General features: G+C 63.3%; 106 protein-coding genes and 1 pseudogene (2 of these 107 cut by a window edge). 36 read left to right on the top strand and 71 right to left on the bottom strand.

Going from position 1 to position 115,343, the window contains the following annotated elements:
- The 4 genes and pseudogenes from trmB to RCH10_RS09510 all read left to right on the top strand — a co-directional run.
- Positions 1–585, top strand: a pseudogene (trmB, locus tag RCH10_RS09525) (tRNA (guanosine(46)-N7)-methyltransferase TrmB); its annotated part reaches 156 nt to the left of the window's first position; the annotation flags it as partial.
- 108 nt (positions 586–693) lie between these two features.
- Positions 694–1,113 (top strand): GNAT family N-acetyltransferase, encoded by a 420-nt coding sequence (locus tag RCH10_RS09520; protein WP_409052234.1) that lies wholly within the window; start codon positions 694–696, stop codon positions 1,111–1,113.
- A complete protein-coding gene (locus tag RCH10_RS09515) occupies positions 1,110–1,898 on the top strand; it encodes a GNAT family N-acetyltransferase (RefSeq protein WP_409052161.1) in 789 nt (262 codons plus the stop codon). Before RCH10_RS09520 ends, RCH10_RS09515 begins: the two co-directional genes overlap by 4 nt.
- An 81-nt stretch (positions 1,899–1,979) precedes the next feature.
- A complete protein-coding gene (locus RCH10_RS09510) occupies positions 1,980–3,089 on the top strand; it encodes a redoxin domain-containing protein (protein ID WP_409052160.1) in 1,110 nt (369 codons plus the stop codon).
- 99 nt (positions 3,090–3,188) lie between these two features.
- On the opposite strand, the gene RCH10_RS09505 is transcribed toward RCH10_RS09510, so the two are convergent.
- Positions 3,189–4,433: a D-alanyl-D-alanine carboxypeptidase family protein gene (locus tag RCH10_RS09505; protein WP_409052159.1), complete on the bottom strand. Its 1,245-nt coding sequence runs from the start codon at positions 4,431–4,433 to the stop codon at positions 3,189–3,191.
- 100 nt (positions 4,434–4,533) lie between these two features.
- Positions 4,534–5,016 (bottom strand): Lrp/AsnC family transcriptional regulator, encoded by a 483-nt coding sequence (locus RCH10_RS09500; protein WP_187052401.1) that lies wholly within the window; start codon positions 5,014–5,016, stop codon positions 4,534–4,536.
- A gap of 118 nt (positions 5,017–5,134) precedes the next feature.
- Here RCH10_RS09500 and hppD point away from each other — a divergent pair, with 118 nt between their 5' ends.
- The 3 genes from hppD to RCH10_RS09485 all read left to right on the top strand — a co-directional run bounded on the left by hppD (position 5,135) and on the right by RCH10_RS09485 (position 7,880).
- Positions 5,135–6,223, top strand: a complete 1,089-nt coding sequence (gene hppD / locus RCH10_RS09495) for a 4-hydroxyphenylpyruvate dioxygenase (RefSeq protein WP_323497982.1) — start codon at positions 5,135–5,137, stop codon at positions 6,221–6,223.
- Between the two features lie 2 nt (positions 6,224–6,225).
- Positions 6,226–7,143: a phenylalanine 4-monooxygenase gene (gene phhA / locus RCH10_RS09490; protein ID WP_409052158.1), complete on the top strand. Its 918-nt coding sequence runs from the start codon at positions 6,226–6,228 to the stop codon at positions 7,141–7,143.
- Between the two features lie 254 nt (positions 7,144–7,397).
- The gene (locus tag RCH10_RS09485) at positions 7,398–7,880 is read left to right on the top strand and encodes a GreA/GreB family elongation factor (protein ID WP_409052157.1); all 483 of its coding nucleotides are present in this window, start codon (positions 7,398–7,400) and stop codon (positions 7,878–7,880) included.
- Positions 7,881–8,198: 318 nt separating this feature from the next.
- On the opposite strand, the gene RCH10_RS09480 is transcribed toward RCH10_RS09485, so the two are convergent.
- The 9 genes from RCH10_RS09480 to RCH10_RS09440 form a co-directional block, all read right to left on the bottom strand.
- Positions 8,199–8,822 (bottom strand): FMN-binding negative transcriptional regulator, encoded by a 624-nt coding sequence (locus RCH10_RS09480; protein WP_409052156.1) that lies wholly within the window; start codon positions 8,820–8,822, stop codon positions 8,199–8,201.
- Between the two features lie 111 nt (positions 8,823–8,933).
- Complete coding sequence (locus tag RCH10_RS09475; protein WP_409052233.1) at positions 8,934–9,716, bottom strand: helix-turn-helix domain-containing protein; 783 nt, start codon at positions 9,714–9,716, stop codon at positions 8,934–8,936.
- A gap of 89 nt (positions 9,717–9,805) precedes the next feature.
- Positions 9,806–10,114 carry a hypothetical protein gene (locus RCH10_RS09470; RefSeq protein WP_409052155.1) on the bottom strand — a complete coding sequence of 103 codons (309 nt, stop codon included), beginning with the start codon at positions 10,112–10,114 and terminating at the stop codon, positions 9,806–9,808.
- Positions 10,115–10,178: 64 nt separating this feature from the next.
- Positions 10,179–10,499, bottom strand: a complete 321-nt coding sequence (locus RCH10_RS09465) for a hypothetical protein (RefSeq protein ID WP_409052154.1) — start codon at positions 10,497–10,499, stop codon at positions 10,179–10,181.
- A gap of 80 nt (positions 10,500–10,579) precedes the next feature.
- Complete coding sequence (locus RCH10_RS09460; protein ID WP_409052153.1) at positions 10,580–11,017, bottom strand: hypothetical protein; 438 nt, start codon at positions 11,015–11,017, stop codon at positions 10,580–10,582.
- A gap of 54 nt (positions 11,018–11,071) precedes the next feature.
- Positions 11,072–11,383 (bottom strand): hypothetical protein, encoded by a 312-nt coding sequence (locus RCH10_RS09455; protein WP_409052152.1) that lies wholly within the window; start codon positions 11,381–11,383, stop codon positions 11,072–11,074.
- 744 nt (positions 11,384–12,127) lie between these two features.
- Positions 12,128–13,873, bottom strand: coding sequence for a nitric oxide reductase activation protein NorD (locus RCH10_RS09450; RefSeq protein WP_409052151.1), 1,746 nt, complete (start codon positions 13,871–13,873; stop codon positions 12,128–12,130).
- A gap of 12 nt (positions 13,874–13,885) precedes the next feature.
- A complete protein-coding gene (locus RCH10_RS09445; RefSeq protein ID WP_323497972.1) occupies positions 13,886–14,701 on the bottom strand; it encodes a CbbQ/NirQ/NorQ/GpvN family protein in 816 nt (271 codons plus the stop codon).
- A complete protein-coding gene (locus tag RCH10_RS09440; RefSeq protein WP_409052150.1) occupies positions 14,701–15,744 on the bottom strand; it encodes an aliphatic amidase in 1,044 nt (347 codons plus the stop codon). Before RCH10_RS09440 ends, RCH10_RS09445 begins: the two co-directional genes overlap by 1 nt.
- A 211-nt stretch (positions 15,745–15,955) precedes the next feature.
- Between RCH10_RS09440 and RCH10_RS09435 the strand changes: the two genes are divergently transcribed.
- Positions 15,956–17,101 (top strand): acyl-CoA dehydrogenase family protein, encoded by a 1,146-nt coding sequence (locus tag RCH10_RS09435; RefSeq protein WP_409052149.1) that lies wholly within the window; start codon positions 15,956–15,958, stop codon positions 17,099–17,101.
- Positions 17,102–17,107: 6 nt separating this feature from the next.
- On the opposite strand, the gene RCH10_RS09430 is transcribed toward RCH10_RS09435, so the two are convergent.
- The 14 genes from RCH10_RS09430 to urtA form a co-directional block, all read right to left on the bottom strand.
- Positions 17,108–18,124: an alpha/beta fold hydrolase gene (locus tag RCH10_RS09430; protein ID WP_409052148.1), complete on the bottom strand. Its 1,017-nt coding sequence runs from the start codon at positions 18,122–18,124 to the stop codon at positions 17,108–17,110.
- A 42-nt stretch (positions 18,125–18,166) separates the two neighbouring features.
- Complete coding sequence (locus tag RCH10_RS09425) at positions 18,167–19,381, bottom strand: ABC transporter ATP-binding protein (RefSeq protein WP_409052147.1); 1,215 nt, start codon at positions 19,379–19,381, stop codon at positions 18,167–18,169.
- A gap of 63 nt (positions 19,382–19,444) precedes the next feature.
- Positions 19,445–20,299 (bottom strand): ABC transporter permease, encoded by an 855-nt coding sequence (locus RCH10_RS09420; protein ID WP_323496515.1) that lies wholly within the window; start codon positions 20,297–20,299, stop codon positions 19,445–19,447.
- Positions 20,300–20,333: 34 nt separating this feature from the next.
- Positions 20,334–21,194 (bottom strand): ABC transporter permease, encoded by an 861-nt coding sequence (locus tag RCH10_RS09415; RefSeq protein ID WP_323496495.1) that lies wholly within the window; start codon positions 21,192–21,194, stop codon positions 20,334–20,336.
- A gap of 26 nt (positions 21,195–21,220) precedes the next feature.
- Complete coding sequence (locus RCH10_RS09410) at positions 21,221–22,567, bottom strand: PotD/PotF family extracellular solute-binding protein (RefSeq protein WP_409052146.1); 1,347 nt, start codon at positions 22,565–22,567, stop codon at positions 21,221–21,223.
- A gap of 156 nt (positions 22,568–22,723) precedes the next feature.
- Positions 22,724–23,617, bottom strand: a complete 894-nt coding sequence (locus RCH10_RS09405) for a response regulator (protein ID WP_409052145.1) — start codon at positions 23,615–23,617, stop codon at positions 22,724–22,726.
- Positions 23,614–26,982: an ATP-binding protein gene (locus RCH10_RS09400; protein WP_409052144.1), complete on the bottom strand. Its 3,369-nt coding sequence runs from the start codon at positions 26,980–26,982 to the stop codon at positions 23,614–23,616. Before RCH10_RS09400 ends, RCH10_RS09405 begins: the two co-directional genes overlap by 4 nt.
- 10 nt (positions 26,983–26,992) lie before the next feature.
- Positions 26,993–27,337 carry an FmdB family zinc ribbon protein gene (locus RCH10_RS09395; RefSeq protein WP_409052143.1) on the bottom strand — a complete coding sequence of 115 codons (345 nt, stop codon included), beginning with the start codon at positions 27,335–27,337 and terminating at the stop codon, positions 26,993–26,995.
- A 10-nt stretch (positions 27,338–27,347) separates the two neighbouring features.
- Positions 27,348–28,574: a formamidase gene (gene fmdA / locus RCH10_RS09390; protein WP_409052142.1), complete on the bottom strand. Its 1,227-nt coding sequence runs from the start codon at positions 28,572–28,574 to the stop codon at positions 27,348–27,350.
- Between the two features lie 22 nt (positions 28,575–28,596).
- Positions 28,597–29,286 (bottom strand): urea ABC transporter ATP-binding subunit UrtE, encoded by a 690-nt coding sequence (urtE, locus tag RCH10_RS09385; protein WP_323496514.1) that lies wholly within the window; start codon positions 29,284–29,286, stop codon positions 28,597–28,599.
- A 73-nt stretch (positions 29,287–29,359) separates the two neighbouring features.
- Complete coding sequence (gene urtD / locus RCH10_RS09380; RefSeq protein ID WP_187052418.1) at positions 29,360–30,103, bottom strand: urea ABC transporter ATP-binding protein UrtD; 744 nt, start codon at positions 30,101–30,103, stop codon at positions 29,360–29,362.
- Positions 30,104–30,123: 20 nt separating this feature from the next.
- Entirely contained in the window at positions 30,124–31,323 is a 1,200-nt protein-coding gene (gene urtC, locus RCH10_RS09375; RefSeq protein ID WP_323496489.1) for an urea ABC transporter permease subunit UrtC, read from the bottom strand.
- Positions 31,324–32,238, bottom strand: coding sequence for an urea ABC transporter permease subunit UrtB (gene urtB / locus RCH10_RS09370; protein WP_409052141.1), 915 nt, complete (start codon positions 32,236–32,238; stop codon positions 31,324–31,326).
- A 98-nt stretch (positions 32,239–32,336) separates the two neighbouring features.
- Positions 32,337–33,605 (bottom strand): urea ABC transporter substrate-binding protein, encoded by a 1,269-nt coding sequence (urtA, locus tag RCH10_RS09365; RefSeq protein WP_187052421.1) that lies wholly within the window; start codon positions 33,603–33,605, stop codon positions 32,337–32,339.
- A 285-nt stretch (positions 33,606–33,890) separates the two neighbouring features.
- Here urtA and RCH10_RS09360 point away from each other — a divergent pair, with 285 nt between their 5' ends.
- Positions 33,891–37,340 (top strand): ATP-binding protein, encoded by a 3,450-nt coding sequence (locus tag RCH10_RS09360; RefSeq protein WP_323496487.1) that lies wholly within the window; start codon positions 33,891–33,893, stop codon positions 37,338–37,340.
- A complete protein-coding gene (locus RCH10_RS09355) occupies positions 37,324–38,217 on the top strand; it encodes a response regulator transcription factor (RefSeq protein WP_323502338.1) in 894 nt (297 codons plus the stop codon). The genes RCH10_RS09360 and RCH10_RS09355 overlap by 17 nt, the downstream gene beginning before the upstream one ends.
- Before the next feature lie 17 nt (positions 38,218–38,234).
- Here the strand turns inward: RCH10_RS09355 and RCH10_RS09350 are convergent, their stop codons facing one another.
- Positions 38,235–39,143 carry a LysR substrate-binding domain-containing protein gene (locus tag RCH10_RS09350; protein WP_409052140.1) on the bottom strand — a complete coding sequence of 303 codons (909 nt, stop codon included), beginning with the start codon at positions 39,141–39,143 and terminating at the stop codon, positions 38,235–38,237.
- Between the two features lie 114 nt (positions 39,144–39,257).
- On the opposite strand from RCH10_RS09350, the gene RCH10_RS09345 reads away from it, so the two are divergent.
- Entirely contained in the window at positions 39,258–39,581 is a 324-nt protein-coding gene (locus tag RCH10_RS09345; RefSeq protein ID WP_409052139.1) for an antibiotic biosynthesis monooxygenase family protein, read from the top strand.
- Positions 39,582–39,870: 289 nt separating this feature from the next.
- Here the strand turns inward: RCH10_RS09345 and RCH10_RS09340 are convergent, their stop codons facing one another.
- On the bottom strand, positions 39,871–41,124 hold the full coding sequence (locus RCH10_RS09340) for an alpha/beta hydrolase family protein (protein WP_409052138.1): 1,254 nt from the start codon (positions 41,122–41,124) through the stop codon (positions 39,871–39,873).
- 44 nt (positions 41,125–41,168) lie between these two features.
- Positions 41,169–42,377: a phosphotransferase enzyme family protein gene (locus RCH10_RS09335; RefSeq protein ID WP_409052137.1), complete on the bottom strand. Its 1,209-nt coding sequence runs from the start codon at positions 42,375–42,377 to the stop codon at positions 41,169–41,171.
- A 140-nt stretch (positions 42,378–42,517) separates the two neighbouring features.
- On the opposite strand from RCH10_RS09335, the gene RCH10_RS09330 reads away from it, so the two are divergent.
- A complete protein-coding gene (locus tag RCH10_RS09330) occupies positions 42,518–43,585 on the top strand; it encodes a catalase family peroxidase (RefSeq protein WP_409052136.1) in 1,068 nt (355 codons plus the stop codon).
- On the top strand, positions 43,582–44,154 hold the full coding sequence (locus RCH10_RS09325; RefSeq protein ID WP_409052135.1) for a cytochrome b: 573 nt from the start codon (positions 43,582–43,584) through the stop codon (positions 44,152–44,154). The genes RCH10_RS09330 and RCH10_RS09325 overlap by 4 nt, the downstream gene beginning before the upstream one ends.
- A gap of 151 nt (positions 44,155–44,305) precedes the next feature.
- Here RCH10_RS09325 and RCH10_RS09320 read toward each other — a convergent pair whose 3' ends face one another.
- A complete protein-coding gene (locus tag RCH10_RS09320; RefSeq protein ID WP_409052134.1) occupies positions 44,306–44,743 on the bottom strand; it encodes a surface-adhesin E family protein in 438 nt (145 codons plus the stop codon).
- 85 nt (positions 44,744–44,828) lie between these two features.
- Entirely contained in the window at positions 44,829–45,551 is a 723-nt protein-coding gene (locus RCH10_RS09315; protein ID WP_409052133.1) for a Crp/Fnr family transcriptional regulator, read from the bottom strand.
- A gap of 137 nt (positions 45,552–45,688) precedes the next feature.
- On the opposite strand from RCH10_RS09315, the gene RCH10_RS09310 reads away from it, so the two are divergent.
- From RCH10_RS09310 to RCH10_RS09290, 5 genes are all read left to right on the top strand, one after another.
- Positions 45,689–46,294 (top strand): HD domain-containing protein, encoded by a 606-nt coding sequence (locus tag RCH10_RS09310; protein WP_409052132.1) that lies wholly within the window; start codon positions 45,689–45,691, stop codon positions 46,292–46,294.
- An 11-nt stretch (positions 46,295–46,305) separates the two neighbouring features.
- On the top strand, positions 46,306–47,070 hold the full coding sequence (locus tag RCH10_RS09305) for a class II aldolase/adducin family protein (RefSeq protein WP_409052131.1): 765 nt from the start codon (positions 46,306–46,308) through the stop codon (positions 47,068–47,070).
- Positions 47,071–47,176: 106 nt separating this feature from the next.
- Positions 47,177–47,857, top strand: coding sequence for a class I SAM-dependent methyltransferase (locus RCH10_RS09300; RefSeq protein ID WP_409052130.1), 681 nt, complete (start codon positions 47,177–47,179; stop codon positions 47,855–47,857).
- A gap of 43 nt (positions 47,858–47,900) precedes the next feature.
- Entirely contained in the window at positions 47,901–48,659 is a 759-nt protein-coding gene (locus RCH10_RS09295) for an ABC transporter substrate-binding protein (RefSeq protein ID WP_409052129.1), read from the top strand.
- Positions 48,660–48,677: 18 nt separating this feature from the next.
- A complete protein-coding gene (locus RCH10_RS09290; RefSeq protein WP_323501752.1) occupies positions 48,678–48,977 on the top strand; it encodes a hypothetical protein in 300 nt (99 codons plus the stop codon).
- Between the two features lie 48 nt (positions 48,978–49,025).
- Here the strand turns inward: RCH10_RS09290 and RCH10_RS09285 are convergent, their stop codons facing one another.
- From RCH10_RS09285 to alaS, 3 genes are all read right to left on the bottom strand, one after another.
- Entirely contained in the window at positions 49,026–50,279 is a 1,254-nt protein-coding gene (locus tag RCH10_RS09285; RefSeq protein WP_409052128.1) for a D-amino acid dehydrogenase, read from the bottom strand.
- 19 nt (positions 50,280–50,298) lie between these two features.
- Positions 50,299–51,309 (bottom strand): 2-dehydropantoate 2-reductase, encoded by a 1,011-nt coding sequence (locus tag RCH10_RS09280; RefSeq protein WP_409052232.1) that lies wholly within the window; start codon positions 51,307–51,309, stop codon positions 50,299–50,301.
- A gap of 68 nt (positions 51,310–51,377) precedes the next feature.
- Positions 51,378–54,035 carry an alanine--tRNA ligase gene (gene alaS, locus RCH10_RS09275; protein ID WP_409052127.1) on the bottom strand — a complete coding sequence of 886 codons (2,658 nt, stop codon included), beginning with the start codon at positions 54,033–54,035 and terminating at the stop codon, positions 51,378–51,380.
- 231 nt (positions 54,036–54,266) lie between these two features.
- On the opposite strand from alaS, the gene RCH10_RS09270 reads away from it, so the two are divergent.
- The 5 genes from RCH10_RS09270 (at position 54,267) to RCH10_RS09250 (ending at position 59,040) form a co-directional block, all read left to right on the top strand.
- Positions 54,267–55,367, top strand: coding sequence for an ABC transporter ATP-binding protein (locus RCH10_RS09270; RefSeq protein ID WP_409052231.1), 1,101 nt, complete (start codon positions 54,267–54,269; stop codon positions 55,365–55,367).
- 82 nt (positions 55,368–55,449) lie between these two features.
- The gene (locus RCH10_RS09265) at positions 55,450–56,484 is read left to right on the top strand and encodes an ABC transporter substrate-binding protein (RefSeq protein WP_323496464.1); all 1,035 of its coding nucleotides are present in this window, start codon (positions 55,450–55,452) and stop codon (positions 56,482–56,484) included.
- Positions 56,485–56,512: 28 nt separating this feature from the next.
- Positions 56,513–57,775, top strand: a complete 1,263-nt coding sequence (locus RCH10_RS09260) for an ABC transporter permease (RefSeq protein ID WP_409052126.1) — start codon at positions 56,513–56,515, stop codon at positions 57,773–57,775.
- Between the two features lie 34 nt (positions 57,776–57,809).
- Complete coding sequence (locus tag RCH10_RS09255) at positions 57,810–58,646, top strand: ABC transporter permease (RefSeq protein WP_409052125.1); 837 nt, start codon at positions 57,810–57,812, stop codon at positions 58,644–58,646.
- A 16-nt stretch (positions 58,647–58,662) separates the two neighbouring features.
- The gene (locus RCH10_RS09250) at positions 58,663–59,040 is read left to right on the top strand and encodes a DUF2784 domain-containing protein (protein WP_409052124.1); all 378 of its coding nucleotides are present in this window, start codon (positions 58,663–58,665) and stop codon (positions 59,038–59,040) included.
- A 7-nt stretch (positions 59,041–59,047) separates the two neighbouring features.
- Here RCH10_RS09250 and RCH10_RS09245 read toward each other — a convergent pair whose 3' ends face one another.
- The 20 genes from RCH10_RS09245 to RCH10_RS09150 all read right to left on the bottom strand — a co-directional run bounded on the left by RCH10_RS09245 (position 59,048) and on the right by RCH10_RS09150 (position 79,478).
- Positions 59,048–59,572, bottom strand: coding sequence for a phosphoribosyltransferase family protein (locus RCH10_RS09245; RefSeq protein ID WP_323496457.1), 525 nt, complete (start codon positions 59,570–59,572; stop codon positions 59,048–59,050).
- 18 nt (positions 59,573–59,590) lie between these two features.
- Positions 59,591–60,922, bottom strand: a complete 1,332-nt coding sequence (locus RCH10_RS09240) for an adenylosuccinate synthase (RefSeq protein WP_187052442.1) — start codon at positions 60,920–60,922, stop codon at positions 59,591–59,593.
- Between the two features lie 14 nt (positions 60,923–60,936).
- Positions 60,937–62,088 (bottom strand): ATP phosphoribosyltransferase regulatory subunit, encoded by a 1,152-nt coding sequence (locus RCH10_RS09235; RefSeq protein ID WP_323496456.1) that lies wholly within the window; start codon positions 62,086–62,088, stop codon positions 60,937–60,939.
- 84 nt (positions 62,089–62,172) lie between these two features.
- Positions 62,173–62,361, bottom strand: a complete 189-nt coding sequence (locus RCH10_RS09230) for a DUF2065 domain-containing protein (protein ID WP_187052444.1) — start codon at positions 62,359–62,361, stop codon at positions 62,173–62,175.
- 53 nt (positions 62,362–62,414) lie between these two features.
- Entirely contained in the window at positions 62,415–63,323 is a 909-nt protein-coding gene (hflC, locus tag RCH10_RS09225) for a protease modulator HflC (RefSeq protein WP_323496454.1), read from the bottom strand.
- Between the two features lie 14 nt (positions 63,324–63,337).
- Entirely contained in the window at positions 63,338–64,702 is a 1,365-nt protein-coding gene (hflK, locus tag RCH10_RS09220) for an FtsH protease activity modulator HflK (RefSeq protein WP_323496512.1), read from the bottom strand.
- A 75-nt stretch (positions 64,703–64,777) separates the two neighbouring features.
- Positions 64,778–65,950: a GTPase HflX gene (gene hflX, locus RCH10_RS09215; RefSeq protein ID WP_409052123.1), complete on the bottom strand. Its 1,173-nt coding sequence runs from the start codon at positions 65,948–65,950 to the stop codon at positions 64,778–64,780.
- A gap of 49 nt (positions 65,951–65,999) precedes the next feature.
- Positions 66,000–66,245: an RNA chaperone Hfq gene (gene hfq / locus RCH10_RS09210; RefSeq protein WP_261802415.1), complete on the bottom strand. Its 246-nt coding sequence runs from the start codon at positions 66,243–66,245 to the stop codon at positions 66,000–66,002.
- A 161-nt stretch (positions 66,246–66,406) separates the two neighbouring features.
- Positions 66,407–67,753: a ribosome biogenesis GTPase Der gene (gene der / locus RCH10_RS09205; RefSeq protein WP_409052122.1), complete on the bottom strand. Its 1,347-nt coding sequence runs from the start codon at positions 67,751–67,753 to the stop codon at positions 66,407–66,409.
- A gap of 17 nt (positions 67,754–67,770) precedes the next feature.
- Positions 67,771–68,913: an outer membrane protein assembly factor BamB gene (gene bamB, locus RCH10_RS09200; RefSeq protein WP_409052121.1), complete on the bottom strand. Its 1,143-nt coding sequence runs from the start codon at positions 68,911–68,913 to the stop codon at positions 67,771–67,773.
- Positions 68,910–69,599 carry a tetratricopeptide repeat protein gene (locus tag RCH10_RS09195; protein WP_323496447.1) on the bottom strand — a complete coding sequence of 230 codons (690 nt, stop codon included), beginning with the start codon at positions 69,597–69,599 and terminating at the stop codon, positions 68,910–68,912. The genes bamB and RCH10_RS09195 overlap by 4 nt, the downstream gene beginning before the upstream one ends.
- Positions 69,600–69,605: 6 nt before the next feature.
- A complete protein-coding gene (gene hisS, locus RCH10_RS09190) occupies positions 69,606–70,904 on the bottom strand; it encodes a histidine--tRNA ligase (RefSeq protein WP_409052120.1) in 1,299 nt (432 codons plus the stop codon).
- Positions 70,905–70,917: 13 nt separating this feature from the next.
- Positions 70,918–72,189, bottom strand: a complete 1,272-nt coding sequence (ispG, locus tag RCH10_RS09185) for a flavodoxin-dependent (E)-4-hydroxy-3-methylbut-2-enyl-diphosphate synthase (protein ID WP_409052119.1) — start codon at positions 72,187–72,189, stop codon at positions 70,918–70,920.
- Positions 72,186–73,124, bottom strand: coding sequence for a helix-turn-helix domain-containing protein (locus RCH10_RS09180; protein WP_409052118.1), 939 nt, complete (start codon positions 73,122–73,124; stop codon positions 72,186–72,188). The genes ispG and RCH10_RS09180 overlap by 4 nt, the downstream gene beginning before the upstream one ends.
- Complete coding sequence (gene pilW / locus RCH10_RS09175) at positions 73,117–73,962, bottom strand: type IV pilus biogenesis/stability protein PilW (protein ID WP_323501742.1); 846 nt, start codon at positions 73,960–73,962, stop codon at positions 73,117–73,119. The genes RCH10_RS09180 and pilW overlap by 8 nt, the downstream gene beginning before the upstream one ends.
- Before the next feature lie 4 nt (positions 73,963–73,966).
- Positions 73,967–75,193, bottom strand: a complete 1,227-nt coding sequence (gene rlmN, locus RCH10_RS09170; protein WP_261802416.1) for a 23S rRNA (adenine(2503)-C(2))-methyltransferase RlmN — start codon at positions 75,191–75,193, stop codon at positions 73,967–73,969.
- A 21-nt stretch (positions 75,194–75,214) separates the two neighbouring features.
- Complete coding sequence (gene ndk, locus RCH10_RS09165; protein ID WP_187052455.1) at positions 75,215–75,640, bottom strand: nucleoside-diphosphate kinase; 426 nt, start codon at positions 75,638–75,640, stop codon at positions 75,215–75,217.
- A 144-nt stretch (positions 75,641–75,784) separates the two neighbouring features.
- Positions 75,785–77,599: a pseudouridine synthase gene (locus RCH10_RS09160; protein WP_409052117.1), complete on the bottom strand. Its 1,815-nt coding sequence runs from the start codon at positions 77,597–77,599 to the stop codon at positions 75,785–75,787.
- Positions 77,596–78,306, bottom strand: a complete 711-nt coding sequence (gene scpB / locus RCH10_RS09155) for an SMC-Scp complex subunit ScpB (RefSeq protein WP_323496438.1) — start codon at positions 78,304–78,306, stop codon at positions 77,596–77,598. The genes RCH10_RS09160 and scpB overlap by 4 nt, the downstream gene beginning before the upstream one ends.
- A 128-nt stretch (positions 78,307–78,434) precedes the next feature.
- Positions 78,435–79,478, bottom strand: coding sequence for an RluA family pseudouridine synthase (locus RCH10_RS09150; RefSeq protein ID WP_409052230.1), 1,044 nt, complete (start codon positions 79,476–79,478; stop codon positions 78,435–78,437).
- A gap of 23 nt (positions 79,479–79,501) precedes the next feature.
- Between RCH10_RS09150 and RCH10_RS09145 the strand changes: the two genes are divergently transcribed.
- Positions 79,502–80,311, top strand: coding sequence for an outer membrane protein assembly factor BamD (locus RCH10_RS09145; protein ID WP_187052458.1), 810 nt, complete (start codon positions 79,502–79,504; stop codon positions 80,309–80,311).
- A 61-nt stretch (positions 80,312–80,372) separates the two neighbouring features.
- On the opposite strand, the gene RCH10_RS09140 is transcribed toward RCH10_RS09145, so the two are convergent.
- Together RCH10_RS09140 and RCH10_RS09135 are read right to left on the bottom strand one after the other, a co-directional pair.
- Entirely contained in the window at positions 80,373–82,448 is a 2,076-nt protein-coding gene (locus tag RCH10_RS09140; RefSeq protein WP_409052116.1) for an ATP-dependent DNA helicase, read from the bottom strand.
- A complete protein-coding gene (locus tag RCH10_RS09135; protein ID WP_187052459.1) occupies positions 82,448–82,654 on the bottom strand; it encodes a DUF465 domain-containing protein in 207 nt (68 codons plus the stop codon). The genes RCH10_RS09140 and RCH10_RS09135 overlap by 1 nt, the downstream gene beginning before the upstream one ends.
- 88 nt (positions 82,655–82,742) lie before the next feature.
- Between RCH10_RS09135 and RCH10_RS09130 the strand changes: the two genes are divergently transcribed.
- Positions 82,743–83,507 carry a PP2C family protein-serine/threonine phosphatase gene (locus tag RCH10_RS09130; RefSeq protein WP_409052115.1) on the top strand — a complete coding sequence of 255 codons (765 nt, stop codon included), beginning with the start codon at positions 82,743–82,745 and terminating at the stop codon, positions 83,505–83,507.
- Positions 83,508–83,564: 57 nt separating this feature from the next.
- Here the strand turns inward: RCH10_RS09130 and RCH10_RS09125 are convergent, their stop codons facing one another.
- The 8 genes from RCH10_RS09125 to RCH10_RS09090 all read right to left on the bottom strand — a co-directional run bounded on the left by RCH10_RS09125 (position 83,565) and on the right by RCH10_RS09090 (position 94,297).
- The gene (locus RCH10_RS09125) at positions 83,565–84,218 is read right to left on the bottom strand and encodes a hypothetical protein (protein ID WP_409052114.1); all 654 of its coding nucleotides are present in this window, start codon (positions 84,216–84,218) and stop codon (positions 83,565–83,567) included.
- A complete protein-coding gene (gene zapE, locus RCH10_RS09120) occupies positions 84,215–85,312 on the bottom strand; it encodes a cell division protein ZapE (RefSeq protein ID WP_409052113.1) in 1,098 nt (365 codons plus the stop codon). Before zapE ends, RCH10_RS09125 begins: the two co-directional genes overlap by 4 nt.
- A gap of 4 nt (positions 85,313–85,316) precedes the next feature.
- Complete coding sequence (lpdA, locus tag RCH10_RS09115; protein ID WP_409052112.1) at positions 85,317–86,750, bottom strand: dihydrolipoyl dehydrogenase; 1,434 nt, start codon at positions 86,748–86,750, stop codon at positions 85,317–85,319.
- Between the two features lie 13 nt (positions 86,751–86,763).
- Entirely contained in the window at positions 86,764–88,041 is a 1,278-nt protein-coding gene (odhB, locus tag RCH10_RS09110; RefSeq protein WP_323496434.1) for a 2-oxoglutarate dehydrogenase complex dihydrolipoyllysine-residue succinyltransferase, read from the bottom strand.
- A 19-nt stretch (positions 88,042–88,060) separates the two neighbouring features.
- The gene (locus tag RCH10_RS09105; protein ID WP_323502144.1) at positions 88,061–90,937 is read right to left on the bottom strand and encodes a 2-oxoglutarate dehydrogenase E1 component; all 2,877 of its coding nucleotides are present in this window, start codon (positions 90,935–90,937) and stop codon (positions 88,061–88,063) included.
- 166 nt (positions 90,938–91,103) lie between these two features.
- A complete protein-coding gene (locus RCH10_RS09100) occupies positions 91,104–93,044 on the bottom strand; it encodes a propionate--CoA ligase (RefSeq protein ID WP_409052111.1) in 1,941 nt (646 codons plus the stop codon).
- 23 nt (positions 93,045–93,067) lie between these two features.
- Positions 93,068–93,679, bottom strand: coding sequence for an isochorismatase family protein (locus RCH10_RS09095; RefSeq protein ID WP_409052110.1), 612 nt, complete (start codon positions 93,677–93,679; stop codon positions 93,068–93,070).
- A 24-nt stretch (positions 93,680–93,703) separates the two neighbouring features.
- Complete coding sequence (locus RCH10_RS09090; RefSeq protein WP_409052109.1) at positions 93,704–94,297, bottom strand: TetR/AcrR family transcriptional regulator; 594 nt, start codon at positions 94,295–94,297, stop codon at positions 93,704–93,706.
- Positions 94,298–94,482: 185 nt separating this feature from the next.
- On the opposite strand from RCH10_RS09090, the gene RCH10_RS09085 reads away from it, so the two are divergent.
- Complete coding sequence (locus RCH10_RS09085) at positions 94,483–96,123, top strand: 4-hydroxyphenylacetate 3-hydroxylase family protein (RefSeq protein ID WP_409052108.1); 1,641 nt, start codon at positions 94,483–94,485, stop codon at positions 96,121–96,123.
- Between the two features lie 10 nt (positions 96,124–96,133).
- Positions 96,134–96,955 (top strand): alpha/beta hydrolase, encoded by an 822-nt coding sequence (locus RCH10_RS09080; RefSeq protein ID WP_409052107.1) that lies wholly within the window; start codon positions 96,134–96,136, stop codon positions 96,953–96,955.
- Positions 96,956–96,961: 6 nt separating this feature from the next.
- Here the strand turns inward: RCH10_RS09080 and RCH10_RS09075 are convergent, their stop codons facing one another.
- Positions 96,962–97,408, bottom strand: a complete 447-nt coding sequence (locus RCH10_RS09075; protein WP_409052106.1) for an SDR family oxidoreductase — start codon at positions 97,406–97,408, stop codon at positions 96,962–96,964.
- Between RCH10_RS09075 and RCH10_RS09070 the strand changes: the two genes are divergently transcribed.
- Positions 97,292–98,044: a cupin domain-containing protein gene (locus RCH10_RS09070; protein WP_409052105.1), complete on the top strand. Its 753-nt coding sequence runs from the start codon at positions 97,292–97,294 to the stop codon at positions 98,042–98,044. The two genes, RCH10_RS09075 and RCH10_RS09070, sit on opposite strands and share 117 nt — an antisense overlap.
- Positions 97,945–98,226, top strand: coding sequence for a helix-turn-helix transcriptional regulator (locus RCH10_RS09065; protein WP_409052229.1), 282 nt, complete (start codon positions 97,945–97,947; stop codon positions 98,224–98,226). Before RCH10_RS09070 ends, RCH10_RS09065 begins: the two co-directional genes overlap by 100 nt.
- Here RCH10_RS09065 and RCH10_RS09060 read toward each other — a convergent pair.
- Complete coding sequence (locus RCH10_RS09060) at positions 98,159–98,338, bottom strand: PQQ-dependent sugar dehydrogenase (protein ID WP_409052104.1); 180 nt, start codon at positions 98,336–98,338, stop codon at positions 98,159–98,161. The two genes, RCH10_RS09065 and RCH10_RS09060, sit on opposite strands and share 68 nt — an antisense overlap.
- 274 nt (positions 98,339–98,612) lie before the next feature.
- Here RCH10_RS09060 and RCH10_RS09055 point away from each other — a divergent pair, with 274 nt between their 5' ends.
- Complete coding sequence (locus tag RCH10_RS09055) at positions 98,613–99,167, top strand: C40 family peptidase (protein ID WP_187055121.1); 555 nt, start codon at positions 98,613–98,615, stop codon at positions 99,165–99,167.
- Between the two features lie 103 nt (positions 99,168–99,270).
- On the opposite strand, the gene lpdA (RCH10_RS09050) is transcribed toward RCH10_RS09055, so the two are convergent.
- The 4 genes from lpdA (RCH10_RS09050) to aceE all read right to left on the bottom strand — a co-directional run bounded on the left by lpdA (RCH10_RS09050) (position 99,271) and on the right by aceE (position 106,233).
- Positions 99,271–101,130 carry a dihydrolipoyl dehydrogenase gene (gene lpdA / locus RCH10_RS09050; RefSeq protein ID WP_409052103.1) on the bottom strand — a complete coding sequence of 620 codons (1,860 nt, stop codon included), beginning with the start codon at positions 101,128–101,130 and terminating at the stop codon, positions 99,271–99,273.
- Entirely contained in the window at positions 101,127–101,717 is a 591-nt protein-coding gene (locus RCH10_RS09045; RefSeq protein ID WP_323501022.1) for an MFS transporter, read from the bottom strand. Before RCH10_RS09045 ends, lpdA (RCH10_RS09050) begins: the two co-directional genes overlap by 4 nt.
- The gene (aceF, locus tag RCH10_RS09040; RefSeq protein WP_409052102.1) at positions 101,714–103,429 is read right to left on the bottom strand and encodes a dihydrolipoyllysine-residue acetyltransferase; all 1,716 of its coding nucleotides are present in this window, start codon (positions 103,427–103,429) and stop codon (positions 101,714–101,716) included. Before aceF ends, RCH10_RS09045 begins: the two co-directional genes overlap by 4 nt.
- Positions 103,430–103,494: 65 nt before the next feature.
- Positions 103,495–106,233 (bottom strand): pyruvate dehydrogenase (acetyl-transferring), homodimeric type, encoded by a 2,739-nt coding sequence (aceE, locus tag RCH10_RS09035; RefSeq protein WP_323496422.1) that lies wholly within the window; start codon positions 106,231–106,233, stop codon positions 103,495–103,497.
- 168 nt (positions 106,234–106,401) lie between these two features.
- On the opposite strand from aceE, the gene RCH10_RS09030 reads away from it, so the two are divergent.
- From RCH10_RS09030 to RCH10_RS09010, 5 genes are all read left to right on the top strand, one after another.
- A complete protein-coding gene (locus RCH10_RS09030; protein WP_409052101.1) occupies positions 106,402–108,942 on the top strand; it encodes a PAS domain S-box protein in 2,541 nt (846 codons plus the stop codon).
- Complete coding sequence (locus RCH10_RS09025; protein ID WP_187052477.1) at positions 108,939–109,568, top strand: response regulator transcription factor; 630 nt, start codon at positions 108,939–108,941, stop codon at positions 109,566–109,568. Before RCH10_RS09030 ends, RCH10_RS09025 begins: the two co-directional genes overlap by 4 nt.
- A gap of 102 nt (positions 109,569–109,670) precedes the next feature.
- Positions 109,671–110,540 (top strand): bifunctional methylenetetrahydrofolate dehydrogenase/methenyltetrahydrofolate cyclohydrolase FolD, encoded by an 870-nt coding sequence (gene folD / locus RCH10_RS09020; RefSeq protein ID WP_409052100.1) that lies wholly within the window; start codon positions 109,671–109,673, stop codon positions 110,538–110,540.
- 77 nt (positions 110,541–110,617) lie between these two features.
- Entirely contained in the window at positions 110,618–112,699 is a 2,082-nt protein-coding gene (locus tag RCH10_RS09015; protein WP_323496419.1) for a M3 family metallopeptidase, read from the top strand.
- 67 nt (positions 112,700–112,766) lie between these two features.
- Positions 112,767–113,423, top strand: a complete 657-nt coding sequence (locus RCH10_RS09010; RefSeq protein ID WP_409052099.1) for a glutaredoxin domain-containing protein — start codon at positions 112,767–112,769, stop codon at positions 113,421–113,423.
- Between the two features lie 42 nt (positions 113,424–113,465).
- On the opposite strand, the gene rpiA is transcribed toward RCH10_RS09010, so the two are convergent.
- The gene (gene rpiA / locus RCH10_RS09005; RefSeq protein ID WP_409052098.1) at positions 113,466–114,161 is read right to left on the bottom strand and encodes a ribose-5-phosphate isomerase RpiA; all 696 of its coding nucleotides are present in this window, start codon (positions 114,159–114,161) and stop codon (positions 113,466–113,468) included.
- Positions 114,162–114,251: 90 nt separating this feature from the next.
- Here rpiA and RCH10_RS09000 point away from each other — a divergent pair, with 90 nt between their 5' ends.
- Positions 114,252–115,310, top strand: coding sequence for a quinone-dependent dihydroorotate dehydrogenase (locus tag RCH10_RS09000; protein ID WP_409052228.1), 1,059 nt, complete (start codon positions 114,252–114,254; stop codon positions 115,308–115,310).
- A gap of 30 nt (positions 115,311–115,340) precedes the next feature.
- Here the strand turns inward: RCH10_RS09000 and RCH10_RS08995 are convergent, their stop codons facing one another.
- Positions 115,341–115,343, bottom strand: partial view of a glycine zipper domain-containing protein gene (locus tag RCH10_RS08995; protein ID WP_187052482.1) — the 3' end only. It continues 294 nt past the right edge of the window; the window shows 3 of its 297 coding nt (coding positions 295–297); its start codon lies beyond the right edge, outside the window; the stop codon is at positions 115,341–115,343.

The raw sequence follows: 115,343 nt of genomic DNA, 5'->3' as shown, positions 1-115,343 counted from the left end.
TACCTGCTGCCGTACAGCGAAGAGTCGATCGACCTCGCCACCGTGTTCGGCCGCGTGGCGCCGACCGTGCTCGAGATCGGCTTCGGCATGGGTGAAGCCACTGCATCCATCGCCGCGACCATGCCCGACACCAACTTCCTGTGCTGCGAAGTGCACGAGCCCGGCGTGGGCGCCCTGCTCAAGCGCATCGGCGAACAGCAGTTGACCAACATCCGCATCTGCGCCCACGACGCGGTCGAGGTGCTCGACCACATGCTGCAGCCCGACACGCTCGACGGCGTGCATGTGTTCTTCCCCGACCCGTGGCACAAGAAGCGCCACAACAAGCGGCGCCTGCTGCAGTCGCCCTTCGTCGCCAAGCTGGCCGCGCACCTGAAGCCCGGCGGCTATCTGCATTGCGCGACCGACTGGCAGCCGTACGCCGAGCAGATCCTCGAAGTGCTCGCGCACGAACCGCTGCTGCGCAATACGGCGGTCGATGCCAGTGGCTATGCCCCCAAGCCCGCTTACCGCCCGCTCACCAAGTTCGAGAACCGCGGCATCAAGCTGGGGCATGGCGTGTGGGACGTGGTGTTCGAACGTAGGGCGGAAACGCAGCAGCAGCCACCCATCGTGCTGCGCAAGGCGACCGCTCCTGACGCCGCACTCATCGCCGACATCCACACCCGCAGCCGGGCGACCACCTACCGCGGCATGCTTTCCGATACCTATCTCGACAACGACATGGCAGCCGAAAGCCTCGCGCTTTGGCAGTCGCGCGCAGACGAACTCAGGGCCAACACCGGCAACGTGCTGATCGCCGAACGCAACGGTCAGCCGATGGCTTTCGTCCGCGTGCTGGCGCCTGACGACACCGGCGGCGCCTACCTCGACAACCTGCACGCGATGCCCGACCAAAAGGGCTCCGGCGCCGGCACTGCCCTGCTCGCGGCCGCGGCAGAGTGGGCCAAAGCTCGCGGCGCCACGCACATGCACCTGCGCGTGCTGGACGACAACGCGGCCTCCATCGGTTTCTACGAATCACGCGGCTGGCAACTCACCGATCGCATCAAGGACATCATGGGCGGCCAGGAAGTGACGGCGCGGATCTATGCGTTGAGGCTGGACGCGTGACCTTGCTCGACCTCGCAACGGTCCGCGCGTTCGAACAGCGCAGCTTCAACGCGTGGCCTGCGCGCGAGACGGTGTTCTTCAACGGCTGGCTGTTTCGCATGAGCGGCGGCTATACAAAGCGTGCCAACTCGGTCAACGCTGCCGATGCGGGCGCATCTTTCGAGGGCGTGCGGGGCGCGGCGGAAACCTTCTATGCGCAGCATGGACTTCCGACTGTTTTCCGTTTGTCACCGTTGGCGACGCCAGAGGCCGACCGCGAACTGGCCGATGCCGGATACGGGTTCTTCGACCCGACGCAGGTGGCACGTGCGACGCTGAGTGCTGCGGCGCCGCACGCATCAGTGAACATCTCAGCCGCACCATCAGCTGACTGGCTCGATGGCATCGCCGCGGCCAATGGCATCGCGTCGACGAACCACGAACTGCACCACGCTATGGTGCGCTCCATCGCGCTGCCGAGCGCCTTCGCCACCTTGCAGGACCACGGCGAGGCCATCGGCTTTGGGCTGGCGGTGCTGGAACGTGGCGCAGTGGGCCTCTACGACATCGTCGTGGCGCCGCACCGACGCGGGCAAGGTCGTGGTCGTGTGCTCACCTGCGCACTGATGCAATGGGGCCGCACGAAGGGCGCGGAGTCTGCTTACCTCCAGGTGCGTGAGCAAAACGAAATCGCGCGGCGCCTGTATGCCCAGCTGGGGTTCGAAGACTTCTATGGCTACCACTATCGGGTGCCGGACAAACTGTTCGCGCGGCTGGGTTCGGCCCCACTGGCCAAAAAGGATTGACCCTCGACCCGACCTGCGCCAGTTGCCGTGGCAGGATGTCCCGTCCCCCCCCATCCACCTCTTGAGCCCGGAGTACTGCAGATGATCCGCATCTTTCACGACACGCGCGAGATTGTGATCTCGGACGCACCACTCACCGATGCGCCAGCCACCGACGCTCTGTGGCTCGACGCAACCCAGATCCACGAGGCCACCGGCTGGGAATGGAAGCCGCAAGGCCTGTGCCGCGACGACACCTGCATGCCCGTGCCGCGCAACGCCGACGCTCCGATCGTCGATGGCGACCGGCTCGATCTTGCCGCCTTCTGGCGCTACGCCGGCTGGCCGGTCGTGCATGACGAGAGCGGCCGCGTGTGGGTGCTCGGCGAAGGCGCCGCCAATCGCGCCGATGCCCTGAACAGCCTGCAGGCCCCGGACTTCGAGCTACCCGACCTGGAAGGCCGCATGCATCGCCTGTCGGACTTGCGCGGGCAGCGAGTATTTCTAAGCACGTGGGCCTCTTGGTGAGGCTGCAGGTTCGACTTGCCCGTGTGGCAGTCCCTGCATGAAGCGGCCAAAGACCATGGCTTTACCGTACTGGCGATCGCGCTCGACGAGCCCGAGCCCGCACGGCCCTGGATCGAAGCAGCCGCTCTCACCTTCCCATCTCTGATCGATCGAGAGCACCGCGTCGCCGAGCTCTACAACCTGGTCAACGTGCCGCAGGCGGTGTGGATCGACGAGACCGGCCGCATGGTGCGTCCGCCCGAGAGCGCCGGCTCGACCGACGGCTTCAACGAACGCGATCGAACCACGAATGCATTGCCGGCCGAGGTGCTGGCCCGACGCGCCCGCGCCAAAGCGGCGTACTTCGACGCGGCGCGCGACTGGGCACTGAACGGCTCGGCCAGCCGCCATGTCATGAGCCCCGACGAAGTGTTGAAGCGCCTGCAAGTTCCCGATGCCGGCATCGCCGAAGCGCACGCGCGCTTCAGGTTAGGACAGGTGCTGCTGCGCGATGGCCGCGAGGCAGAAGCCAGGGCGCAGTTCGACGCCGCGTCGCAACTGCATCCCGACTCGTGGGCGATCTGGCGGCAGCACGCGGAGCGCGACGCGCGAGGCCTGGCGGCTGGTGCGGACTTCTGGGCACGCCTCGATGCAAGGGCCGACAAGCCGTACTACCCGCCGGCCGATATCCGCGACGGACCATGACACCTCACGGTAACTAGAACTTACCGTGGGTGGAGGATGCGGTTGCAGGGCGAGCAGTGCACGCGCAACGGCTATGCCGCCGTTGGCGTACCCGCAAATTTACTTGCCAAACAATCCGGTCACGCGCTGCCATGAGCGCAGCATCAGGCCCGCGCGTTCCACATCGGCCTGCGCGACCAGCGGTGTTTCTCCGACCTGTTTGCCGTTCGAGCTAGCAACCACCTTGCCGATCACCGCGCCCTTGGTCACTGGCGCCTCCAGCCCAGGCTTGATCTGCACTGCGGTCTGCACCTTTTGACCGCGCGGCACGGTCACTGTCCATGGTGACCCCAGAACCGCGGGGACCGTGTCGGCCTTGCCGAAGTTGACTTTGGCAGCTGTCACCGCCGTGTTGGGCTGGATGGGCGTGGCCTGCTCGAAGTTGGCGAAGCCCCATCCGAGCAGCGAGCGCGTCTCGTCTGCACGTGCCTTTGCGCTGCTGGTGTTGAGGATCACCGTGATCAGACGCATCCCGTTGCGCTTGGACGACGTGACAAGACAGTAGCCCGCTTCCTCGGTGTGGCCGGTCTTCAGTCCGTCGACCGTGGGATCGGTGTAGAGCAGCGCGTTGCGGTTCCCCTGCTTGATGTTGTTGTACTTGAACTCACGCTCCGCATAGATCGGATAGAAGTCGGCACTGTCGCGGATGATGGCGCGCGCCAGGATAGCGAGGTCGCGCGCAGACGACTTGTGCTCCGGAGCGGGCAGGCCCGTCGCGTTCACGAAATGCGTGTGCGTCATACCGAGGCGCTGGGCTTCGGCGTTCATGAGCTTGGCGAAGTTCTCCTCGGAGCCGGCCATGTGTTCGGCGATCGCCTTGGACGCGTCGTTGCCCGACTGGACGATGATGCCGCGCAGGATGTCGATCACCGTGGCCTGGCTGTTGAGCGGCAGGTACATGCACGACTCGGTGCTCGATCCGCGGCACCAGGCGTACTCACTGACCGAAACAAGGTCTTCCTTCTTGAGCTTGCCCGATCGAAGCGCCTGCTCGACCAGGAAGCTGGTCATCATCTTGGTCAGTGACGCCGGCGGCAGCGCTTCATCGGGGTTGTCAGAAGCAAGCACCTCGCCGGAGTCGAAGTCCATCAGCAGCCACGCCTTGGCGGGCAGCGCCGGTGGGCCGCCGGCCGTACTGGCCTGCGCGGCGACTGGCGCCGCCGCAGGTTTGGTGGTCGCCTGCTTCTTGGCAGCTGCCGGCTTGGCGGCGTGATCCGAGGCCGCGAAGGACGCCGAGTACGGTAAGACGACGCCTGAGGCGATCGCGACAACGATGGAAAGAGCGGAAAGGCGCATTGTTTGCATGAGTCAGGGGCTTAACGAAATTTGTGGTGAATCGGAGCGGTGGTTTCGATCAGCCTGCATTTTCAGGCCTTGGAATCCACGACAGCGGCATTGCCGCTGCTTAAAAAGGTAACGCCGTGGTTCGTTTGACCGTGTCGAGCACGAAGCTCGTCTTGCAGTCCTGAACACTCGGATGCTTGAGCAATGTCTCCATCACGAAGCGCGAGTAGTGCGCCATGTCGCTCACCATAACGCGAAGCAGGTAGTCCATGTCACCCGTCAGCGAACTGCATTCGACCACTTCGGGCCAGGCTTGCACGGACGCGCGAAATGCATCCATCGGGCTGCGCTTGTGCACGGCGGAGTGCTTTTCCAGTCGGACGTTGATGTAGGCCGTGAGTGCAAGCCCCACGCCCTCAGGATCGAGCAGGGCGACATAGCCCGAGATGACCTTCGATTCCTCGAGGCGCTTCACCCGCCGAAGCGTGGCGGAAGGCGACAGGTTGACGACCTGTGCGATCTCGTCGTAGGTGGCTCGGCCGCTGGCCTGGAGCACGCGAAGGACGCGCAGGTCGATTTGATCGAGTTCGATTGGTGCAGACATCAGCGGTATGTTGCAGGATTCCTGCGTCAATGCGCAAGCGCAGCGTGAACTTGCAGGAAAACTGCTTGCCTCATCCTTAGGATCGAATCATCACAAACCACCCACTGATGGAGACGGCATGAGCACCGACCTTTTCGACAACCCCATGGGACTGCAAGGCTTCGAGTTCGTCGAGTTCGCCGCGCCCGAGGCCAACACGCTCGAACCGTTCTTCGAAAAGCTCGGCTTCTCGCTGGTAGCAAAGCACCGCTCGAAGGACGTGGTGCTCTACCGGCAGGGCGATATCAACTTCATCGTGAACCGCGAGCCGAACAGCCCGGCTGCGTACTTCGCCGCCGAGCACGGCCCGTCTGCCTGCGGCCTGGCATTTCGCGTCAAGGACTCGCACAAGGCTTATGCCCGTGCGCTCGAACTCGGCGCTCAGCCCATCGAGATTGCCACGGGTCCGATGGAGCTGCGCTTGCCTGCGATCAAAGGTATTGGTGGCGCACCGCTGTACTTGATCGACCGCTTCGAAGATGGCAAGTCGATCTACGACATCGACTTTGAATTCATCGAAGGCGTCGAACGCCATCCCGTCGGGCACGGGCTCAAGGTGATCGATCACCTGACGCACAACGTGTACCGCGGCCGCATGACCTTCTGGGCCAACTTCTACGAAAAGATTTTCAACTTCCGCGAGATCCGCTACTTCGACATCCAGGGTGAGTACACAGGCCTCACCTCGAAGGCGCTGACGGCGCCCGACGGCAAGATCCGCATCCCGCTGAATGAGGAATCGTCCAAAGGCTCGGGCCAGATCGAAGAGTATTTGATGAAGTTCAACGGCGAAGGCATCCAGCACATCGCGCTGCTGAGCGACAACCTCGTCGACACGATCGACCAGCTCGGCCTTGCCGGCGTGCCGCTGATGACCGCGCCGAACGACGTCTACTACGAGATGCTGGAGACGCGCTTGCCCGGCCACGGTGAGCCGATCTCGGAGCTGCAGGCGCGCGGCATCCTGCTGGACGGCACGACCGAGGGCGGGACCCCGCGCCTGCTGTTGCAGATCTTCTCGCAGACGGCCTTCGGTGGCCCGGTGTTCTTCGAGTTCATCCAGCGCAAGGGTGACTACAGCGACGGTTTCGGTGAAGGCAATTTCAAGGCGCTGTTCCAGTCGATCGAGCGGGATCAGGTTCGACGCGGCGTGCTGCAAACGGCCTGAAGGTGGCGTCCGTGCTTTGCCTCGATACCGCCGCAGTCCAGAGTGCCAAACACGGTCTGGCGGCCGGCGATGCGGGCCAGCCCCGGCGCGCCGATTGGACCATCGACCAGGGCTGGGAAGCCTATACCGCTGCCGAGCATGGCGTCTGGAAGACCCTGTTCGAACGCCAGTCGAAACTGCTGCCGGGCCGTGCGTGCGACGAGTTCGTCGAAGGCATGCGCAATCTGCCCATTGGGGCGGATGAGATTCCGGATTTCCGGCGCCTCAGCGACGTGCTGATGAAGAAGACAGGCTGGCAGGTGGTCGCGGTGCCGGGCCTGGTGCCTGACGAGGTGTTCTTCGAACATCTGGCGCATCGACGATTTCCGGCGGGTCATTTCATCCGAAAGCCGCACGAACTGGATTACCTGGAAGAGCCCGACGTGTTCCACGACGTGTTCGGCCACGTGCCCATGCTGATGAACCCGGCCATAGCGGACTACATCCAGGCGTATGGCGAAGGCGGATTGCGCGCGCAAAAGCTCGGCGTGCTCGACAAGCTCGCGCGCGTCTACTGGTACACGGTGGAGTTCGGTCTGCTGAAGCAACCGGACGGGCTGCGCATCTATGGCGCCGGCATCGCGTCGTCATTCACGGAGACGGCTTTTTCGCTCGACGACGCATCGCCCAATCGCATTGGCTTCAATCTGGAAAGGGTGATGCGAACCAACTACCGTATCGACGATTTCCAGGAAAGTTACTTCGTCATCGACAACCTGGAGCAGTTGCTAAAGCTCGCGAAGATCGACTTCGCGCCGCTGTATCAACGCATCGCAGGCCAGCCCGACTTTGATCCGGGCACAGTGCTGGCGAGCGACACCGTGCTCGCACGCGGAACGGGTCGCTACCACTACGACAAGCGTAAAAAGGCCGCTGGCTGAGTCGGGGCGACACGGGCCTTTTGTCTGTTTGAAACCCGCACCACGACATCGCGTTCAGGCTGATTTCTCCAAAGCGCAGTCGCCATCACTGGATGACCACCGGTCGTGACGCCCGGCCCGCCAGATAAGTGCGATGGTCGGCAGAGGGTCCATAGCTGAAGTTAACCTGCAGCCAACGGAAGCGTCGAAGGCTGGTGGAGCCCTTCATAATCAAGACCTGCCCCCCCGCTTGTTCCAGACGCCTACCTTTCATCATGGATAAATTCTTGCTGCAACAGCAGGTGCTGGAACGGCTCGCCGAAGACCTGCTGCAAGCCGAACAGGCCGTGCGAGCGGCCCATGAAACGGCGACCCACGAAGAAAACATCGCCGAAAACAAATACGACACATTGGGACTCGAAGCCGCCTACCTGGCCACCGGCCTAGCTCGGCGCGCCGAAGCCATCCGCCAGGCGATGGCCAATTGGCGCCAATTCCGCCCGCGTCCCTACGACGCCAGCAAAGGCATACAGCTCGGCGCGCTGGTCTGCCTGGTCGATTCCGAGGACAAGCAGCAACAGCTCTTTCTCGGCCCGGATGGGGGCAGCATGAAGTTGGTCAGCGGCGCTCAACGCGTTCAGGTCATCAGCAGCGAAGCCCCTTTGGGCAGGGCCATGCTGGGCAAATGCGAGGGTGATGAGGTGTCGATACAGGTCGCCCCAATCCGACAGCAGTTTGAGGTGCTGCGAGTTCATTAGGCCGCAAGAGCCGCAAGTAAGTTCACGCCGAATTGGCCGAGGTCAGCAGACGTGCAGGCGTCGTGAACATACCGGCTGGCTGGCAAGGTCAGCAGTACTTTGAAACCGGCCACGGGGTCCGACATGACACTGGCGCATGAATGACCGCTGCGTGGCCAAAGACCGTGAACTCAGGGGGGCCGACATCACCGGTAGCAACCGCTGCAAATCCGTCTGCAGACCTGTCGCATTTAAGGACTGCTTCGGGCCCATAGCTGCCGGTCAGCGTTGTTCACAACGGCGCTACCAATTGAGGCGAATACGTTCGCGGCCGGCCACTCAAGGACGTATAAGCGCCGCAAGGTCCCGCGCCGCGCCGGACGGCTCCCGGGCCAAATGCGCCACGAGGCTGTGCCGGTCAGCCTCGGTGCGCTGCTGCGAGAGAAAGCGCTTGCCCACGAGATCGGTCAGCTCAATCTCGAAGCCGATCAGGTGCGCCGCGGCTTCGTCGATGTACGCGGCCGGCGCCTCGGCGGGCGACCACGGCGAATCGCGGCCCGCCTCCTGTTGCGCGGTGAGCGCGGTCAGGTGGGTCGCGACCCAATCGGCGGCATCGACAAAACGGATGCGGCCGCGCGCCTGCACCACCACGTAATTCCAGCTCGGTGCCACGCGCCCGCTGCGCTGGCCGCTGACATACCAGCGCGGGGAAATGTAGGCGTCCGGGCCGCGAAAGATCGCGGTCGATTCGGTGTCGGGCGCCGTGCCGGTGGCAAGCGGATGGTTGCGACTCACATGGCCGCGCAGCCGGCCGTGCGACCCGCCGGGCGTGAATTCGAGCGGCAGAAGGTTGACCTCCGGACCTGCCCCGCCGGCACTGATCAGCGTCGCAAGCGGATAGGCCTGGATCAAGGCGTGCAGCTCAGGGTGTGCCGTGACAGCAAAAAGAGGTTGGATGTGCATGGGTGGAGGCGTGAGGCCAGGAGATTCGGTTTGATGAGTCTGCTGCGGTCGTAGCTCGGCGTCTTGAAGGTTGCGGCCACGCGATGCCGACATGTCGTCCTCGTGACTCGCCTATCCGACGATGGGCGCGGCCTGCGGAAGCGACGGCGTGAAGCCACCGAAGCGGCGGAACTCGCGCGTCATGTGGGCCTGGTCCGAAAAGCCGGCCTCCAGCGCGAGTTCCCCCAAGGAGCGCATCTCACCCGCTTTCAACAAGCGCATGGCACGCTGGAAACGCAGGATGCCGGCCAGACTACGCAACGGCAGGCCGGCGGCAACCAGCACGTCGCGACGTAAGGTGCGCGGCGCTGCATCGTGCCTAACCCAGCCCCGACGCTCTCCAGGCGGGGCCGCCTGCATTTCGGCGATCGCCGCCAGTGCGCGCTCATGCGTTGGACCCGGTCGCGCACGGTTGGTAATCACATGAACAGCGTTCACCAAAGCATCGCGCAATGCAGGCACGGTAGTTGCCTCGAGGATCGGCTCGGCGCGTACACCAGTTTGACGCACAACATCGCGACCAACCATAACCCGGTTGCGAAGCATGGCGGGTTGCACGCCGAGGCAAAGACCGCCCCACCCGATGCGAAAGCGTACCCCTACGCTGACTTGGCCAACAATCGCGTTTAAGGTTCCAGGTTGATCGGCTGGCCCTGCCAGCGCGAGCCAAACCCGAGTCAGCACGCCGTCTTCGGCGGGTAGGCAGTGCGCAACGAGATCCATGCGCCCATCAGGCAAGATAAGTTGCGGAAGTGAGGAACTGGCCCGGTAACACCACAACGCTTCAATGCTTTTGACATCAAGCAAAGTATTTTGAAGTTCTATGTATGGAACTGGCTCAGTTGCCGCGTGCATGGTCGTCAAGGATTCCGATCGGATTTAGTACGGATACACCTAAAAAGCTGCCGTTCGGGAACGACTGCTAATGGCCCGGAAGCAGTTCTTCACGCCTTGCCGAAAACATGCTCATTCGGACCTGTCCAGGTCACAGTTTGTACTGACCCGCTCACGAATGCCTCGTCACGGAGTTGCTGGAAAACGGCGGCAGGGGGCCAACCTGCCGGCTCGTCAGCGAACAGAAAACCGAGACGCTGCAAAGCAGTGAGCACGACGCTGAGTTCTGCCCTTGATGCGTATGGCACAGACGCGCCCCGCTCGTGCACGTGTGCACCCATCACTGAAAGCTCAAGCGGCAAGCTGTCTGCAATACTGATCTCGATTGTCTTAGCTAGCACTGCAGACACGTAGTTCATGTTCAGTCTTGCTCGATGTGGTTGGCTGACCTGTGGTCCGGTCTTGGCCGCAAGCGGCTGCGGTTCAAATTATGAAGCGACCGTCCTCGCTGTCGTAAAACCGTGCTGAAAGGCCCGCGCAAAGCTTCTTCAGGATGGCGACAGCCGCCTCGTCAAACACTCCTGATGCAGTGATGGACAGCGGTGGCTCGTCGTCGCCAACTTCAAGCTCCAAGGCGATCCCTTGTGCACGCAGGTCGAACCGCTGCGTCCTTGTCGTGACGCCGGTCAGTTCGTAGATGACAGAGTGGACATGAGGGCGGCTGCCCAGCGGTTGCGGCTGCCAGTCGGCGTCAAGCTCTTCAATTTCCTGCGATGCGCGAACGATGACACCGATGCTGCTCATACTTGTATTTGGTTATTTACTGGACGTGTTCGCCGAAGGTCTGCTTCTGGCCGCATTGTGCCCTTGGACCAGCGGCATCGTCAGTCGAAGTCAATGGACTTGACGATTAAGGCAGCGTCGGCCAACTCGGCAATACAGGCAGGGTTGCCAGCTTCAGCCACGTAGGTCACAAGGGCCAAGTCCGAGCCGTTGCTTGCATACCAAACGCGGGTCAGGTCGTCGTTTCGCATGAACGTTCCACCGATGTAGCGGCTGATAGATTCGCCTTGCTCAACGTCCGAAGGCACACCCAGTGAGCGCGTGCTCGCGAACTCTTTGAGAAGAACGCCAAGTGCGTCTGCATCGACGTTCGGGTTAGCGCCGGATTTAAACCTAGCCACGGAAAACTGCAGCGCTCCAACTCCATCCGTTCTTACGAGTGTGGGAGGAGCACCTTCCGGCATGTCGTGACTCACATCGACCCAGCCTGCGGGAAGCTCAATAACGACATCAGCAAAGGCGCAACGGTGGCTCATCATCGACGTTTGGGAAGGTGCGTTGAAAGTCCGGTATTGGCGGCGGATTGTTGTCCATCAATCGCCCAGGAACTTTATGTATGTGTGGCCGCTGTCGACGGCTTGTTGAGCAAGCCGTATCACCTTTTTAAGGTGTTCAGACAGTTCCGCATTCGTGGAAGAGCTCCCGACCTCCTTCAATTCGATGAGCAAGACAGGGATCTGTCTCTGATTGAAAACGGTGACACCCCACGGGTCGATGAAGCGCATACAGATCGGTGGAAGAGCGACCCACTGGTCAATGACGAGCGATGTAAGACAACCCGAAGGATCAAAAATCGCCTGGATCTTCTCGTGCTTTTCGTTCACCCATACCGTATCGATTCCCAAGTTGGCCCCCTCGTGGCTGATGTCTGCTTTTTGGCCGAATGCTGCGACGGTGGCACAGGCTAGGCTGTATCTGGAGTCCGGCTCCGAGCGCCTAGATCCACGCCCAAGGTCATCGGGGGATACTGATGCCTTACGGTTAGCGTCAAGCCAGTTGCCAAGACAAGTTGAACAGCGGAATCAGGCCCTTCGCCCAAGGCGTCCCAAACGCGAACTTCTGAGATCGTCGCCGGCAAGTACTTCTGAATTTCATCAATTTGGGTCGACGCCTTCCAATCCTCTGGCCAGCCTGCCGGCATCTCTGTCGCCTCGGACACTTCCTGCAGTTTGATGCCTAGGGCCGGGTAGGCACCTGGTATTTCGACCTCGCAAGGTGCAACCTGGACCATCGGGGATTGAGCGAAAGTCAATCTGACAAGATCAGTGGCAATAGCGGCTGTGGTTTGGTCCACCCAAGCGGGGTGGGTCCCTCTTGGCGGGCACATCCAGACCGCTTCGAGCAGTTGATTGATCATTGACAACGGACTCATTTTTCGTACTTCTTAACCGGACCTCCAACGTCCGGTTCTGGCCCGATTGCGGACACACGCCGAGCAACAGTGTAGGTCCGCTTCGCGCCGCAAAGCGGACATCGAAGGCAGCGTCGTACGGAACCACGGCGACGAGCAGTCGGCAACGCGGCCGACGAGTTGATGGCACCGATCGACAGAACCGAACGTGAGCGGCCATCGGAGCCGCCTCATCGACTCAACCCAACAACCGCCCCAGCACCGAAGGCAACGACGCGGCGTCACCCAACAGCGCGCTCTGCCCTGCCCCGAAGATCCGCCGGCTCGCCGCCGCCCCTTCCGCATCGAGCAACAAACCGAGCGTGCCAATACCCACCAGCCGCGCCGATTGCACCGCATGTCGCGCGTCTTCGATCAGGTAATGCGGATCGTGGATGTCGACATCGTGCGGCTCGCCATCGCTCATCACGACCACCAGTCGACGGGAGGCGGGTTGTGCTGTCAGTGCACGCGTCGCGTGGCGCAACGCGGCGCCGAGCCGTGTCGACAGGCCGCTTTGCAAGCTGGCCAGTCGCGCGGCAGTGCCGTCGCTCCACGCCTCATCGAAGTCTTTCACGCGCCAATGGTTGACGCCCTCTCGGCCATCGGAATCGAAGCCCTGAATCGCGAGTGAGCCACCGGTTGTGGCCAACGCGCCGGCGAGCAGTCGGGCCACACGCTGCTGCGTCGTCAACTGAGTGCCGCCCGCCGCATCGCTGCCGTGCGGCCGCGCGCTGGAGGCCGAACTGTCGATCAACAACAGCACGGCGACGCTCTCCGCCGCCTGCGTCGATCGGGTGTGCACCCGAAGCTCATCCGCACTGCCGCTGCGCTGTGCCAGCACCGCACTGACGGCTTCGTCGAGTTCGATGTCGTCGCCGTCGCGCTCACGCCGTCGCAGCACGCGGGAGCGCATCGCAGACTTCTGCAGCAACAGGGTCAATGCGCGCTGCACCGGTGCGTCGTCCTCAAGCGTCGCCACCGCAGATGCATGCGCGCCGACAGACTCCCCAACCTGCGGATGCCGCTCGTGCACCACGCACCAGTCCGTCCGCAACTTGCCGATCCGACGATCCCATTCCGGATATCGCCACTGCACGGGCGCAGGAGGCGTTGCATCGGCAGGTCCCTCTTGCAGCCGTGCTGCGGCAGACACCGGTCGCGACTGCTCGGGCTGTTCGCCGGCATGGCCTTGCCAGAGCCATCGGTTGTCGTCGCGGTAGCTCGGCCCCGGCCGGTACATGCGCGCGTTGAAGCCCATTCGCATCTGGCCGATGTCGTTGCCAAGGGCCGATGCCATCGCACGCAGCGCATCGGGTTGCGACTGCGCCAACACCTCGCCACCATCGTCGAGATAGAAGCGCGCCCTGCCCTTGCGCACCCACGGATGCGGATCGTCGTAGCCGGGATCGACGAGGCCGCGTGCGAGCCGAAGCATCAGCGTTTCGAAGTCGTCGCCGTCTTTCGGCGTTGCGGTGTGCAGCGGCGCCCAGAGTCTCCGCAAGCCGGGTAACTCACGGCATGCCAGCGCTTCGGCCCGCGCGTCTTCGAGCAGGCCGAGCAAGGCCTGCGTGATGGGCGCCGTGCCTTCGCGCACGAACACGCGGCGAGAAAAAACGATGTGTGCTGCAGCGTGCGCGGCGGCTGCGCTGTACCAGCGACGGGCATCGGCCTTGCTCGCGCCGGCGGGTGGCGATGGCAGGTGCAATCCACTCTCTGCAAGAAACGGCGTCTGCCCGCCTTCGATTCCTGCGGGAAGATGCAGCAACGGTGGCGTCACGTTCCAGAGCAGCCGCAGCCAAGCGCCGATGGGAAGCCGCAGCGCATCGAGCTGACCGCTTTGCTCGGTGCTGTCGCTACCCGTGATCGCGCGAGCCGTCGCTACAGACGGGTTCGTGCCCGCTTGAAGGTCCACTCGCAAGTCCAGGTCAACCACCGCGCTCATCGCAGCAGGCGTTCAGAACGAAGCGTCGACCGCCGCCACCAGCGCATCGCGCAACGCGACGTCGTCGGTGAGCGGCGCCACCAGCGCCATACGACAGGCCGCAGCCGGACTCGCACCCGCGCGCACGAGCGCAGCGGCGCGCACCAGCATGCGCGTGGATGCGCCCTCGTCGAGACCATGCCCGGCCAACCTGCGCGAGCGACGTCCGAGTGCGACCAGTGCAGACGCCAGTTCGATCTCGACGCCGCTCTCGCGCATCACGATTTCAGCTTCGTTCTCTGCATCGGGATAGTCGAACTCCAACCCGCAGAAACGTTGCCGCGTCGACGCTTTCATCAAGCCGCTGCCGCCACCCGGGTTGTATGAAACCACTAGCGCGAAGTCGGGATGCGCATGCACGAGTTCGTTGCGCCGTTCCAGCGGGAGCATGCGGCGCGTGTCGGTGAGCGGGTGGATGACCACGGCCGTGTCGGCACGCGCTTCGACGATCTCGTCGAGGTAGCACAGCGCGCCGTGACGCGCCGCCAAAGTGAGCGGACCGTCTTGCCAGCGCGTCTCGCCACCATCGAGCAGCCAGCGGCCGACGAGGTCGCCCGCACTGGTGTCGGCATTGCACGCCACAGTGACCAGCGGCCGGCCGAGCCGCCACGCCATGTACTCGATGAAGCGTGTCTTGCCGCAGCCGGTCGGCCCCTTGATCAGCACCGGCAGCCGGCCCGCGTAGGCCGCCTCGAACATCTCGCACTCGTCGCCGATGGCGCGGTAGTAAGGCTCGGTATCGATGCGCCAGGGCTCGAGCACATCTGAACCCGACGGCACCATCGACATCACCGGTGCACGCTGACCGTGTCTTCGTTGGGGATGCCCTCGATCGGCGCTTCCGATGTGCCGACGGTGGTCCGCGTGAACGACTCGACCATCTCGCGCGTGCCCTGCGGATCGGCGATCCATTTGCCGTAGAACTCGAACGGGCAGTCGGCCACGCCCTTGTCGCCTTCGCGCGAGTTGATCAGGCCGGTGTAGCCGCGGTGCACCAGCTTGAAGAGATGGTTCTCCGACTGGCCGTGCTTGCGGAAGTCGCGAATCAGGCTCTTGCTGAGCGCGGCGTACTGAATGCCCATTTCTTCGGTGCCGCATTCGCCGAGGGTGCGGCCGTCGAAGCCGATGAGCGCCGAATGGCCGAAGTACGAGTACACGCCGTCGAAGCCGGCCGCATTGGCGACCGCAACGTAGGTGTTGTTGGCAAAGGCCATTGCCTTGGACATCAGGATCTGCTGCTCCTTGGCCGGGTACATGTAGCCCTGGCAACGGATGATGAGTTCGGCGCCCTTCATCGCGCAGTCGCGCCAGATCTCCGGGTAGTTGCCGTCGTCGCAAATGATGAGGCTCATCTTCATGCCCTTGGGCCCGTCGCTCACGTAGGTGCAGTTGCCGGGGTACCAGCCTTCGATGGGCACCCACGGCATGATCTTGCGGTACTTCTGGACGATCTCGCCCTGGTCGTTCATCAAAATGAGCGTGTTGTAGGGCGCCTTGTTGGGGTGCTCTTCATGGCGCTCGCCGGTGAGCGAGAACACGCCCCATACCTTGGCCTTGCGGCAGGCTTCGGCAAAGATTTCTGTCTCGACGCCAGGAATGCTGGCGGCGTTCTCGTACATCTCGCCGGCGTCGTACATGATGCCGTGGGTGCTGTACTCGGGGAAGATGACCAGATCCATGCCGGGCAGGCCGGACTTCATGCCGATGACCATCTTGGCGATGGCCTTGCAGTTGTCGAGCACTTCGGCCTTGGTGTGCAGCCGCGGCATCTTGTAGTTGACGACCGCCACGCCGACGGTGTCTTTGCTGCTCGATATGTCTCCGTGAATCATGATTCAACCTTGTCTGGGGCTTGTTAGACGAAAGTCATTCTGCAAAGCGGTCGCGTGGCGGCGAATACGTTGATTGACGTAGCCCCTTACGGCTCGACGTGAAAGCGCCGGTACGACCCCGACGCGGTGTACCGTCTGTGTATTCCGGAATCGGACTACGTCAGCGGACAAACTCTGATGTGCACCGGCGGACTCACAGGAATCTAAGAACATGCTGCCTCAATTGCACCGCCACGAATGGATGAGTGAAGAGATCGACGCGTTCCGCGAACAGGCGCGACGCTATATCGCCGGTGAGATGACGCCACAGCTCGACGGCTGGCGCCGTCAGGGCTTTATCCCGCGCGAGGTGTGGAAGCCGTTCGGTGCCATGGGCCTGTTGCTGCCCGAAATCGACGAATGCTGGGGTGGCGCCGGTGCCAATCTCGCCTATCAGCTGGTGGTGCAAGACGAGCTCGCCAAGGCCGAGATCCCCGGCAACACAGCGGTTCACTCCATCGCCTCGCACTACATCCTGGCCTACGGCACCGAAGAACAAAAGCAGCGCTGGCTGCCCAAGCTCGCGAGCGGAGACATGCTGGCCGCCATCGCCATGACCGAGCCGGGTTGCGGCTCCGATCTGAAGGCACTGCGCACCAAGGCCCGGCGCGACGGCGACCACTACGTCATCGACGGCGCCAAGACCTTCATCACCAATGGCTTCACCTGCAACCTGCTGGTGCTGGCCGTGCGCACCGGTGAAGCGGGGAGCCGTGGCGTGTCGCTGGTCGTGCTCGAAACCGAAGACCTGCCGGGCTTTCGCGTGGGGCGCCGGCTGGAAAAAATCGGCCAGCATGCCTCCGACACCGCCGAGCTGTTTTTCGACGGCGTACGCGTGCCAACCGACAACTTGGTGGGCGGCAAGGAGGGCGACGGCTTCATCCAGCTGATGAGCCAGTTGCCCTACGAGCGCATGTTGCTCGCCGTCTCCGCCGCTGCGGTGATCGAGCGCGCGCTCGAAGTGACGGTCGACTACACCAAGGAGCGCAAGGCCTTCGGCCAGAGCGTCTTCGACTTTCAGAACACCCGCTTCAAGCTGGCCGAAGTCGCGACGATGGCACACGTGGTGCGCACCTTCGTCAACGACTGCACCCAGCGCCTGCTCGATGGCACGCTCGACAACGAGGCCGCCTACATGGCCAAGTGGTGGTGCTCCGAGCAGCAGTGCAAGGCGACGGACGAGTGCCTGCAGCTGTTCGGCGGCTACGGCTACATGGCAGAGTACCCGATCGCGCGGATGTACGCGGATGCGCGGGTGCAGCGCATCTACGGCGGCACGACCGAGGTGATGAAGGACCTGATTGCGCGCAAGCTTTAGCCGAACTCAGCTGGCGAGCAAGCCTTTCAACGCATCGTCCAGCACCTTGATGTCCGCCGGGCTGGTGCCCGGACCGCCGGCGAAGTGGCCCCAATGCGTCTCGACCACTTGCAGCGTCGCGTTGGGCATGTGCGCGACTTCGAACTCGTTGTCCGCGGGCGGAAAGTACAGGTCGGTCGACGCCGGCATGACGATCGCCTTGGCCTTGATCGCGCCGAGTGCCTTGACGAAGTCGCCGTTGAACAGCTCGTTGTTGCTGATGTCGCCGTTCTGCCAGGTCGACAGCATCGTGAGCAGGTTGTTCGCGTCTCGATTCAGGAAGAGTCCTTCCCAGAACCCGACCATGAAGTCTTCGAGCGAGGCGTAGCCCATCACCTCCATGTCGAGCTTGTGGCGATAGAACGCCTGCGAGAAGCCCCAGCCTGCATAGACGCGGCCAAAGGCGCGCAGGCCCTTGGTCGGTGGCGAGGTGTACCAGCCGTCTTCGAAGGCGACATCGGCCAGCAGCGCGGCCTTGGCACCCTCGAGAAACACGTGGTTGTGGCGCAAACACTTGGCCGAGCCCATGAACGGCAGGATGCGTTCGACCATGTCCGGGTACATCGCTCCCCAGTGGTACGTTTGCAGCGCGCCCATCGACCAGCCCGTGACCAGCGCCACCTTTTCGATGCCAAAGAGTTCGGTCACCAGCTTGTGCTGGCACTTGACGTTGTCGTAGGCGGTAATGTCCGGAAAGCGCGATGCGTTGTACGGTGCCGGATAGTTGCTGGCCGAGGTCGAGAGGCCATTGCCCAGCATGTTGGGAATGATGATGAAGTACTTGGCCGGGTCGAGTGCCATGCCTGCACCGATGAGCCATTCGTTCTCGTAATGCTGGCCTGAATACCAGGTAGGGTAGACGATGACATTGTCCTTGGCCGCGTTGAGCGTGCCAAAGGTCTTGTACGCCAGCTTGACGCCGCGCAGCGTCTTCTTGCACTGCAGAACGACATCGCCGAGGTCGAACATCTTGTAGTCGGTCATGGTGGTTCCTTGGTCGGGGGTGAAAATTAGGGAGAGTTCGGTTCAGGCCATCGCGGCCAGGCCGTGCGCCTCGGTCGCAGCCCAGCTGCAGCACACGCGCTGGCCCACCGACACGGGGTCGCCGAAGAAGGTGTTCTCTTCGACGTAGACCACGCAGCCGGGCGCGGTCGGGTCGTCGGTGACCAGGCTCACCTTCATGTAGATACCCTGGTATTCCAGCTCACGGACGCGGCCGCGCAAGGTGTTGACGGCCAGCACCATCGCATCGTCTTCGCCGGTGACGCGCATGCGGTCGCGGCGCACCGCAAAGGAGACGCCGGTGCCGATCGCGACCGAGGTCGAACCCAAGGCCGAGCCGGCAAAATCCTCGCGCGGCAGCCGGTAGCAAGCGCCCTGCGCACCGCGCAAGGTGAGGAGGCCGGCATCGAGCTCGACCACCTCGCCGTGCATCACGTTCTGGCCGCCGATGAAGGCCGCGACGTACTCGGTGCGCGGCTGCGCATAGATCTCACGCGGCGGCGCCGACTGCGCGATGCGGCCCTTGTCCATCACGACCACCTGGTCGGCCACCGCGATGGCTTCGAGCTGTGTGTGCGTCACATGCACGAAGGTAATGCCCAGCTCGCGCTGCATGCCGCGCAGCTCGCCCCGCATCTGCAGGCGCAGGAATTCGTCGAGGGCCGACAACGGCTCATCCAGCAGCAGCACGGTCGGCCGCATGATGATGGCGCGGGCCAATGCCACCCGCTGTTGCTGGCCGCCGGACAGCTGGCCCGGCAAGCGGTCGGCCAATGCGGTCAGTTGCACTTGCTCGATGACGCGATCGGCCTCGTACATCCGCTCCTTCTTTGCTACGCCACGCACGCGCATCGCGAAGGCCACGTTGTCGCGCACAGAGAGATGCGGGAACAGCGCGTAGTTCTGGAACATCATCGCCGTGCCCCGCTCGCGCGGCGACTTGTCGATGACGTTCTTGCCGTCGATCAATATGGCGCCTTCGCTCGGCGTCTCGTGACCAGCGATCATCCGCAGCATCGTCGTCTTGCCACAACCGCTCGGACCCAGCAGACAGCAGTAGGTGCCAGCCTCTATGCGCAGGTCGATGTTGTCGACGGCGGTGGTGCCGTCGGCGTAGCGCTTGGTCAGTGCGGCCAGAACGACGCCGCCGTGTGCTGAATCAAGGGCTCCGGTCGGCACCACTGCGCCGACGGAAATCGGTGGTGAGGTGACGGCGGAAATTGAGGTTGCGTTGTCCATGTACATGGTGCCGTGCAGTCGATAGAAGATGGATGCGAAGTCGGTGTGTGCGATCTCGGCGCCTCAGTGCGCCGAAGGTGCCAGCCGCCGCCGCTGAATCACCACCACGGCAAGGATTGCCAGGCCGATGAAGAGAAACGAGATCGCCGTCGTCACCGTGCCCAGCGCATAGATCGTCGGCGACGTCACGTTCTGCGTCATGCTCCAGATCTCGATCGGCATGGTGTTGCGCGAGCCAGTGGTCTGCAGCGTGCGGGCGAATTCGTCGTAAGACAGCGTGAAGCCGAACAGCGCGATCGCGATGATCCCGGGCGCCAATATGGGCAGCACGATGAGGCGCAGCGTCTGTGCCGGTGTCGCGCCCATGTCGCGCGCCGCTTCCTCATACGCCGGGTTGAAGCGGCCGAACACCGCGAAGGTGATGAGCACACCGAACGGCAAGGTCCACGACAGCTGAGCGCCGAGTGCCGACGTCGTCCAGTCGGTCTGCCAGCCGAAGATGCTGAACATCAATCCGATGCCGATGCCAAGGATGTAGCCCGGCGCCGTCAGCGCGATGATCACGCCATAGAAAATGGCGGTGCTGCCGCGCACGTTGCGGCGGAAGCCGAGACCGGCCGCGACAGAGAAGACCACCGTGACGACCATCACCACCAGCGCTAGCGGAATCGAGCGCTGCACCGCGCCGGCGATGTCGCCGCTGCGGCCTTCCCACAGTTGACGGAACCAGTGCACCGAGAGGCCGCGCATCGGGAAAGATAAGGCACCCTGCTCGCCCTGGAACGACAGCAGGTACATGCACAGCATCGGGCCGTAAAGGAACAGCACGTAGGCCGCGAAGAACAGCGCAAGTGCGTAGAAGGTCCACGGGCGCACAGGTGCATCACCCACCGAACGCTTGATCGCAGGGGCCGACATCGTCATGGTCATTGCTGCAGGTGTCGCCATGCCCTTACCGCTTCTGCACGAGTTCTTGCCGCACGTCGACGAAACGCGTGAGCACTGCGATCAACGCCGTCAGGATCAGCAGGAGGATGACGGCCGAGGCCGCAGCCGGCGGGAACAGCAAGGTCGACACGTTGTCGTACATGGCCGACACCACCGACGCCGAGCCACCGCCGCTCATCACCTTGACCACATAGAAGTCGCCCATCACCAGCGTGATGACGAAGATCGAGCCCATCACGATGCCGGACTTGGTGAGCGGCATCACCACCAGCAGCATCGTCTTCAGGCGGCTCGCGCCAGCGTCCCGCGCCGCCTCGAAAAGGTTGCGGTCAATGCGACTCATCGAGTTGAAAATCGGCACGATCATGAAGATGGTGAACAGGTGTACATACGCCACCACCACCGAGAAATCGGAGAACAGCAGGATGCGCAACGGCACCCGGATGAGGCCGAGTTTCATCAGCACGGTGTTGATGGCGCCCTGCTCCGCCAGCACCGGCATCCACGAGATCATGCGGATCACGTTCGATGTCCAGAAGGGCACCGTGCACAGCAAGAAGAGGCCGATGGCGACGGTGCGATTACGCACGTGGAACACCAGGAAGTACGCGACGAAGAAACCGATGACCGCCGACGCCGCCCAGGTCATGAGCGCGTACTTGATCATCTTCAGGTAGAGCGACACCGTCAGGCCGGAGGTCAGGATTGCCTGATAGTTCTCGAAGGTAAAGGCCGGAATGGTGTCGAAGCCGTCGGTCTTGAAGAAGCTGACGATCACCACGAACACCAGCGGCGCCGCCACGAAGAGCAGCAGCACCAACACCAGCGGCGTCAGTTGAAGATAGGACTTGGTTCGTTCGCGCATGCGTCGCTTCCGCTCCCGTCAAACGATCAAGCAGCCTTGAACTCGTTCCACCTTTGCACCATGTACTGGTTCTCGTCCATCACTGTGTTCCAGCAAGCGATGTTCGATAAGCGCTGTGCCAGCGAGCCGCCGTCGCGCACCGTGTTGACCGCGCCGATCGGCTGGCCGTGGTCGCTCTTGATGACTTCGGCCGCGGGCTTGCCCATGTACCAGTAATCGAACTCGGCCGGCGTCATCTGCGACTTGGCGGTGCGTGGCACCGGGCTGTAGTAACCGTGACGTGCGACGTACGCACCTTGCCATCCCGAGTAGTACCAGTTCAGGTACTCATAGGCAGCTTCGAGCTTCTTGCCGCTCAGGTGCTTCATCAGACTCATGCCGTTGCACCAGCCGCGATACCCTTCCTTGCCGTTCGGCTTGATCGCCATTGGCGCGTAGACGCAGGGGATGCCCTTCTCCAGCACGGCGGTGACGGCCGGCGACCACATCGACTGAATGAACACCTCGCCGCTGGCCATCAGTTCGACCGACTGCTCGAAGGTGCTCCACGAAGCGCGGAAGTGACCCTTCTTCTTCAGGTCGATCAGCGCATTGATCGTGATGTCGATTTCCTTCTTGGTCATGTTCCCCTTGTTGCCATAGACCAGGTCACCGCGCGACTCCAATGCTTGCGCAGCGTCCATGATCCCGATGTTGGGAATGTCCAGAATGGCGGCGCGGCCGGCGAACTTGGGGTCGATCAGGTCTTTCCATTCGGTGACTTCGCGGCCGACCTTGTCGGGGCGATAACCAAGCGAATCTGCGTTGAACACCTGCGGCAGGAAGGTCAGATATTGCTGCTGGCCTTCAACGATTTTCTTTGCCGCGGCGCTTTCGGTGTACATCACCTCGTAGGGCGAAATACCCTGGCGCGAGATCTTGCGACCTTCATACACGCCGGTCGTGAAGATCGGCAAGATCCCGTCGAACTCCTTGATTTTCTTGGAGTCGATGCCCTGCAGCAGTTGCCGCTGCATCGCGACCTTGACCTGCCAGCCTTCCATGTCGGCGATGTCGACGCTGTTGGGCTGCGTGACAAAGCGGGTGATGGAAGCCGACGTATCGAGATTTTGCATCTCGATCTTGAAACCGAGGTCCTTCGAAGCCTGTTCGCCGATCTCGCGCTGCACCGCGTACGACACGCCGATGTGGCGAAGCGTGATGCCCTGGAAGTCGCGCTTCATGATCTGCGGAAATCCGGCGATCGGCATGCCTGCCAACGTGGTACCGACAGCGGCGCCGGCTGCCGCTTTCAACATGCTGCGGCGGCTGGTGCCAGGCGCGATTGCAGTGGCAGTGACCGCAGTGGCGGGCTTGTTGATCTCGTCGGTCATGGTGTCACTCCAAAGGGGTTTGCGATGAAGACGAGTGTCGGGACTCGACTGAGTTACTCAAATACGTGGGATCGCGCATAAGTGCGTTTTGTGTTGATGACGGAGACGATCGCCAGACACGCCCGCGCAAACAGCTATTTGCACATACCGAACAACTCAAACAAAAGCGCGACTAAATAACGTCCCGTCCATCACCAGAGAAGCCGCAGCAGTCCGAGTCTCGACATTGAGCTTTTCGAACACGTGCTGCAGATGCTTGTCCACCGTGCGCGGACTCATGCCAAGGATCTCGCCGACATCGCGATTGATCTTTCCGCACGCTACCCAGTAGAGAACTTCTGCTTCGCGACTGGTGAGTCCGCAAACACCGGTCAATGCTTCCGGCTCGGGCACGCTGGCGCGCTTACGGACCAGCAACGTGATGCCGCTGCCGTCACTGGCCAGGCGCGACAGGCTCAGGCGACGGCCATCGACCACGACCGACAGCGGATCCGGCCCGCGCGCGTCGAGCCACGCCATTGCCACGGGAGGCAAACGGCCATCGGTAGACAGATAACCGCGCAACCACTCGCGTGAGGCGGGTGATTGCCAGCGCACGCACCCGGCTGAATCGACCGACAACATCGCATGGCCCGCGGCATCGACAGCGTCGCGTGCGCTGGCCATCTGCCGCGCATTGCGCACGTGCGCGACGATGCGCACCAGCACCTCGGGCGGGTTGAGCGGCTTGGTGAGGTAGTCGACGCCGCCGGCCTGGAAGCCTGCGAGGATGTGGCCGGTTTCGGTCAGGCCGGTCATGAAGACGACGGGGATGTGGGCAGTCAGCGGATCGGTCTTCAGGCGCCGGCAGGTCTCGAAACCGTCGATGCCCGGCATCATCGCGTCGAGCAGTATCAGGTCTGGCATCAGCAACGCCACCCGGTCGAGGGCGCTCTGGCCGTCGGTGGCAACGAGCACTCGGTAGCCGGCGGCGTCGAGTGCCTCGTGCAGCATCGCCAGGTTTTCGGGGGCGTCGTCGACGATCAGCACCACGCCGGGATCGCTCGTCATACGCTGCCCTCTTCCAGCACGCGTGCGAAGCCTTGCAGGTCGAAGCGCTGCACGCAACCGCGCAGCACCTTGGTGACCGGCGCATAACGCGTGTCGAGCAGGTCAAGCTCTTCCAGCTTCTCGAGGATGCCGCGCACGTAGCCCATGTCGCCGAGCTGGCGCAGAACCAGCAGGCTGGCTTCGGGCAACATCGTTCGACTACTGCCGGTCTCGACGTAGTCGACACCATCGTCCGGCGTCGCCCATACCAGGTCGAGCTTGGTGCGCACCCGCTCCAGCAAGTCGTCGATGCGAAAGGGCTTGATCAGGAAATCTTCGCGAGCCACGCCCACGTCGTTGCGCAAGTCGCTGTCGAAGGCGTTGGCCGACACGATGAGCACGGGCGCCATCGAGATGCGATTGGCGCGCAGCAGCCGCGCCGTCTCCCAGCCGTCGATCTCGGGCATGTCGATGTCGAGCAGGATCAGGTCGGGCGCGAACTGGCTTGCGACTCGCAGTGCCTCGACACCCGATGCGGCCTGCATCACGGTGAAGCCCAGCGGCTCTAGCACATCGCTCAGCAGCTGCCGGTCGGCCGGCGCATCGTCGACCACCAGCACGCGCTTCGGCTCGCCTGCATAGCCGGTGATATGGCGCGGTGCCGGGGCATCGACTGGCATCTTCGGATGTGCGACCGAAGGCAGAAAGAGGCGCACCGAGAAGCACGAGCCAGTCCCGACGCGGCTGCTTGCTGTCAGCTCGCCCCCCATCAGGCTGGTCAGCAAACTGGAGATCGTCAATCCCAGACCGACGCCACCGGCCGCCGGACTCGCGCTGTTGTCGGCGCGCTCGAAAGGCAGAAAGATACGCTCCATGTCGTCGTCGGCGATGCCGGGACCGGAGTCTTCGACCTCGAAGGTCGCGATCTCCGTCGCATAGCGCACGCGGAAGATCACCTGCCCGCGCCCGGTGTACTTGACCGCGTTGGCGAGCAGGTTGATGAGCAGCTGCGCGAGTCGCTTGCGGTCGCCGCGCACCGCTGGTGGCAACGGATAGGTCGGCTGGTACGAAAACGCAATGCCCTTGTTGCGCGCCTCGAGCTGAAAGATGTCCGCGAGCTGCGTCAGGAAGTCGGCGAAATGGATCTCTTGCCGCACCAGCGTGAGCCGGCCGGTCTCGATGCGCGCGATGTCGAGCAAGCCATCGATGAGCGACACCACGTGGTCGCCGCTTTTGCGGATTACCTCCAGCGCGGCGCGGCGGTTGGGCGGCAGGCTCAGGTCGCGCTCCAGGATTTGCGCGTAGCCCAGGATGCTGTTGAGCGGCGTGCGCAGCTCGTGGCTGATCGTGGTGATGAAACGGCTCTTGGCCTGGTTGGCCCGTTCGGCGACCTGGCGCGCGGCCTGCAGCGCCGCGTCGGTCACTTCATGCGCGCTGATTTCTTCGCGCAACAGCAGCGCCTGCCGGTTCGACTCGTCCTGCGCGACGCGCCGGCTGTCGGACGTCAGCAGCAACCAGCACGAGCCGATGGCCACCACCAGCAAGACCAGCGCGCAGGCGATCTTGATGCGCATCAGGTGCCACAGTGCGGGCGAGCCCGGTGCCAGCTCGCGCAACACCTGCCCCTCCTGCGCCACGATAAAAGACAGAATGGCGCCGAGCACCAACGCGAGGCCGAGCAGGCATGCCAGGTAGTGCATGCGACGGCTGAGTGCGACCTTCAGCACCTTCGGCGCCCAGCATGTGAAGGCTTCGACGAACTGATGCCCCAGGCCAGTGCGCGGCTTGCACACATCCTTGCAGCGCGCATCGAGCGAGCAGCACAGCGAGCAGATGTTGCAGCCGTAGGCAGGGCAACTTGCCATGTCCTCGACCTCGTACGACTTCTGGCACACCCCGCAAGCCACCGAAGTGCCTTCAGCAAACGGCGCCGGTTGCCGCGCGATGTAGTACTTGCCGCCAGTCATCCACGCGACCAGCGGCGCGCAGCAAAAGGCCACGCAAAAGCCGATGGCCGTGCTGAAGGCCTGCGCCGCCGGCCCGAAAACGCCGACGAAGGCACTGAGCGCCAGCACTGTGCCGAGACCCATCGAGACGAAGCCGACCGGGTTGATGTCGTAGAGATAAGCGCGGCGGAATTCGATGCCGGGCGGGCTCAGCCCCAACGGCTTGTTGATGACCAAATCTGCCACCAGCGCGCCGATCCACGCCACCGCGAAGTTCGCATAGAAGCCGAGCATGCCTTCCAGCACGTCGAAGATGCCGACCTTGATCAACGCCACGCCGATCAGCACGTTGAACACCAGCCACACCAGCCGTCCTGGATGCGCATGCGTCAGCCGTGCAAAGAAGTTCGACCACGCAAGAGACCCGGCGTAGGCGTTGTTGACGTTGATCTTGATCTGCGAGACCGTGACGAACAGGCAGGTCAACGCCAGGATCCATGCCGGGTCTCGAAGCACCTGCGCGAAGCCGACGAGGTACATCTGCGTCGGCTTGACCGCCTCGGATGGCGCCATGCCCTGGCGGATGGCGAGGTAGGCCAGCACTGCACCGCCGAGCATCTTGGCGCCGCCGATCAGGATCCATCCCGGGCCGGCCGCCAGCACCGCAGTCCACCAGCGCCACGCCTGCCCGGCACGTGGCTTGGGCATGAAGCGCAGCGAGTCGACCTGCTGTCCGATCTGCGCGACCATCGACGCGACCACCGTACCCGCCGCGCCCAACAGCAGCCAGTCGAAGTGGCCGTCGTTGATGCCGTACGACGCATGCATCAGCCCCGTCAGATGGTCGGGCCAGCGAATGATCAAAAAGGCGTAGGGCAGCACCAGCAACACCAGCCACAGCGGCTGCGTCCAGGCCTGCAGCCTGCTGATCATGGTGATGCCGTACATCACCAGCGGTATCACCACCACCGAACAGATCAGATAGCCCAGCCACAACGGAATGCCCAGCCCCAGCTCCAGCGCCGACGCCATGATCGACGCTTCCAGCGAGAAGAAAATGAAGGTGAACGATGCGTACACCAGCGAGCTGAAGGTCGAGCCGAGGTAGCCGAAACCCGAGCCGCGCGTCAGCAGGTCGATGTCGACCGAGTATCGCGCCGCGTAGATGCTGATCGGGATGCCCGTCAGAAAAATGAAGATGCCGACGAGCGCGATGGCCCAGAAGGCATTGAAGAAGCCATAGTCCAGCGCGATGGAGGCGCCGATGGCTTCGAGCGCCAAAAAAGAAGTGGCGCCCAGCGCGGTGTTCGCGACCCGGAATTCGCTCCACTTCCTGAAGCTTCGCGGCGTGTAGCGCAGCGCGTAGTCCTCGATGGTTTCGTCGGCGACCCAAGCGTTGTATTCGCGCCGGATCGGCACGATGCGCTGGGTCGGTTCCATCGGGACGACGTCAGTGGCTGATCATCCACGGCCGCCGCCCCGGCGCACTTTTGGCTCCGTTGGGTGCCGTCACCGTCGCACCACGCTTGCCGGCCGTACTGCAGCAGCCGCAACCCGACGGGTGCTTGAGCCGAGCATAGTCACCAGAGCGCTTGGGCTCGTGCGAAGCGCGTTCGTTGACGGCAATGGCACGGCGCGTGCCATCAGACATCAATGAAAGTCGTGGCGCGCCGGACAGCACCCGCGGCGATGCGCCGCCGCAGTCCGGACACGCGGCCGGCAGGTCTCGCTGGCTCACGCTGCGGAGGGCGTCGAACCCCCCGCAACCGCCGCATTCGTAGTCGTAAGTGGGCATGCGCGATCACTCAAGTGATGTCGTGCGACAACGGCATGTTGATGCTGCCGTCGATGAACTTCGTCGGCCCGTTGGCGTTAGGGTTGATGTCGAAGTCGAAGATCTCGGTCGGCAGCCAGAGCGTCGCGCAGGCGTTGGGCACGTCGACCACACCGCTGATGTGGCCCTGCACCGGAGCAGTCCCCAGGATCGAATAAGCCTGTGCGCCGGAGTAGCCGAACTTCTTCAGGTACTCGATCGCGTTCAGACAAGCCTGGCGGTACGCGACGTTGACGTCGAGGTAGTACTGCTTGCCGGACTCGTCGACCGAGATGCCCTCGAAGATGAGGTAGTCCTTGTAGTTGGGCGTCATCACGCTCGGCTTGAAGATCGGGTTCTTGATGCCGTACTTGGCCATGCCGCCCTTGATGAGCGTGACCTTCATGTGCACCCAGCCGGCCATTTCGATGGCACCGCAGAAGGTGATTTCGCCGTCGCCCTGGCTGAAGTGGAGGTCGCCGACCGACAGGCCTGCGCCGTCGACATACACCGGAAAGAACACCTTGGAGCCGCGCGACAGATCCTTGATGTCGCAGTTGCCGCCGTGCTCGCGTGGCGGCACGGTGCGTGCGCCTTCTGCCGCCGCCTTGGCCTTGGCTTCACCCGTCAGGCGGCCCATGTGTGCGGTACCGGCCGAAGGCGGGTTGGCCAGGCCACCGGTCGGATTGGTGTCGATCAGTTGCTGCTCGCGTGTGTTCCACATGTCGAGCATCGACTTGTCCGGCAGACAACCGATCAGGCCGGGGTGGATCAGGCCCGCAAAGTTGACGCCCGGGATGTGGCGCGAGCTGGTAAACATGCCCTTGAAGTCCCAGATCGATTTCTGCGCCTCAGGGAAATGTTCGGTCAGAAAGCCGCCGCCGTTCTTCTTCGAGAAGAAACCGTTGAAGCCCCACAGCGAATCTTGCTTGGCGCCGATGTCGAGCAGGTCGACCACCAGCAGGTCGCCGGGCTCGGCACCCTTCACTCCCACCGGACCCGACAGGTAATGCACCGTCGTCAGGTCGATGTCGCGCACGTCGTCGGCGCTGTCGTTGTTCTTGATGAAGCCGCCGGTCCAATCGAAGGTCTCGAGGATGAAGTCGTCGCCCGGATTGACCCAGCAGGCCATCGGAATGTCCGGGTGCCAGCGGTTATGGATGTTCTCGTTTTCGGTGGGCGACTTCGTCAGGTCGACCTTGATCAGCGTGTCTGTCATCTCTATGGCTCCAGGGTTGTGGTCAAACGGAAAGGTATGCCTTGATGTGGTTCACATCGGTCTTGTCGCGCGCGGTCTCGTGTACGAAGATGCCGCCCTCGATCACGAAGAGCCGGTCGGCCACATCCATCGCAAAGCTGAGCACCTGCTCCGACACGATGATGGTGATGCCGCGCATCTTTCGGATCTCGTTGAGCGCCTTGGCGATGTCCTTGATGATCGATGGCTGGATGCCTTCGGTCGGCTCGTCGAGCAGCAGCACCTTGGGGTCTGTCACCAGTGCGCGCGCGATGGCGAGCTGTTGCTGTTGACCGCCGGAGAGGTTGCCGCCCTTGCGCTTTTTCATGTCCCACAGCACTGGAAACAGCGCGTAGATTTCTTCGGGGATGCGGCGCGTCTTCGAGTTCTCGAGGCCGGTCTGAATGTTCTCTTCGACGGTCAGCGTCGGAAAGATCATGCGGCCCTGCGGTACGTAGGCAATGCCCTTGGCGACGCGCACATAACTCTCGTCGCGCGACACTTCCTGGTCAGCCACCTTGATGCTGCCGCTCTTGATCGGCAGTACGCCCATCAAGCTCTTGAAGAGCGTCGTCTTGCCCATGCCGTTGCGGCCCATGATGGCGACCGTTTCGTTGGCGTAACCCTCGAAGCTGATGCCGTGAAGCGCTTCGCTCTGGCCGTACGCGACGTGCAGGTCTTCTACCTTCAGCATGACGTTGCTCATCTTTGCTTCTCCGATGCTGCGGTGAGTTGGGGGGAACGTTGCGGGATGCTGGCAAACCTCATCAATGCCCCAGGTACACGTCGATGACCTTCGGATCCGCCTGCACCTGCTCCATCGGCCCCTCGGCCAGAATCTTGCCCTGGTGCATGACGGTGACCTTGTGCGCGATGCGCTTGACGAAGTCCATGTCGTGCTCGATGACGATGACCGAGCGGCCTTTACAAATGCGTTGCAGCAAGTCGGCGGTGAGCTCTCGTTCGCGTGCGCTCATGCCGGCGATGGGCTCGTCGAGCATCAGCAACTCCGGCTCCTGCATCAGCAGCATGCCGATCTCTAGCCACTGTTTCTGTCCGTGGCTCAGCAGGCCTGCTTCGGTGTCGAGCTTGTCGTGCAGATGGATGTCTTCGGCGATGGTCTTGACGCGGCTCTTGACCTCGTCGGTGCACTTGAAGGCGAGCGCGCCCATGACGGAGCGGCCGGCCGGGAACGACACTTCGAGGTTCTGGAAAACGCTCAGGTTCTCGTAGATCGACGGTGTCTGGAACTTGCGGCCGATGCCCAGGCGCACGCGCTTGTGCTCGGCCATCTTGGTGAGCTCGGTGTTCTTGAACTTGATGCTGCCGGCACTCGCCTTGGTCTTGCCGCAGATGAGGTCGAGCAGCGTGGTCTTGCCGGCGCCGTTGGGGCCGATGATCACGCGCAGCTCGTTCTTGTCGATGTAGAGCGTCAGCGCGTCGATGGCTTTGAAGCCGTCGAACGAGACGGTCAGGTCTTCCACTGCGAGGGCGAAGTCGGTGTTGCTCATGGGGTGCTCCTGGAACGGGTTCAGGCGCGCTGGGTGCTGACGCCGTCGGGCAGCGTCGGCTCGGCGGCGCTGTCGACCGTGGCGGCCACGGCGGCCGCATGCAATGCCGGCGACTGCGGTGCGTCGTCGCCGAGCGGCAGCAACTTGCGGCGCTGCAGGCGCGGCCGGATGTGCTCTTCCCACACGCCGGCCAAGCCCATCGGGAACGCCATCGTCACGCCGATGAAAAGACCAGCCATCAGGAACAGCCACATGTCCGGAAAGCTCTCGGAGAAGTACGTCTTGCCGAAGTTCACCAGCAACGTGCCGTACACCGCACCGACCAGGCTCATGCGTCCGCCGACCGCCGCGAAGATCACCATCTCGACCGAAGGCACGATGCCCACGAAGCTCGGCGACATGAAGCCGACCTGCAACGAGAACAGCGCGCCGCCAATGCCCGACAGCGCGGCCGCCAGGCAGAAGGTGAAGACCTTGAAGTTGGCCACGTCGTAGCCGGAGAAGCGCACCCGGTCTTCCTTGTCGCGCATGGCCAGCAGCAGCGTGCCGGCCTTGCCGGTCTGGATCCAGCGGCAAAGAATGATGCTGGCGAGCAGCAGCCCGACGCACAGGAAATACAACACGTACTTGGCGTGGTCGGTGCGCGTGTCCCAGCCGAGCACCGTCTTCAGGTCGGTCATGCCATTGACACCGCCGGTGTAGCCCTGCTGGCCGATGATGAGCACCGTCAAGATGAGCGCGACCGCCTGCGTGATGATCGCGAAGTACACGCCACCGACGCGCCGCTTGAACATCGCGAAGCTGATGATCCAGGCCAGCAGCGTCGGTGCCGCGATCACCAAAATGAGCGTGAGCGTCAGGCTCTTGAAGGGCAGCCACATCAACGGCAGTTCGGTGATCTGGTTCCAGTCCATGAAGTCGGGGATGCCCGGCGTCGTCTGGATCTTGGTGGTGATCGGGTCCGAGGCTTCGAGCTTCAAGAACATCGCCATCGCATAGCCGCCGATGCCGAAGAAGATGCCCTGCCCCAGGCTCAGCACACCGCCGTAGCCCCACACCATCACCAGCCCGACGGCGACGAAGGCATAGGTAAGGTACTTGCCGATCAGGTTGAGCCGGAAGATGTCCAGGCTCAACGGCAGGATGACTACCAGCAGGATGGCCAGCAGCAACAGGCTGCCGAGCTGGTAGCGCTTGATGAAGGTCTTGAGGGCGATCATTTAGCGGCGCACCTTGGAAGCGAAGAGGCCCTGGGGCCGGATCATGAGAATCAGCACGATGAGCGTGAGCGTCAGCACCTTGGCCATCGAGCCGGCCATGAAGAACTCGGTGATCGATTGCGTCTGCGCGATACCGAAAGCCGACACCACGGTGCCGAACAAGCTGGCCGCGCCGCCGAAGGTGACGACCAGGAACGAGTCGACGATGTAGAGCTGGCCCGAGGTCGGCCCGGTCGAGCCGATGGTTGTGAAGGCGGCGCCGGCGACACCGGCGATGCCGCAGCCGATCGCGAAGGTCAGGCGGTCGGTCTTCTTGGTGTTGATGCCGATGGCGTTGGCCATCACCCGATTGGCGACCGTAGCGCGCACGCGCAGGCCCCAGCGGCTCTTGCTGAGCGCCAGCAACATGCCGCAAGTGACAACCGTGGTCAGCACCAGCACGAACATCCCGTTGATCGGAATGTCGAGTCCGGGAATCGGCGCCCAGGAACCGAGCAGCCACTCAGGCAGCACCGGACTCACTTCCTTGGGGCCGATGAAGGTACGAAAGCACTGCTGCATCGCGAGGCTGATGCCCCAGGTGGCGAGCAACGTGTCGAGCGGGCGCTTGTACAAGTGGCGGATGAGTGCCCACTCGACCAGCCAGCCGGCGACAAACGCAAATAAGAACGCCAACAGCACGGCGAACGGAAAGTAGTACGGCAGCAGCGTCGGTGCATGCTTTTCGACGAGCGTCGAGCCGAGATAGATGGTGTAGGCGCCGATGGTCATGAACTCGCCATGCGCCATGTTGATGACGCCCATCTGGCCGAAGATGACCGCGAGACCGAGACCCATCAGCAGCAGCACCGCGAACAGGCTTAGCCCCGCGAAGCCCTGCATCAGGCCAATGTTCAGCAACTCTGAAAAACTCATATCGCGCAGTCCTCGTGTGTTCTCCTTCCCCCATTGGGGGAAGGTTGGGATGGGGCCACCCCCACCCCTGCCCTCCCCCAAAAGGGGAGGGAGTCAGATCACTGATAACCCTTAGGAAATGGATCCGGCTTGATGAGTTCCGGCGATTCCGACACCACCTTGAAGCTGCCGTCCGGCAAGCCCATCGCAATGCGCGACTTGCTCCACAGGTGATGGTTGGCGTCGAGCTTCACGTAGCCTTCTGGCGCCTGCTTGAGTTCGATGCCTGGCGATGCGGCGACGACCTTGTCGACGTCGAAGCTCTTGGCGCGCTCGACAGCGGCCTTCCACAACCAGGGGCCGAGGTAGCCGGCCTGGGTCACGTCGCCGATCACCGAGTCCTTGCCGTACTTGGCCTTGAAGGCGGCAACGAACTTCTTGTTGTTCTCGTTGTCCAGCGACTGGAAGTACTTCATCGACGAGTAGAAGCCAGCGAAATTCTCGCCGCCGACACCGGTCATTTCGTCTTCCGTCACTGCCAGCGTCACGAGCAGTTGCTTGTCACCGGTGATGCCGGCCGCCTTGAGTGCTTTGTAGAAGGCGACGTTGGAGCCACCGACCACGGCTGCATAGATGCAGTCGGGCTTTTGCAGCTTGATCTTGTTCATCAGCGAGCCGAAGTTGGTGCTGCCCAGTGGGTAGTACTCCTCGCCGACGACCTTGCCCTTTTGAAAATTCTCGATGTGCTTGCGCGCGATCTTCATCGAGGTGCGTGGCCAGATGTAGTCGGAGCCGATCAGGAAGAAGGTCTTGGCCTTCTTCTCGGTCTTGGCCCATTCCAGGCTGTACAGAATCTGCTGCGTGGCTTCCTGGCCGGTGTAGAAAACGTTCTTCGACTGCTCCAGGCCTTCGTAGAAGGTCGGGTAGTACAGCAAGCCGTTCTCTTTTTCGAACACCGGCAGCACGGCCTTGCGCGAAGCCGAGGTCCAGCAGCCGAACACCGCAGCGCAGTGGTCGTTGATGAGCAGCTTCTTGGCCTTCTCGGCAAAGGTCGGCCAGTCGGATGCGCCGTCTTCCTTGATGACTTTGATCTTGCGACCGAGGATGCCGCCCATGGCGTTGATTTCATCTATGGCGAGTTGCTCGGCCTGGATCGAGCCGGTTTCGCTGATGGCCATGGTGCCGGTCGACGAATGCAGCTGGCCGACGATGACTTCGGTGTCGGTCACTGCCAGCTTGGTCGTGTTGACCGAAGCGGTTGGCTGCGCAAAGGCAAGGCCACCCAGGCCCATCATGGGCAAGGCAGCGGCGCCCTGAAGCAAGCGGCGGCGGCGCATCGCAATGCGCTCGGGCGATTCATCGATGGACGGGTCTTGATCGCGGGACATGGCGGTATCTCCAGGCAGGTTGAAGTTCAAAAACGAACACGGGCGCCGGGTATGCACCACAGCTGTGCGCTTTGAGTGATCGCACTGAGTGCGGCACACCGAGCGCCATGGCCTGCACTCTAGAAACGGAATGCGTACTTCCGAATACGTCAATCAACGTAGCCTTGCCGACCAGCCGTGCGGCGAGACTGGCGATCCGTCGTCGAGTTCGCTTGCTCCGGCGGAACGGACAAGGAGCGCTTCTTGCAGAGTCTTCGGCAAACACCATTCCTGATAGAACGGAACATGCCGCCCGCGAACTCGTCTGCCACCTCTTCCGCCCCATCCTCCACACCGTCTTCCACGACGTCGCCCGTCACCGGTCAGAAGATCTTTCGCATTCGTCGCGACTACAACACCTGGGTCGCCAACGAGACGCTGGAGGACTACGCGCTGCGCTACACGCCTCGCAGTTTTCGCAAGTGGTCGGAGTTCGGCGTGGCCAACACCGCGTTCGGCGCCACCTCTTTCCTGGCGCTGGAGGCCATCGGCGGCGCCATCGCCCTGAGCTACGGTTTCTCGAACGCGCTGTGGGCCATCCTGGTGGTCGGCATCATCACGTTCCTGACCGGCCTGCCCATCTGCTACTACGCCGCCAAGTACGGCGTCGACATGGACCTGCTCACACGCGGCGCCGGCTTCGGTTACCTCGGCTCGACGCTGACTTCGCTCATCTACGCGAGCTTCACCTTCATCTTTTTCGCGCTGGAGGCGGCCATCCTGGCGCTCGCGCTGCAGATGTATTTCGACTGGCCGCTGGCAGCCTGTTACCTCGTCTCGTCGATCGTCATCATCCCGCTGGTGATGCGCGGCATCACGATGATCTCCAAGCTGCAGCTATGGACGCAGCCGATCTGGCTCGTCTTGTTCTTCTGCCCGTTCATTGCGGTGGCGATCAAGAACCCACAGGCCTTTGCCGACTTCACCGGGCTGGTCGGGCGCATCTCGGGCAACAACGACTTCGATCCGCTGATGTTCGGTGCCGGCGCCACGGTTGCGTTCTCGCTGGTGGTGCAGATCGGCGAGCAGGTCGACTACCTGCGCTTCCTGCCGGAGAAGACCGCCGCCAACCGGCGCCGCTGGTGGGCTGCCGTATTGGTCGCCGGGCCGGGCTGGATCGTGCCCGGCATGCTGAAGATGATGGGCGGCGCCTTCCTTGCGTTCCTGGCGCTACAGCACGAGATCAAGCCCGACCACGCGGTCGAGCCGACGCACATGTACCTGGCCGGCTTCGCCTACGTCTTCAAGGACCCGGCATGGGTGCTGGGCATCACGACGCTGTTCGTCGTGGTGTCGCAGATGAAGATCAACATCACCAACGCCTATGCCGGCTCGCTGGCGTGGTCGAACTTCTTCGCGCGGCTCACGCACAGCCATCCGGGCCGCGTGGTGTGGCTGGTGTTCAACGTGCTCATCGCGCTCCTGCTGATGACGCTCGGCGTGTTCGCAGCGCTGGAGAAAGTGCTCGGCCTCTACAGCAACATCGCCATCGCATGGGTCGGCGCGCTGGTGGCCGACCTGGTCATCAACAAGCCACTGGGCTGGAGCCCTAAATCGATCGAGTTCAAGCGCGCCCATCTGTACGACATCAACCCTGTCGGGCTCGTGTCGATGCTGGTAGCGGCGACGATTGCGATGGTGGCCTATGCCGGGCTGCTCGGGCGCTGGGCCGAGTCGTTCTCGCCCTTCATCGCGCTGTTGACAGCGCTGTTGGTATCGCCTCTCCTGGCCTGGAAAACCAAAGGCCGCTACTACCTGGCGCGCACCGACCTGCAGCACTGGACGCCGGGGCAGATCGTGCGCTGCTCGGTTTGCGACAACAGCTTCGAGTCGGAGGACATGGCGCACTGCCCGGCCTACAGCGCACCGATCTGCTCGCTGTGCTGCACCCTCGAATCGCGCTGCCACGACGCGTGCAAGAAAGACTCCCGCGCGTCGGAGCAGATCAGCGTCTGGCTCAAGGCACTGCTGCCACCGGCGGTTGCGCTGCGGCTCAACTTCCGGGTCGTCCACTACATCCTCGTCACGACATCGCTGATCGCCTTGCTCGCCACGGTCATGGGCATCGTCTATGCGCAGGAAGGCTTGCTCAACGCCGATGCCGCCGGCGTGTTTTTGCAAACGCCCTTTCTCAAGGTCTTCGCGATGCTGTCGATGGTGGTGGCCGTCGCCGCCTGGTGGATCGTGCTGGGCAGCGAGAGCCGCAAGATGGCGCAGGAAGAATCGAACCGCCATAACCACCTGCTCACGCTGGAGATCGAGGCGCACGGCCGCACCGGCGCCGCGCTCCAGGCCGCCAAGGAAGCCGCCGAAGCCGCGAACCAGGCCAAGACACGCTACGTGGCCGGCATGACGCACGAGCTGCGCACGCCGCTCAACAGCATCCTCGGTTACTCGCAGATCCTGCTGAAGAACGACGACACCGCGCGCCCGCCGCGGGAAGCGGTGCAGACCATCCACCGCAGCGGCGAACACATGCTGAGCCTGATCGACGGGCTGCTCGACCTGGCGCGCATCGAGGCCGGGCGCCTGCAGCTGGAGTCGATGCCGCTCGCGCTGCCGGACTTTCTGGAAGAAGTCGTCCGCATGGTGCGACCGCAGGCTGAGAGCAAGGGCCTGGCCTTCGTCTACACGCAGAGCGGCAGGGTGCCACCCTGGGTGCAGGCCGATGCGAAGCGGCTGCGCCAGATCCTCATCAACCTGTTGAGCAACGCGGTGCGCTTTACCGATGCCGGCAGCGTGACGCTGCATGTCGATGCACGCAGACAGGTGTTGCGCTTCGATGTGGTCGACACCGGCATCGGCGTCGCACCGCAAGACCATCAGCGCATCTTCTTGCCGTTCGAACGCGGTGCCGCCGGCCGGCGCCATGGCGGCGAGCCGGGCACCGGCCTCGGACTCACCATCACCGGCCTGTTGACTTCGCTGATGGGCGGCGATCTGCAACTCGCGGACACCTCGTCGAAAGGCAGCGTCTTCAGCGTGCGTGTGTACCTGCGCGGGGTGGCCGACCCCGGTCCGCAGGTCGTCCCGCAGCGCGTGATTTCCGGCTACTTCGGCCCGCGCCGCACGCTGCTGGTGGTCGACGACCAACCGGTGCAACGGCAGATGCTGGCCGGCATGCTGGCGCCGCTGGGCTTCGATGTGCGCGAGGCCGCCAGCGGCACCGAGTGCCTCGACAGCCTGCGCCAGCACGTGCCCTCCGCCATCCTGCTCGACCTCAGCATGGACGATATGGACGGCTGGGAAACGGCAGGCCGCGTGCGCGCCGCCGGCTTTGCCGTGCCGATCATCATCGTGTCGGCCAACGTGTTCGAGAACCAGGCCGACAGGCTGCGACTGCACGATTGCCAGGCCTTTGTCGGCAAGCCGGTGATCGAGTCGGAACTCACCACCACGCTGGAGCGACACCTCGGTCTGCAGTGGCTGCAGCCAGGGCTGGTGCCGGCTGGCGGGCAGACATCGGCAGAAGCCGCGCCCGAGTTGCTGACCTTGCCCGAAGAAGCGCGGCACGAACTCATGCGGCTGGTTCAGGTCGGCCATGTGCGCGGCCTGCAGCAGGCGCTAGACCGGCTCGCAGCGGCGCACCCCGACCTGGCCGCCACCTGCACGCACTTGCGCGGCATGGTGGCTCGCTTCGATCTCGACAGTTTCAAGAACGCACTCGCCGAGGAGGTCCATGCCCCCAATTCCTGAAGCCGACCGCCCCGTGGTGCTGGTGGTCGACGATGCACCGAGCAGCCTGGGCATGTTGTGCGACACGCTGGAGGCCAGCGGCTACACCGTGCTGGTAGCGGCGGACGGCGAATCGGCCCTGCAACGACTCGAGCTCGTGGTGCCCGATGCCATCCTGCTCGACGGCATGATGCCGGGCCTCTCGGGCTTCGAGACCTGCCGCCGCATCAAGGCCAACCCGGCGCTGGCGCACATCCCGGTCTTGTTCATGACCGGCATGTCGGAGACGCACGACGTGGTCGAAGGCTTTGCCAGCGGCGGTGTCGACTATGTGGTGAAACCGATTCGTGCGCAGGAGGTGCTGGCGCGACTGCACACGCATGCCCGCAACGCGCGCATCACCCGGATGGCGCGCGACGCCGTCGATGTGGCGGGCATGGGCGTGGTGTTCGTCGACACGCGCGGCCGGCTGGCTTGGCGCTCACCGCAAGCCGCGCTGTGGCTGCACGCGCTCGGCGAACCCGCCGAGCCCGGTCATTTGCCGGCGGCGCTCGAAGACTCATTGGTCCACGGCAGCACGCGCGTCGTCACCACCGCAGGCGGCACGCGGCTGTCGGTGCGCAACCTCGGCGCGGCCACGCTGGGCGAGACGATGCTGCTGCTGGCCTTGCACAAAGAAGGCCCCGCCGCATTGGCGCGCCTCACCGAAGCCGCGCTCACACCGCGCGAGACCGAGGTGCTGTCATGGCTCGCCAAGGGCAAGACCAACCGCGATATCGGAGACATCCTGGGCATGAGCCCGCGCACGGTGAACAAGCACCTGGAACACATCTTCGAGAAGCTGGGGGTGGAGACGCGTTCTGCTGCGGCGGCGTTGGCGAGTGGGCATCTGGTGTGACGCGAAATGAGGCGCTCTCAAGCAGTCTTGCGTTTGACGATCTGCGCCGATGATTTTGGCCGGCCGCGCTGCTTCTCCCGGATCAGGTCTGCCAATAGCTTTACTTTGGGCTGCGGCGAGTCCTTGCGCCAAATGAGCATGGTCCTCACCGTCCGGAAATCACCCTTGAGTTTGTGCTCCGAAAGCCTCGCGCGCTCGGTGTAGGTGTCCAATACGGCGGCCGGAATGAGCGCGACGCCCATGCCCGCTACGCAACACCCAAGGATGGCGTGGTAGGAGCCGACCTCGATGATCCGACGCGGCGCCATGTTGTCTCGAGCGCACCATGCTTCCAGTCGTTGACGATGTGGACAGTCGGGCTCGAAAACCAACAGCGTGCCGTTTCGTATGTCGTGGGCAGAGCGAATCGGCGGGTGACCGGCAGGACCAATGATGACCAGTTGCTCCGTCCACACAGCAAGGCTGTCCAACCGCGGATCGGAGACTGGTTCAGCGACCAGTGCTGCGTCGAGTTCCCCCGACAACACGCGGATCGTCAGCGGACGCGGCGCGCCCGTCCGAAGTTCTATCGACAGCTCCGGGTAGCGCTCGTGGATTTGCCCGAGAAGCGCCGGTAGACGGATGGCCGCTGTGCTTTCCATGGAGCCCAGATGAAGTACACCGCGTGGCATTTGTTCGTGCATGGCACCACGCGCTTCCTCGGCTAGCGAAAGCAGGCGGTTAGCAAATTCAAGAAGCACCTTGCCCTGCGGCGACAACTGGAGACGCCGGCCCTCCCGGCCGAAGAGTGCGACACCGAGGTCGTCTTCAAGATTCTTGATGCGCGTCGTGACATTCGACGGAACACGGTGCAGGAGCGCGGCCGCCCGCGTGATACCGCCGGCTGTGGCGACGGCTTGGAAAACGCGCAAATCGGACAAGTCCATGTTCTAAATTCGAGAATGAAATAGTTTTAATTATTCACTTTATAAGACAGCATCAGATTCCTAAACTGCGTTCACTTCATTGCCGAAGTCTCAACGCTCCTTGAAAGACGCCCCATGATCGTGACCGTTTTCAGATCCAGACTGAACGCCGAATCCCAGAACGAATACCAACAATCCGCCGCACGGATGAGTGAACTTGCCAAGGGCATTACCGGCTACATCTCGCACAAGGGATTCACCGCCGCAGATGGCGAACGTGTGACGATCGTTGAGTTTGAATCTGAGGAAGGCCTGCGGGATTGGGCGACCCATCCCGAGCACGTGGAGGCCAAGAAGATGGGGCGACAGGTGTTCTTCTCGGAGTACCGCGTGCAGGTTTGCAACGTCGTTCGGGACACCGCCAACAGAAAGCCCGCCACGCATCGCGTCGATGCTTGAATGCGAAAAGGATGTCGATGCGGATGTGATCGTTCGCAACGCGGAGCGATCCAGCGACAGGCCACGTCAACTTCCTCGGCTCAGCGCAGTCGTGCGGTTGCTCCAGCTTTTTTGGAGGACCAAATGCACCCGGACTGAGCGCAGTGACAGGGTCGTTCCGCGGTACTGAATTCCTCCGGCGTGGCAGCACATCTCCGCCGTCACGAAATCTGGTCAACCCGTTCCAGGCCTGCGCTAACCGACTGCTTCTGGGCCGATAGCGGCCATTCAATGTGATTGCCCTTATCGGTCAGTTCGACGTGGGAGCATTGCTACTCCGCTTGCTCACGCGTTCTAGGAAGCCATCTACGACCGGTCCCCACAGCCCGGTCAAGGAAAGGATGTGATGGCCGTCTTGCCCCGAACGTGTTTCGAGCACATGAAACTGCCCCTGACCCCCGTCAATTACAAATGCGTCGAAGCTCTTGCGACTGTGAGTAACGCTATAGAAAGGATCGTTTTCCGCATACAGCCATAGGCTAGCCCGGGGGAACTTTGCTCCTCTCTTGGCGATGACGGGATTGATCATCTCGGATGCGAATCCGTGTTCATTAACCCAGCCGCCTACAAAATTCAGAACGCCGCCGAAGAGATCGGGGCGCGATGCAGCGAATGCCAACGCAAGGAAGCCCCCGCGAGAATGGCCGCCGATCAGAAGGTGGTCGCGGCTCACGTCAGCTCTCGCGAGCAGATGCTCTACAACGCACGCCACGTCTCGCAGTGCGCGCTCGAATCCTGGAAGAGCGTATTGGGGATCGTCAGAGTACTGCGACCGATCTGGTTTGAAGCCTTCGTCGTAAAGTCCTCCCGACTTTCCGCGCCCGCGTCGCTGGGGGAAGACGACCATCCAACCGCGATCATTGAAGTGCTTCGCCAACGTTGGACTGGTCACCGTGCTGGTAAACAGCGACGGATCGTTTCCAACACCCGTCGAACCATGATTGAAGACAAGCGTTGGGAAGGGACCCGGCCCATTCGGCTTGAACGTCACCATCTCGAGCGTGATCTCTTCGCCATGCTCGAACTCGCCGGTAGGCACGCGTTCGATGACGCGCCTTACTCCTGCACTCCCGTGTGATAGGACACCAGCTATCCATCTGCCGTCGACCTCGCGCCACAAAAGTTCAACGACATCCGGATTTCTCATTCGAAACCAGAGGCTTGCGCCGTTTGTCAATCGACCTCGAAGTTCATTTCCATGAATCTGAGCGAGTACACGTTCGCTATAGACACCCTGACCATCGGATGCGCGCGCACAAACGATGGTGGCGGCGTGGAGAGAAAGATTTTCAACTACCAGCTTGACGTCGAAGCTCCGGCCCTGGCCGGCCCATCCGGACCACTGCCCGGACCAGGCTGAGATCAATGCCGGCAGATCGCTGGGCGGCTGTATTACCGCGACGTCGGCTGGCGCGGCAGCTTCAACTGTGCTCTCAGAAGCTTCCGGCTCCAGAGCACTCATGAACTCGGGCCAAATTGCGGTGGTATTTTGTTCGGCGGACATAGTCTGTCGAGTGTTACCTTCAAACGTCGGGTTGTACCTGTACCTTAAGCCGGCAATTCCAACGTCTCCCACTGGCGCAGCAATGCGACCTGTCGGCGGAGCTGGTCAGAGGGCATCGTTTGCGAACCCCATACGGGGACTCGTCCTGCGTACTCTCCGAGCAACCAAAATTGCCGCACCGCCATGAAACGTGCGATGGCGGCAAAGTCCGCGTCTGCAACCGGTCTTTTAGCTCGGTAGGCGGAGATGTAATGTCGCCACTGCATCTCCGCCTTGTCGGTCACCTTGGCGTCCGGTACGCGCGGGTACAGGTTCCATGGGTAGACCGCGAGCTCATATGCCAGGTAGCCCGGTCCCGCCTCGTCGAAATCAAAAAAAACGGCTCGACGTTGCCCTTGAGCGTCGGTAACAACGAAGTTGTTTTGGCCATGTGCGTCGCCGTGGCACAGCACGCGACTCAATTCACCCAGGCCCAGGATTGCATCGTGTAGTCGCAAGCCCAGCTTCTCGAATTGGGGACGTAATTCGTCAGTCATGGACGGCGCGCGAAGCAGGCCCTCCAGCGGCTTCAGCAGAAGGTAATCCAGGTCAAGCACGTAGTCGCTTGCCGGGCCTTGGTAGCTTTCGCCACCTCTGTGCAAGTCGACCATTCCATGCGCAAAGGCTTGGATGTCAGCAGCTGCCTCTCCGGTGAACTCCCCATCCAGATAGTCGAAGAGCATCAGCACCCGGGGGCCTTCCGGCAGCAGCACCTTTATGGCAACTGCGCCGGTCGCCGTAGTCACGCACCGAGAGACTTGGCAGCCGACATGGGCCCAATGCTCGAGCGCCGCAGCCTCGAACAAGACGTTAGGACCACCCCGCGGGCGCTCGGCACAAAGCCTCGCCACAACGCGCCGCCCGCTGGCAAAGCTCAGGCGATAAACCTGATTAAAACTTCTGCGCAGGAACTCACTCTCGACTACGTCGCCGAGGCCGTAGCGGTCCTGGACCAAGGCGGCGATGCTGGCAGCCGTTGGCGTCGATTGCGCGATTTCCAATGGCATGTCGCCCCTCAAGAAAAGGGCGCGATTATGGCGCAACGATCGGTCGGGCTGGAACGACGGCTTCTGGCCGCTCTGCGCTTCTACATCGCACGAGCCAAGAGCGCTTGCGCGAGCAGCGTTTCTGCGAACGCTACTGCCGATCAGCCACACGATGGAACGTCGATCGTCTGATTCAGAGGTCTTGCCCTCGACCACATCGTCCGTCATGACCGTCCGATGACCCGATGACCCGATGACCCGGCGGCACAAGGCGTCAGCCGACTCGGCTTGCCAGTAACCACCGACACGAACTATCGCGCTAACCGTTAGAGTTTTTAGCGAGGTTCACCTCGCACAACAAAGACTCGATGAACAACCAACAGCTCCCACCTGACCGATCCACCGGCTCGACCCCGCTTCGACTGGCGCTGATCGCGGCCGTCGTCGCAGTGATCGCAGCCGCCTTCGCTTACACCGCGGGCTGGCTTTCGCCCGACCGCGTCACGCAGACCAAAATCGTCGACAACCTCGCGCCACCCGGCGGTGCAGCATTGGGTTTCCGTCGCAATCATTCGAAAGGCATCTGCTTCACCGGCACCTTCGACTCCAATGGCGCAGGCGCTGCGTTGTCCAAGGCGCAGGTCCTTTCGCCCGGCAGCTTTCCGGTCACTGGCCGCTTCAATCTTGCAGTCGCCGACCCGAATACCGATGACGCGACCTCGCGCGTGCGAGGGTTGAGTCTGCGCATTCAATCGCCTGACGGGCAGGAGTGGCGCTCCGCCATGATCGATGCGCCGTTTTTTCCAGTCGCGAGTCCGCAAGCTTTCTACGACCTGCAATTGGCACAGCAGTCGAAGGCTCCGGACGCGATGAAGAACTTCGTCGGCACCCATCCGGAGCTGGCAGTGTTCGGCAAGTGGGCGGGCAGCGCACCCTTTACCGGCTCCTATGCGGAGGAGGCCTACAACAGCCTGAACAGCTTCATTTTTACCAACGCGCAGGGCCAGGATCAGGCAATACGCTGGTCGTTCATTCCGGCCGCGTCGCCGGTCGCGGTGCCGGTAGACGAGCTCAAGAAACGCGGCCCCGATTTCCTGGGCAAGGACATCACAGACCGTGTCGCGCAGTCGCCTCAACGCTGGAGCTTGATGGTCACCGCGGCCAATCCGGGCGACCCCACCGCAGACCCGAGCAAGGCCTGGCCTGAAGACCGCCGCAAGATCGATGTGGGCGCACTCGTCGTGCGCAAGATCGAGCCCGAAGCCGACGGCCCCTGCCGCGACATCAACTTCGATCCGGTCGTGCTGCCCGCGGGCATGCGCACTTCAGATGACCCGTTCCCGGCCGCGCGATCGGCTGCCTACTCGGTGTCTTACAACCGCCGGACCGCCGAAGAAAGCAGCTATCCGCGTACCGCTTCGGGAGCCAAGCAATGATTGCCAACACGAGCCCGATCAAGCATCGATTCACGCCACTTCAGCGTGCACTCCACTGGCTGATGGCGATCTGCATCATCGCGATGCTCTTCATCGGTGTCGGCATGGTCTCGACGATTAAGCCGCAGTACCTCACGCTGGTGTCGATCCACAAGCCACTGGGCATCACCATCCTCGTGCTCGCACTCATTAGGCTGATCGTTCGATGGCGTGATGGTGCACCGCCGCTGCCGATCGGCATGCCCGAGCCGATGAAGCTGGCGGCGCGCCTGTCGCATGTCGTTTTCTACCTGCTAATGATCGCGATGCCTCTGATCGGCTGGGCGATGTTGTCGGCAGCCGACTATCCGGTGATCGTTGCCGGCCTGCATCTGCCGGCCATCGTGCCGCCGAACCCAGGCTTGCACAGCGTGTTGTGGAAGACGCACCAGTTCCTGGCATTCACCTTCTTCGCGTTGATCCTCATTCATCTGGCGGCGGCACTGTTTCACAAGCTCGTGCGACGCGATGGCGTGTACGAGGCGATGGGGCCGTCCGGTGGATCAGTTGCTGCAAGTCGCGCTGATTGAGCGGTCGTAGCTCGAGCCTGTTGAACCAGATGAGAATCGTCTTCCTCGTGCGTCACGCCACATTGCTGGCCGGCGCCTTTTTGCTGGCCGAGTGGTCAAGTTTCGTCGTGAAGGCTGCCACCGAAGTCATGTAGCACCGCATCGCATCGCATCATCCAGCCTTCAACCGGCACGCCGCCCGAACAATCCTGTTCACCGGATTCGGCTCCATGTCCCGAAACAACATCGGCCGCGGGTTGCCGCCGTAGTCGGCCACAGTGTGCGGCTCGCCTTGCCACAGCGGCTGCGCGTAGTACCTTGCCTGCACATAGGCTGCACGCCGCGCCTGGCAGTCGAAAACCACCTGCGACTCGTAAGACCGGTAAGGGATGTTGTCCCAGTTGACGCGTTCCGCCGATCGATTGACTCGGACGTTCATGCGCTTGGACGCCGGCCTGCTGTCGCCTTCGACGCCGATAGCCACCGGGTCGACCTGCACCGTGTTGGAGGCCGGATCACCCGGATTGCCCGCCACGGTGAACCACTCAATTTGCAAGGGTGTTTGCGCATGCGCCGCCGAGGCCGCCGCCGCCGCCATCACCACCACCACCGCCGCTCCTGCCAGCCGCACCCTCATTTCGTCATCTCCGCTCTTTGTCGATGTAAACGTTTTCGAACATCGCGCGTCAAGCCGCTCAAGACGCACTCCCAAGCCGCTGCAACGCCTCCAACGACCGCAGCTCGATGCGGCCGTAGCCTAACCCGATCACTCGATCCTTTGCTAGCGCATTCAGTTCCTTGGACAGGGTCTGCCGCGTGACGCCGAGCATCATTGCCAGCGCCTCTTGCGGCAACCTGACACTGCGCCGAGGCTCGGCAGCTTGCGTTGCGTCACCCCGCGCCAGCGTGAGCAGACGCCGCGCAACACGAGCCCGCAGGCCGCGCAGCGTGGCGTCTTCCATCATCGCGTAGAGGCCGCGCACGCGCGCCGCCAGCAGGGCCGCGATGGCGTTGGCAAAGGCGACGTCGCGCATCTGCTGCGCGAAGGTTTCAGGGGGCACCACCAGCAGATCGAGGGCGGTGAGCGCGGTGGCGTCGTGCGTGCGTGGCGAGCCGTCGATAAGCGTGATTTCGCCGAACCAGTTGCCGGGCTCCAGCACAGCGAGGATCGCTTCGCGGCCGTCTTGCCGCAACGTCGAGATCTTGATGCGGCCAGCGGCCAGGCCATGAAAGCCGCCACCGGTCGACGGCAACGCATCGCCCTGCCGGAAGACCATCGTGCCCTTCGACACATGCACCACCTCGGCCGCGGCGAGCAATGCGTCGCGTTGCGCGCGGGGGATGCCGGCAAACCACGGGTTCGACTCCATCGCGGCGCGATGCGGCGCTGAAAGACGAGGTTTGACAGGCGACGGCATGGGCGAGAACTGGAGATGTACCGGAGGCAGAGCGGGGGTTTACCAGAGGTGATTATTGTCAAATTTTTGACAGTTGCACAGCGGGTGCAGGACTACAGTGGTCGCACGCCCTCAAACAACAACGGAAGACAGACACGATGAATGCAAGAGCGAACTTCGTCCGCATGCAGGACAGCACACGCGAAGACTGGCAAACGATCGGCGGTGAATTCATGCAGTTCGCAGGCGGCCTGCAGCAGCGCGTGGTCAAGCATCTGCAGATCCTGGAAGGCGACTACGGCGGCTTTCCGATCGACCGCTACACGCACTCGCTGCAGACCGCGACGCGCGCGCTGCGTGATGGCCGCGACGACGAGTACGTGGTGTGCGCACTGCTGCACGACATCGGCGACACGCTTGGCGCCTTCAACCACCCAGACATCGCTGCCGCCATCCTCAAGCCCTTCGTGACCGAAGACAACCTCTGGATGGTGCAGCACCACGGCATCTTTCAGGGCCACTACTTCTTTCACCATATCGGGCTCGATCGCAACATGCGCGACAACTTCCGCGAGAGCCCGCACTACGACCGTACGGCTGAATTTTGCGAGCTCTACGACAACCCGGCCTTCGACGCCACCGCCGAGACGCTGCCGATTGCCGAGTTCATGCCGATGCTGCAGCGCGTGATGGCGCAGCCACGGCAAAGCATCTACAAAGCGGCCGCAGTCAAGACCGCACCCGCGACCCCCGAAACCGTCTGAAGGAACACCCCATGAACGCCAGCACCCAAAACGTCAAGCAACTCGTCTCCGCCGAAGAATGGCAACTGCGTGTCGATCTCGCCGCCTGCTATCGCCTGGTCGCGCACTACGGCTGGAGCGACCTCGTGTTCACGCACATCACCGCGCGCATTCCCGGCCCGGAGCACCACTTCCTCATCAACCCGTATGGCCTGATGTTCGACGAGATCACCGCGTCGAGCCTGGTGAAGATCGACATGCAGTGCAACAAGGTGATCGACTCGCCCTACCCGGTGAACCCGGCCGGCTTCGTCATCCACAGCGCCGTGCACGAAGCGCGCGAAGACATCGTCTGCGTCATGCACACGCACACGCGTGCGGGCGTCGGCGTCAGCGCGCAAAAGAACGGCATCCTGCCGATCAGCCAGCAATCGACCTTCGTCCTGGGCTCGCTGGCATATCACAACTACGAAGGCGTGGCCTTCCGTGAAGAGGAAAAACCGCGCCTGCAGGCCGCCCTGGGCACCGCCAATTTCCTGATGCTGCGCAACCATGGGCTGCTGGTCTGCGGCAAGACAATCGCAGATGCGTTCTTGTCGATGTACACCTTCGAAAGCACCTGCCAGATCCAGATCGCGGCGCAGGCCGGCGGTGGCGAACTGACGCAAGTGAATCCCAAGATCGTCGAAGGCGTGGGCCTGGCAATGAAGGTGCAGACCGGCGGCCTGGGCGGCACGTTCGTCTGGCCGTCGCTGATCCGCAAGCTCGACAAGCTGGACCCGACCTACAAGGACTAGCCCGGGAAGATCGATAGCGGCGTGCCCGAGCTGACCCGGGCACGCGCCAGCGCCCCGGCGCGCATACTCCGCACTTTGCGGGCCACCGCTGTGCGGCCCGGCTCACATGCCCGGTTATCAAGTCAAGCTGGAGCACATCGCCATCGAGGGCGTCCACGACCTCGTCATTCGCTCGCTGCTCGACCGCCAGCAATTCTCCGATCCGCAAGGCGAAGCGCACGACCTCGGGATCTCTTCGGCGACCTGGCCGCTCTTCGGGCTGCTCTGGCCTTCGGGCGCAGAGCTCGCGGCACGCATGGCACTTCGACCGGTGATAGCAGGCAGCCGCATTCTTGAAATCGGCTGCGGACTGGCACTGGCGAGCTTGGTCGGCCATCGACTCGGCAACGATATGACGGCCAGCGATTGCCATCCACTGGCCGCAGCGTTCTTGCTCGAAAACTTGCGGCTCAACAACCTGCCGCCGATGAAGTACCGGCACGGCGACTGGCGACTGGCGCCGCCGCATTCGACGCGCGCCCTGGTGCACGGCTTCTTCGATCTGATCATCGGCAGCGATCTGCTTTACGAACGGGACGACGATGCGCACTTGGCGGGCTTTATCGGCCGCCACGCCGCTGTCGGCGCCGAGGTGTGGATCGTCGACCCGAACCGCAGCAACCGCCCGGCCTTCAATCGTCAAATGGCGAACGAGGGGTTCTCGATGCAGGAAGAAAAGCTGGACCGGCTGGCGACGGCGCAAAGCGCTGCGTACAAGGGGCGCATGCTGACCTATCGGCGGGATTGAACGCTACGTCGTTGCGTGGCGGGCGACCGTAGACTTGTCTGCAATGACCCATACGATCTCTCCTGCGGTCGTCGCCGCCTTCGCACCGACCGGCACGCTGCGCGCGTCGATCAACCTCGGCAACCCGATTCTTGCCAACAAGGACGCGACCGGTGCACCGGTCGGCGTGTCGATCGACCTGGCCCACGAGCTTGCGCGTCGGCTCGGTGTCGGCATCGAACTGGTGCTGTTCGATAAGGCTGCAGCCTCGGTCGAGGCCGTCAAGAACGAGAAGGCCGACATCGGCTTCTTCGCCATCGATCCGGCACGCAGCGAAGGCTTGCGATTCACCGCGCCCTATGTACTCATCGAAGGCAGCTACCTGGTGCCGGACTTGTCTTCGCTCACCGACAACGCCGAGGTCGATCGTACCGGGCAGCGCATCGCCGTCGGCTCAGGCAGCGCCTACGACCTCTTCCTCACGCGCGAAATCAAGCAGGCCGAAATCGTTCGCATGGCGGGGGCTCCGGCGGTGCTTGCCGCACTGCGTGACGGCCAAGTCGAGGTCGCGGCCGGCATTCGGCAACTGCTTGAAGGCGAGGCGCAACGTGCGGCCGGAGTGCGGATGCTGCCCGGCCGCTTCATGGTGATTCAGCAGGCGATGGGACTGCCGGCCGGTCGCGGCGCAGAAGCGCAAAGCGTGCTCGCCGCCTTCGTCGAAGAAATGAAAAGCACAGGCTTCGTTGCCGATGCGCTGAAGCGTCATCGCATTGAAGGGGCTGCTGTGGCGCCATCGCAGCCGGCGCCCGCCAAATCAATCTGAACTCGCAAGAAAGAACATATGACCACTCTCATCCAAACGAAGAGTCTGGGCGGCGCATTGCTCATCGCAGCACTGCTCGGCGCCTGCACCTCCACAGCCGTGAAAGTCGGCGGCGCCCCGGACAAGGCGCGCACCGATTGCATCGCCGCCGCCGCGCGTCAATACAGCGTGCCGCGGGAGAGCCTGGCGATCACCAGCGCATCGTCACCACGCGATGGGCTCTATGAAATTCGTATTGCCAGTGCCGATGGTCGTCGCCAGGTGGTTTGCAATGCGGACGACAACGGAGCTGTATTGGGGATCGTCAACGCGCGTTAGGTAGCACCAGCCCAACATCGGGGGGAAGCCGCACCCGCTCCGACGCGATCAGCGATAACGCGCGACCGTCAGGCCTTCCATATCGATCTCCGGCTTGCGCCCATCGATCAGATCCGCCATCACGCGGCCTGTACCCGCCGCCATGGTCCAGCCCAATGTGCCGTGGCCGGTCGCCAACATCAGGTTGTCGATGGACGTGGCACCGATGACGGGCGTGCCGTCCGGCGTCATGGGGCGCAGGCCCGTCCAGAAGGTCGCATCTTTGACAGGACCGCCGCGCGGGAACAGGTCGGTGACGACGTGTTCGAGCGTGTCACGCCGACCCTGATCGAGCGCGAGGTCGAAGCCCGACAACTGTGCCGTGCCACCGACGCGGATGCGATCGCCCAGGCGCGTCACCGCGACCTTGAAGGTCTCGTCCATCACCGTCGATTCGGGTGCGCCACTGACGTCGGTGATCGGCACGGTGATCGAGAAGCCCTTGACCGGGTACACCGGCAAGCCGATGCCGAGCGGCTTGAGTACGGCCGGCGAATAGCTGCCGAGCGCGACCACATAGCGATCGGCTTCGAAGGTGCCGGCATCGGTACGCACGCCCGTGATACCGACGCCGTGACGTTCGATCGCCTGGATCGAAACGCCAAAGCGGAAGGTCGCGCCTGCGGCTTCGGCCAGCTTGGCCAGCGCCTGGGTGAACTTGAAGCAGTCGCCCGTCTCATCGCCCGGCAACCGCAAGCCGCCGACGAACTTTTCCTTGACGCCGGCGAGTGCCGGTTCGTACTGCACGCAACCTTCGCGGTCGAGCACTTGGTACGGCACGCCGGATTTCTTCAGCACTTCGACGTCTTGCGCGGTGCCGTCGAGCTGGTGTTGCGTGCGGAACAGTTGCAGCGTGCCCTGTGCACGATCGTCGTACTGGATGCCGGTGTCGGCGCGCAAGGCTTTGAGGCAATCGCGGCTGTATTCGGCCAGGCGCACCATGCGGCCCTTGTTGATCTCGTAGCGCGCCTCGGTGCAGTTGCGCAGCATCGACAAGCCCCAGCGCCACATGGCGGGGTCGAGCATCGGCTTGATGACCAGCGGGCTGTGCTGCATCAACATCCACTTGATGGCCTTGAGCGGCACGCCGGGACCAGCCCAAGGTGCCGAATAACCAGGAGAGACTTCGCCGGCATTGCCGAAGCTGGTCTCCATGGCCGGTGCGGGCTGGCGGTCGAGCACCGTGACTTCATGGCCGGCGCGGGCCAGGTAATAAGCGGTCGAGGTGCCGATCACACCGCTGCCCAGGATCAAGACTCGCATTCCAACCTTTGTTCGTTTCTTACAGATCCAGCGCGTCGTGCAATTGCTGTGCCGACCAGCGCTGCCGCATCGGCGACGCACCGGAAGACTGGCCCGCCTGCGCCGCCGCTTCCAGCAATGCGACCATCTTCGCATTGCGTGGCGCGGTGGCGTTCAGCGATTGGGCGAGCCGCACGACCTCGCCGCTCAGCGCATCGATCTCGGTGCGGCGGCCCAGCGCGAGGTCGTCGGCCATGCTGGAACGCGCCTTGGCATCGATCTTCAGCATGCGCGCGGCGACGATGCGAAAGAGCCAGTCGGGCAGCCTGAGCAAGCCCGGCAAGCGATGGGCCGGCACGGCAGCCACTTGCGCTGGCGCGATGCCCGCGCGCTGCAGCACCGACAGTGCCTCGTCGATCAACGCCGCGAAGCAGCGGCGATAACCGCGCTGCAGGAGTTGATCGCGCAGCGGCAAACCCGACAGCGCATTGACCGGGTTGTTGAGGTTGAGCAGCAGCTTGCCCCATTGCACGGGCAACAGGTTGGCATGCAGGTCGAGCGGAACACCCGCGCGCTCGAAGACTGCGGTCCATTCACGAAGCGATGCGTCGTCCTGCGCCGCGAGCCGGCCCGGCGTGCCGCGATGGAATGCACCGGGACCGATCTCCGCCACGTTGTACGGCACCATGCCGGGCAACACGTTCAGATGCGGCGCAGCACGCGAGGCCACGGCCGCGTTGGAGATGCCGTTCTGCAACGAGAGAACCGGCGTGCCGGGCGGCAAGACGGCGCCGAATTGTGCGGCCGCCTCGGCGGTCGCGCCGCTCTTGACCGCAAGCAGCACAAGTGCGGGCCGGGCATTCGCCGGCACCTCGGCGAGCAATTGCAGATCGGCGGCGGCAACGTGATGCTTCGCGCCATCGAGGTCGGTCAATGACAGGCCATGCTGCGCGAGCGACTGCAGCACGCGTGGCCGGCCGACGAAGGTCACGCGCACGCCCGCCGCCGCGAGACTGCCGCCGATGAAGCAGCCGATGGTTCCCGCGCCCATCACCAGTACCTCTGGCACTTCGCCGGGCACACCGTTGGCAAAGGCACCGGTGATGGCTTGCACCGTGTTCAGGCGCGTTCCGCCACCCAGGCGTGCACGGACTTCAAAGCCGCCGGCAATGCGGCTGCATCGGTGCCGCCCGCCATCGCCATGTCGGCCTTGCCGCCGCCCTTGCCGCCCACTTGCTGAGCGACGAAATTGACCAACTCTCCAGCCTTGATCTTGGTCACGCTGTCGGACGTGACGCCGGCCGCGATCTGCACCTTGCTGCCATCGACGGCAGCAAGCACGATCACCGCGCTCTTCAGCTTGTCCTTGAGCTTGTCCATGGTGTCGCGCAAAGTTTTTGCATCGCCACCGTCGAGCTTGGCCACCAACAGCTTGATGCCGTTGACGTCGATCGCCTGCGCGATCAGCTCGTCGCCCTTCGACGAGGCGAGCTTGCCCTTGAGGGCTGTGACTTCCCGCTCCAGCGCCCGGGTCTGATCCAGCATTTGAGTGAGCCGGCTTTGCAGCTCGGCGGTCGGCGTCTTGAGCGTGGCGGCCACGCTGTGCACGGTCGATTCGAGGTCTTGCAGATAGTGCAGCACGTTAGCGCCGGTCACGGCTTCGATACGTCGCACGCCCGCGGCCACGCCGCCTTCGCTGACGATCTTGAACATGCCGATGTCGCCGGTTCGGCTCACGTGCGTGCCCCCGCACAGCTCGCGACTGGAGCCGATGTCGAGCACGCGAACCGACTCGCCGTACTTCTCGCCGAACAGCATCATGGCGCCGGTCTTCTGGGCCGATTCCATGTCCATCACGCGCGACTGCGTCGCAACGTTGGCAAGAATCTCAGCGTTGACGCGCTTCTCGATTTCGAGCGTCTGCTCGTGCGTGACCGCGCCGTTGTGCGCAAAGTCGAAGCGCGTCTTGTCGGCATCGACCAGCGAGCCCTTTTGCTGCACGTGCTCGCCGAGCACTTCGCGCAAGGCCTTGTGCATCAGGTGCGTCACGCTGTGATTGCGCATCGTTGCGGCACGGCGCACGCCATCGACCGCCGCCTTGACCGCATCGCCGACCTTCAGCGTGCCCTGCGTTTGCGTGCCGTGATGACCGAACACGTCGGCCTTGATCTTCTGCGTATCTTCGACGCCGAACTGCACGCCTTCGGCCGTGATGAAACCCTGGTCGCCGACCTGGCCGCCGCTCTCGGAATAGAAGGGCGTGGTGTCGAGCACGACGATGCCGGGCTGGCCTTCCTTGAGCTCGGACACCGGCACGCCTTCGAAGTAGAGCGCCTGCACGATGGCCCGCTCTTCGAGGTGCTCGTAGCCGGTGAAGGTGTTGCCGGTGCCGCCGTACTCGACGTTGCGGTCCATCTTGAACTTGCCGGCCGCGCGGCCCTTGGCTTTCTGCTGTTCCATGGCGGCGTTGAAGCCGGCCTCGTCGACAGTGACGCCGCGCTCGCGGCAGACGTCGGCCGACAGGTCGAGCGGAAACCCGAAGGTATCGTGCAGCTTGAAAGCGACGTCGCCGGGCAACGTCTTGGTATCGCCGCCGAGTGCCGCGTCCAGGATTTCCATGCCGTTGGCCAGCGTCTCGAAGAAGCGCTCTTCCTCCTGCTTCAGCACGGCAGTGATGCGCTTCTCATCCGCCACCAGCTTCGGATAAGCCTCGCCCATCAACGCCACCAGATCGGGCACCAGCTTGTGGAAGAACGGTTTCTTCTGCCCGAGCTTGTAGCCATGCCGAATGGCGCGGCGAATGATGCGGCGCTGCACGTAGCCGCGGCCTTCGTTCGAAGGGATCACGCCGTCAGCCACCAGGAACGCCGTTGCGCGGATGTGGTCGGCGATGACCCGCAGGCTCTTGTTGCTCTCGTCGGTTTCGCCGGTCTCCCGTGCCGCGGCCTTGACGAGCCTGTCGAAAAGGTCGATCTCGTAGTTGTTGTGCACGTGCTGCAGGATGGCGGCCAGCCGCTCCAGGCCCATGCCGGTATCGACGCACGGCGCGGGCAGCTTCTTGACCGATCCGTCGGGCTGCATGTCGAACTGCATGAACACGTTGTTCCAGATCTCGATGTAGCGGTCGCCGTCTTCGTCCGGGCTGCCGGGCGGGCCGCCAGCGATCTCGGGGCCGTGGTCGTAGAAGATTTCCGAGCACGGGCCGCAAGGACCAGTGTCGGCCATCATCCAGAAGTTGTCGGACATGTAGCGTCCGCCCTTGTTGTCGCCGATGCGCACCACGCGTTCTGGCGGCAGGCCGATCTCCTTGGTCCAGATGTCGTAGGCCTCGTCGTCCTCGATGTAGACGGTGGCCCAGAGCTTTTCGGCCGGCAGCTTGTAGACCTTGGTGAGCAGCTCGAAGGCCCATGTGAGCGACTCGCGCTTGAAGTAGTCGCCGAAGCTCCAGTTGCCCAGCATCTCGAAGAAGGTGTGGTGCCGTGCCGTGTAGCCGACGTTCTCCAGGTCGTTGTGCTTGCCGCCGGCCCGCAGGCAGGCCTGTACCGACGCTGCGCGGACATACGAGCGCTTGTCTTCCCCGAGGAACACGTCCTTGAACTGGACCATGCCCGAGTTGGTGAACATGAGCGTCGGGTCGTTGCCAGGCACCAGCGAGCTCGACGGCACGACCGTGTGCCCCTTGGAGGCGAAGAAGTCGAGGAAGGTCTTGCGGATGTCGGCGACGGTGGCGTTGGCGTTGGCGGTGACGTTCGCCGCGCTGGAAGGAGATTGGGACATGGTGGTGGCTTTTCGCCGGCTTCGCGCAGGCGACTTGTTTCTTCGCAGTTTGGGGGCGTCCGTGAATCGTCGATGGGGGTCGTCGACCGGCCCGGAGGCTTCAATTTTAACGGTTCGGCAAGGCCCGGCACACCCGCGGGGACAGATGCAGGCATCCGACTTGCTAGTCTGCTTGCCAGTGAGGCAAGGTCTGTTCATCATGGCGGGCAACTTCGCGACACCCCATTGAATATTCCAACGACCGCCGAACCCCTAGTGCGCTTCCAGCGCGTCCAGAAGACCTACGACGGCGAGCATCTCGTGGTGCGCCAGCTCGACCTGGACATCCATCGCGGCGAGTTTCTGAGCCTGCTCGGCCCGTCGGGCTCTGGCAAGACGACCACGCTGATGATGCTGGCGGGCTTCGAGTCGCCGACCTCGGGCGACATCCTGCTCGATGGCCGGCAGATCACCGGCACGCCGCCGCACAAGCGGCACTTCGGCATGGTGTTCCAGAACTACGCGCTGTTCCCGCACCTGACGGTCGGGCAGAACGTGGCCTACCCGCTCACGGTGCGCAAGGTGTCGAAGGACGATCAGACGACTCGGGTGAAGCGCGCGCTCGACATGGTGCAGCTCAAGGGGATGACCGATCGGCTGCCGGGCCAGCTCTCCGGCGGCCAGCAGCAACGTGTGGCGCTCGCGCGCGCGCTGGTCTTCGAGCCACAGCTTGTGCTGATGGACGAGCCGCTGGGCGCGCTCGACAAGCAGTTGCGCGAGCACATGCAACTCGAGCTGAAAGAAATCCATCGCCAGCTCGGCGTGACCTTCGTCTACGTGACGCACGACCAAGGCGAAGCGCTGACCATGAGCGACCGCGTGGCGGTGTTCAACGAGGGCGTGATCCAGCAGCTCGACACGGTCGACCGGCTGTACGAGATGCCGGCCAACCGCTTCGTGGCGGGGTTCGTCGGTGACAACACTGTGCTCAAGGGAACGCTCCAGACCGCGGGAGAGCATGCCGTCATGGCGCTGCCGAATGGCGGCCTGCTCGGTGGGTTGAACGTCGGCGGCTCGGCTACCGGCGCCGCGGTCGAGATGTGCATTCGGCCCGAGCGCGTGGTACTGCACCCCGCCGACGCAGCACCCGGTACAAACACGCTGGCGGCCGAGGTGGCGCGTGTCATCTACTACGGCGACCACCTGCGGCTGCTCTGCAACGTCGGCGCCGGGCAGACCGAAGCCACCGTCAAGCTGCCGATGTCAGGGCTCATCGGCCTGGCGCCGCCGCGGGCTGGCGACAGCGTTTCGCTCGGGTTCCCGGTCGCTCATGCGCGTATCTACGCGGTGTAGCCCTGCTGTTCTGTTCTTATTCTTATTCTTGTTCTTATTCTTATTCTTGTTTTTGCCCCGTCAACATAAAGGAAGACTCACCATGAAAAAGACTTTTCTCGCTTGTACCGTTGCCTTGGTGGCCGGCCTCGCCGCGCCGGCCTTCGCGCAGACGCAGATCACCGTCGTGAACTTCGGCGGTGCCAACGCCAACGCGCAGAAGAAGGCCTATTACGAGCCGATCGAAAAAGCGGGCATCAAGGTGGTGCCGGTCGAATACAACGGCGAGCAGGCCAAGATCAAGGCCATGGTCGAGACCAAGAAGGTTACCTGGGACGTGGTCGAGGTCGAGTCCCCCGACGTGGCGCGCGGCTGCGACGAGGGCCTGTTCGAAAAGCTCGACTATTCGAAAATCGGCAGTAAGGCCGACTTCCTGCCCTCGGCCGTCACCGACTGCGGCGTCGGCGTTTTCGTGTGGTCGACCGTGATGGCCTACAACGGCGAAAAGCTCAAGACCGCACCCACCAGCTGGGCCGATTTCTGGGACGTGAAGAAGATCCCCGGCAAGCGCGGCATGCGCAAGGGCGCACGCTACAACCTCGAGTTCGCGCTGATGGCCGATGGCGTGAAGCCGGCCGACGTCTACAAGGTGCTGGCCACCAAGGACGGCGCGGAGCGCGCCTTCAAGAAGCTGACCGAGCTCAAGCCCAACATCCAGTGGTGGGAAGCCGGTGCGCAGCCACCCCAGTTCCTGGTGGCCGGCGACGTGGTGCTGACCACTGTGTACAACGGCCGCATCGACGCGGCCAACCGCGAAGGCCGCGACCTCAAGATCTACTGGCCGGGCGGCATCTACGACCTGGACTACTGGGTCATCCCCAAGGGCGCACCCAATAAGGAAGCCTCGCTCAAGTTCATCCAGTTCGCGATGAAGCCGGAGAACCAGGCCGTCTATTCGCAGGCTATTCCGTATGGCCCGACCAACACAAAGACGCTGGCTTCGCTGGACAAGAAGGTGCTCGCAGACCTGCCGACCTCGGCGTCCAACGCCAAGGAGGCGCTGCAGTTCAACGTGTCGTTCTGGGCCGACCAGGGCGAGGCGCTGGAGAAGCGCTTCGCTTCGTGGGCGACACAGTAATCGCGCAAGCGACGCTGCCGTTTTTTAGATGACGATGAGCACGGCGGCGCTGGGCGCTGGCGTCTCCGCGGAAGCGCCACCAGGCGACCTGCGGCATGCCCTGGCGCGCGCCGAGTCACGCCGAAAATGGCGCGCCTTTGCGCTCACGCTGCCGCTGCTGATCTTCCTGCTGCTGACGCTGCTGGTGCCGATCGTGGCGCTGCTGCAGCGCGCCATCCAAAACCCTGAAGTCGCGAACGCACTGCCCCGCACGGTGCGCGCGCTCGACGGATGGGACCGCAAGGATGCGCCGACTGCCGCGGCCTATGCGGCTGTCGCAGCCGATCTGGCCCAGCTGCCCGACAGCTCCGACGCGGGCGCCCTGGCGCGCCGCCTGAATACCGAAATCGCCGGCGCCCGTTCGCTGGTGATGGGCACCTTTCGCGCACTGCCGATCGCCGGTACCCCGGACGAAGTCAAAGCTCGCCTGATCGAACTCGACCCGCGCTGGGGCGAGGCGCCGTACTGGCAGGCGATCGCCAAGAACGGCTCGCGCTGGACGGCCGACTATCTGCTCGCGTCGGTCGACCTGCGTCGCGACGCTGACGGCAGCATCGAACGCATGCCGCCCGACCAGCGCGCCTTCACCGGCATCCTTCTGCGCACTTTCAACATCAGCGCGGTGGTGACTTTCTTCTGCCTGCTGCTGGCCTACCCGCTCGCCTGGTGGCTGGCGTCGCTGCCGGCTCGCAAGGCCAACGTTCTGATGATCCTGGTGCTGGTGCCGTTCTGGACATCCATCCTGGTGCGCGTAGCGGCGTGGATCGTGCTGCTGCAGTCCGAAGGGCTGGTCAACCGCGGGCTGATCGGCATCGGCCTCATCGACAACCCGCTGCCGCTGCTCTTCAACCGCACCGGCGTGATCATTTCGATGGTGCATATCCTGTTGCCCTTCATGATCCTGCCGCTCTACAGCGTGATGAAGAGCGTGCCGCCGACCTACGTGCGCGCGGCCATCTCGCTCGGCAGTCCGCCGCTGGCCGCGTTCTTCCGGGTGTACGTGCCGCAGACCTATCCGGGCATCGGTGCCGGTGCGCTGCTGGTCTTTATCCTGGCCATCGGCTACTACGTGACGCCGGCTTTGCTGGGTGGCGCAAGCGACCAGATGCTGAGCTACTACGTCGCGCGCTATACGAACGTCGAGGTCAACTGGGGCATGGCATGCGCGCTGGGCTCGCTGTTGCTGGTCGCCACGCTGGTGCTTTATGCGGTGTATCGGCGCATCGGCAAGGCCGATCTGAGCTTGGGCTGAAACAGCCAATCCACCCGATACGCAAACGACGGCCATGTCCAAGTTCCTCGTCCTCCCGGTGTTTCCGGTGTTCCCGGCTTACGCCACCTTCGCCGACAAGCTCGGCTGGTGGGCGGTGCGCTGCTTCTGCGTGCTGGTGCTGGGCTTCCTGCTGGCGCCGATCCTGGTAGTGATCCCGCTGTCGTTCTCCGACAGTTCCTTTCTTGCGTACCCGATCCCGGCATGGTCGCTCAAGTGGTATCGCAACCTGTTCGAGTCGTCCGAATGGGGACGCGCAGCGCGCAACAGCTTTATCGTCGCACCCGCGGCAACGGTGGTCGCAACCGCACTGGGCACCCTGGCAGCAGTCGGCTTGTCGCGCACCGACTTCCGCTTCAAGGGCCTGCTGATGGCCGTGCTGATCTCGCCGATGGTGGTGCCCATCGTGGTGGTCGGCGTCGCAACGTACCTCTACTTCGCGCCGATCGGGCTGGCCGACACTTACTTCGGGCTGATCGTGGTGCATGCAGCGCTCGGTGCACCCTTCGTGCTGACGACGGTGCTGGCCACGCTGGCGAGCTTCGATCACAACCTGGTGCGAGCCTCGCTCAGCCTGGGCGAGACGCCGTTCAATACGTTCTGGCGGATCACGCTGCCGTTCATCGCGCCGGGCGTGATCTCCGGTGCGCTGTTCGCTTTCGCAACCTCGTTCGATGAAGTGGTGGTGACGCTGTTTCTTGCCGGACCCGATCAGGTCACGTTGCCGCGCCAGATGTTCACCGGTATCCGCGAGAACATCTCGCCGACCATCGCTGCAGTGGCGACGTTGCTGATCGTGTTCACAACCATTTTGCTGCTGGTGCTCGAGTGGTTGCGCGGGCGGCGCCGCTGAGAACGATGCGGGTGCCATGACCGCGCGCTGGCTGGCCGATGCCGTGTTGGTACTGCACGGCCTTTTTATCGTCTTCGTGCTGATCGGCGCGGTCGGCGTTGCGCGCTGGCCGCGGCTGGCCTGGGCGCACCTCGCGGCCGTTGCGTGGGCCGTGTACGTGGCGGCAGCAGGCCGCATCTGCCCGCTCACACCCATCGAAAACACCCTGCGCCGGGCGGCAGGAGAAGCCGGCTACGACGGCGGCTTCATCGAGCACTACCTGCTCGCCGCAATCTACCCGGATGGGCTGACGCGCGGCGTGCAGATCGGGCTCGGCATCTTCGTGCTGGCGCTCAATTTCGCACTGTATGCGCGATGGCTTGCAAGGCGCCGACGCGCTTCAGACCGGCCCTAGACTGGCCTTAGACCGACCACTTGGCCATCAGCTTTTCAGCACCCATCGAGTCGTAGTTCTCGAAGGGCTGATGGATCCACGGATTGGTCGGCAAGAACTCGACCGAATAGTCCGGTGTAAACGTCGACAACGCCTTGGTCCAGATCACTGCGCTGCGCAGCTCGGAGATCGGCGCGTAGTTGGTGCGCAGCATCTCCATGACGGCGTGCAGCGTGTGGCCCGAGTCGGCCAGGTCGTCGACCAGCAGCACGCGTCCCGCGATCTCGCCCTTCGGCGTGGTGATGAAGCGCGCAATATCGAGATGGCCTTGCACCGTGCCGGCGTCGGCGCGATACGAGCTGGTCGACATGATGGCCAGTGGCTTGTCGAAGATGCGCGACAGCACATCGCCGGGCCGCATGCCGCCGCGAGCGAGGCAAAGGATGGTGTCGAACTCCCACTCCGACTGGAAGATCTTGATCGCGAGTTTCTCGACCAGATTGTTGTACTCGTCGTAACTTACGTAGAGGTGCTTGCCGTCTTCGGTCAACATGGGAACGGTCTCCTGGGATCAGTCTGCGAGAAAAGGGTGCCGCATCATGATCGTGTGATCGCGATCCGGGCTGGTCGACACCATGTGAATCGGCACGCCGGTGACGTGTTCGATGCGCTGCAAATACAGACGCGCCGCGATTGGCAACTTGTCGTACTGCGTGACGCCGACCGTGCTTTCGCTCCAGCCTTCGAGCTTTTCGTAGATGGGCGTGCACTGTTCGATTTCGTCAGCGCCCATCGGCAGGATGTCGGTGTATTCGCCATCGAGCATGTAGCCGGTGCAAAGCAACAACTCGTCGATCCCATCGAGCACGTCGAGCTTGGTGATGCAAAGGCCTGAAAGTCCGTTGACCTGCGCCGATCGCTTGAGCAGCGCCGCGTCGAACCAGCCGCAACGACGGCTGCGGCCGGTCGTCACGCCTTTTTCTGCACCGACGGTGCTCAGGTGATAGCCCACGGTGCCGGGCGTTTCCCAGTCGAGCTCGGTCGGGAACGGGCCGCCGCCGACGCGCGTGCAATAAGCCTTCGTGATGCCGAGCACATAGTGCAGCATGCCGGGGCCAACACCCGAACCCGCCGCCGCATTGCCGGCCACGCAATTGCTCGACGTCACGTAGGGATAGGTGCCGTGGTCGACATCGAGCAGCGTGCCCTGCGCGCCTTCGAACAACAGGTTGGCGCCCGCCTTGTGTGCATCGTTGAGCTCACGCGACACGTCGGCCATCATCGGCTTCAGCAGCACGGCGTGACGCATGGCTTCTTCGAACACCATGTCGTAGTCGATGGCCGGCGCGCTGAGCACCTGGGTCAGCACATGGTTGTGCAGGTCGAGCAACACGCGCAGCTTTTGCGCGAAGCGCTCCGGATGCTTCAGGTCTTGCACGCGCAGTGCGCGGCGTGCGATCTTGTCTTCATACGCTGGGCCGATGCCGCGCCCGGTGGTGCCGATCTTCTCGCTGCCGCCCTTCTCGCGATAGGTCTCGCGAGCGATATCTAGCGCGGCATGGAACGGAAGAATCAGCGGGCAAGCCTCGCTGATGCGAAGCCGCGAACGCACCTCGACGCCGGCCTTCTCCAGCCCTTCGATTTCCTCGAAGAGCTTGGCAGCCGACAGGACGACGCCGTTGCCGATGTAGCACTTGACGCCCGGCCGCATGATGCCGCTCGGGATCAGGTGCAGGGCGGTTTTCACGCCGTTGATGACGAGCGTGTGGCCCGCGTTGTGGCCGCCCTGGAAGCGGACCACGCCCTGGGCGCTCTCGGTCAGCCAGTCGACCAGCTTGCCCTTGCCCTCATCGCCCCATTGGGTGCCGACGACGACCACATTTCTTCCGGTGGTAACGCTCATTTGAATTTCCTGAATCAGATCACTTGCACACTCCATTGGCCGGCGCGCTCGACGAGCTCGCGGTCGCAATGGAATTCTTCGATTTCGCTGCCGTGTCCTGGTAGCACGCACACCACGGTTTCCCCGGTTTGGCGCAGATCGGCGATCGCCTTGCGAAGCCCCGATGCATCGCTCCATGGCGCACGGATGGCGGCGCGCAACGGACGCGTCGGCACCACGCCGACGAGCTCACGCAGGTCGAGGCTGAAACCGACCGCCGGCCGGTTGCGCCCGAACACCGCGCCGACTTCGTCGTAGCGGCCGCCACGCACCAGGGCATCTGCTGCGCCCGGCACGTAGATGCCAAAGCGCATGCCGCTGTAATACGCATAGCCTCGCAGATCGGCCAGGTCGAAGCTCACCTCGGCGCCATCGAGCCGCGCGGCGAGTTGCCTCAGATTGGCCAGCGCCGGCAGCACGCCGGGGATGGCCCTCAATGCCTTCTCGGCTTCGTCGAGCACGCTGACATCGCCATAGAGCTGCACCAGTGCCGCAAGCCCTTCACGCGATGTCGTCGGAAATTTCTGCGTAAGCGAATTAAGCTCGCTCGCATCCTTGGCGGCCAGGGCCGCATGCACGCGACCGATGGTCGCCGCATCGACCAGCACGCCTGCCAACAGTGCACGCACGATGCGCGCGTCAGCCATGTCGACGATGGCACCTTGCGGCACGTCAGCGGCATGAAGACAGTCGAGCGCCAGCAGCAAGGTTTCGGTGTCGGCTTCGAGACCGGCATGGCCATAGATCTCGGCGCCGAACTGCAGCGGCTCGCGCGTGGCGTGCGGCCTGTCCGGCTTGGTGTGCAGCACCGGGCCGCAGTAGCACAGCCGTGCGACGCCTTCCCGGTTCAGCAGGTGGGCGTCGATGCGCGCGACTTGTGGCGTGGTGTCTGCGCGCAGCCCCATGCTTCGGCCGGAAAGCTGGTCGACGAGTTTGAAAGTCTGAAGATCGAGTGCCTCGCCGGTGCCGGACAGCAACGATTCGAGGTGCTCGAGCAACGGCGGCATTACCAACTCATAGCCGTAGCCGCGGGCGGTATCGAGCAGTTGGCGTCGAAGTTCTTCGATGTGGCGTGCCTCGGAAGGCAGTACATCGGCAATGTGATCCGGGAGGACCCAAGCGGACATGAGAAATGACGGGTGGGTTAAACCGGAATTCTAATTGCTGGGGCCGACGGCCCCGCGCTCAGATTGGCTGGGTCGAACGTTGGGCTAGCTCACCAGCCAAAGCAACACGAGCCCAAGGACGATGCTGCAAAGGCCGAAGAAGCGCAGCTGGCCATCGCGCAACTGAAGCAGTTGACTGAAGGCGCGTCGCCAGCCGCCCGGCGAGACCAGAGGCAGGATGCCTTCGATCACCAGCACCAGAGCCAGCGCGCTCCAGAATGTTTCAGCAGTCACACGGGCCCGGCATCAAGGCGGCACGTCAGCCAGCAACGCACATCAGCCGGCCATCAACGGCGCGGTGCCGCTGCAGGCGTCGTAGTCGAGCCCGAACTCTGCATCGCCCTGAAGAAGTCGGACGAAGGATCGAGCACCAGAACGTCGCTCTTCTTGTTAAAGCTCTGCTTGTACGCGTCAAGGCTGCGATAGAACTGCGCAAACTGCGGATCTTTGCCGAACGACTCGCTATAGGCCGCGGCAGCTTGTGCATCGCCCTCGCCCTTGATTTTCTGTGCATCGCGGTAAGCGTTGGCGACCGTGACCTCACGCTGGCGATCCGCATCGGCACGGATCTTTTCGCCTTCGGCAAAACCGGTCGAGCGCAATTCGTTGGCGACCCGCTTGCGCTCGGCCTCCATGCGTCGATAGACCGACTCGGTAATGGCTTCGACATAGTCGACACGTGTAATGCGCACATCGACGATGTCAACGCCCCACGGCTTCGCGCCCTTGACCACGGCGAGCACTTCGCGCTGAACGTCCGCCATCAGCGCTTCACGTCGTACCGAAATCAGGTCGCGCACAGTGCGCTTGTTGATGTTCTCTTGGAACGCGTTGCGCACCACGCGGTTGAGTTGCACTGCACCTGCGTTCTCATCGATTCCGACGTTTCGAATGTATTCCGACGCATCGCTGATGCGCCAGCGCACATACCAGTCGATAACGACGCGCTGCTTTTCAGCTGTCAGCATCGGTTCGGTTTCGAGGCTGGAGAGCATCAACAAACGCTTGTCAAGATACGAGACATTCTGGAACGGTGGCGGCAGCTTGAAGTTCAAGCCTGGCTCTTTGATGACCTGCTTGATCTGGCCGAGCGCATACACGACCCCGAACTGGCGCTGATCGACAACGAATAGCGTGGAGCTGAGCAACACGAGAACCACCAGGATGGTGGAAGCGATGAAACCGATTCTGTTCATGTTCATGCTCCGGCTCAACGCGCGTCACGGTCGCGGGAACGACCATCGCGCGCTCGAGCTTCGCCACCATTGGGAATGACCGGAATCACCGATGACTGCGGGGTAGCGGTGCCCGCCACATTTGGCGAGGCACCATCGGCGGGCGCAGGCACCGGGCTGACGCCGCTCGATGCCATGAGTTTGTCGAGAGGCAAGTAGAGCAAGTTGGAGCCCGATTTGGAGTCGACCAGAACCTTGGTCGTATTGCTGTAGATCTGCTGCATCGCGTCGGTGTACATGCGGTCACGGGTGACCTGCGGAGCCTTCTGGTATTCGGTGAGCACGGCGCCGAAGCGTCCGGCATCGCCCTGAGCCTGGGCGACGATTCGCGCCTTGTAGGCATCGGATTCTTCTTTCAGGCGCGACGCGGTACCGGTCGCACGGGGAATGACGTCGTTGGCATACGCCTGGGCCTCGTTCTTGGCACGCTCCCTCTCCTGACCAGCCTTCAGCACATCATCGAACGCCGCCTGCACTTGCTCGGGAGGACGCACGCCGCCTTGCTGCAAATTGATCGCCACCACGTCGACGCCGACCTTGTAACGGTCGAGGATGGTCTGCATCAGTATGCGCACGCGCGGCGAGATCTGGTCGCGCTCTTCGGCGAGCGCCGCGTCCATCTTCATCTTGCCGACGACTTCGCGAACGGCTGTTTCAGCAACCTGGACAACCGTGTCTGCCGGTGCCTTGCTCTCGAAAAGATATGCCTGCGCGTTGCTCAAACGGTACTGCACCGCGAACTTGATTTCGACGATGTTCTCGTCTTCGGTCAACATGGCCGACTCACGCAGCCCGGTTGAACGCACGATGCTGTCGCGCCCGACGTCGACCGAACGGATCTGCGAGGTAACGACAAGCTCGTGACGCTGGATCGGGTACGGCAACCGCCAGTTGAAGCCTGCGCCCACCGTCTCTTTGAAGCGACCGAACTGGGTAATGACGGCCTGCTGGCCTTCGTTCACGATGAAGAAGCCGGTGCCGAGCCAGATGAGCACGGCAACCGCCGCCACCAGGCCGAGGCCGACGCCCGCGTTCTTCATGTCGGGGCGGAAGCCGCCGGGGCCACCGCCACCGTTGCCGCTAGGCCGGTTCTTGTCGCCACCGCCACCACGACCGCCGCCGAAGAGACCGCCGAGCTTGCGATTGAAGTCACGCCACAACTCATCGAGGTCAGGGGGGCCCTGGTTCGGGCCCTGGCCGCGCGGCCGATTGTTGTTGCCCGAAGGCGGTGGTGGCGGTGTACTTGGCGGATCGGCATCGGGCCGATTGGCGCCCGCGCGCTCGCCATTAGACGAGGGCTCGTCACCTCGCCCCCATTTTCCGTCGTTCAGGTTAAACATTCCCTGAAACCGGCTCCACACTGGCTTTGCATTCATTCGCTTCTGTTCTCTCGTCAGTGACGGGATTGTGCCCAATCAGTTTGCAGCATCGTGCAATTCAGCGTCGGACGCTAAGGTCATGGCCGCATCGGAAACCGAACCGGAGCGCAGTGCCAACTCGGCTCGCAATGCCGGCAGACCTTCACCCGTATGCGCGCTCAGGAAAATCCTGGGAATCCGTACTCCCTCTATTTCCATCTCGTCAACCAGATGCAGCGGTTGTCGTCCAGTTTCAAGGGCGTCGATCTTGTTGAACACCACCAATTGCGGAACGCTGTCGGCACCGATCTCTTTCAGCACCGTTTGGACCTCGGCCATTTGCTCGGGGTAATGGGGATTCGACGCGTCGACGACATGCAAAAGCAGATCGGCATCGATGGCCTCCTGCAGCGTCGCCTTGAAGGCATCGACCAGCCCGTGCGGCAGATCGCGGATGAAGCCGACGGTGTCGGAGATGGAAACCTGGCGACGCGCGTCGCCCAAGTAGAGTGACCGAGTTGTCGTGTCGAGCGTGGCGAAGAGCTGGTCTGCCGCATAGGCACGCGCCTTGACCAGCGCGTTGAACAGCGACGACTTGCCAGCATTTGTATAGCCGACCAGCGAGATATTGAAAATCTCGCGGCGCTCGCGCTGACGGCGCTGGGTTCCGCGTTGCTTTTGCACCTTGGCCAGGCGTTCGCGCGTGCGCTTGATCGACTCGCTGATCATGCGACGGTCGAGCTCGATCTGCTTTTCACCGGGGCCACCACGGACACCGGCACCGCCGGTCTGGCGCTCCAGGTGAGACCAGCGACGAACCAGTCGCGTGCTCAGATATTGGAGGCGCGCAAGCTCGACCTGCAGCTTGCCTTCATGCGAGCGGGCGCGTTGAGCGAAGATTTCAAGGATGAGAAAAGTGCGGTCATACACCGCCATGTCGAGCGTTCGCTCCAGATTGCGCTGCTGCGCCGGACTCAGACTCTGGTCGAAGATGACTTCACTGGCGCGATGGATTTCGGCCAGTTCTTTGATCTCTTCGGCTTTGCCGCTGCCGATGAACAATGCGGCGTCGGGGGCTTTGCGCTTGCACACCACACGTGCAATCGGGGTCAATCCGGCTGTTTGCGCGAGAAGGCCAAGTTCTTCGAGCTCTGCGTCGAAATGCGGCAACCCGAAGTCCACGCCGACGAGAACGGCGGCGCCTTCCTGGCGGGGAATCAGATCAGACAAGCGGAGTCAAATATGGAGAAAGGCGCGGCAGGCGAACCCGCCGCGCCGTTCAAGCGGCAACGTCGTCGTTCTCGGCAGCCGAGAAATTGACGGCGCGACCCGGCACGATGGTGGAAATAGCGTGCTTATAGACCATCTGTGTCACCGTATTGCGAAGCAAAACGACGTACTGGTCGAACGACTCGATCTGGCCCTGCAGCTTGATGCCGTTGACCAGATAGATCGAAACCGGCACGTGCTCGCGACGCAGGGTGTTCAGAAAGGGGTCTTGAAGAAGCTGCCCTTTATTGCTCACGATATTCTCCGTGTTCAAGAGTTGTTGTTGGAAATGTAACCTTAACACAGGGTTTCTGCGCTGCAGCATTGGCATCCAAAACCCTCTGAAAATAACGGCACTCAACATCCGGAACTTGAGGCGCTGTAGCGAGTCATCCGCGCTCTTTGGCATGCAATCCGTTACTTGCGATCTTTGTCGGCAAATGGGTTTGTCGACGTTTTGAACTCGATGCGCATCGGTGTGCCGACCAAATCGAATTCTTTTCGAATGCGTCCTTCGAGAAAGCGCTTATACGCTTCGGTCACGTGTTCGAGCGAATTCCCGTGAATCACGATCACCGGTGGATTCATTCCGCCCTGGTGCGCGTAACGCATCTTCGGGCGGAACATTCCGGCACGTTGAGGCGACTGGAACTGCACCGCTTCGAGCAGCAAGCGTGTCAGCACGGGTGTCGACATCTTTCGGGTTGCCGATTTATGCGCCTGCGCAATCGACTGCCAGACCGGGCCCAGGCCTTGACGCTTGATCGCTGAGATGAAGTGCAGCGCCGCGAACTTCAAAAACGGCAACCGCGTTTCGATCTGCCGCTGAATCTGTTCTCGCTGGTAGCTGTCGATCGATTCCCATTTGTTGATGGCGATGACCACCGCACGACCGCTCTCCAGAATGTAGCCGGCAATATGCGCGTCCTGGTCGGTCACGCCCTGTGATGCGTCGAGCAGCAGCAGCACGACGTTGGCCGATTCGATAGCCTGCAAGGTCTTCACGACCGAGAACTTCTCTATGACCTCGAAGACTTTGCCCTTGCGGCGCAAGCCGGCCGTATCGATCAGCTCGAACTTCTGGCCGTTGCGCTCGAAGGGCACGGTGATCGCGTCGCGCGTGGTGCCCGGCAAGTCGAAAGCGACCAAGCGCTCTTCGCCCAGCCATGTGTTGATAAGCGTCGATTTGCCGACATTGGGACGCCCCGCCACGGCCAGCTTGATGGGCTTGTTCGGGTCGTCTTCGTCAGCGTCTTCTTCAGGGTCGACCAGATTCAGCGGCTCGAGTGCCAGCTCGACCAGATCGCGAATGCCCTGACCGTGCGCGGCCGAAATACCATGCACATCGCCCAGGCCCAGCTCGTAAAAGTCGACCAGCTTGGTGCCGTCCTGCATGCCTTCGGCCTTGTTGGCCACCAGCACCGTCGGCTTGCCCAGGCGCCGCAGTTCGTTCGCGATGTCATGGTCCTGCGCCGAGATGCCTTCGCGCGCGTCGACCACGAACACGACGACATCGGCCTCGGCGACGGCCTGCCGCGTCTGCTTGGCCATCTCCTTGAAGATGCCGCTGCCCGCGTCGGGTTCGAAGCCGCCGGTATCGATCACGATGAACTCGTGCTTGCCCTGGCGACCATTTCCGTAGTGGCGGTCGCGGGTCAGCCCGGCATAGTCCGCGACGATCGCGTCGCGCGTTTGCGTCAGTCGGTTGAAAAGGGTCGATTTTCCGACGTTGGGACGCCCGACCAGAGCAATGACGGGTTTCACAGTCGGGCTTTCAAAACTTATTCAGGCCGGTAGCCGTACACGCCGCCATTGCGGGTGACGACGACGACCGTGTTGCCGGCAAGGACCGGCGTGGCAGCGATGGCCGAACCATCGGTGGTCACGCGGTTGAGCGGCGAACCGTCTTCGCGCGACAAAAAGTGGACCAGGCCCGTGCTGTCGCCGACTACGACCGAGCGGCCGACCGAGAGGGGTGCTGTCAGATCGCGGTACTTCAGACGCTCGCTGACCCATCCGCGTTCGCCATCGGCACGACGCCAGGCCATCACGTTACCGTTCGATTCGGTGCCGTAGACGAAGCGATCGTCACCGCTGAGGCCTTCGGCGCCGGACGCTGGCTTGCTCCAGATGAGCGTGCCGCGCTGCGAATCGACGCAGCCCACGCTGGCGTAGTACGCACGCGCGCAGACGGTATCGCCAACCCGGCTCACGGTGCCGGTCAGGTCGACCAGGCGCTCCACGTCGTTGGTGCCGCGCGGCGCCGCGATCGGCGATTCCCAGCGCGACGAACCGTTGTTCGGATTGAGGCCGACGAGTCGCCCACCCACGCCGGTCACCAGGGTGTCGCCGACAGCGACCAGCACGCCGGGCTTCTTCAGCACGAGGTTTTCTGCGGTGCGCTGTTGCGACCAGAGACGGCGACCGGTTTGCCCATCCCACGCGCTGGTGGTGCGATCAGCGGCTTGCACGAACACCCTACGTCCCGCGACCAGCGGTGCTGTGTATGACTCGGCACTGAGGCGCTGCTTCCAGAGCACCTTGCCGTTTTCGAGCGCAACGAGTTCGTTGTTCCGAGTGACGACCGCGACGATAGTGCCGTCGCTGCCGACACCGGCCGTAAGAGGTGCACCGGCATTGCCACGCCAGGCTTCCTTGCCGGAACGCGAGTCGAGCATGACGACGGTGCCATCGGCACTGGCCACGACCAGCATGTCGCCGCTGACATCGGTCTGCAGCGGGAAGGTCACTGCCGGCAGTTTGGCGGTCCAGGCCTGGCGCACGCCGAGCACGGCGACGTTGGCCGGGAGTTCGGCCGGCTTCGGCTTGTCAGTGCTGGAGCAGGCAGCGAGCACGGCGATCGAGACGATCGCCGCACCTGCTCGCAGAGCGTGCTTCAGGGGCACGAGGCGCTTCAAATTCATGATGTGGTTTTGGCTGGGGTAACAGTGATGGTCGGCGCCAGGGTCTTCGGATCAACGCCGACGGCATTCAGCTTGATTTCGATCAGGCGGCGATAGTCACCACGACCTTCGAAGCCGGTCCAGGCTTTGCGGTATTCGGTCTTCGCTTCTTCACGCTTGCCCTGGGCCAGATAGATGTCGCCTTTGCGATCCGCCACCAGGGGCTCGAATTCTTTGGGCATGCCGCCGGAGAGCTGCTTCAACGCGTCGTCGTAGGCCTTGCTGTCGAGCAACTCGGCCGACAGGCGCAGCTTGGCGATGGCTTGGTAGCCGGGGTCTACCGCTTTGTCAGCGACCCATGCGAGGGCGGCGCGCGAAGCTTCATCGTTACCCTTTTCATGCAGCGTCTTGGCCGCGAGCAGCCCCGCTTGCTGGGCATAGGCGGTGCCTGCGAATTTCTCTTTCATGTCCGCCAGCGCGCGCTCGATGCGCGCCGTGTCGCCGGCCTGTGCGCCACGTTCCAGCTCGTCATAGAGAGCAGCGGCCTGAGCAGCTTTGGTGCGCTGCAAGTACTGCCAGCCGTTCCACGCCATGAATGCGCCAGCCGCAATCAGCACGACCCAGGTGATGAGGCTGCCGTAGGTGGTCCAGAAATGCTTGAGCTGGTCGAGCTGTTCCTGTTCTTCGAGATCGAGTGGAGTTGCCATGCGCTGTCAGATGTAGAGAGCCCGAGATTGTAGGGTGGCGGCCCAGGTGGCCACCTCGGCGAGCGGTCGTGCGGTCTGGGCACCGCTGCCATCTCGTAGCGCTTTGACCATGACTTCGCCGCGGGTCAGCTCGTCGGCACCGAAGATCAGCGCGTACAAAGCGCCGCTGGCATCGGCCTTCTTGAACTGCGACTTGAAGCTGCCGAAGCCATCGGCCGTGCCGGCATGCATCTGCACGGCAACGCCGGCCGCGCGCAGTTGCTGCAGCACCGGCATGGCTTGCGCGAGCGCTGCCGCATCCGGGATCACCGCATAAGCGTCTGGCACTGGCAAAGTGGTCGCACTGGCCTGCTCCTTCAGCAGTTCTAGCACGCGTTCAAGCCCCATGCCCCATCCCACGGCGGGCGTCGGCTTGCCACCGAGCACTTCGAACAGGCCATCGTAGCGACCGCCGCCGCACAGGGTTCCCTGCGCGCCGAGTTCAGAGGTGATGAACTCGAACACCGTGTGACTGTAGTAATCCAGACCGCGCACCAGGCGGGGGTTAATCGTCCATTCGACGCCGCAAGCGGTCAACAGGGACTGCACGGTTTCGAGATGGCGGCGCGACGCGTCGCCCAGATAGTCCAGCAGGCGCGGCGCTGCCTCGACCAGCGGCTGCATCGCCGCGTTCTTGGTGTCCAGGATGCGCAGCGGATTGGTCTCGAGGCGACGCTGCGCGTCGGCGTCGAGCATGTCGGCGTTCTGCCGAAAGTGGGTGATGAGCGCCGCGCGATGCGCCTGACGTTCCACCGGCACACCAAGGCTATTGAGTTCGACACGGATGTTGCACAGCCCGATCGTCTGGAACAGCTGGTGCGCCAGCAGCATCAGCTCGGCATCGACCTCCGGGCCCGAGAAGCCCAGTGCCTCCGCGCCGAGTTGGTAGAACTGGCGGTAGCGCCCGCGCTGCGGTCGCTCGTGCCGGAACATCGGGCCGGTGTACCAGAGCCGCTTGCCGCCGTCGTAGGTCAGGTTGTGCTCGATGGCCGCACGCGCGACACCGGGCGTGTTCTCGGGCCGCAGCGTGAGCTGCTCGCCGTTGAGCCGGTCTTCGAAGGAATACATTTCCTTCTCGACGATGTCGGTGGTTTGCCCAGTGCCGCGCACGAAGAGCGCCGTGGGCTCGACGATCGGCGTGCGGATATTGCGATAGGCATAGCGCCCCATAAGTTCGCGCACCGTCTGCTCGAGCGCCTCCCAGCGCGCCGATTCGGGCGGCAATATGTCGTTCATGCCTTTGACGGCATTCAATTTGTCGGCCATGGATTCCGGAAGGTCAGGCGACGACGGCGTGCTCGCCGCCAAAGCGCTTTTCAATGTAGTTTTCGACGAGCTGATGAAACTCGTTGGCGATGTTGTCGCCGCGCAGTGTGAGTGCCTTTTCGCCGTCGATAAAAACGGGTGCGGCAGGTGCCTCGCCGTTGCCCGGCAAGCTGATGCCGATGTCCGCGTGCTTGCTTTCGCCGGGCCCATTGACGATGCAGCCCATCACCGCCACCTTCATGGTTTCGACGCCCGGGTACTTGGTGCGCCACACCGGCATCTGCGCGCGAAGGTAGTCGTCGATTTGCTTGGCGAGTTCCTGGAACGTGGTGCTGGTGGTGCGACCGCAACCGGGACACGCGGTCACGCTCGGCACGAACATGCGCAGGCCCAGTGCCTGCAGGATCTCGTTGGCGATCACGACCTCTTGGGTGCGTGCTTCGCCGGGTTGCGGCGTGAGCGACACGCGGATGGTGTCGCCGATGCCCTCTTGCAGCAGGATCGACAAGGCCGTAGCAGAAGCCACGGTGCCCTTGGTACCCATGCCTGCTTCGGTCAGGCCCAAATGCAGCGGATAGTCGCAACGCTTTGCCAGTTCGCGGTAGACCGATATCAGGTCTTGCACACCGCTGACCTTGCAACTCAGGATGACCTGATTGCCGTCCATGCCCATCGATTCAGCGAGCTTGGCCGAATCGATGGCCGAAGTGATGAGTGCTTCGTACATGACCTGCTTCGCGTCCCAGGGCGCAGCACGCTGGCTGTTGATGTCCATCAAGCCCGACAGCAGCTCCTGGTCGAGGCTGCCCCAGTTCACGCCGATGCGCACTGGCTTGTTCCAGCGCATCGCGGCATCGATCATCTGACCGAACTGGCGATCATGCTTGTCGCCCTTGCCAACGTTGCCGGGGTTGATGCGGTACTTGCTGAGCGCTTCGGCGCAGGCCGGATAGTCGGTGAGCAGACGGTGCCCGTTGTAGTGGAAGTCTCCGATCAACGGCACGTCGATGCCCATGCGGTCGAGCTGCTCGCGGATGTACGGAACCTGGGCCGCCGCCTCGGGCGTGTTGACCGTGATGCGGACCATCTCGGAGCCCGCGATCGCGAGTTCCTTGACTTGGATCGCGGTACCGATGGCATCGACCGTGTCGGTGTTGGTCATTGACTGCACGCGCACCGGTGCGTCGCCGCCAACCGTGACCGTGCGCGCGCCCCACGTCACCGTCGCCTGACGCGAACGCCGCGCCTTGGGCGCCGCTGACTCGATCGGAAAGCAATCGTTCATGATTTCACCTCGAAGCGTGCAACGCCGCCGCCCTTGGTCACAGGGCCCAAATCGAAAGCCTTGCCACGCACTTTCACATCGATGCCGGACGCGCGGCCGACGACGACGGTCAGCGGCAGACTGCCGGTGACCGAAACAGTCTCTCCGGTCTGGACGGTGCGGCGCAGCACCTGCTTGCCGTCGCCTTCAGTCACGGTCACCCAGGAGTCCGCGCGGGCGACGAAAACCAGGATGTCGCTGCCTGCAGCGACGGCTGCAGTCGTCGCGGTAGTACTGCCGACAGCACCGACTTGCGCTCCCGGGGACCCGACAGGGGCGGTGGTCGCAGGCGTCGCGGGCTGCACCGTCGCCGGCATGGCGGGCTCGACCACGGTGCCGGGTGCGCTTGCGGAGACGGGAGCCGATTCGGTCTCGGCGGGAGTTTCGGCCGCACTGCGCGACGTGATGCGCGCGAAGGCCGAGCTCACCTGGTCGAATGCGGACTGGGGAAGCCAGAACAACGCAGCGGCACCGATGAGCAAGAGCGCGACGACCGCAAGCAACGCGCCAGAAGGCAACAAATTCGAGCCTCGTCCCGATCGCGGCGCACCGGATCGGAAGCTACTGCTGATGGTGCGGTCGGCGTCGGCGAGCGCGGCGCGAGGCGAGCCGGGCATCTTCGCCAGTACCTTGACCGGATCGATCTTGAGCGCTCGCGCGACGCTGGCGGCAAGTGCGCGAGCGAAAGCCGGATCGGGCAAGGAGTCGATGTCATCGTCTTCGAGGGCCTGCAGCTTTTGCGCTGGCACCTTCAGCGCCGCAGCCACGACTTCGATGTGCAGGCCATGGGCTTCGCGCGCCTCGCGCAGCATGTCGCCAGCGCTCATGTTCGTGCTGTCGCCGACCACCAGCGGCGCCCCTTGCGAAGCGCCGAACTCACTGGCGCGTTCAATCATTGAAATTTCCGCGTTCGTACGCAATGGCCTCCCGCGACTGAGAGAAGCGGCGCTGCAACTGGCTGGCGAGTTGGGCCAGTGCTTCGCGATTATTCAGGCGGCGTTCGATCTTGATGCCGAGCCAGAGTGATTCGGCATTGGCGGACGGGCTGTTGTTGACGCGCCGGATGTAGAACTGGGCGCGTGTCATGTCGTCGCGCTGGAACAGCAAGGTGGCCAGATTGAAGCCGATCACCGGGTTGCCGGGATCGATTTCATAAGCCTGCGTGAGGCTGCGCTCGGCATCGGCACGGTCGCCTGCCTTGATCTGGCACACGCCCTGCGTCATGAGCGTCTTGGCACGATCGGGGTAGCCCGGAATTGCCAGAGCCTGCCCAAACTGCTGCATGGCATCGCCGTTGCGGCCTTGCTGACACAGCAGCCAGCCGTAGTTGTGCAGCGTGTTTGGTTCGCGCGGATTGAGCGCGATGGCGCGGCGGAAGCTGTCTTCGGCCAGGCCGGCGTCGTCGAGCCGCATGTAGACGAGGCCGCGCAAGTTGTAGGCCTCCGAGTAGGTCGGGTCGGCCGTCAGGGATTGCTTGATTTCGTCGAGCGCCACCGTGGTCTGCCCGGCTTCGAAGTAGCCGATGGCGAGTTCAAGCCGCAGGCGGGCTCGCTTGCGGCCATTGCCTTCGTCGGAGTCGGTCAGCAACTGCGCGCCATTGCCGGCCGTGCTCGCCACCGCGCCGGTGCCCTTGTTGGCGCATCCGGCCAGCGCGATGCCGGTGACCAGGCAAAGAAGGAGGCGCGCCAACAGCGGTTGCGCGAACGAACGCGTCATCGAAAAAGCCATGCTCATCGCTTCAGTGCTCCTGAATGTTCGGTGTGTTCGAAGTCGTCGACATCTTCGCGGTGTTCGAACTGGGCCGCGCCTCGCGGACCGGGTGCAAAACGATGGTTCGGCCCGAGGTGGAGGCGGCACCACTCGCACGCCGTTCGGCCATGCGCTCGACAGCCCGCGTGCGGTCTTTGACATCGCCAGCCAGCTGTCCGCATGCCGCGTCGATGTCGTCACCGCGCGTCTTGCGGATGGTCGTCACCAGCCCGGCTGCACTAAGCGTCTTCGCAAAAGCCAGCACTCGGGCCTGCGGCGACCGCAGCAAACCAGACGCGGGAAACGGGTTGAAAGGAATCAAATTGAACTTGCACGAAATGCCGTGCTGGCGAACCAGCGCGACCAGTTGCTCGGCATGCTCGGGTTGATCGTTGACGCCGTCGAGCATGCAGTACTCGAAGGTGATGAAGTCGCGCGGCGCGTGCGCCAGATAGCGCTTGCATGCTTCGAGCAATTCGACGATCGGGTACTTGCGGTTCAGCGGCACCAGGTCGTCGCGCAGTGCGTCGGTCGGCGCATGAAGCGACACCGCAAGCGCGACCGGACAGTCGGTACCGAGCCGGTCGATCATCGGCACCACGCCAGAGGTTGAGACGGTGACACGGCGACGAGACAAGCCGTAGGCGTTGTCGTCAAGCATCGTGCGAAGGGCCGGAACCAGCGCGGTGTAGTTCTGCAGCGGCTCGCCCATGCCCATCATCACGACGTTCGAGATGACACGGCCTTCCTGGCCCGGATCGCGCTTCAAATGTTTGCGCAAAAAATGCTCGGCAAACCAAAGCTGCGCAACGATTTCGCCGGTCGTCAGATTGCGGCTGAAGCCTTGGTGGCCGGTCGAACAAAAGCGGCAGCCGACGGCGCACCCCGCCTGGGAAGACACGCACAAAGTGCCGCGATCGTCTTCGGGAATGAACACCGCCTCGACCGCATTGCCGTCGCCCACGTCGAACAGCCACTTGATGGTGCCGTCGGCGGACTCGTGCTGCGTGGTGACCGGGAGCGCTTCGATGCGCGCGGTGGTCGCCAGCTTTTCGCGCAGCGACTTCGCGAGATCGGTCATCTGCGAAAAGTCGCTGGCGCCGCGCTGATGGATCCAGCGGAAAAGCTGGGTCGCGCGGAAACGTTTTTCACCCAGCCGCTCGCAGAACGCGGCCAACCCCTCCAGATCGAACTCGAGAAGGTTGGCGGTCGTCATTGCGTCAGTCGGGCAGGCACCTCAACGTGCGTAGACGTTGAGGCCGGCGAAGAAGAAAGCGATTTCGTTCTTAGCGGTTTCAGGTGCGTCGGAGCCGTGCACTGCATTGGCATCGATGCTGTCGGCGAAGTCGGCGCGGATGGTGCCGGCAGCTGCCTTCTTGGGATCGGTCGCGCCCATCAGGTCGCGGTTCTTGGCAATGGCGTCTTCGCCTTCGAGCGCTTGCACGAACACCGGGCCGGAAATCATGAATTCGACCAAGTCCTTGAAGAACGGGCGTGCGCTGTGCACGGCATAGAACTGCTCGGCTTCATTGCGCGACAGATGCACGAGCTTCGCAGCGACGACCTTGAGGCCGGCGGCTTCGAAGCGAGAAACGATCTTGCCGATGACGTTCTTGGCGACGGCGTCAGGCTTGATGATGGAGAGAGTGCGTTCGATGGCCATTTTGAGATGCTTCCTGCTTGATTTTGAGACGATTCGTCAGCGCCGCACCCAATCGGTTGCCGCCTTGACAAAGCCTCTGATTTTAACCGGCCGGGCCGAACGACCCATGACCGATCCATGAAAAACCGCGGGGCGGCGGTGCTTTCAGCGACCGCGACGGCGACCCCCGCCTGCATTGCCGCCACCACCGCCACCGCCATAGCCGCCACCCGATCCACCGCCGCGCCGCGGCGCCTGGCGTTGCTCCTTGCGCTGCCTTGAAAAGCTGTCGGCGCCGATGTAGCCGACCGACGTCTTCATCGGATCGGGCTGATTGGCACCGCTCGGCGGACGGTCTTCGCCCTTGAAGCCGGGCTGACTGTCGCCGCGGTTGTTTCCACCGCCGCCGCCCTGGCCACCACGGCGAGGACCGCCGGGCGGCCCGCCATTTCCGCCACCACCGCCTCCGCCACCACCGCCTCGATTGGCGCCGCGTCCGCGGTCGCCACGCGGCGCTTGCCCGTCGCCGAGCGGACTAGGGATCGGGGCTTCACGCGAGTCGTCGCGCGGACCGCCGGCGTTGCGATCATTTCGGTTGCCGCGACGGTTCTTGTTCCGGTTGTTGCGACCGCCACCTTCAGGGCCCGGACCACGCGGACCTTGACCCTGTCCTTGCCCGAAGCCGGGCCGTGGCGCGCGCTCGGCACCGCCGGCACCGCCGCCTGCGGCGTCGAACAGCGAGCGAATATCTTTCTCGTCGAGCTCCATCCACGCGCCCCGCTTCAGGCCGCGCGGCAGCAGCATGGCGCCGTAACGAATGCGGATCAATCGGCTGACCGCGTGGCCGACAGATTCGAACAGCCGACGCACTTCCCGGTTGCGGCCTTCTGAAATCGTAACGCGGTACCAAAGGTTGGAGCCTTCGCCGCCGCCGTCTTCGATGCTGCCGAACTGCGCCATGCCGTCGTCCAAGCGCACGCCTTCGAGCAGCTTCTGGCGCTCTTCCTTGTTGATCGCACCGAGCACGCGCACCGCGTACTCGCGCTCCAGGCCGAAGCGCGGATGCATCAGCTGATTCGCCAGCTCGCCAGAACTCGTGAAAAGCAACAGACCTTCGGTATTCAGATCGAGCCGCCCGACCGACTGCCACTTGCCTTGTTGCAGACGCGGCAGCTTGCGGAACACCGTCGGACGGTTTTGTGGATCGTCGTGCGTCACCACTTCACCGATCGGCTTGTGGTAAGCGATGACGCGCGCCGGCGGTGGCGCGATGCGATAGCGGATCGGCTTGCCGTTGATCTTGACCTGATCGCCGTGCTGAATACGCTGGCCGATATGCGCGGGCTCGGCGTTGACAGAGATCCGACCTTGCAGGATCAGCGCTTCCATCTCAAGACGCGAACCAAGGCCAGCCTGGGCCAACACCTTGTGCAGCTTGGGCGAATCCGCTTCAGGTAGCAGCACGCGCTTGAGCGCCGGCACCTCGGGGCTGTCTTCGTCGGCGTCGAACTGGCCTGAGACGACGTCGGCAAAGCGGATCGGCTGCGGCGGCGGTGCATTGCGCTGCTCCCGGTCAGCAGCCTTGCGGGCGCGATCGAGGTCGTCGTCTTCATCGTCGTCCTCGTCTTCTTCTTCGTCGTCGTCCTGATCGAAGTCCTCGTTGCGCGCGGGGGGCTCGGGCTGGCCGACGGCTGGCCCGGCGGTTACAGCGGCCACGATTGCGGGCGGCGCTGCGGCGTCCGAGGCCATGTCCGCAACAGACGGCAAGGCGTCCGACTGTGACGGCCCGATTTTCGCCGGGGTCTCGTCTGCGATCGGCTCCGCCGACTCCACGGCCTTCGGCCGACGCGGACGGCGTTTCTTCGGCGGTGGATCGGCCTGATCAATGTCAGCAAGCACAGCGGGCTTCGCGCCCACTTCGTCTTCAGCGGCAGGACCGGCCGGCAGCATCGCCGCGTCGTCGGAGTCGGAGGGGCTCATGGTGCAGTTCCGGAAGGGGCAGCGGTGGTGTCGACAGGCTCGGCTGCGGCATCGACGGGGGGGATGGTTGAGACGTGTGCTTCGGCTTCGACGGCAACTTCAACTGCGACTTCTGCAGCCGGCTCGTCCATCGGCAACGAGGCCTGGTCGGACTCGCCGAGTTGCTCCAGCGCATCGACCAAAGAGCCTTGCTGCATCGGCGAGCCGATCACCGGCAACTGATCGAGCGACTCGAGCCCGAGGTCGTCGAGAAACTGGCGCGTGGTGGCAAAGAGCGCCGGGCGCCCGACTGTTTCGCGATGCCCGATCACCTCGACCCAGTTGCGGTCTTCGAGCTGCTTCAGGATCAGCGAGTTGATGGTGACGCCGCGGATGTCTTCCATGTCGCCGCGCGTGACAGGCTGGCGGTAGGCAATGATGGCCAGGGTTTCGAGCACGGCACGCGTGTAGCGTGGCGGCTTCTCGGGATGCAACCGGTCGAGGTGGTCGCGCATCTCCGGCCGGCTCTGAAAGCGCCAGCCGGAGCCGACGCTCACGAGCTCCAGGCCGCGTTGCGCCCAGTCTTCCTGCAATTCGACGAGCAGCGTCTTGATGGTGTCGGCACCGAGTTCGTCGCCGAACAGCACGCGAAGGTCGCGAACCGGCAGCGGCTGGGCCGAACAGATCAATGCGGTTTCGAGAATGCGCTTGGCATCCGCCGTATTCATGGTTCGCGTTATCCGGGAAAAGGCGCTTTGGGGGCGCTTCGTTTCATTGGGATGGAAAGTGGCGCTGCCGGCACGCGGGCGTTGGCAGCGCAGGGCCGGATCATTGCCCGGCGAGACCCTGAGGGCCGTCACGCTCGATTGTAGTCCAGCCCCCAGGCTAGCAAGCCTGCGGCCAGATCGGCAGGCACCGGCGCATTGAACGACATCGGCTCCTGTGTCATCGGGTGCACGAAAGCCAGCCGGAACGCATGCAATGCCTGCCGCGAAAGCCCCGCTGCTGCCGCGCCGCCATACAGCGTGTCGCCCACCAGCGGATGCCCAAGAGACGCCATATGCACGCGGATCTGATGTGTGCGGCCGGTTTCCAGCGTGCAACGCACGCTGCAGCCATGCGCATTGCTGTCGAGCCGCTCGACCAGCGTGCGCGCCGCCTTGCCTGGATGCCGTTCCAGATCGACGATGGCCATCCGGAGACGGTTGCGCGGGTCGCGGCCGATCGGCGCATCGACCTGCCGCGCCGCACCGCCTTCCCACGGCTTGTGCCCCATCGCGAGGTACTGGCGCTTGACCTCGCGCGCGGCGATCAGCTCGACCAGCGCATCCATCGTGGCGCGCGTACGAGCGACCATCATCAGGCCGCTCGTGTCCTTGTCGAGCCGGTGCACGATGCCGGCTCGCGGCAGCAGAACCGCTTTGGGATCGAGCGCCAGCAAGCCGTTCAAGAGGGTGCCGCTCCAGTTGCCTGGCGCCGGATGCACCACCAAACCAGCGGGCTTGTTGATGACGCGCAGATGCTCGTCTTCGAACACGACGTCGATCGTCATCGCCTCGGGTCGAAAGGCCTGGCTCTGCGGTGTCGGCCGCAACTCGATCTGGCCGGCCTGGCCCGCGCGGACCGTCGTCGACGTCTTGGTCACCGTCCGATTTTGCAGGGTCACCAGTCCGCCGTCGATCATTTGCTGTAAATAGCTGCGCGAGAACTCGGGCACCAGCGTTGCCAAAGCTCGATCGAGCCGCTGCCCGTGCTCGTCTACGCCGATCGTGAAGGCACGCAATTCGCTCGCTTCGGCGATGTCAGCCAGGTCGCCTGGCTCGCTCGGGTCGCCGCCCTCCTCTGACGCCGATGCGCTAGGGAGATTGACGAAGGGGTCGGTCGATATAATTGAAGGCAACTGTTTCACGAAAGCCGTATGTGATGTTTCGCGCCAAATTATCGATGGTCCCCGCGTGGCTCGCGCTTTGCGCCGCAGCGTGGCTTGTCGCCGGCTGCTCGTCCACCAAAGAAGACAAGACCGCCAACTGGAGCCCGAACAAGATTTACTCAGAAGCCAAGGACGAGGCCGATGGCGGCTCGTACGACAAGGCCATCCCGTTGTACGAAAAGCTCGAGGGCCGCGCCGCGGGCACCCCGCTAGCGCAGCAAGCAGAACTGGACAAGGCCTACGCGCAATACAAGTCCGGCGAAAGGCCGGCAGCCATCGCCACCGTCGATCGCTTTATCAAGCTCCATCCGGCAAGCCCCGCACTCGACTACGCGTTCTACCTCAAAGGCGTGATCAACTTCAACGACGACCTCGGCCTGTTCTCTTTTGCAACCCGTCAAGACTTGTCCGAGCGCGACCAGAAGGCCGCCAAGGAATCGTTCCAGGCCTTCAAGGAACTGGTAACGCGCTTCCCGGCATCGCGCTACACGCCCGACGCCCGCCAGCGCATGAATTACATCGTGAATTCGCTCGCGCAATACGAAGTTCACGTAGCCCGCTACTACTACCAGCGCGGTGCCTACCTGGCCGCCATCAACCGTGCACAGCTGGCACTGGCTGACTACCGCGAGGTGCCGGCGCTTGAAGAGGCGCTCTACATCATGGTGAAGTCGTACGAGGCCCTCGGTATGAAGGAGCTGCGCGACGACGCGCAGCGCGTGCTGGCCACCAATTATCCGAAGAGCGAGTTCATGGCGACGGGGTTCCGGAAGAACGACGACCCGTGGTGGAAGGTCTGGTAACCCGGATCGACTGGATCGAGACCAACTGCCGCCGGCCTGTCGGTACCGATACGCTGAATCCCTAGGCTCGGAGTTCGGATAACGCCGCATCGAACTCTTCAGCGCTTTCGAGACGCCGCATCGGCGGCAGCGCGGCAACAAGGCGGCGACCGTAGCCCATGGTGGCGAGACGGGCATCGCAGATCACAAGCACGCCGCGATCGGATTCGCGCCGGATCAACCGACCGGCACCCTGTTTGAGCGCCACGGCCGCCTCGGGCAATGAATAGTCGCCGAATGCGTTGCGACCCTGGGCCTCGAGCCGTTGCGAGCGGGCTTCGACCAGTGGATCGTTCGGCGGCGGAAACGGCAGCTTGTCGATCACGACCAGCTGCAGTACATCACCCGGTGCATCGAAACCCTCCCAGAATGACGCCGACGCGACCAGCACGCAGCCTGCGCGACCGGCACCGGCGCCTTCCCTGAAGCGCTCCATCAGCACGCGCTTAGGCAACTCGCCTTGCGCCAACACTTCGGGACGGGTCGACGGATCGATTGGCTCAAGTTCGAGCCGCAGCGTGTCTGCGATGGTTCGCAGTGCGCGCAAGGTCGTCGTCAGTACCAACGTTCTTCCGCCCAGCGCCGCCGCACCGCGGGCTGCGAGGCGGGCCACTTCGGCACCGTGCGCCGGATCGGCCGGCTTCGGAAAAGTGCGCGGCACGTAGAGAGCTGCCTGACGCGCGTAGTCGAACGGACTTTGAACGCGCAACACTTCGGCAGACTCCAGACCGCACGGCTCGGTGAACCAGCGCAGCTTGGGGTCGTCGCCCAGAGTGGCCGAAGTGAAGACCCATGCACGGCCTCGTTCGCCGCCCTCCTTAGGCTTGGCGGCGCCAGCCCTATCCACAGCACAGGAGCCATCCATTGCTTCGTCGGCTTCTCGGGCGCTAACCTGCTCGATCTTCAGAACCCGTCCACGCATGGCCTCGGCGATATCGAGTGGCGACTCGACCAGTCGCAGCTGTGTGCCGACATCCAGCCAGCGCACGGAGTCGGTCGGACAGGGCGTCGCGAAGCGTGCAGCGCGCTCGGCAAGCTGCCCGGCGCGGTCATACAAGCGGACGAAGTCGGGGGCGATTTCGCTGACCGTGGCCAGATTCTCGGCAGCATCTTCGAATGCGTGCTGCAGCATGTCAAGCGCGGCCTGCCACCCTTCGGCTGGCACGGTGTCTGGCGACGGACCCGCCCAGCGCAATTTGGTCCCTGGCCATTGCTTTCCGACCACCAGCCTAAGCTCGCGCGCTGCGCGCTCCAGTGCTGCGGCGAGTTGCTGCCAGTCGACCAAACCGCGTGCATGTTGCAGCCCGGCAGCCAGCAGGTCACGCGAGAAGTCGAGTGCCTGCCCGCTGCCAAGCTGCGCGCCCAGGAACTGGACGCCGATTTCGTTGAGTTGATGCGCCTCGTCGAACACCACCACCCGCACGCTCGGCAGTAGCTCGGCCATGCCGGATTCGCGCACCGCGAGATCGGCAAAAAAGAGATGGTGGTTGATGACGACCACGTCGGCTGCAAGCGCCTCGCGCCTCGCCAGGTTCACATGGCACGGTTTGAATTGCGGGCACTGCGCGCCGAGGCAGTTCTCGCGCGTCGACGTCACCAATGGAATAAGCGGCGAACGTTCGTCGAGACCCGGTAGCTCGGCAAGATCACCGGTGCGCGTCGACTTGGACCACTGCTCGATCTTTGCCAGCGTGCGCACGGTGCCGCGCTCGGGCAGCGATGCGTCATGCCGCGCCAGATCGAGCCGGTGCAGGCACACGTAGCTGCCGCGCCCTTTAAGAAGAGCCGTGCGAACGGGCAGGCCGAGCGCTTCAACCAGGCGCGGCAGATCGCGGCCGAACAACTGGTCTTGCAACGTCTTGGTGGCGGTCGACAGCAGCACACGCTCACCGCTCAGCAGTGCCGGTACGAGGTAGGAAAAGGTCTTGCCGACACCGGTGCCCGCCTCGACGACCAGCACGCCGCCACGCTCGATAGTGCGGGCAACGGCGAGCGCCATCTGCGTTTGTCCGTCGCGTTCGCGAAACTGTTCGGCGGCACGCGACAACACACCGTCATGCGCGAACGCGTCGCGCACCTCCGACTCGAGTGCGCCCATCAGGCAGGCTCTTGTGGCGCGATGTCCCGAGCGACGCGGTCGATCCTGTCGCGCAATGCAAGCCGACGCTTCTTCAGTCGACGCAGCAACAGGTCGTCCTGCGGCGGCGCCACCTCGACGAGGCGATCGATGGTGGCGTCAAGATCGGCGTGCTCGATGCGCAGGTCGATCAGCTGGCGAGAAAGGGAGTGAAGATTGGTGTCCAACGGAGTAAATGCGGACCGGGTCAGGCGGGCTCCAGCGGCCGCGGTGCATGATCGCCCGATAATACGTCCACACATCTCCTCTGCACCCATGATTCGAGGTTTCCGACTCGCTGCCGCCACTGGTCTCCACAAGGGAGACCGGCCGTATCAACAAGACCAGGTTTTGATGCTGTCGCACGCCCGTACGCCGGGTTGCGTGCTGGGAGTCATCGCCGATGGCATGGGCGGTCGCAGCGGCGGCCGCAAGGCATCCGACCAGGTGATGATGACGGCGCGCCAGCTCTTTGCGCGCTACCGTCCGGAGCACGACGAACCCGGCAGCATCCTGCGACGCCTGCTCGACGACGCGCACACGGTCATCAAGCTGACAGCGCTGTCAAGTGAGCAGGAACCTCACAGCACAGTGGCCGCGTTCTTGATGAACCCGCACGGCGACTGTGCCTGGATTCATGCGGGCGATTCGCGCATCTATCATTTCCAGCGCGGCCGGCTTATCAAGCGCACGCGGGATCACTCGTATGTTCAGGTGCTGATCGACCGTGGCGAGATCACCGAGCAAGAAGCCAACATTCACCCTCAGGGCAACATCCTGCTCGGCTGCCTCGGCATGACGGCCACGCCGCCGCCGATCGAAACCCATTTCATTCCGCAACTGCAACCCGGCGACGTGCTGATGGCCTGCAGCGACGGCTTGTGGCACTACTTCACCCCGGAAGAAATGGGTGCGGTGCTGTCGGAGCAGTCGCCGCGCGAAGCGGTCGAACTGCTGGTAGACGAAGCCCGCAAGCGGGCGCGTGGCACGGGCGACAACCTGTCGCTGGCGGTACTCAAGCTCGAGCCTCTGCCAAAGTAATCACCGGGCCGGCTGCGGTCCGGCCAAGGTGGCGCGCCCGCCTCGGGCTTGTGACGATCAGGGCGGCGGCGGCAGCGATGCCGAGCGCGGCTTGGTGCGGTCGGCATTGCGCTTCTCGACCTCGGCACGGTGTGCCTCGGCCTTCCTTGCCTTGTCGTCGAACTGCTGCTGTTCGACCGGCGCCTGCGCACGCGACTTGGCAGTCTTCGCCAGATGCTCGGCGTTCGCTTTTTGCCTGTTCTCGAATTGCCCGCGCTTGGCGGCTTCGCCCGCAACGGCAGCCTCGCGACCGGTTGTGTGATCGGCCGCCCGTTGCTCGCGGTCAGCCTGTGACTTGAGTGCTTTGTCGCGTTGCTCACCGGCCTCTTGCGCGCGCTGCGGTGCAGACTTGTCGTCGAGCCGGTCAAGGGCGGCAGCACCGCGACGCTTGCGCTCGGCATCGTTGATGATCGCTTCTTGCCGCTTGATGTTGTCCAGAGCATCGCGCTTGCCCCTGCGACTGTCTTCGAGACAACTCTCGACCGCGAACTTCTTGAAGCAGGCAAACCGCTCCTCCTCGAACTTCTTGTCGACAGCGGCGCGCTCGGCAGTGAGTCGTGAGCGCTCTGCCGCCATGTCGGTGTTGCCGGCCGTCGCGACCGACTGCGCCCAAAGCGGCGAAGACGCAACCGCGGCAGCCGCCATCAAAAGCGAGGTGAACATCTTCTTCATGTGAGTCCGGTATCGACATTGCGCCGCTCGAGCGCTAAAAATTCGGCCGACTGCATCTCGTTGAGCCGCGAGACCGTGCGTGGAAACTCGTGCGCCAGCGGGCCTTCGCTGTACAACGCCTCGGGCGCGACCTGTGCCGACATGATGAGCTTGACCCGTCGATCGTAGAACACGTCGACCAGCCAGGTGAAACGACGTGCTTCAGAGGCCCGGCTCACCGACATCTGCGGCACGTCCGACAACAGCACCGTATGGAACTGCGCTGCGATCTCAAGGTAGTCGTTTTGCGAGCGCGGTCCGCCGCACAACGTCTTGAAGTCGAACCACACCACGCCGCCGGCGCGCCGCCTCGCATGGATTTCGCGCGACTCGATGTGGAGCACCGGGTTGTCGTCGGGCGTTTCCGCCAACCGATTGAAAGCGTCCCGCATTTCCTGATCGGCGGCAGCCCCGTTGGGCGTGAGGTACATGCGCAGCTGGTGCAGGGTGCGGGTCCGGTAGTCGGTGCCGTTGTCGACACCGATGACTTCCAGCTGCTCCTTCAACAATTCGATGGCCGGAAGAATTCGATCGCGGTGCAAGCCGTTCGGGTACAGGTCGTCCGGCTTGAAATTGGAAGTCGTGACAAAACCGACGCCGTTGTTGAACAGCGCGGCGAGCAGCCGATGCAGGATCATGGCGTCGGTGATGTCCGCCACATGGAACTCGTCGAAACAAATCAGCTTGTAGCGCTTGGACATGCGCAGGCCGAGCTCGTCCAGCGGATTGACCGTGCCCTGCAGGTCGGCCAGCTCGCGGTGCACTTCGCGCATGAACTCGTGAAAGTGCAGGCGCGTCTTGCGCCGCAGCGGCACGGCGTTGAAGAACAGGTCCATCAAGAACGACTTGCCGCGACCGACGCCGCCGTACATGTAGACGCCGCGCGGAATCTCCGGCCGGTTGATGAACTTCTTGAGCGCGTTCGAGCGTTGCGCCTTGTAATCGGCCCACTCGTTGACGCAGCGATCCAGAGCCTCCACGGCACGCAGTTGCGCCGGGTCGCTATGGAAGCCCCGCTTTGCGAGCTCCGCCTCGTAAGCCTGCTTGACGCTCAAGAGATCAGAAGTTGAGCGTGCGTTTTTCGACCGCCAGCGCCGCTTCCTTCGTGGCTTCCGACAGCGACGGATGCGCGTGGCAGATGCGCGCGATGTCTTCGCTGCTCGCCTTGAACTCCATCGCGACAACAGCTTCGGAGATCAGCTCGCTCACTTGCGGCCCGACCATGTGCACGCCGAGGATCTCGTCGGTGGTCGCATCCGCAAGGAACTTGACCATGCCGGTGGTGTCGCCCAGCGCACGTGCGCGGCCGTTCGCCAGGAACGGGAAGGTGCCGGCTTTGTAAGCCCGGCCCTCTGCCTTGAGCTGTTGCTCGGTTTGCCCGACCCACGCAATTTCCGGATGCGTGTAGATAACCCACGGGACGGTGTTGAAGTTGACGTGCCCATGCTGGCCGGCAATGCGCTCGGCCACGGCCACGCCCTCTTCTTCGGCCTTGTGCGCCAGCATCGGGCCGCGCACGACGTCGCCGATCGCCCAGACGTTCGGCAGGTTGGTCTTGCACTCGCCGTCGACCACCACCGCACCGCGCTCGTCGAGCTTGAGGCCGACTGCTTCAGGGTTGAGGCCGATGGTGTTGGCGACGCGGCCGATCGAGATGATCAGCTTGTCGACGTCGAGCGTCTGCGCTTCGCCCTTGGCGTTGGTCCAGGCGATGGAAACGCCTTTCTTGCCAGTCTTGATCTCACCGACCTTGACGCCGAGTTCGATTTTCAAGCCCTGCTTGTCGAACGCCTTCTTCGCTTCCTTGGCAATCTGTTCGTCGACCGCGCCGAGGAACGTCGGCAGGCCTTCCAGCACCGTGACTTCTGCGCCCAGGCGGCGCCATACGGAACCCATCTCCAGACCGATCACGCCGGCACCGATCAGCGCCAACTTCTTCGGCACCGCGCCGACACGCAAGGCGCCGTCGTTCGACAAGATATTCTCTTCATCGAACGGCGCACCCGGCAGAGCGCGGGCGTTGGAGCCTGTCGCCACGACGATGTGCTTGCCGCTGATGGCTTCTTCGCCTGCTGCGCCGACGACCTTGAGCTCGTATCCGGTTTCATCGGTCTTGACGAACGACGCGCGACCATGGAACGAGGTGATCTTGTTCTTCTTGAACAGGTATGTGATGCCGTCGTTGTTCTGCTTCACGACGTGGTCCTTGCGGGCCATCATCTTGCCGATATCGAGTGAGAGGCCCGACACGTTGATGCCATGGTCGGCAAAGGTATGGCCGGCCTGCTCGTAGTGCTCCGACGACTGCAGCAGCGCCTTGGAAGGAATGCAGCCCATGTTGGTACAGGTGCCACCCAGCGCCGGGCCACCCTGTGCGTTTTTCCACTCGTCGACGCAGGCGACGTTGAATCCGAGTTGCGCCGCACGAATCGCGGCGATGTAGCCGCCGGGGCCGCCACCGACCACGATCACGTCGAACTGTTTGTTTGCCATCTGTGTCTTCGCCTCAGATGTCGAACAAGAGGCGCGACGGATCTTCCAGCGCTTCCTTCATCGCGACCAGGCCCAGCACGGCCTCACGGCCGTCGATGATGCGGTGGTCGTAGCTCATGGCGAGGTAGTTCATTGGGCGGATGACGATCTGCCCGTTCTCGACCACCGCGCGGTCCTTGGTGGCGTGTACGCCCAGGATGGCCGACTGCGGCGGGTTGATGATCGGCGTCGACAGCATGGAACCGAAGGTGCCGCCGTTGCTGATCGAGAAGGTGCCACCGGTCATTTCTTCGATGCCCAGCTTGCCGTCCTTGGCCTTCTGACCGTACTCGGCGATCTTCTTCTCGATGTCCGCAAAGCTCATCTGGTCGGCGTTGCGCAAGATCGGCACCACCAGACCGCGCGGTGAACCGACGGCGATGCCGATGTCGAAGTAGCCGTGGTAGAGGATGTCGTTGCCGTCGACCGACGCGTTGATGACCGGGTACTTCTTGAGCGCGTGCACTGCCGCCTTCACGAAGAAGCTCATGAAGCCGATCTTGACGCCGTGCTCCTTGCTGAATGCATCCTGGAACTTCTTGCGCATCTCCATGACCGGGGCCATGTTGACTTCGTTGAAGGTCGTGAGGATGGCGTTGGTCGATTGCGATTGCAGCAAGCGCTCGGCGATGCGGGCGCGCAGGCGGCTCATCGGCACGCGCTGCTCCGGGCGGTCGCCCAGGTCAGGAGCGGCGGTCGGCGATGCGACCTGCGTCAGCAACGGCTTGGCGGCGGGGGCCGGAGCGGCGGCGGGTGCCGGCGCCTTGGCTGCAGTGGTGCCCGAGGCGACGGCGCCGAGCACGTCGCCCTTGGTCACGCGGCCGTCCTTGCCGGAGCCGGCCACGTCGCTGGTCTTCAGGTTGTTGTCGGCCAGCAACTTTGCTGCGGCTGGCATGGCGACATCGGACTTCGAGCCGCCCATCACGGCGGCTGCAGCAGCGGCAGGCGCGGGTGCAGCAACCGCCGGAGCGGGCGCGGCCTCAGGCGCAGCGGCCGCGGCGCCTGCCTTGCCTTCTGTGTCGATCCGCGCGATCAATTGCTCTGCGAGGACGGTGGCGCCATCGGGTTGCAAGATTTCCACCAGCACGCCCGCCGACGGCGCGGGCACTTCGAGCACGACCTTGTCGGTCTCGATCTCGATCAGGATTTCATCGACGGCAACGGCATCACCGGCTTTTTTCTTCCAGGTGAGCATGGTGGCTTCAGACACCGATTCGGACAGCTGGGGGACTTTGACTTCTACGATGGACATTTTGAATTTTCGGTTCTAGTTATTTGGTCAGCACGAAGCCCTTGAGCTTGCCGAACGCGCCGTCGACCAGCGCTTTTTGTTGTTCCTGATGGAGGTGCGAATAGCCGACCGCCGGCGATGCCGAAGCGGCACGACCGGAGTAGCCCAGCTTTTGCCCGTCGTGCATGTTCTCGTGGATGTAGTGCTGCACGAAGAACCATGCGCCCTGGTTTTGCGGCTCGTCCTGCGCCCACACCACGTCGACCAGGTTGGGATACTTCTTCAGCTCGGTGCCGAAAGCCTTGTGCGGGAACGGATACAGCTGTTCGACGCGGATGATCGCGACGTCGTCAGCACCCCGCTCTTCGCGCTTCTTGGCCAAGTCGTAGTACACCTTGCCAGAACATGCGATCACGCGCTTGACCTTGTCGGCCTTGAGGTCGCGACTGTCGGGGATGACGGTCTGGAAAGCGCCCTTGGTGAACTCGGACAACGGCGAGGTCGCATCCTTGTTACGCAGCAGCGACTTGGGCGTCATGATGATCAGCGGCTTGCGCAGGTTGCGCACCATCTGACGACGCAGGATGTGGAAGATCTGGCTGGCGGTGGTGGGCTGCACCACCTGCATGTTGGTGTCGGCCGACAGCTGCATGAAGCGTTCGAGGCGCGCCGAGCTGTGCTCCGGACCCTGGCCTTCATAGCCGTGCGGCAGCATCAGCGTGATGCCGTTGACGCGGCCCCACTTCACTTCGCCCGAAGCGATGAATTGGTCGATCACCACCTGGGCGCCATTGGCGAAGTCGCCGAACTGCGCTTCCCAGATCACGAAGGTGTTGGGGTCGTTCGACGCATAGCCGTACTCGAAAGCCAGCACGGCTTCTTCGGACAGGATCGAGTCGATCACGAGGAACGGGGCCTGGTTCTCGGCCACGTTCTGCAACGGCGTGTAGGTGCCGACGTCGAACTTTTCGCGGTTCTGGTCGTGCAGCACGGCATGACGGTGCGTGAAGGTGCCGCGGCCCGAGTCTTCGCCCGAAAGCCGAATCGGATAGCCGCTCGCCACCAGCGAAGCGAAAGCCATGTGCTCGCCCATGCCCCAATCGACGTTCATGTCGCCGCGGCCCATGGCGGCACGGTCGTCCAGCACCTTCTTCACCAGCGGGTGCACGGTGAAGCCAGCCGGCACGGTCGTGATCTTCTCCGCAAGGCGCTTCCATTCCGAACTCGGAATGGCGGTGTCGCCGGCGTCGGTCCACTTCTTGTTGAGGTAAGGGCTCCAGTCGACGGCGTATTTGCTCTTGAAGTTGGTCAACACCGGGTCGACCGTGTTCTTGCCTTCGTCGAAAGCGGCGCGCTGCGCCTTCACCATGTCGTCGCCGAGGGTGGCGCCGAGCCCTTGCGCGGCGAGGCGGTCGGCGTACAGCTTCCGCGTTCCGGGATGCTGGGCGATCTTCTTGTACATCAGCGGCTGGGTGAGCGACGGCGTGTCCTGCTCGTTGTGGCCCAACTTGCGGAAGCAGATGATGTCGACCACGACGTCCTTCTGGAACTCCATGCGGAAGTCCAGCGCGAACTGGGTTGCCAGCACCACGGCTTCAGGGTCGTCGCCGTTCACGTGGAGCACGGGCGCTTCGATCATCTTGACGATGTCCGAGCAATACAGCGTCGAACGGCTGTCGCGCGGATCGCTGGTGGTGAAACCGATCTGGTTGTTGATGACGATGTGCACCGTACCGCCGGTGTGATAGCCGCGCGTTTCGGCCAGCGCCAGCGTTTCCATCACGACACCCTGGCCGGCAAAGGCCGCGTCGCCGTGAACGATGATCGGCAGTACCTGCTTGCCGAGCGGATCGCCGCGACGGTCCATGCGGGCGCGCACCGAGCCTTCGACCACCGGGTTCACGATCTCGAGGTGCGACGGATTGAAGGCCAGGCTCAAATGGACCGGGCCGCCAGGCGTGGTCACGTCCGAGCTGAAGCCCTGGTGGTATTTGACGTCGCCGCTGGTCAGTTCTTCAGGGGCGGTGTGGTCGAACTCCGCAAACAGGTCGGCCGGCATCTTGCCAAGCGAATTGACCAGCACGTTGAGGCGGCCACGGTGGGCCATGCCGATCACGATTTCCTGCACGCCCTGCACGCCGGCCTGGTTGATGAGTTCGTCCATCGACACGATGAAGCTTTCGCCGCCTTCCAGCGAAAAACGCTTTTGACCGACGTACTTGGTGTGCAAGAAACGTTCGAGGCCTTCGGCCGCTGTGAGGCGGTTCAACACATGCTTCTTTTGCTCGACCGTCAGCTGCGGGTTGGTGCGCGCGCTCTCGAGCTTTTGCTGCCACCAGCGCTTGTGGTTCTGGTCGGTCGTGTACATGTACTCGGCGCCGATGGTGCCGCAGTACGTTTCACGCAAGGCGTTGAGCAGGTCGCGCAAAGACATGGTGTCTTTGCCGAAAAATGTGTTGCTGGTGTTGAAAACCGTTTCGAGGTCGGCGTCGGCAAAGCCGTAGAACGACGGTTCGAGTTCTGGAATGGCCGGGCGCTCCGTGCGCTTGAGCGGATCGAGGTCGGCCCAGCGTGCGCCGACGTTGCGGTACGCCGCGATGAGCTGCTGCACCGCTGTGCGCTTGCGACCGAGTTCGGAGTCGGCACCGCTGGCCTGCACCACGCGGGTCGTGCCCTGCTTGGCGCGTTCGGCAAAAGCGTTGACGACCGGGAGGTGCGCCACGTCTTTGGCGTTGCTGCCATCGGCTGCTGGCACGTGCTGCAAGGCGTCGAAATACGAACGCCAGTTGTCGGGCACGCTGCCTGGATTAGAGAGGTAGTTTTCGTACATCTCTTCGACATAGGGCGCATTGCCGCCGAAAAGATAGGTGTTGCCTTGATAGGCTTGGTATGCCGAGGGCGTCGAAGAATCGCTCATGATCCGCTGACCTTCGCTTCCCTGAAGGAAGCACTAGCTGGTTAAGAAACCTTCCGCGACACGGCTTGACCGATTGGCGGATGCGACTGTGGCTGGGGAAGGGCCTGAGTACCTTCTCATTGTGCCACTTCAACAATATGACACCCGTTGCGGACAACACAACCCTTCAGGGGCCGACAAGTTGCCCGATCTTCTGCAGAGTGACCGGATCGTCGATGGTGGTCAGGTCGCCCGGGTCGCGCCCTTCGCACACCGCCTGTATTGCGCGCCGCAGTAGCTTGCCGCTGCGCGTCTTGGGCAGGCCCGTCACGAAGCGGACGCGTGCCGGTCGCGCCAGCGCACCAAGCTGGTCGGCCACGCGCTTCATGATCTCGCCTTCAAGCTTCAGCGCGACGTCGGCATCGGTCACCGCGTCCCCTGCTTTCGGCACGACGAAAGCCATGGCGACCTGGCCCTTGAGTGCATCGGCGACGCCCACCACGGCCACCTCGGCCACGTTGGCGTGCCCCGAAATGCTTTCTTCGATCTCGCGTGTACCGAGCCGATGCCCGGCCACGTTGATCACGTCGTCGGTGCGACCGAGGATAAAGAAGTAGCCGTCGGCATCCCGAATGCCCCAGTCGAAGGTCGAATAAACCAGCTTGCCCGGCACGCTCTTCCAGTAGGTCTGCACGAAGCGCGCGTCGTCTTTCCAGATGGTCTGCATGAAGCCGGGCGGCGTCGGGCCTTCGATGACGACCACGCCCTTCTCGTTGGGCGCGGTAAGCTCTTCGCCGGTCGACTCGTGCAGGATCTTGATTTTGTAGCCATACATCGGCACGCCGGGGCTGCCGAACTTGCTCGGCTTGGCCTCGACGCCATTGGCGATGGTGATGATCGGCCAGCCCGATTCGGTCTGCCAGTAGTTGTCGATCACCGGTACGCCAAGGCCGTCGTTGATCCAGCGCGCGGTGGGCTCGTCGAGCGGTTCGCCAGCCAGGAACAACGCGCGCAGGCTCGACAGGTCGTACTTCTTCAGCAGCGCAGGGTCTTGCTTTTTGAGCACGCGCACTGCAGTGGGAGCGCTGAACATGACCGTCACTTTGTACTTCTCGACGAGCCGCCACCAGATGCCGCCGTCGGGCTGCTGGTCGATGCCCTGCGTGGGCAGGCCTTCGTACAGGATCGTCGCCATGCCGGCGATCAGCGGGCCGTAGACGATGTAGCTATGGCCGACGACCCAGCCGATGTCGCTGGTCGAGAAATACGTTTCGCCGGCATGGCCGTCGAAGATGTGCTTCATGCTGGCGGCCAGCGCCACGGCATAGCCGCCGGTGTCGCGCTGCACGCCTTTGGGTTTGCCGGTGGTGCCGCTGGTGTAGATGGTGTAGCTGATGTCGGTCGACGCCAGCCAGACGCACGGCACCACCGCATCTCGGCGCGAGGCCGCCATGTCGCTGTCCAGATGATCGCGCCCCGCGACAAGCTCCATCGGCGCCAAACCGCGGTCGCTCAGCAGCACGGCGGCCGGCTTGTACTTCGACAGGCGAATCGCTTCGTCGAGCAGCGGCTTGTACGGCACCACCTTGCCGCCGCGCGAACCCGCGTCGGCGCTTATCACGACCTTCGGCTCGGCATCTTCGATCCGCGTGGCCAGGGAACCGCTGGCAAAGCCACCGAACACCACGCAATGGACGGCGCCGATGCGGGCGCAGGCCAACATCGCGAATGCCGCTTCCGGAATCATCGGCATGTAGATCAGGACGCGGTCGCCCTTGCCGACGCCCAGCGCCATCAGGCTGGCGGCGGTGCGCTGCACTTCAGCGTGCAGCTGGTTGAAGCTGAAAGTCTTTTCGACGCCGGTTTCGGTAGAGACGAAGATCAATGCAGCCTGATCGCCACGCGTCGCCAGATGCCGATCGACCGCGTTGTGGCACAGGTTGGTCGTACCGCCAACGAACCAGTTGGCGAACGGCGGATTGCTCGCATCGAGGATCTGCTTAGGCGGCGTATGCCAGTCGATCAACTGGGCTTGCTCGGCCCAGAAACCGTCAGGATCTTCGATGGAACGGGCGTGGAAATCCTCGTAGCGGCTCATCTGGTTTTGTCTCCTTCGATCCCATCGCAATCTGTTCTCGCAATTTGCCGGAACTATCTGATCAGCGCCTGCAAGTCGCGGAACGCAGGGTGCTCAGCCGTACGCAACCATTCGAAGCCGACCATCTCCGTGGTGACGAGTTCTGCACCGGCACCGGCAAGGCGGTCGAACGCGGCATCGCGGTTGCGCTCGGTGCGCGAGCTGCAGGCATCGGTGACGACCCACACTTCGAACTCGTCTTCGAGCAAGTCGAGCGCTGTTTGCAGCAAGCAAACGTGCGCCTCACAACCGGCGATAACGATGGTGCCGCGCTCGTCGACCGGCGGTGCCGGTTTCTGCAGGTGTTTGGGCAGGCTGCGTGCGTTGCCGCGTTGCGCCTGAGGTTGCGGTTCGGTCGGCCGCAACCAGTCGCCCAGCCCTTCTTCGACACCGCTGAAATGCATCTTGGCCAGTGTGCGCTGACACAACGCGCGGATGTCGGGCAGGTTCTCGCCGAGCTTCGACGGGTTCTGCTCGGTGCCCCAAACGGGGACCTCGACCAGTTGCGCCATCTTGCCCAGTCGAACGGCGTTCTTGGCGGCCGCTTCCGACTCGAATATCGCCGGCATGAGTCGCGCCTGGTAATCGACCAGCACGAGTTGGGAAAGCGAGGCATCAAGCAGCATGGTCGGGTCTTGTTGAAAGTGAAGCTAAACCGTACCACCGATCTGATCGCGGCGGTCCACCGTCTCGCACCGGGCAACCAGTTGCGCCACATAGGTTCTGAACAGCAGTTCCGCCGACTGGCGAAACATCCGGATCCGCCCGGTGTGCTGCATCAGCAGCAGGCCAACGCCTTGCGCAAAAAGAGCGGTGTTCTCCCGCAGTGCGCGCTTTGCATCGAGCCCCATTGCCAGCAACGCGTCTTCACAGGGGCGAAGGGCGTCGTAGAGGCGGTCGTTTAACTCGTGATCGAGCTCGCTGGTGAGGCCGCGCGGGCGCATGCCGTGCACCAGGTAGAAGCCCAGGTCCAGATCACGCGGGTTTGCGGCATAGAAATCGAACCAGGCCAGCGCCTTGGACAACAGCGTCTTCTCGGGTTTCGCTTTGAACACGCGCGCATCGGCGACAGCCGCTTGCAGCCGCATCAACGACTCGTCGAGCAATGCGGCATACACCGCCTCCTTGCTCTCGAAGTACGAGTAGATAGCCCCGGGGGTGTAGCCGGCGCGCTTGGCGATCTCGCGAATGGTGGCGCCTTCAATTCCCGCTTCGGAGAACACCGAACGCGCAGCATCGAGCACCAGTGCCCGGCGTGCATCGGTGAGTGTTTGCTGACGTTGGAGCTTGGCATGCTTAGTTCAAATATAGCGCCACCCTGCACACACCTCCATTTATTCGAGCAGTTGAACAAAAAATTGAACAATGTTCAAATTCACGATCGAGAAAGTCTTTGAGCTTTCACAACCTTCAAGCAACTGGAGAGACCATGAATGCTGCCCTTCCCGTCGCCAACCTGATGTCCGGCGACGAATATCGCGACTCGTTGCGGCGCTACAAGCCCACCGTATTCGTCGACGGACGCCGCGTCGAGAGCGTGGCCGACGAAGCCGCATTCCAGCCCGGCATCAATGCCATCGCGCTCACTTACGACTACGCGTTGAAGCCGCAGTACGAGTCGCTGATGACGGCCATTCAGCACTCCAGCGGCAAGCGAGTAAATCGCCTGTCGCACATCAACACCGGCTCGGGTGACCTGCTCAACAAGCTCGAAGCCGTGCGGCTCGTCTGCCAGGAAACCGGCTGCGCGCAGCGCTACCTCACGCACGATGCGCTGAACGCGATTGGCCAAGTGTCGGCCCGCATCGACGACGCGCGCGGCACGACCGAGAACACCGCCCGATTTACCGAGTATCTGCACCGCATCCAGGACCAGGATTTGACGCTTGGCGTGGCGATGACCGACGCCAAGGGCGACCGCAGCAAGCGGCCGCACGAACAGTCGAACATCGACAGTTACCTGCACATCGTCGAGCGCAATGCGCTGCGCAACGGCGTGCGCGGCATCGTGATCTCGGGCACCAAGGCCATCGTGACCGGCGCGCCCTACGTGCACGAACTGCTGGTCATGCCATGCCGCAACATGAGCCGCGAAGACGCGGATTTTGCGGTGTGCTGCGCCGTGCCGCTCGACGCACCGGGCTTGACCATCGTGGCACGCCCGGCCGGTCGGCCAGGCGAAAAGCTCGAGCATGGCGATGCGCTGTTCAGCCGCAAATTCGGCCAGAGCACCGGCGTGTGTATGTTCGACCGCGTCTTCGTGCCATGGGACAACGTGTTCTATGCCGGCGAGTGGGAGCACACCGGCCACCTGACCTACAGCTACGCCACCCACCACCGTCACAGCTGCATCGGCGCGCGCGCTGGCTTCGGCGATTTGTTGATCGGCGCCGGCGCGCTGATGTGCGAGGCCAATGGCTTCGACCCCGGCAAGGAGACGCACCTGCGCGAGCAGATGGTCGAACTCATCACCATCACCGAAAGCTTTTTTGCCTGCGGCGTTGCGGCCAGCGTCTACGGCAAGGCCGACGAACACTGCGACATCTTCATGCCCGACCCGGTGTTCAGCAACATCGGCAAGCTGCTGCTGGCCACCAAGATCTACGACATGCACCGCATCGCGCACTACGTGAGCGGTGGACTGATCGTCACGCTGCCCGGACCTGACGAAGACCACAACCCGGAGACTGCGGCACGCCTGTCGGAGGTGCTGCGCGCCAGTCCCGACGTGCCATACGAACAGCGCATCGAAACCGCACGCTTTATCGAAGACCTGACTGCCGGCTATCAAGGTGGTTGGTACAGCGTGATCAGCCTGCACGGCGGCGGCTCACCGGCCGCGATGAAGCAGGAGATCTATCGCAACTACCCCATCGGCTCCAAGGTCGAGCTGGTCGAGAGGTTGCTCGATCGCGGCGTGGCGCACGACCCGGACCGCGCCATCACGAAGAACCGGCAACCCGGCAAATGCTGCGACACCGGCTGCACGACGCCGGGACAAGCCGTCATGGTCGATCTGCCGGCACCGCGGTCAGTGCAACTGCCGCCGACGACGCCGTCCCCGGTCTAGGCGGCAACGGATGCCATCTTTCGTCCATGGGCGCGGCCGTTCGAGGCTCGCGGCGTTGGCGGCGGCGGCAGCGCTGGCTTCCTTGCTGGCGTCAGGCTGCACCGGCCTGCGCCCGGCCAAGGCGCCGATCGACACCTTCGTCGACAAGAGCACCTGCACGGCACGCGCCGACACCTTGCTGATCATGTTGCCCGGCGCCTATTCGCATCCCGACGAGTTCGTGCGTGAGAATTTCGTGAGCGCGGTGCGGGAGCGGCAGCTCGCTGTCGACATCGTGCGCGTCGATGCGCACCTGGGTTACTACAGCAAGGGCGCCGTCATCGAGCGCCTGCAGCAAGACGTGATCGCACCTGCGCGGGCGCGGGGCTACAAGGCGATATGGATCGTCGGCATTTCCATCGGAGGGCTGGGTGGGCTGATCTATGCCAACGCACATCCGGCCGACGTGACGGGGCTGGTCGTGTTGGCGCCCTACCTCGGCGATCGCGTGCAGAGCATGGATGTCGCCAACGCCGGCGGACTCGAGCGATGGCAAGGGCCGCTCACCGACCCCGTCGGCGACGACCGAGCCGGCGGCGAAAGAGCGCAGCGCGAGACGGCCCTGTGGCAATGGCTGAAGGCTTACGCGCGCCGGCCGCTACCGGTCGATCACCCGCCGCTCTACCTGGGCTATGGCCTCGACGATCGGTTCGCCTTCAGCCATCGACTGCTCGCGGCCGCATTGCCGCCGGAGCGCGTGTTCACCACTGCAGGCGGGCACGACTGGCCCGAATGGACGCGGCTCTGGCGCGCGGTGCTGCCGACGCTGCCGCTGCCGGGTTGCAATGGCTGAGGCCAACTAACTTTGCGCCGTCGGCCGGACAATGATCTCGCCGACATCGACATCGGAAGGCTGCTCTATCGCGAATGCGATGGCACGGGCAATTGCATCCGGCGGTATCCCCATCTTTTCCATCGTGGACTGCGTCTGGGCTTTCAGCTCCGGGCTCGTCATGGAATCCGCGAAGCCGGTGCGGGTCATGCCCGGCGAGATCACCGTTACCCGCAACGCAGTGCCCGCTTCTTGTCGCAAACCTTCCGAGATCGCTCGCACCGCGAACTTGGTGCCCGCATAGACCGCCATGCCTGGGACGATGCGGTGCGCCGCCGTGGACGCGACGTTGACGAAGTGACCTGCCCCCTGCTTGCGAAAGATGGGCAAGGCGGCCGCGATGCCATAGAGCACGCCCTTGATGTTGATGTCGATCATCGCGTCCCAGTCGTCGACGCGCGCCGTCACATCCATTTCGCCGGCATTTTGGAAGGCTCGTTCTGGCTTTGGACCGAGGACGGCGAGCCGCCGTTGTATCTGAACACCGGCGATTTCTACCTCCTGACGCACGGCCAGCCCTACTGCACCGGCAGCGATCCGACACTCGTGCCCATCGATGGGCGCGAAGTGCTTGCCAATTGCATGGATGCGGATGGCATCGTTCGCTACGGCCAGCACGGCGACAAGGTGAGTGCCGCCGGTGGTCGCTTCGTCTTCGACGCCGATGCGGAGGACCTCTTGCTGAAGTTGCTGCCGCCACTCGTCCATGTGCCGGCCGGATCGGAAGGCGCTCCGTCGCTTCGGGCGCTGCTCGAACTCCTTCGCCTAGAAACCGAGGCCGTGCGACCCGGCGGCGCGGTCGTCGCGACCAACCTTGCGAACATGGTGCTCATGCAGAGCCTGCGTTTGCGCATGGCTTGCGGGGCTCATCTGCCGGGCTGGCTGGGTGCGCTTGCGGATCCAAAGATCGGAGCAGCCCTGCACCTGCTGCATGCCGACATCGCGCACCGCTGGACCGTCGACGAGCTTGCATCCAGCGTCGCCATGTCTCGCACGACCTTCGCCGAGCGGTTCAAGGCGATGACGGGTGTTCACCGCTTCGCTACCTGATCGAATGGCGAGTGGCCGTGGCCAGCGCGGCGCTGAAGTCGAGCCACCGAAGCATTTCAGAGGTCGCGGAGATCGTCGGCTACGGCTCGGCGGCGGCTTTCAGCTCCGTATTCTTTAAAGTGACCGGACGGCGGCCTGGACAGTACCGGGTTGAGAGCGCAGTGGTTGAACGGGACCCGTGACAGGGCCAGGCCCGCCGCCAGGTAGGCATTGCCGTCCGCCGTAGTTGCGGCCGGCGAGCGGGATGTTGATCTCGTCGCCGCCTTGCGGACCGTGCCCGGTTTCCCACAACACCGACCGTTCGACTTATGCCAAAAAGTGGCAACGAGAGCATCCGCCATCCGTTGCAAATTGGTACGGCCGCAGCATGACCCGATCACCCACCGACACAAGCAATTCACATTCCTTTGACTTACATCACGCGAAGCGCTTATGCCGGATAACTGATGAACTTTACAATTTCATATCACCAAATTCGTAAATATCTAATTAAAACAACAAGTTAGAATAGAAATCCAGAAAATGGATGAAATTGACATCAATGAGTGTCGTCAATATCCTACGTACCATGCGTTTATTTGTCTTACCTGCCATCCTCCTCATTGCTTTTGCGGCGCATGCCGCCCCACAACAGGAGCGCAGCGACGACATAGAACGAATGCTTTCGGATAAAGGCTTGATCAGCAAGCTCGATCATGTTCGCCAGACCGTCAGCGATCGCACCTCCGAACTGGTGGTCACCGCCGTCGGTTTCCTGGGCGTACCTTACCGCCGTGGCGGCAACACCGCCGAAACCGGCTTCGATTGCAGTGGCTTTGTCCGCGCCATGTACAACCAGACCATCGGCCTCGTGCTGCCGCGTCGCGCTGTCGAACAGGCTGCAGCCACCGAGCCCATCGCACGCACCGATCTCAAGCCCGGAGACCTCGTGTTTTTCAACACCATGCGCAGGGCGTTCAGCCATGTCGGCATCTACGTCGGAGAAGGCAAGTTCATTCACTCGCCCAAGCCAGGCGCCCAGGTCCGTGTGGAAGACATGAGTGGCAGCTACTGGCAGAGCCGCTTCAATGGCGGACGCCGCGTGCAAGCAGTCCAGGGCGAAGAAGCCAAGGTCGGCGATTGAGCGCTGCCTGAGCGACCAGAGACCGAGGCCCTCCTCTGCAGGGCACGCATGAAAAAACCCGCCGTCGGCGGGTTTTTTGTTGGGCGCAACCTGCTCGACGAGTTCAGCGCTTGACCGGCGGCAAGTCGGTGCAGTGACCGTGGAGCGCCTCGGCGGCCAGGCCGATGCTTTCACCCAGCGTCGGATGCGGGTGGATGGTCTTGCCGATATCGATCGCATCGGCACCCATCTCGATCGCCAGCGCAATCTCGCCGATCATGTCGCCTGCGTGTGTGCCGACGATGCCGCCGCCCAGGATCTGCTCAGTTTCTGCATCGAACAGCAACTTGGTAAAGCCTTCGTCGCGGCCGTTGGCAATAGCGCGGCCTGAAGCGCTCCACGGGAACAGCCCCTTCTTGATGTTGATGCCTTCTGCCTTGGCCTGGTCTTCGGTGAGGCCGACCCAAGCCACCTCGGGGTCGGTGTACGCCACGCTCGGGATCACGCGGGCATTGAAGGCCGCCGCGGCAAGTTGCTTGTCGCCCTTCTGCTCGCCCGCGATAACTTCTGCGGCCACGTGCGCCTCATGTACCGCTTTGTGCTCGAGCATCGGCTGGCCGACGATGTCGCCGACCGCGAAGATGTGCGAGATGTTGGTCCGCATCTGGATGTCGACAGGAATGAAGCCGCGTTCGGTCACGGTGACGCCGGCCTTCTCGGCACCGATCTTCTTGCCGTTGGGCGTGCGACCGACGGCCTGCAACACCAGGTCGTACAACTGCGGCTCTTTGGGTGCGGCCTCACCTTCGAAGGTGACCTTGATGCCGTCCTTGGTCGCTTCAGCGCCGACGGTCTTGGTCTTCAGCATGATGTTGTCGAAGCGTGGCGCGTTCATCTTTTGCCAGACCTTGACCAGGTCGCGGTCAGCGCCTTGCATCAGGCCGTCGAGCATTTCGACCACGTCGAGTCGGGCGCCGAGCGACGAATACACCGATCCCATTTCGAGCCCGATGATTCCGCCGCCCAGGATCAGCATGCGCTTGGGATCGATGCCCAACTCCAGCGCGCCGGTCGAGTCGACCACGCGTGGGTCTTTGGGCATGAACGGCAGGTGCACGGCCTGCGAGCCAGCCGCAATCACGCAGTTGCGGAACTTGACGATCTGCGCCTTGCCGGTCGTGGCCTGGCCATCACCGCTGGTCTCTTGCACCTTCACGTGGAACGCGTCGATGAACTCGCCGACACCGCGCACGGTGGTGACCTTGCGCATCTTCGCCATCGCGGTAAGCCCACCGGTGAGCTTGCTCACCACCTTGTTCTTGCGTGCGAGCAGCTTGGTACGGTCGATAACGGGTTCGCTGAAGGTCACGCCCATGTCGGCGAAGTGCTTGACCTCGTCCATCACCGCAGCAACGTGCAGCAGCGCCTTCGACGGAATGCAGCCGACATTCAGGCAGACACCGCCCAAGGTCGCGTACCGCTCGACCAAGATGACCTTGAGTCCAAGATCCGCCGCGCGGAACGCCGCCGAGTATCCACCGGGACCGGCACCCAGCACGAGCAGATCGCATTCGTGATCCACGGTGCCGGCATACGTACTCGCGAGCGCCGCCTTGCTCCCGCCCCCCACGGGGGAGGGTTGGGGTGGGGGCACGGAAACCGGCGCCGCAGCAGTGGGAGCAGGCGATGCCTGAGCAGCCGCAGCCGGCGATGGCACCGATGCAGCAGGCCCAGCGGCCGCAGCCCCGCTCACCTCCAGCGTCAGCACCACCGACCCCTGCTTGACCTTGTCGCCGACACCCACAGCCAGCGACTTCACGACGCCCGCGGCCGACGATGGAATCTCCATCGACGCCTTGTCGGATTCGACCGTGATCAAAGACTGCTCGGCCTTGACCGTGTCGCCGACCTTCACCAGCACCTCGATCACTGCCACTTCATCGAAGTCGCCGATGTCGGGTACCTGAATTTGTTGTTCGCTCATGGGGACACCTTCAATTTGAGAGTGAGTACATCGGCCGGTCCGGCCGAGTTGCGATCGAATTCACAGCCGGCCGCGATGCCCGCGTCGGCCACCTCACGCGCCGACCGAGCCTTCGCATACACCGCGTGCATGGCGCCGAGTGCAAAGCTGCGTCCGGAGCCGATGCTCCAGAACTGCTTGAACTCGAACACTTCGCGGTAGCTGTAGACGCCATAGATGCCGGTCGCATTCGCCAGCATCAGGCTGAACTGGCTCGACTCGTAAGGGTCGTGCTCGTCTTCCTTGGTCTGCAGAAAAAAAGACTCTTTCAGCAGCGGATGCAGCTTGGTGAACGTGCGGTAGATCTCGTCGCGGCTGCGCAGCTTGAGGTCGTCTTTGCCGATCGCTGCCAACGCATGCCGAAGTGCCGGAAAGTGCGCTACCGAACCCGACGCGGCAAAAAGGCTGCGCCCCCCTGCATCGTCGACTTCGAACACCTTGCGGTTGTCTTCCTGCGCATGCGAGAGCCGCGTATCGCCGAAAGTGACCAGCGTATCCGCCGCGATCACCACCTGGCTGCCCTTGCGGACAGCCACCACCGTGGTCATAGCAAGACTCGACGGAAGTCGGCGAGCACCTGCCCTAAGTAGGTGTTGAAGCGCGCAGCCGATGCGCCATCGATCACCCGATGGTCGTACGACAGCGACAGCGGCAACGTCAGGCGCGGTACGAACTGCTTGCCGTCCCACACCGGCTTCATCGCGCTCTTGGACAAGCCGAGGATCGCCACTTCAGGCGCGTTGATGATGGGCGTGAAGTGCGTCCCGCCGATGCCGCCGAGCGAGCTGATCGACATGCAGCCGCCCTGCATGTCGGCCGAGCCGAGCTTGCCGTCGCGCGCCTTCTTGGCGAGCTCGCCCATCTCGGTGCTGATCTGCAGGATGCCTTTTTTGTCGGCATCCTTGAGCACCGGAACGACCAGACCGTTGGGCGTGTCCGCCGCGAACCCGATGTTGTAGTACTGCTTGTAGACGAGCGTGTCGCCGTCCAGGCTGGTGTTGAAATCAGGAAATTTCTTCAGCGCCGACACGACTGCCTTGATCACGAAAGCCAGCATCGTTACCTTGACGCCGGACTTCTCGTTCTCCTTGTTGGTGGAGACGCGGAAGGCCTCGAGCTCGGTGATGTCGGCATCGTCGTTGTTGGTAACGTGCGGAATCATCACCCAGTTGCGATGCAGGTTCGCGCCGCTGATCTTCTTGATGCGCGACAAGTCCTTGCGCTCGACCGTGCCGAACCTGGTGAAGTCGACCTTGGGCCACGGAATCAATCCGAGCGCCGCGCCATCGCCGGCACCGCTGGCCGGCGCTTTTGCCGCCGATGCTTTGGTGCTCGATGCACCGCTCATCACGGCCTTGGTGAATGCCTGAACGTCTTCCTGCGTGATGCGGCCCTTGGGGCCCGAGCCCTTCACTTCTTCGAGCGGAACGCCGAGCTCGCGAGCGAACTTGCGAACCGATGGCGATGCGTGCGGCAGGCTCGCGCTGGGTGCGACCGAAGGGTTATGGCCGGCCGGTGGCGCCGACGCCGCTGGCGCCACAGCAGGTACTGCCACGCTGGCGGCAACAGGTGCGGCAGCGGCTTGCGCGGCCGCTGTTGCCGGAGCCGAAGCCGTCGGTGAAGCCGTCGGTGAAGGCGTCGGTGAAGGCGTCGAAGTGTTGCCGGTGGCGCCTTCCACGATCGCGATCAGGTCGCCGATGTTGACCGTGTCACCGACCTTGACCTTCAGCTCCTTCAGCACGCCGGCAGCCGAAGCCGGAATTTCCATCGAAGCCTTGTCGGTTTCGACGGTGATCAACGACTGTTCTTGCTTGATCGTGTCGCCAAGCTTGACCAGGATCTCGATGACCGAGACGTCCTTGAAGTCACCGATGTCGGGCACTTTGATTTCGACGGGACCGCCGCTGCTCGCGGGTGCTGCGGCGGATGCCGCCGGTGCAGCGGCTGCAGTAGCCGGCGTCGGCGCGGGAACAGCAGCGGGTGCGGGCGCTGCGGCGGGTGGGGGTGCGGGTGCCGCAGCGCCCTCACCTTCCAGCACCAGCACGACCGAACCTTGCTTCACCTTGCTGCCGACCTCGACCTTGATCTCCTTCACCACGCCCGCCTGGCTCGACGGGATTTCCATCGACGCCTTGTCTGTCTCCACGGTGATGAGTGACTGTTCAGCCTTGACCGTGTCGCCCACCTTCACCAGGATCTCGATCACCGCGACTTCGTCGAAATCGCCGATGTCCGGTATCTTGACTTCCACTGCTGCCATGTTTTTATCTCCCGCCCCGAAGGCGTTTCTGGTTGTTCGTTTTAGTGCTTCGTCAGGCCGCAGGATCAAGCGTAGAGCGGGTTCACTTTGTCGACGTTGATTGCGTACTTCTTGATTGCGTCAGCCACTTTTTGCACGGGGATGAAGCCGTCCTCGCTCAGAGCCTTGAGGGCCGCCACGACGATGTAATGGCGGTTGATCTCGAAGTGCTCGCGCAGCTTGTTGCGGAAGTCGCTGCGGCCGAAGCCGTCGGTGCCGAGCACCTTGTAGGTACGGCCCTTGGGGATGTACGGACGGATCTGCTCGGCGTAGGCCTTCATGTAGTCGGTCGATGCAACCACCGGGCCGGTGCTCGCGGCCAGTTGCTGCGCCACGAACGAGACGCGCGCCGTGTCGATCGGATGCAGAAGGTTCCAGCGGTCGACGTCCTGACCGTCGCGGGTCAGTTCGTTGAAGCTCGGGCAGCTCCACACAGACGCCGAAACACCCCAGTCCTGCTCGAGCAGCTCTTGCGCCGCGAAGCTCTCGCGCAGGATGGTGCCGCTGCCGAGCAACTGCACGGTCGGCGCGTCTTTGCCCTTGACGGCCTTGAGCGCCGGACCCTGCTTGGCCAGGTACATGCCCTTGATGATCTGCTCTTCGGTACCGGGCGTGAGGCCGGGCATCGGGTAGTTTTCGTTCAGCAGCGTCAGGTAGTAATAGACGTTGTCCTGCTTCTCCACCATGCGCTTCAGACCGTGGTGCAGGATGACGCCGACTTCATGCGCGAAGGTCGGGTCGTAGCTCACGCAGTTGGGAATGGTGTTGGCCAGGATGTGGCTGTGGCCGTCTTCGTGCTGCAGGCCTTCGCCGTTCAGCGTCGTGCGGCCCGAGGTGCCTCCGAGCAAAAAGCCGCGCGCCTGCATGTCGCCAGCAGCCCAGGCCAGGTCGCCGATGCGCTGAAAGCCGAACATCGAGTAGTACACGTAGAACGGCACCATGATGCGATTGTTCGTGCTGTAAGAGGTGGCAGCCGCGATCCAGCTGCTCATACCGCCGGCTTCGTTGATGCCCTCTTGCAGGATCTGGCCGGCCTTGTCTTCCTTGTAGTACATGACCTGGTCTTTATCGACCGGGGTGTACTGCTGGCCCGCGGGGTTGTAGATGCCGATCTGACGGAACAGGCCTTCCATACCAAAGGTGCGCGCCTCGTCGACCAGGATCGGTACCACGCGCGGGCCCAGCGCCTGGTCGCGCAGTAACTGCGTCAAGAAGCGAACGTAGGCCTGCGTCGTCGAGATTTCGCGGCCCTCGGCAGTCGGCTCCATGACGCTCTTGAAGACGTCGATCGACGGCACGGTAAAACTCTCGTCGGCCTTGGTACGGCGATGCGGGAGGTAGCCGCCGAGCGCCTTGCGCCGCTCGTGCAGATACTGCATTTCCGGTGTGTCGTCGGCCGGCTTGTAGAACGGCAGTTCGGCCAGTTGGCTGTCGGGAATTGGAATGTTGAAGCGATCGCGAAAGGCCTTGATGTCCTCGTCGCTCAGCTTCTTGGTCTGGTGAACGTTGTTCTTGCCCTCGCCGATCTTGCCCATACCAAAGCCCTTGACGGTCTTGACAAGCAAGACGGTAGGCTGGCCCTTGTGCTTCACGGCTGCATGGAAGGCTGCGTAGACCTTTTGCGAATCGTGGCCGCCGCGGCGCAATTGCCAGATGTCGTCGTCGCTCAGCTTGGCGACCATCTCGGCGGTGCGCGGATCGCGGCCGAAGAAGTTCTTGCGCACGTAGGCGCCGTCGTTGGCCTTGAACGACTGGTAGTCGCCGTCGTTCGTGTCCATCATGATCTTGCGCAACGCACCGTCCTTGTCGCGCGCCAGCAGCGAGTCCCAACCCTGGCCCCAGATCAACTTGATGACGTTCCAGCCGGCACCACGGAACTCGCCTTCGAGTTCCTGAATGATCTTGCCGTTGCCGCGCACCGGGCCGTCGAGCCGCTGAAGGTTGCAGTTGATGACGAAAACCAGGTTGTCGAGGTTTTCTCGCGCGGCCAGTCCGATGGCACCGAGCGACTCGACCTCGTCCATCTCGCCGTCGCCGCAGAACACCCAGACCTTGCGGTTCTCGGTATTGGCGATACCGCGCGCGTGGAGGTACTTCAGAAAGCGCGCCTGGTAGATCGCCATCAGCGGGCCAAGACCCATCGACACGGTCGGGAACTGCCAGAAATCGGGCATCAGTTTCGGATGCGGATAGCTCGACAGGCCCTTGCCATCGACTTCCTGGCGGAAGTTGAGCAGCTGCTCTTCGGTCAGCCTGCCTTCGAGGTAGGCGCGGGCGTAGATGCCGGGCGACACGTGGCCCTGGATGTAGAGGCAGTCGCCGCCGTGCTCTTTGCCGGGTTCCGCACTCTCGGCGTGCCAGAAATGGTTGAAGCCGGCGCCGAACATGGTGGCCAACGAAGCGAATGAGCCGATATGGCCGCCGAGATCGCCGCCTTCGGGCGGGTGATGGCGGTTTGCCTTGACCACCATCGCCATCGCGTTCCAGCGCATGAAAGAGCGCAGCCGCTCTTCGATTTCCGCATTGCCGGGCGAGCGTTCTTCCTGGTCGACCTCGATGGTGTTGACGTACGCCGTAGTCGCCGAAAACGGTTTGTCGATGCTGTGCTGCCGCGCATGTTCCAGCAGTTGTTCCAACAGAAAGTGAGCCCGGTCGGGGCCCTCGCTCTGGATGACAGCGGACAAGGCGTCCATCCATTCGCGCGTCTCTTGCGCGTCCGCGTCATTCGCGGCCGAGCCGAACAGGTTCTCGGGATTTGCCGACATGCTTGTCTCCTGCTTATTGGTTGTGAACGTAATTTAGTGCCGGAATTGGCACCGCGCGGCAGTTTCCCACATTATTTAAGCAATTTCAAATGGCAGATGATGATTTCTTAATGTGATATTTCAGGCATGGCTTGATGGCGGTTCGCAGCCTTCCCCTACACTCGGCCGATGCCCTTTTCTTCCCCGATCGCGGTCGCTCGCAGCGCGGCAAATGCGTCTCCCCTTTCGTGGTGGCGGCGCTGGTGGCGGCGCCAAACGCCGGTGCTGCAAGACGCGGTCGCCATGCTCGCGCCGCTGGCCGCCGTGCTGCTGTTTCTGGGCGTGATCGTTTCGGCCTTCTGGTACCTGCGGGCTGAAGAAGTCGAGAGGGAACAGGAGTCGGTCAAGCGCGATGTCGAGTACGCGCAGCAACGCGTCCGATTGCGGCTGCTGGAACGGCAAGAGCAACTGATGCGACTGGCCCGCGATGCGTCGAACCGCGAGATCGATGCGGCCGAGTTCGGCAGCCGCGCCGAGTCGCTGGTGAGCCAATTCCCGGAACTGCAGGAGATCAGCTGGATCGATGATCGCCGGCGCTTCAAGGCGAGCTATGCGGCGCCGAGCGTGCATCCGTCGCAGCAGCATCCGGTCGGCGAAGTGCTGCGGCCCGGCGACACCGAAAGCAACTACGCGCTTGCTCGCGAACTGCGCCAGCCCGTGTTCTCGCAGCCGATGGCCGGGACCGATCCGCCGAGCATGCTGCAGCTCCACATCCCGCTCTTCGATCAAGGCCTGTTCGCAGGCGCCGTGGTCGGCGAATTTTCTGTCGACGGACTGCTCCGCTACGGCATTCCGCCGGAAGTCTCGGCACGGTATGCCGTGTCGCTGCTCGATGCCAAGAGCGGCCTGTTGGCCGGCAACACCGTCAATCCGCGCGCGGCCGGCACGCGCCTGCTGCCCTGGGCCGAGCACACCAACGAGTACGAGGTGCCGGTGTCGCCGGTCGGCAACGGCCTGGTGCTGCGCGCCCAGGCGTATCGCACGTCGCAAGGCTTCGTCGGCAACGGCCTCTTCTGGCTGGTCGGCGCATTGAGTGTGCTCACCAGCTGGATGCTCATCGGCACCTGGCGCCACACACGGCGGCGACTGCAGGCGCAACAGGCACTGATCGCCGAAACCAACTTCCGCCGGGCGATGGAAAACTCGATGCTGACCGGCATGCGGGTGCTTGATCTCGAAGGCCGTATCACCTACGTCAACGCCGCCTTTTGCGCGATGACCGGCTGGAGCGAAACCGAGCTGGTCGGCCAGGCGCCGCCATTTCCGTACTGGCTCGAATCCGATCGCGAGGTCATGAACGACCGGCTCGAAGAAGAATTGCATGGCCGGGCCTTGCCAGGCGGTTTTCAGGTGCGGGTGCGGCGCAAGAACGGCAGCATCTTCAACGCGCGGCTGTATGTGTCGCCGCTGATCGACGCCCGCGGCCATCAGACCGGCTGGATGACGTCGATGACCGACATCACCGAGCCGACGCGCATTCGGGAGCAGCTGTCGGCCTCTTACGAGCGTTTCACGACCGTGCTCGAAGCGCTCGATGCGGCGGTGTCGGTCGCTCCGATCGGCAGCGAAGAATTGCTGTTCGCCAATAAGCTCTATCGGCTCTGGTTCGGTTCCAACACCGTCGGCCACCTGGGCATGGTGGCGCAGGCCGGTGTGCCGGCCTCGCAGGCGCACGACGAGGCGCTGGACGATGTCGACCCGTTCGCCGGCTTGCCGATCGACACGCTCACCGCCGCCCAGCCCGCCAACAACGAGATCTTCGTACTCGAGCTCGGCAAGTGGCTCGAAGTGCGCTCACGCTATCTGACCTGGGTCGACGGAAGGTTGGCGCAGATGGTGATTGCGACCGACATCACACCGCGTCGCGTGGCAGAGGAGCAGGCCGCTGCGCAGGCCGATCGCGCGCAGGCGGCGAGTCGGCTCATCACCATGGGTGAAATGGCGTCGAGCGTGGCGCACGAACTCAACCAGCCGCTGACAGCCATCGCCAACTACTGCAACGGCATGGCGTCGCGCATCCGTGGTCAGACGATCGATTCCGAATCGCTGTTGGCCGCGCTCGACAAGACATCCAAGCAGGCGCAGCGGGCCGGCCAGATCATTCAGCGCATCCGGTCTTTTGTGAAACGCAGCGAGCCCAATCGCACGCCGGCCGAGGTGAGCACGATGGTGAGCGAAGCGGTGGAACTGGCCGGCATCGAACTGCGGCGCCGCAATGTGCGACTCAACCACTACGTGGCGGCGCGGTTGCCGATCCTGCAGGTCGACCCGATCCTGATCGAGCAGGTGATGGTCAATCTGCTGAAGAACGCGGCCGAGTCGATCGACAACGCGAACCGGCCACTGGCGCGGCGCAGCGTCGAATTGCGCGTGCTGCCCAAAACGATCGAGGGCCAAAGCGCCGTCGAGTTCTCGGTGCAAGACACCGGCATGGGTCTGGCACCCGAAGTGATGGACCGGCTTTACGAAGCATTCTTCTCGACCAAACCAGAAGGCATGGGCATCGGTCTCAACTTGTGCCGCACCATCGTCGAGTCGCATCGCGGCCGCATGCAGGCGGAGAACATCTACAATGGTTCAGATGTCGTCGGATGCCGTTTTTCCTTCTGGATTCCGGTGTTGGATGCTCTTAAATCCATAGCAAACGACGAGGCAAAGGTACCTGCATGAGCTTGATTCCGAAGAAGGGCACGGTCTACGTCGTCGACGACGACGAAGCAGTCCGCGATTCGCTGCAGTGGCTGCTCGAAGGCAAGGACTACCGAGTCCGCTGCTTCGATTCCGCCGAGTCTTTTTTGTCCCGCTACGACCCGCGCGAGGTCGCCTGCCTGATCGTCGACATCCGCATGGGTGGTATGACCGGGCTTGAATTGCAAGACCGGCTGATCGAACGCCGCTCGCCGCTGCCCATCGTCGTCATTACCGGTCACGGCGACGTGCCGATGGCAGTCGACTCGATGAAGAAGGGCGCGATGGATTTCATCCAGAAGCCATTCAATGACGAAGAACTGGTGACGCTGGTCGAACGCATGCTCGAACACGCGCGCAGCGCTTTTGCGCAGCACCAGCAATCGGCCAGTCGTGATGCCCTGCTGTCCAAGCTCACCGGCCGCGAAGCGCAGGTGCTCGAACGCATCGTCGCCGGCCGGCTCAACAAACAGATCGCCGACGACCTTGGCATCAGCATCAAGACGGTCGAGGCGCATCGCGCCAACATCATGGAAAAGCTCAACGCCAACACCGTAGCCGATCTGTTGAAAATCGCGCTGGGTCAGGCGGCCCCCGTCAAAGCCTGATGCTCGCCAGGCAGGCGGTGAACCGATGCCTATGGCTTCGATAGCAATCGATGACTTCAACGCCTGCGCAAGCGGGCGTTTTTACTTGGAAAATCGAATCCGATGACAGCTCAACTGATCGACGGCAACGCACTCTCGCGCACGCTCCGCGCCGAGGTCGCCCAACGCGCCACCGCGCTCAAGATCCGCGGCGTGGTGCCTGGCCTCGCCGTGGTGCTGGTCGGCGAGAACCCCGCGAGTCAGGTCTACGTACGCAACAAGGTCAAGGCCTGCGCAGACAACGGCTTGCACTCGGTGCTCGAGCAGTACCCAGCCGACCTGACTGAAGCCGGCCTGCTGGCGCGCGTCGAGGCACTCAACAACGACCCGACCATCCACGGCATCCTCGTGCAACTGCCGCTGCCGCCGCACATCGACGCACAGAAGGTGATCGAGGCCATTGCCCCTGCCAAAGACGTCGATGGCTTCCACGTGGCGAGCGCCGGCGCGTTGATGACCGGGTCGCCCGGTTTCTGGCCCTGCACGCCATACGGCTGCATGAAGATGCTCGAATCCATCGGCTATGACCTGCGTGGCAAGCATGCCGTTGTCATCGGCCGCAGCAACATCGTCGGCAAGCCGATGGCGCTGATGCTGCTCGCCAAGAGCGCGACCGTGACGATCTGCCACAGCGCCACCGCCGACCTCGGCGCGATGACCCGGCAGGCCGACGTGATCGTCGCTGCCGTCGGCAAGCGCAACGTGCTGACCGCCGGCATGGTCAAGCCTGGCGCGGTAGTGATCGACGTGGGCATGAACCGCAACGAAGAAGGCAAGCTCTGCGGCGACGTCGATTTCAACGGCGTCAAGGAAGTCGCCGGCTGGATCACGCCCGTGCCCGGCGGCGTCGGCCCGATGACGATCACCATGCTGCTGGTCAATACCGTCGAAGCCGCGGAACGCGTCGCCGCTTCACAGGCTCTCACCGCATAGGCCTTCACTGCACAGGGCGGTCACCACAAGCCGCTTTCCTACTTGTACTCACGCCGCCTCGCCGCCACATACACACCATGACCCAAACGACCGCCACGCTCAATCCGCTTCTCGACAATCCACTTCTCGATTTCACCGACCTCCCACTGTTCGACAAGATCCAGCCGGAGCACGTGGCACCGGCGGTCGACGCGTTGCTCGCGGAGTCCGATGCGGCACTTGAAACCGTGACAGCCCCGGGCTTTCCGTCGGACTGGACGGCCATCTCGAAAGTGCTCGACGTAGCGTCCGAGCGCTTCAGCCGAGCCTGGGGCGCAGTGGGTCATTTGAACGCCGTCGCCGACACGCCCGAACTGCGCGCCGCCTACAACGAAGCGATGCCGCGTGTCACCGCGTTCTGGACGCGCTTGGGTTCCGACGAGCGGCTCTATGCCAAGTACAAGGCCATCAATGCGACCACTCTCGACACCGAGCAGCAGCAGGCGCACAAGAATGCGGTCCGCAACTTCGTGCTCGGCGGCGCTGAATTGCAAGGCGCTGCCAAAGAACGCTTCGCCGAAATCCAGGAGCGTCAGGCCGAACTGAGCCAGAAGTTCAGCGAGAACGCGCTCGATGCGACTGATGCGTTCGCGTACTACGCATCGCCCGCCGAGCTCGATGGCATCCCGGAAGACGTGGTGAGCACGGCCCGCGCCGCGGCCGAGTCGGAGGGCAAGGCCGGCTACAAGCTCACACTGAAGATGCCGTGCTATCTGCCGGTGATGCAGTTCGCAAAAAGCAGCGCGCTGCGAGAAACGCTCTACCGCGCCTACGTCACCCGCGCCAGCGAGTTCGGCGACGCCAAGCTCGACAACACCGCGCTGATCACAGAGATCCTTGCGCTGCGGGAAGAAGAAGCCAAGCTCCTGGGCTACAAGAGTTTCGGCCAGCTGTCGGTCGTGCCGAAGATGGCTGAATCGCCTGAACAGGTCGTCAAGTTCTTGCGTGACCTCGGCGTCAAGGCCAAGCCCTACGGCCAACGCGATCTGGCTGACCTGAAGGCTTTCGCAACGACGCAGCTCGGGTTGACCGACCCACAGCCTTGGGACTGGACCTTCATCGGCGAAAAGCTCAAGGAAGCGCGCTACGCGTTCAGCGAACAAGAGGTCAAGGAATACTTCACCGCGCCGAAGGTGATGGCGGGCCTGTTCAAGATCGTCGAGACCTTGTTCGAGGTGGCCATCCGTCGCGACAGCGCGCCGGTCTGGCACCCGACAGTCGAGTTCTACCGCATCGAGCGCGCCGGCACCACGGTGGGCCAGTTCTACCTCGACCCGTCCGCACGCGCAGGAAAGCGCGGCGGTGCCTGGATGGACGATGTGCGCGCGCGCTGGTTGCGCCCCGACACCGGCGCCCTGCAAACGCCCATCGCGCAACTGGTCTGCAACTTTGCCGAAGGCGTCGATGGCAATCCGCCGCTGTTGACGCACGACGACGTGACCACGTTGTTCCACGAGTTCGGCCATGGCCTGCAGCACATGCTGACGCAGATCAACGAGCGAGACGTGTCGGGCATCAGCGGTGTCGAATGGGACGCCGTCGAGCTGCCGAGCCAGTTCATGGAGAACTTCTGCTGGGAATGGGACGTGCTGCAGCACATGACCTCGCACGTAGACACCGGCGAGCCGCTGCCGCGCGCGCTGTTCGACAAGATGATTGCCGCCAAGAATTTTCAGAGCGGCCTGCAGACGCTGCGCCAGATCGAGTTCTCGCTTTTCGACATGCTGCTGCACACCGAATACCAGGCCGCCACCGCGAAGCCAGGCGACGTGCTCGCGTTGCTGGCGCAGGTCCGCAGCGAAATGGCGGTCATGCCTTCGCCGACCTTCAGCCGGACGCCCAACACCTTCAGCCACATCTTTTCGGGCGGCTACGCAGCGGGCTACTACAGCTACAAGTGGGCCGAGGTGTTGAGTGCCGATGCGTACGCGGCTTTCGAGGAAACGGCGGGCGCCAACGGCGAGCCGAGCATCGAGACCGGCCGCAAGTATCGCGAGGCCATCCTCGAATCCGGTGGCAGCCGCAGCGCCATGGACTCGTTCAAGGCGTTTCGAGGGCGCGAGCCGCAACTCGATGCGTTGTTGCGACACCAGGGCATGGCCGAGCCGCAACTGGCGTGACATTGCGTGGCAGCCGGGGGCGGGTGCTGAGATACTCGGGCGATCGATTCGATCACGGAGCCAGCTGATGAAATTGACCGCCCGACTCTCCGCCCTGCCGCTGTCGCTCGGCCTGTTGCTTGTCACCGCCAGCGCAGCGGCGCAGCCGGTGTATCGCAACGTCGACAAGAGCGGCAAGATTTCCTTTTCGGATCAGGCACCCGCTGCCAATGCGCAGCCAGCCGCCCCGCGCGCTGGCATTTCGAGCGCGAGCACGGAAGGATTGCCGTACGAGTTGCGGCAAGTCGTGCAGCGGTATCCGGTCATGCTCTACACCAGTGACGAATGCGCACCTTGCGTGGCCGCTCGCTCCTTGCTCATCACTCGCGGGGTTCCGTTCGACGAGCGGCTGATCAAGACCGATGCAGACACCGCCGCCCTGCAGCGGCTGAGCGGGCAAACGTCGTTGCCGGTATTGAGCATCGGCTCGCAGCAGCTCAAAGGGTTTTCGGACGCCGAATGGTCGCAATACCTCGACGCGGCCAGCTATCCGAAGAGCTCGCAACTGCCCGCCGGCTATCGACCGGCACCGGCGCGGCCGCTGGTGGCTCAATCACCGGCGCCGGCTGCGACCGGCTCGGCCAACACAGCGGGCAACGCGCCAGCAGCGGTAGCGCAGCCAACCGTTCCGCAGTCTGTCAACAACGGGCCGACGCCGAGCAATCCGGCCGGCATCAAGTTTTAAGCCGGCGGCGGTTACGCTATTCCAAAGCCGCCTCCTTCCCGCTCAATCGAACTGCAGGGTCTCGACCCCCGTCGGGGTCCCGAGCAGGCACACATCGGCCTTCTGATAGGCGAAGATGCCGACAGTGACAACACCGGGCCACTGGCTCACTTCGGCCTCGAAGGCACGCGGGTCGGTGATCTTCAGGCCCGACACATCGATGATGTGCTGGCCGTTGTCGGTGACCAGCGGTAGCCCGTCCTTCTCGCGCACCTGCGCCTCGCCACCGAGTCTTGCAAACTGCCGAATGATCCGGCGTGCCGCCATAGGAATCACTTCCACAGGCAGCGGAAAATCCCCCAGCGTGTTCACCAATTTCGATGCATCGGCAATGCAGACGAAGCGCCGCGACTGTGCCGCCACGATCTTCTCGCGCGTAAGCGCAGCACCGCCGCCTTTGATCATGTGGCCGCGGTGATCGATCTCGTCGGCGCCGTCGATGTAGACAGACAGCTCCTCGACCTCGTTGCTATCGAACACCGGAATGCCAGCGGCACGCAGCCGCTCCGACGATGCCACCGAACTCGACACCGCACCCTTGATCTCGTTCTTGATCGTGGCGAGCGCATCGATGAATTTGTTGACGGTCGAGCCCGTGCCGACGCCGACGATCTCGCCGCGCGTCACGTAGTCGAGCGCCGCAAGTCCGACTTGGGCCTTCATCTGTTCTTGTGTCAAGGGCGTAGCGGGTGAAGTCATCGCGGAGAATCCAGGTTCATTGAAGTCCGGAATTATCCGGTGTCACCGATTCCGGTGATGCCACGCCCGACACCACGCTTGCTCACGCTGATGCCCCTCTCCTCGCTCTACAGCCTTGCCCGCCCTTTTCTTTTTGGCTTTGACGCCGAGCACGCGCATGAGCTCACTCTCGGTGCGCTGGCCCTTACGCAGAACACGCCATTCGATTTTGCTTATGCGGCACCGCGCGTCGATGACCCGGTGACATTGGCCGGCCTGACCTTTCCGAATCGCATTGGTCTGGCCGCCGGGCTCGACAAGAACGCACGCTGCATCGATGCCTTTGCCGCGATGGGCTTCGGCTTCGTCGAGGTCGGCACCGTCACGCACAAGGCGCAACCGGGCAATGCCAAACCGCGGATCTTTCGCTTGCCGGAGCGTGAGGCGCTCATCAACCGGCTCGGCTTCAACAACGACGGGCTGGATGCCTTCGTCGCCAATGTTCAGCGTGTCCAGTTTCGCAAACGAAACGCCGCAGCGCCGATGCTGCTCGGCCTGAACATCGGCAAGAACGCCTCGACACCGATCGAGCGCGCAACCGACGACTACCTGCTATGCCTCGACGGCGTTTACCCGCACGCCGACTACGTGACGATCAATATCTCGAGCCCGAACACTGCCAACTTGCGCTCGCTGCAAAGCGACGAAGCGCTGGATGCGCTGCTCGGCGCTGTGGCCGAACGCGGGACCGTGTTGGCGGCACAGCACGGCAAGCGCGTGCCGCTGTTCGTGAAGATCGCGCCGGACCTGGACGCTGCGCAAGTCGGCGTCATCGCCGCGGCATTGCAGCGTCACCACATGGACGGCGTGATCGCAACCAACACCACGCTCTCGCGCGAGGCGGTCAAGGGTCTGCCGCACGCGGAAGAAGCGGGAGGACTTTCAGGTGCGCCAGTCCGCGAGGCAAGCAATCGCGTGATCGGTCAACTGCGCAAGTTGCTAGGCAAGGGCTTTCCGATCATCGGGGCCGGCGGCGTGTTGAGCGCGACCGACGCTTGCGACAAAATCTCAGCCGGTGCCGATGTCGTACAGATCTACACCGGCCTGATCTACCGCGGGCCCGGCCTGGTGCGGGAAGCCGCTGAGGCGCTGCGCAAGCTCGGCGACTGAGCGCCCGCGACGCATGCCGTCGCCCTCAGATCA

It is taken from the genome of Variovorax sp. GrIS 2.14 (genome assembly GCF_046115955.1).
GTDB lineage: Bacteria > Pseudomonadota > Gammaproteobacteria > Burkholderiales > Burkholderiaceae_C > Variovorax.
This window is presented reverse-complemented; position numbering and strand designations above follow the sequence as displayed.

Bases quoted from the DNA above. Each gene is read 5' to 3' on its own strand.
- RCH10_RS09075 (WP_409052106.1), bottom strand. From the start codon at position 97,408: ATGGATGTGACGGCGCGCGTCGACGACTGGGACGCGATGATCGACATC.
- RCH10_RS09125 (WP_409052114.1), bottom strand. From the start codon at position 84,218: ATGAAGAAGATGTTCACCTCGCTTTTGATGGCGGCTGCCGCGGTTGCG.
- RCH10_RS09470 (WP_409052155.1), bottom strand. From the start codon at position 10,114: ATGAACTACGTGTCTGCAGTGCTAGCTAAGACAATCGAGATCAGTATT.
- RCH10_RS09400 (WP_409052144.1), bottom strand. From the start codon at position 26,982: ATGGAACCGACCCAGCGCATCGTGCCGATCCGGCGCGAATACAACGCT.
- urtB (WP_409052141.1), bottom strand. From the start codon at position 32,238: ATGAGTTTTTCAGAGTTGCTGAACATTGGCCTGATGCAGGGCTTCGCG.
- pilW (WP_323501742.1), bottom strand. From the start codon at position 73,962: ATGAGCATGGCTTTTTCGATGACGCGTTCGTTCGCGCAACCGCTGTTG.
- lpdA (WP_409052103.1), bottom strand. From the start codon at position 101,130: ATGAGCGAACAACAAATTCAGGTACCCGACATCGGCGACTTCGATGAA.
- RCH10_RS09085 (WP_409052108.1), top strand. From the start codon at position 94,483: ATGAATGCTGCCCTTCCCGTCGCCAACCTGATGTCCGGCGACGAATAT.
- RCH10_RS09255 (WP_409052125.1), top strand. From the start codon at position 57,810: ATGTCCAAGTTCCTCGTCCTCCCGGTGTTTCCGGTGTTCCCGGCTTAC.
- RCH10_RS09080 (WP_409052107.1), top strand. From the start codon at position 96,134: ATGCCATCTTTCGTCCATGGGCGCGGCCGTTCGAGGCTCGCGGCGTTG.
- RCH10_RS09015 (WP_323496419.1), top strand. From the start codon at position 110,618: ATGACCCAAACGACCGCCACGCTCAATCCGCTTCTCGACAATCCACTT.
- RCH10_RS09010 (WP_409052099.1), top strand. From the start codon at position 112,767: ATGAAATTGACCGCCCGACTCTCCGCCCTGCCGCTGTCGCTCGGCCTG.
- RCH10_RS09330 (WP_409052136.1), top strand. From the start codon at position 42,518: ATGAACAACCAACAGCTCCCACCTGACCGATCCACCGGCTCGACCCCG.
- RCH10_RS09195 (WP_323496447.1), bottom strand. From the start codon at position 69,599: ATGGCAACTCCACTCGATCTCGAAGAACAGGAACAGCTCGACCAGCTC.
- RCH10_RS09440 (WP_409052150.1), bottom strand. From the start codon at position 15,744: ATGATTCACGGAGACATATCGAGCAGCAAAGACACCGTCGGCGTGGCG.
- RCH10_RS09055 (WP_187055121.1), top strand. From the start codon at position 98,613: ATGCGTTTATTTGTCTTACCTGCCATCCTCCTCATTGCTTTTGCGGCG.
- RCH10_RS09030 (WP_409052101.1), top strand. From the start codon at position 106,402: ATGCCCTTTTCTTCCCCGATCGCGGTCGCTCGCAGCGCGGCAAATGCG.
- RCH10_RS09245 (WP_323496457.1), bottom strand. From the start codon at position 59,572: ATGTTGACCGAAGACGGCAAGCACCTCTACGTAAGTTACGACGAGTAC.
- RCH10_RS09290 (WP_323501752.1), top strand. From the start codon at position 48,678: ATGACCACTCTCATCCAAACGAAGAGTCTGGGCGGCGCATTGCTCATC.
- RCH10_RS09295 (WP_409052129.1), top strand. From the start codon at position 47,901: ATGACCCATACGATCTCTCCTGCGGTCGTCGCCGCCTTCGCACCGACC.
- aceE (WP_323496422.1), bottom strand. From the start codon at position 106,233: ATGTCGGCAAATCCCGAGAACCTGTTCGGCTCGGCCGCGAATGACGCG.
- RCH10_RS09505 (WP_409052159.1), bottom strand. From the start codon at position 4,433: ATGCAAACAATGCGCCTTTCCGCTCTTTCCATCGTTGTCGCGATCGCC.
- RCH10_RS09180 (WP_409052118.1), bottom strand. From the start codon at position 73,124: ATGATTGAACGCGCCAGTGAGTTCGGCGCTTCGCAAGGGGCGCCGCTG.
- hisS (WP_409052120.1), bottom strand. From the start codon at position 70,904: ATGGCCGACAAATTGAATGCCGTCAAAGGCATGAACGACATATTGCCG.
- RCH10_RS09300 (WP_409052130.1), top strand. From the start codon at position 47,177: ATGCCCGGTTATCAAGTCAAGCTGGAGCACATCGCCATCGAGGGCGTC.
- RCH10_RS09325 (WP_409052135.1), top strand. From the start codon at position 43,582: ATGATTGCCAACACGAGCCCGATCAAGCATCGATTCACGCCACTTCAG.
- odhB (WP_323496434.1), bottom strand. From the start codon at position 88,041: ATGTCCATCGTAGAAGTCAAAGTCCCCCAGCTGTCCGAATCGGTGTCT.
- RCH10_RS09345 (WP_409052139.1), top strand. From the start codon at position 39,258: ATGATCGTGACCGTTTTCAGATCCAGACTGAACGCCGAATCCCAGAAC.
- urtC (WP_323496489.1), bottom strand. From the start codon at position 31,323: ATGATCGCCCTCAAGACCTTCATCAAGCGCTACCAGCTCGGCAGCCTG.
- RCH10_RS09405 (WP_409052145.1), bottom strand. From the start codon at position 23,617: ATGACGAGCGATCCCGGCGTGGTGCTGATCGTCGACGACGCCCCCGAA.
- RCH10_RS09395 (WP_409052143.1), bottom strand. From the start codon at position 27,337: ATGCCCACTTACGACTACGAATGCGGCGGTTGCGGGGGGTTCGACGCC.
- RCH10_RS09240 (WP_187052442.1), bottom strand. From the start codon at position 60,922: ATGAGCGTTACCACCGGAAGAAATGTGGTCGTCGTCGGCACCCAATGG.
- RCH10_RS09235 (WP_323496456.1), bottom strand. From the start codon at position 62,088: ATGTCCGCTTGGGTCCTCCCGGATCACATTGCCGATGTACTGCCTTCC.
- RCH10_RS09140 (WP_409052116.1), bottom strand. From the start codon at position 82,448: ATGGGCGCACTCGAGTCGGAGGTGCGCGACGCGTTCGCGCATGACGGT.
- RCH10_RS09475 (WP_409052233.1), bottom strand. From the start codon at position 9,716: ATGCACGCGGCAACTGAGCCAGTTCCATACATAGAACTTCAAAATACT.
- hflC (WP_323496454.1), bottom strand. From the start codon at position 63,323: ATGAACAGAATCGGTTTCATCGCTTCCACCATCCTGGTGGTTCTCGTG.
- scpB (WP_323496438.1), bottom strand. From the start codon at position 78,306: ATGAATACGGCGGATGCCAAGCGCATTCTCGAAACCGCATTGATCTGT.
- RCH10_RS09250 (WP_409052124.1), top strand. From the start codon at position 58,663: ATGACCGCGCGCTGGCTGGCCGATGCCGTGTTGGTACTGCACGGCCTT.
- RCH10_RS09160 (WP_409052117.1), bottom strand. From the start codon at position 77,599: ATGAGCCCCTCCGACTCCGACGACGCGGCGATGCTGCCGGCCGGTCCT.
- urtE (WP_323496514.1), bottom strand. From the start codon at position 29,286: ATGCTGAAGGTAGAAGACCTGCACGTCGCGTACGGCCAGAGCGAAGCG.
- RCH10_RS09355 (WP_323502338.1), top strand. From the start codon at position 37,324: ATGCCCCCAATTCCTGAAGCCGACCGCCCCGTGGTGCTGGTGGTCGAC.
- RCH10_RS09430 (WP_409052148.1), bottom strand. From the start codon at position 18,124: ATGACCGACTACAAGATGTTCGACCTCGGCGATGTCGTTCTGCAGTGC.
- RCH10_RS09420 (WP_323496515.1), bottom strand. From the start codon at position 20,299: ATGTCGGCCCCTGCGATCAAGCGTTCGGTGGGTGATGCACCTGTGCGC.
- alaS (WP_409052127.1), bottom strand. From the start codon at position 54,035: ATGTCCCAATCTCCTTCCAGCGCGGCGAACGTCACCGCCAACGCCAAC.
- hppD (WP_323497982.1), top strand. From the start codon at position 5,135: ATGAGCACCGACCTTTTCGACAACCCCATGGGACTGCAAGGCTTCGAG.
- RCH10_RS09410 (WP_409052146.1), bottom strand. From the start codon at position 22,567: ATGACCGACGAGATCAACAAGCCCGCCACTGCGGTCACTGCCACTGCA.
- lpdA (WP_409052112.1), bottom strand. From the start codon at position 86,750: ATGGCAAACAAACAGTTCGACGTGATCGTGGTCGGTGGCGGCCCCGGC.
- RCH10_RS09350 (WP_409052140.1), bottom strand. From the start codon at position 39,143: ATGGACTTGTCCGATTTGCGCGTTTTCCAAGCCGTCGCCACAGCCGGC.
- RCH10_RS09445 (WP_323497972.1), bottom strand. From the start codon at position 14,701: ATGTCGATGGTGCCGTCGGGTTCAGATGTGCTCGAGCCCTGGCGCATC.
- bamB (WP_409052121.1), bottom strand. From the start codon at position 68,913: ATGAATTTGAAGCGCCTCGTGCCCCTGAAGCACGCTCTGCGAGCAGGT.
- RCH10_RS09145 (WP_187052458.1), top strand. From the start codon at position 79,502: ATGTTTCGCGCCAAATTATCGATGGTCCCCGCGTGGCTCGCGCTTTGC.
- rlmN (WP_261802416.1), bottom strand. From the start codon at position 75,193: ATGACGACCGCCAACCTTCTCGAGTTCGATCTGGAGGGGTTGGCCGCG.
- RCH10_RS09335 (WP_409052137.1), bottom strand. From the start codon at position 42,377: ATGACGGACGATGTGGTCGAGGGCAAGACCTCTGAATCAGACGATCGA.
- RCH10_RS09450 (WP_409052151.1), bottom strand. From the start codon at position 13,873: ATGAGCGCGGTGGTTGACCTGGACTTGCGAGTGGACCTTCAAGCGGGC.
- RCH10_RS09520 (WP_409052234.1), top strand. From the start codon at position 694: ATGCTTTCCGATACCTATCTCGACAACGACATGGCAGCCGAAAGCCTC.
- RCH10_RS09095 (WP_409052110.1), bottom strand. From the start codon at position 93,679: ATGCTGCTTGATGCCTCGCTTTCCCAACTCGTGCTGGTCGATTACCAG.
- RCH10_RS09480 (WP_409052156.1), bottom strand. From the start codon at position 8,822: ATGCACATCCAACCTCTTTTTGCTGTCACGGCACACCCTGAGCTGCAC.
- fmdA (WP_409052142.1), bottom strand. From the start codon at position 28,574: ATGACAGACACGCTGATCAAGGTCGACCTGACGAAGTCGCCCACCGAA.
- RCH10_RS09485 (WP_409052157.1), top strand. From the start codon at position 7,398: ATGGATAAATTCTTGCTGCAACAGCAGGTGCTGGAACGGCTCGCCGAA.
- RCH10_RS09340 (WP_409052138.1), bottom strand. From the start codon at position 41,124: ATGTCCGCCGAACAAAATACCACCGCAATTTGGCCCGAGTTCATGAGT.
- RCH10_RS09280 (WP_409052232.1), bottom strand. From the start codon at position 51,309: ATGGGCGCGGGAACCATCGGCTGCTTCATCGGCGGCAGTCTCGCGGCG.
- RCH10_RS09045 (WP_323501022.1), bottom strand. From the start codon at position 101,717: ATGACCACGGTGGTGGCTGTCCGCAAGGGCAGCCAGGTGGTGATCGCG.
- RCH10_RS09025 (WP_187052477.1), top strand. From the start codon at position 108,939: ATGAGCTTGATTCCGAAGAAGGGCACGGTCTACGTCGTCGACGACGAC.
- RCH10_RS09105 (WP_323502144.1), bottom strand. From the start codon at position 90,937: ATGAGCGATTCTTCGACGCCCTCGGCATACCAAGCCTATCAAGGCAAC.
- urtA (WP_187052421.1), bottom strand. From the start codon at position 33,605: ATGTCCCGCGATCAAGACCCGTCCATCGATGAATCGCCCGAGCGCATT.
- RCH10_RS09305 (WP_409052131.1), top strand. From the start codon at position 46,306: ATGAACGCCAGCACCCAAAACGTCAAGCAACTCGTCTCCGCCGAAGAA.
- urtD (WP_187052418.1), bottom strand. From the start codon at position 30,103: ATGAGCAACACCGACTTCGCCCTCGCAGTGGAAGACCTGACCGTCTCG.
- RCH10_RS09000 (WP_409052228.1), top strand. From the start codon at position 114,252: ATGCCCCTCTCCTCGCTCTACAGCCTTGCCCGCCCTTTTCTTTTTGGC.
- ispG (WP_409052119.1), bottom strand. From the start codon at position 72,189: ATGAACGATTGCTTTCCGATCGAGTCAGCGGCGCCCAAGGCGCGGCGT.
- RCH10_RS09265 (WP_323496464.1), top strand. From the start codon at position 55,450: ATGAAAAAGACTTTTCTCGCTTGTACCGTTGCCTTGGTGGCCGGCCTC.
- RCH10_RS09415 (WP_323496495.1), bottom strand. From the start codon at position 21,194: ATGCGCGAACGAACCAAGTCCTATCTTCAACTGACGCCGCTGGTGTTG.
- ndk (WP_187052455.1), bottom strand. From the start codon at position 75,640: ATGGCCATCGAACGCACTCTCTCCATCATCAAGCCTGACGCCGTCGCC.
- rpiA (WP_409052098.1), bottom strand. From the start codon at position 114,161: ATGACTTCACCCGCTACGCCCTTGACACAAGAACAGATGAAGGCCCAA.
- RCH10_RS09285 (WP_409052128.1), bottom strand. From the start codon at position 50,279: ATGCGAGTCTTGATCCTGGGCAGCGGTGTGATCGGCACCTCGACCGCT.
- RCH10_RS09360 (WP_323496487.1), top strand. From the start codon at position 33,891: ATGCCGCCCGCGAACTCGTCTGCCACCTCTTCCGCCCCATCCTCCACA.
- RCH10_RS09260 (WP_409052126.1), top strand. From the start codon at position 56,513: ATGACGATGAGCACGGCGGCGCTGGGCGCTGGCGTCTCCGCGGAAGCG.
- RCH10_RS09435 (WP_409052149.1), top strand. From the start codon at position 15,956: ATGCTGCCTCAATTGCACCGCCACGAATGGATGAGTGAAGAGATCGAC.
- folD (WP_409052100.1), top strand. From the start codon at position 109,671: ATGACAGCTCAACTGATCGACGGCAACGCACTCTCGCGCACGCTCCGC.
- aceF (WP_409052102.1), bottom strand. From the start codon at position 103,429: ATGGCAGCAGTGGAAGTCAAGATACCGGACATCGGCGATTTCGACGAA.
- hflK (WP_323496512.1), bottom strand. From the start codon at position 64,702: ATGTTTAACCTGAACGACGGAAAATGGGGGCGAGGTGACGAGCCCTCG.
- RCH10_RS09465 (WP_409052154.1), bottom strand. From the start codon at position 10,499: ATGAGCAGCATCGGTGTCATCGTTCGCGCATCGCAGGAAATTGAAGAG.
- RCH10_RS09500 (WP_187052401.1), bottom strand. From the start codon at position 5,016: ATGTCTGCACCAATCGAACTCGATCAAATCGACCTGCGCGTCCTTCGC.
- RCH10_RS09315 (WP_409052133.1), bottom strand. From the start codon at position 45,551: ATGCCGTCGCCTGTCAAACCTCGTCTTTCAGCGCCGCATCGCGCCGCG.
- RCH10_RS09130 (WP_409052115.1), top strand. From the start codon at position 82,743: ATGATTCGAGGTTTCCGACTCGCTGCCGCCACTGGTCTCCACAAGGGA.
- RCH10_RS09310 (WP_409052132.1), top strand. From the start codon at position 45,689: ATGAATGCAAGAGCGAACTTCGTCCGCATGCAGGACAGCACACGCGAA.
- RCH10_RS09425 (WP_409052147.1), bottom strand. From the start codon at position 19,381: ATGGACAACGCAACCTCAATTTCCGCCGTCACCTCACCACCGATTTCC.
- RCH10_RS09460 (WP_409052153.1), bottom strand. From the start codon at position 11,017: ATGATGAGCCACCGTTGCGCCTTTGCTGATGTCGTTATTGAGCTTCCC.